96 protein-coding genes, 1 tRNA gene and 2 pseudogenes are annotated in these 115,343 nt (G+C 46.0%); 45 read left to right on the top strand and 54 right to left on the bottom strand.

The genetic code is table 11. The annotated features are described in order from the left end of the window. Positions 1 to 90 precede the first annotated feature (90 nt). The gene (locus tag QUA34_RS10000) at positions 91 to 1,053 is read left to right on the top strand and encodes a hypothetical protein (protein ID WP_333386127.1); all 963 of its coding nucleotides are present in this window, start codon (positions 91 to 93) and stop codon (positions 1,051 to 1,053) included. A 224-nt stretch (positions 1,054 to 1,277) separates the two neighbouring features. Here the strand turns inward: QUA34_RS10000 and QUA34_RS09995 are convergent, their stop codons facing one another. Further along, positions 1,278 to 2,453: a leucine-rich repeat domain-containing protein gene (locus QUA34_RS09995; RefSeq protein WP_333386124.1), complete on the bottom strand. Its 1,176-nt coding sequence runs from the start codon at positions 2,451 to 2,453 to the stop codon at positions 1,278 to 1,280. Positions 2,454 to 2,741: 288 nt separating this feature from the next. Between QUA34_RS09995 and QUA34_RS09990 the strand changes: the two genes are divergently transcribed. The 5 genes from QUA34_RS09990 to QUA34_RS09970 all read left to right on the top strand — a co-directional run bounded on the left by QUA34_RS09990 (position 2,742) and on the right by QUA34_RS09970 (position 7,839). Further along, positions 2,742 to 4,679 carry a long-chain fatty acid--CoA ligase gene (locus QUA34_RS09990; protein ID WP_333386121.1) on the top strand — a complete coding sequence of 646 codons (1,938 nt, stop codon included), beginning with the start codon at positions 2,742 to 2,744 and terminating at the stop codon, positions 4,677 to 4,679. Positions 4,680 to 4,830: 151 nt separating this feature from the next. Then, positions 4,831 to 5,271, top strand: coding sequence for a YlqD family protein (locus QUA34_RS09985; RefSeq protein WP_242722909.1), 441 nt, complete (start codon positions 4,831 to 4,833; stop codon positions 5,269 to 5,271). A gap of 180 nt (positions 5,272 to 5,451) precedes the next feature. Next, positions 5,452 to 6,744 (top strand): dihydrolipoamide acetyltransferase family protein, encoded by a 1,293-nt coding sequence (locus QUA34_RS09980; protein ID WP_333386117.1) that lies wholly within the window; start codon positions 5,452 to 5,454, stop codon positions 6,742 to 6,744. A 136-nt stretch (positions 6,745 to 6,880) separates the two neighbouring features. Continuing rightward, complete coding sequence (locus QUA34_RS09975; protein ID WP_333386114.1) at positions 6,881 to 7,372, top strand: papain-like cysteine protease family protein; 492 nt, start codon at positions 6,881 to 6,883, stop codon at positions 7,370 to 7,372. 11 nt (positions 7,373 to 7,383) lie between these two features. Continuing rightward, positions 7,384 to 7,839, top strand: coding sequence for a hypothetical protein (locus QUA34_RS09970; protein ID WP_333386109.1), 456 nt, complete (start codon positions 7,384 to 7,386; stop codon positions 7,837 to 7,839). Positions 7,840 to 7,908: 69 nt separating this feature from the next. Here the strand turns inward: QUA34_RS09970 and QUA34_RS09965 are convergent, their stop codons facing one another. From QUA34_RS09965 to QUA34_RS09955, 3 genes are all read right to left on the bottom strand, one after another. Continuing rightward, complete coding sequence (locus tag QUA34_RS09965) at positions 7,909 to 9,369, bottom strand: DUF3370 domain-containing protein (protein ID WP_445242809.1); 1,461 nt, start codon at positions 9,367 to 9,369, stop codon at positions 7,909 to 7,911. A 174-nt stretch (positions 9,370 to 9,543) separates the two neighbouring features. After that, the gene (locus QUA34_RS09960; RefSeq protein WP_333386106.1) at positions 9,544 to 9,687 is read right to left on the bottom strand and encodes a hypothetical protein; all 144 of its coding nucleotides are present in this window, start codon (positions 9,685 to 9,687) and stop codon (positions 9,544 to 9,546) included. Positions 9,688 to 9,812: 125 nt separating this feature from the next. Then, the gene (locus QUA34_RS09955) at positions 9,813 to 15,119 is read right to left on the bottom strand and encodes an AAA family ATPase (RefSeq protein ID WP_333386104.1); all 5,307 of its coding nucleotides are present in this window, start codon (positions 15,117 to 15,119) and stop codon (positions 9,813 to 9,815) included. A 705-nt stretch (positions 15,120 to 15,824) separates the two neighbouring features. Between QUA34_RS09955 and surE the strand changes: the two genes are divergently transcribed. Continuing rightward, positions 15,825 to 16,502 carry a 5'/3'-nucleotidase SurE gene (surE, locus tag QUA34_RS09950; RefSeq protein ID WP_333227978.1) on the top strand — a complete coding sequence of 226 codons (678 nt, stop codon included), beginning with the start codon at positions 15,825 to 15,827 and terminating at the stop codon, positions 16,500 to 16,502. A 1,143-nt stretch (positions 16,503 to 17,645) separates the two neighbouring features. Next, entirely contained in the window at positions 17,646 to 18,518 is an 873-nt protein-coding gene (locus tag QUA34_RS09945; RefSeq protein ID WP_333227777.1) for a pentapeptide repeat-containing protein, read from the top strand. A 146-nt stretch (positions 18,519 to 18,664) separates the two neighbouring features. Here the strand turns inward: QUA34_RS09945 and QUA34_RS09940 are convergent, their stop codons facing one another. From QUA34_RS09940 to QUA34_RS09905, 8 genes are all read right to left on the bottom strand, one after another. Next, entirely contained in the window at positions 18,665 to 19,879 is a 1,215-nt protein-coding gene (locus QUA34_RS09940) for an FAD-dependent oxidoreductase (RefSeq protein WP_333386101.1), read from the bottom strand. A 292-nt stretch (positions 19,880 to 20,171) separates the two neighbouring features. Next, positions 20,172 to 21,704: an NAD(P)/FAD-dependent oxidoreductase gene (locus QUA34_RS09935; RefSeq protein WP_333386098.1), complete on the bottom strand. Its 1,533-nt coding sequence runs from the start codon at positions 21,702 to 21,704 to the stop codon at positions 20,172 to 20,174. A gap of 302 nt (positions 21,705 to 22,006) precedes the next feature. After that, the gene (locus QUA34_RS09930; protein ID WP_333227771.1) at positions 22,007 to 22,492 is read right to left on the bottom strand and encodes a CRR6 family NdhI maturation factor; all 486 of its coding nucleotides are present in this window, start codon (positions 22,490 to 22,492) and stop codon (positions 22,007 to 22,009) included. 175 nt (positions 22,493 to 22,667) lie between these two features. After that, positions 22,668 to 24,617, bottom strand: a complete 1,950-nt coding sequence (locus QUA34_RS09925; protein ID WP_333386095.1) for a DUF3685 domain-containing protein — start codon at positions 24,615 to 24,617, stop codon at positions 22,668 to 22,670. A 47-nt stretch (positions 24,618 to 24,664) separates the two neighbouring features. Then, positions 24,665 to 26,869: a hypothetical protein gene (locus tag QUA34_RS09920; RefSeq protein WP_333386092.1), complete on the bottom strand. Its 2,205-nt coding sequence runs from the start codon at positions 26,867 to 26,869 to the stop codon at positions 24,665 to 24,667. 734 nt (positions 26,870 to 27,603) lie between these two features. Next, positions 27,604 to 28,068, bottom strand: a complete 465-nt coding sequence (locus QUA34_RS09915; RefSeq protein ID WP_333332191.1) for a Fur family transcriptional regulator — start codon at positions 28,066 to 28,068, stop codon at positions 27,604 to 27,606. A 229-nt stretch (positions 28,069 to 28,297) separates the two neighbouring features. Then, the gene (locus QUA34_RS09910; RefSeq protein WP_333386089.1) at positions 28,298 to 29,368 is read right to left on the bottom strand and encodes an Hpt domain-containing protein; all 1,071 of its coding nucleotides are present in this window, start codon (positions 29,366 to 29,368) and stop codon (positions 28,298 to 28,300) included. Between the two features lie 82 nt (positions 29,369 to 29,450). Beyond that, complete coding sequence (locus tag QUA34_RS09905) at positions 29,451 to 29,705, bottom strand: hypothetical protein (RefSeq protein ID WP_333095228.1); 255 nt, start codon at positions 29,703 to 29,705, stop codon at positions 29,451 to 29,453. Positions 29,706 to 29,898: 193 nt separating this feature from the next. Here QUA34_RS09905 and QUA34_RS09900 point away from each other — a divergent pair, with 193 nt between their 5' ends. After that, a complete protein-coding gene (locus QUA34_RS09900; RefSeq protein WP_333082339.1) occupies positions 29,899 to 30,582 on the top strand; it encodes a DUF1345 domain-containing protein in 684 nt (227 codons plus the stop codon). A 233-nt stretch (positions 30,583 to 30,815) separates the two neighbouring features. Here QUA34_RS09900 and QUA34_RS09895 read toward each other — a convergent pair whose 3' ends face one another. From QUA34_RS09895 to QUA34_RS09885, 3 genes are all read right to left on the bottom strand, one after another. Further along, positions 30,816 to 31,490, bottom strand: coding sequence for a hypothetical protein (locus QUA34_RS09895; protein WP_333386085.1), 675 nt, complete (start codon positions 31,488 to 31,490; stop codon positions 30,816 to 30,818). Between the two features lie 210 nt (positions 31,491 to 31,700). Beyond that, positions 31,701 to 32,906: a hypothetical protein gene (locus tag QUA34_RS09890; RefSeq protein ID WP_333386082.1), complete on the bottom strand. Its 1,206-nt coding sequence runs from the start codon at positions 32,904 to 32,906 to the stop codon at positions 31,701 to 31,703. Between the two features lie 259 nt (positions 32,907 to 33,165). Beyond that, positions 33,166 to 33,297, bottom strand: a complete 132-nt coding sequence (locus tag QUA34_RS09885) for a hypothetical protein (protein ID WP_333386079.1) — start codon at positions 33,295 to 33,297, stop codon at positions 33,166 to 33,168. Between the two features lie 63 nt (positions 33,298 to 33,360). Between QUA34_RS09885 and QUA34_RS09880 the strand changes: the two genes are divergently transcribed. The 4 genes from QUA34_RS09880 to QUA34_RS09865 all read left to right on the top strand — a co-directional run bounded on the left by QUA34_RS09880 (position 33,361) and on the right by QUA34_RS09865 (position 35,617). Beyond that, complete coding sequence (locus QUA34_RS09880; RefSeq protein ID WP_333076422.1) at positions 33,361 to 33,621, top strand: sulfiredoxin; 261 nt, start codon at positions 33,361 to 33,363, stop codon at positions 33,619 to 33,621. A 95-nt stretch (positions 33,622 to 33,716) separates the two neighbouring features. After that, positions 33,717 to 34,268: a DNA starvation/stationary phase protection protein Dps gene (gene dps / locus QUA34_RS09875; protein WP_333331545.1), complete on the top strand. Its 552-nt coding sequence runs from the start codon at positions 33,717 to 33,719 to the stop codon at positions 34,266 to 34,268. A gap of 78 nt (positions 34,269 to 34,346) precedes the next feature. Further along, positions 34,347 to 35,051 (top strand): helix-turn-helix domain-containing protein, encoded by a 705-nt coding sequence (locus tag QUA34_RS09870; protein WP_333331548.1) that lies wholly within the window; start codon positions 34,347 to 34,349, stop codon positions 35,049 to 35,051. 239 nt (positions 35,052 to 35,290) lie between these two features. Next, on the top strand, positions 35,291 to 35,617 hold the full coding sequence (locus tag QUA34_RS09865) for an STAS domain-containing protein (protein ID WP_041623653.1): 327 nt from the start codon (positions 35,291 to 35,293) through the stop codon (positions 35,615 to 35,617). A 56-nt stretch (positions 35,618 to 35,673) separates the two neighbouring features. Here the strand turns inward: QUA34_RS09865 and QUA34_RS09860 are convergent, their stop codons facing one another. Continuing rightward, positions 35,674 to 36,810 (bottom strand): PP2C family protein-serine/threonine phosphatase, encoded by a 1,137-nt coding sequence (locus tag QUA34_RS09860; RefSeq protein ID WP_006632014.1) that lies wholly within the window; start codon positions 36,808 to 36,810, stop codon positions 35,674 to 35,676. Between the two features lie 432 nt (positions 36,811 to 37,242). Here QUA34_RS09860 and QUA34_RS09855 point away from each other — a divergent pair, with 432 nt between their 5' ends. Then, positions 37,243 to 37,761, top strand: a complete 519-nt coding sequence (locus tag QUA34_RS09855; protein WP_333331550.1) for an ATP-binding protein — start codon at positions 37,243 to 37,245, stop codon at positions 37,759 to 37,761. A gap of 15 nt (positions 37,762 to 37,776) precedes the next feature. On the opposite strand, the gene QUA34_RS09850 is transcribed toward QUA34_RS09855, so the two are convergent. Both QUA34_RS09850 and QUA34_RS09845 read right to left on the bottom strand, forming a co-directional pair. Beyond that, positions 37,777 to 38,544, bottom strand: a complete 768-nt coding sequence (locus QUA34_RS09850; protein WP_333331553.1) for a DUF1350 family protein — start codon at positions 38,542 to 38,544, stop codon at positions 37,777 to 37,779. A gap of 575 nt (positions 38,545 to 39,119) precedes the next feature. Then, positions 39,120 to 40,145 carry a glycosyltransferase family 2 protein gene (locus QUA34_RS09845; RefSeq protein ID WP_333331556.1) on the bottom strand — a complete coding sequence of 342 codons (1,026 nt, stop codon included), beginning with the start codon at positions 40,143 to 40,145 and terminating at the stop codon, positions 39,120 to 39,122. Positions 40,146 to 41,231: 1,086 nt separating this feature from the next. Between QUA34_RS09845 and ggt the strand changes: the two genes are divergently transcribed. Then, positions 41,232 to 42,959, top strand: a complete 1,728-nt coding sequence (gene ggt, locus QUA34_RS09840; RefSeq protein WP_333331558.1) for a gamma-glutamyltransferase — start codon at positions 41,232 to 41,234, stop codon at positions 42,957 to 42,959. Between the two features lie 498 nt (positions 42,960 to 43,457). Beyond that, on the top strand, positions 43,458 to 44,336 hold the full coding sequence (locus tag QUA34_RS09835; protein ID WP_333331561.1) for a choice-of-anchor L family PEP-CTERM protein: 879 nt from the start codon (positions 43,458 to 43,460) through the stop codon (positions 44,334 to 44,336). A gap of 651 nt (positions 44,337 to 44,987) precedes the next feature. Here the strand turns inward: QUA34_RS09835 and QUA34_RS09830 are convergent. From QUA34_RS09830 to QUA34_RS09815, 4 genes are all read right to left on the bottom strand, one after another. Further along, positions 44,988 to 46,235, bottom strand: coding sequence for a pentapeptide repeat-containing protein (locus tag QUA34_RS09830; protein WP_333386074.1), 1,248 nt, complete (start codon positions 46,233 to 46,235; stop codon positions 44,988 to 44,990). A gap of 108 nt (positions 46,236 to 46,343) precedes the next feature. Beyond that, positions 46,344 to 47,192 (bottom strand): alpha/beta hydrolase, encoded by an 849-nt coding sequence (locus QUA34_RS09825; protein ID WP_333320167.1) that lies wholly within the window; start codon positions 47,190 to 47,192, stop codon positions 46,344 to 46,346. A 195-nt stretch (positions 47,193 to 47,387) separates the two neighbouring features. Further along, the gene (locus QUA34_RS09820; RefSeq protein ID WP_333386072.1) at positions 47,388 to 48,113 is read right to left on the bottom strand and encodes a DUF3120 domain-containing protein; all 726 of its coding nucleotides are present in this window, start codon (positions 48,111 to 48,113) and stop codon (positions 47,388 to 47,390) included. After that, entirely contained in the window at positions 48,106 to 48,690 is a 585-nt protein-coding gene (locus QUA34_RS09815; protein WP_333386070.1) for a hypothetical protein, read from the bottom strand. Before QUA34_RS09815 ends, QUA34_RS09820 begins: the two co-directional genes overlap by 8 nt. A 579-nt stretch (positions 48,691 to 49,269) precedes the next feature. On the opposite strand from QUA34_RS09815, the gene QUA34_RS09810 reads away from it, so the two are divergent. Further along, positions 49,270 to 50,496 (top strand): ferrochelatase, encoded by a 1,227-nt coding sequence (locus QUA34_RS09810; protein WP_333386066.1) that lies wholly within the window; start codon positions 49,270 to 49,272, stop codon positions 50,494 to 50,496. 96 nt (positions 50,497 to 50,592) lie between these two features. Here the strand turns inward: QUA34_RS09810 and QUA34_RS09805 are convergent, their stop codons facing one another. Continuing rightward, a complete protein-coding gene (locus QUA34_RS09805) occupies positions 50,593 to 52,170 on the bottom strand; it encodes a hypothetical protein (RefSeq protein ID WP_333386063.1) in 1,578 nt (525 codons plus the stop codon). A gap of 132 nt (positions 52,171 to 52,302) precedes the next feature. Between QUA34_RS09805 and QUA34_RS09800 the strand changes: the two genes are divergently transcribed. Both QUA34_RS09800 and QUA34_RS09795 read left to right on the top strand, forming a co-directional pair. Beyond that, positions 52,303 to 52,635 carry a hypothetical protein gene (locus QUA34_RS09800; protein WP_333231646.1) on the top strand — a complete coding sequence of 111 codons (333 nt, stop codon included), beginning with the start codon at positions 52,303 to 52,305 and terminating at the stop codon, positions 52,633 to 52,635. A 120-nt stretch (positions 52,636 to 52,755) separates the two neighbouring features. Beyond that, entirely contained in the window at positions 52,756 to 53,067 is a 312-nt protein-coding gene (locus QUA34_RS09795) for a DUF433 domain-containing protein (protein ID WP_333386060.1), read from the top strand. A gap of 17 nt (positions 53,068 to 53,084) precedes the next feature. On the opposite strand, the gene QUA34_RS09790 is transcribed toward QUA34_RS09795, so the two are convergent. Beyond that, entirely contained in the window at positions 53,085 to 54,251 is a 1,167-nt protein-coding gene (locus QUA34_RS09790) for an aminotransferase class V-fold PLP-dependent enzyme (protein WP_333386057.1), read from the bottom strand. A gap of 95 nt (positions 54,252 to 54,346) precedes the next feature. Between QUA34_RS09790 and QUA34_RS09785 the strand changes: the two genes are divergently transcribed. The 4 genes from QUA34_RS09785 to QUA34_RS09770 all read left to right on the top strand — a co-directional run bounded on the left by QUA34_RS09785 (position 54,347) and on the right by QUA34_RS09770 (position 59,180). Further along, positions 54,347 to 56,197 (top strand): TM0106 family RecB-like putative nuclease, encoded by a 1,851-nt coding sequence (locus tag QUA34_RS09785; protein WP_333386054.1) that lies wholly within the window; start codon positions 54,347 to 54,349, stop codon positions 56,195 to 56,197. A gap of 112 nt (positions 56,198 to 56,309) precedes the next feature. Continuing rightward, positions 56,310 to 57,437, top strand: a complete 1,128-nt coding sequence (locus QUA34_RS09780) for an esterase-like activity of phytase family protein (RefSeq protein ID WP_333386051.1) — start codon at positions 56,310 to 56,312, stop codon at positions 57,435 to 57,437. 56 nt (positions 57,438 to 57,493) lie between these two features. Further along, positions 57,494 to 57,567, top strand: a tRNA-Asp gene (locus tag QUA34_RS09775). A gap of 455 nt (positions 57,568 to 58,022) precedes the next feature. Then, complete coding sequence (locus QUA34_RS09770; RefSeq protein WP_333386049.1) at positions 58,023 to 59,180, top strand: GTPase; 1,158 nt, start codon at positions 58,023 to 58,025, stop codon at positions 59,178 to 59,180. A 148-nt stretch (positions 59,181 to 59,328) separates the two neighbouring features. On the opposite strand, the gene QUA34_RS09765 is transcribed toward QUA34_RS09770, so the two are convergent. Together QUA34_RS09765 and QUA34_RS09760 are read right to left on the bottom strand one after the other, a co-directional pair. Then, complete coding sequence (locus QUA34_RS09765; RefSeq protein WP_333177679.1) at positions 59,329 to 59,538, bottom strand: hypothetical protein; 210 nt, start codon at positions 59,536 to 59,538, stop codon at positions 59,329 to 59,331. A 108-nt stretch (positions 59,539 to 59,646) separates the two neighbouring features. Then, positions 59,647 to 60,144 (bottom strand): DUF393 domain-containing protein, encoded by a 498-nt coding sequence (locus QUA34_RS09760; RefSeq protein WP_333386046.1) that lies wholly within the window; start codon positions 60,142 to 60,144, stop codon positions 59,647 to 59,649. Between the two features lie 332 nt (positions 60,145 to 60,476). Between QUA34_RS09760 and gltX the strand changes: the two are divergent. Together gltX and QUA34_RS09750 are read left to right on the top strand one after the other, a co-directional pair. After that, positions 60,477 to 61,919, top strand: a pseudogene (gene gltX / locus QUA34_RS09755) (glutamate--tRNA ligase); the annotation flags it as partial. 399 nt (positions 61,920 to 62,318) lie between these two features. Further along, entirely contained in the window at positions 62,319 to 62,753 is a 435-nt protein-coding gene (locus QUA34_RS09750) for a CAAD domain-containing protein (RefSeq protein WP_333331601.1), read from the top strand. 126 nt (positions 62,754 to 62,879) lie between these two features. Here QUA34_RS09750 and QUA34_RS09745 read toward each other — a convergent pair whose 3' ends face one another. From QUA34_RS09745 to QUA34_RS09735, 3 genes are all read right to left on the bottom strand, one after another. After that, positions 62,880 to 66,560 carry a CHAT domain-containing tetratricopeptide repeat protein gene (locus QUA34_RS09745; protein ID WP_333386043.1) on the bottom strand — a complete coding sequence of 1,227 codons (3,681 nt, stop codon included), beginning with the start codon at positions 66,558 to 66,560 and terminating at the stop codon, positions 62,880 to 62,882. A gap of 40 nt (positions 66,561 to 66,600) precedes the next feature. Next, on the bottom strand, positions 66,601 to 67,827 hold the full coding sequence (locus QUA34_RS09740; RefSeq protein ID WP_333386040.1) for an RNA-guided endonuclease TnpB family protein: 1,227 nt from the start codon (positions 67,825 to 67,827) through the stop codon (positions 66,601 to 66,603). A 569-nt stretch (positions 67,828 to 68,396) separates the two neighbouring features. After that, positions 68,397 to 69,668, bottom strand: coding sequence for an aspartate aminotransferase family protein (locus tag QUA34_RS09735; RefSeq protein WP_333386038.1), 1,272 nt, complete (start codon positions 69,666 to 69,668; stop codon positions 68,397 to 68,399). Between the two features lie 128 nt (positions 69,669 to 69,796). Between QUA34_RS09735 and QUA34_RS09730 the strand changes: the two genes are divergently transcribed. Next, positions 69,797 to 71,071: a ribulose bisphosphate carboxylase small subunit gene (locus tag QUA34_RS09730; protein WP_333386035.1), complete on the top strand. Its 1,275-nt coding sequence runs from the start codon at positions 69,797 to 69,799 to the stop codon at positions 71,069 to 71,071. A gap of 187 nt (positions 71,072 to 71,258) precedes the next feature. Here the strand turns inward: QUA34_RS09730 and rbsK are convergent, their stop codons facing one another. Further along, a complete protein-coding gene (gene rbsK / locus QUA34_RS09725) occupies positions 71,259 to 72,185 on the bottom strand; it encodes a ribokinase (RefSeq protein ID WP_333386032.1) in 927 nt (308 codons plus the stop codon). Between the two features lie 187 nt (positions 72,186 to 72,372). Here rbsK and nblR point away from each other — a divergent pair, with 187 nt between their 5' ends. From nblR to QUA34_RS09705, 4 genes are all read left to right on the top strand, one after another. Beyond that, on the top strand, positions 72,373 to 73,068 hold the full coding sequence (gene nblR / locus QUA34_RS09720; RefSeq protein ID WP_333082375.1) for a response regulator transcription factor NblR: 696 nt from the start codon (positions 72,373 to 72,375) through the stop codon (positions 73,066 to 73,068). 149 nt (positions 73,069 to 73,217) lie between these two features. Then, positions 73,218 to 73,733, top strand: coding sequence for a DUF192 domain-containing protein (locus QUA34_RS09715; RefSeq protein ID WP_333386028.1), 516 nt, complete (start codon positions 73,218 to 73,220; stop codon positions 73,731 to 73,733). 493 nt (positions 73,734 to 74,226) lie between these two features. Beyond that, the gene (locus QUA34_RS09710) at positions 74,227 to 74,541 is read left to right on the top strand and encodes a hypothetical protein (protein ID WP_333386026.1); all 315 of its coding nucleotides are present in this window, start codon (positions 74,227 to 74,229) and stop codon (positions 74,539 to 74,541) included. 12 nt (positions 74,542 to 74,553) lie between these two features. After that, positions 74,554 to 74,769 (top strand): DUF2949 domain-containing protein, encoded by a 216-nt coding sequence (locus QUA34_RS09705; protein ID WP_333095284.1) that lies wholly within the window; start codon positions 74,554 to 74,556, stop codon positions 74,767 to 74,769. A 55-nt stretch (positions 74,770 to 74,824) separates the two neighbouring features. Here QUA34_RS09705 and QUA34_RS09700 read toward each other — a convergent pair whose 3' ends face one another. The 3 genes from QUA34_RS09700 to trpC form a co-directional block, all read right to left on the bottom strand. Continuing rightward, positions 74,825 to 75,982, bottom strand: coding sequence for an alanine--glyoxylate aminotransferase family protein (locus tag QUA34_RS09700; protein ID WP_333386023.1), 1,158 nt, complete (start codon positions 75,980 to 75,982; stop codon positions 74,825 to 74,827). 83 nt (positions 75,983 to 76,065) lie between these two features. Next, positions 76,066 to 76,311 (bottom strand): DUF5340 domain-containing protein, encoded by a 246-nt coding sequence (locus QUA34_RS09695; RefSeq protein WP_041623669.1) that lies wholly within the window; start codon positions 76,309 to 76,311, stop codon positions 76,066 to 76,068. Positions 76,312 to 76,661: 350 nt separating this feature from the next. Then, a complete protein-coding gene (gene trpC, locus QUA34_RS09690) occupies positions 76,662 to 77,561 on the bottom strand; it encodes an indole-3-glycerol phosphate synthase TrpC (RefSeq protein WP_333386020.1) in 900 nt (299 codons plus the stop codon). 107 nt (positions 77,562 to 77,668) lie between these two features. Between trpC and QUA34_RS09685 the strand changes: the two genes are divergently transcribed. Next, a complete protein-coding gene (locus QUA34_RS09685) occupies positions 77,669 to 77,995 on the top strand; it encodes a DUF433 domain-containing protein (RefSeq protein WP_333329885.1) in 327 nt (108 codons plus the stop codon). A gap of 2 nt (positions 77,996 to 77,997) precedes the next feature. Beyond that, positions 77,998 to 78,210 (top strand): DUF5615 family PIN-like protein, encoded by a 213-nt coding sequence (locus tag QUA34_RS09680; protein ID WP_333329883.1) that lies wholly within the window; start codon positions 77,998 to 78,000, stop codon positions 78,208 to 78,210. Positions 78,211 to 78,575: 365 nt separating this feature from the next. Here QUA34_RS09680 and QUA34_RS09675 read toward each other — a convergent pair whose 3' ends face one another. From QUA34_RS09675 to QUA34_RS09660, 4 genes are all read right to left on the bottom strand, one after another. Further along, entirely contained in the window at positions 78,576 to 79,088 is a 513-nt protein-coding gene (locus tag QUA34_RS09675; protein ID WP_333085500.1) for a hypothetical protein, read from the bottom strand. Positions 79,089 to 79,204: 116 nt separating this feature from the next. Then, the gene (locus QUA34_RS09670; RefSeq protein ID WP_333386016.1) at positions 79,205 to 79,648 is read right to left on the bottom strand and encodes a hypothetical protein; all 444 of its coding nucleotides are present in this window, start codon (positions 79,646 to 79,648) and stop codon (positions 79,205 to 79,207) included. A gap of 82 nt (positions 79,649 to 79,730) precedes the next feature. Continuing rightward, positions 79,731 to 79,913, bottom strand: coding sequence for a CsbD family protein (locus QUA34_RS09665; protein WP_333034601.1), 183 nt, complete (start codon positions 79,911 to 79,913; stop codon positions 79,731 to 79,733). Positions 79,914 to 80,299: 386 nt separating this feature from the next. After that, on the bottom strand, positions 80,300 to 80,506 hold the full coding sequence (locus QUA34_RS09660) for a hypothetical protein (protein WP_333386013.1): 207 nt from the start codon (positions 80,504 to 80,506) through the stop codon (positions 80,300 to 80,302). Positions 80,507 to 81,056: 550 nt separating this feature from the next. Here QUA34_RS09660 and urtA point away from each other — a divergent pair. Continuing rightward, positions 81,057 to 83,981: an urea ABC transporter substrate-binding protein gene (gene urtA / locus QUA34_RS09655; RefSeq protein WP_333386011.1), complete on the top strand. Its 2,925-nt coding sequence runs from the start codon at positions 81,057 to 81,059 to the stop codon at positions 83,979 to 83,981. Positions 83,982 to 84,288: 307 nt separating this feature from the next. Here the strand turns inward: urtA and QUA34_RS09650 are convergent, their stop codons facing one another. Both QUA34_RS09650 and QUA34_RS09645 read right to left on the bottom strand, forming a co-directional pair. Next, entirely contained in the window at positions 84,289 to 84,981 is a 693-nt protein-coding gene (locus QUA34_RS09650; protein WP_333386008.1) for a histidine phosphatase family protein, read from the bottom strand. A 294-nt stretch (positions 84,982 to 85,275) separates the two neighbouring features. Further along, positions 85,276 to 85,758 carry a hypothetical protein gene (locus QUA34_RS09645; protein ID WP_333329871.1) on the bottom strand — a complete coding sequence of 161 codons (483 nt, stop codon included), beginning with the start codon at positions 85,756 to 85,758 and terminating at the stop codon, positions 85,276 to 85,278. A gap of 184 nt (positions 85,759 to 85,942) precedes the next feature. Between QUA34_RS09645 and uvrB the strand changes: the two genes are divergently transcribed. After that, positions 85,943 to 87,955: an excinuclease ABC subunit UvrB gene (gene uvrB / locus QUA34_RS09640; protein WP_333386004.1), complete on the top strand. Its 2,013-nt coding sequence runs from the start codon at positions 85,943 to 85,945 to the stop codon at positions 87,953 to 87,955. 72 nt (positions 87,956 to 88,027) lie between these two features. Here the strand turns inward: uvrB and QUA34_RS09635 are convergent, their stop codons facing one another. From QUA34_RS09635 to QUA34_RS09615, 5 genes are all read right to left on the bottom strand, one after another. Further along, positions 88,028 to 88,405 (bottom strand): type II toxin-antitoxin system PemK/MazF family toxin, encoded by a 378-nt coding sequence (locus QUA34_RS09635; RefSeq protein ID WP_333386002.1) that lies wholly within the window; start codon positions 88,403 to 88,405, stop codon positions 88,028 to 88,030. Beyond that, complete coding sequence (locus QUA34_RS09630) at positions 88,389 to 89,069, bottom strand: DUF433 domain-containing protein (protein ID WP_333385999.1); 681 nt, start codon at positions 89,067 to 89,069, stop codon at positions 88,389 to 88,391. Before QUA34_RS09630 ends, QUA34_RS09635 begins: the two co-directional genes overlap by 17 nt. An 87-nt stretch (positions 89,070 to 89,156) precedes the next feature. After that, positions 89,157 to 89,507 (bottom strand): hypothetical protein, encoded by a 351-nt coding sequence (locus QUA34_RS09625; RefSeq protein ID WP_333385995.1) that lies wholly within the window; start codon positions 89,505 to 89,507, stop codon positions 89,157 to 89,159. 588 nt (positions 89,508 to 90,095) lie between these two features. Next, complete coding sequence (locus QUA34_RS09620) at positions 90,096 to 90,620, bottom strand: hypothetical protein (protein WP_333385992.1); 525 nt, start codon at positions 90,618 to 90,620, stop codon at positions 90,096 to 90,098. Positions 90,621 to 90,783: 163 nt separating this feature from the next. Beyond that, positions 90,784 to 91,842: an NADP(H)-dependent aldo-keto reductase gene (locus QUA34_RS09615; RefSeq protein ID WP_333385990.1), complete on the bottom strand. Its 1,059-nt coding sequence runs from the start codon at positions 91,840 to 91,842 to the stop codon at positions 90,784 to 90,786. 188 nt (positions 91,843 to 92,030) lie between these two features. Here QUA34_RS09615 and QUA34_RS09610 point away from each other — a divergent pair, with 188 nt between their 5' ends. The 5 genes from QUA34_RS09610 to QUA34_RS09590 all read left to right on the top strand — a co-directional run bounded on the left by QUA34_RS09610 (position 92,031) and on the right by QUA34_RS09590 (position 99,095). Next, positions 92,031 to 93,191, top strand: coding sequence for a DegT/DnrJ/EryC1/StrS family aminotransferase (locus tag QUA34_RS09610; protein ID WP_333385987.1), 1,161 nt, complete (start codon positions 92,031 to 92,033; stop codon positions 93,189 to 93,191). A gap of 149 nt (positions 93,192 to 93,340) precedes the next feature. Continuing rightward, entirely contained in the window at positions 93,341 to 94,216 is an 876-nt protein-coding gene (gene crtB / locus QUA34_RS09605; RefSeq protein WP_333329847.1) for a cyanoexosortase B, read from the top strand. Further along, a complete protein-coding gene (locus QUA34_RS09600) occupies positions 94,216 to 94,935 on the top strand; it encodes a cyanoexosortase B system-associated protein (RefSeq protein ID WP_333329844.1) in 720 nt (239 codons plus the stop codon). Before crtB ends, QUA34_RS09600 begins: the two co-directional genes overlap by 1 nt. 129 nt (positions 94,936 to 95,064) lie before the next feature. After that, positions 95,065 to 96,642 (top strand): polysaccharide biosynthesis/export family protein, encoded by a 1,578-nt coding sequence (locus tag QUA34_RS09595; protein WP_333085514.1) that lies wholly within the window; start codon positions 95,065 to 95,067, stop codon positions 96,640 to 96,642. A 173-nt stretch (positions 96,643 to 96,815) separates the two neighbouring features. Further along, positions 96,816 to 99,095 (top strand): lipopolysaccharide biosynthesis, encoded by a 2,280-nt coding sequence (locus QUA34_RS09590; RefSeq protein ID WP_333385983.1) that lies wholly within the window; start codon positions 96,816 to 96,818, stop codon positions 99,093 to 99,095. Between the two features lie 446 nt (positions 99,096 to 99,541). Here the strand turns inward: QUA34_RS09590 and QUA34_RS09585 are convergent, their stop codons facing one another. Beyond that, entirely contained in the window at positions 99,542 to 99,820 is a 279-nt protein-coding gene (locus QUA34_RS09585; RefSeq protein WP_333171805.1) for a hypothetical protein, read from the bottom strand. Between the two features lie 439 nt (positions 99,821 to 100,259). Here QUA34_RS09585 and lpdA point away from each other — a divergent pair, with 439 nt between their 5' ends. Further along, a complete protein-coding gene (gene lpdA, locus QUA34_RS09580) occupies positions 100,260 to 101,696 on the top strand; it encodes a dihydrolipoyl dehydrogenase (RefSeq protein ID WP_333329838.1) in 1,437 nt (478 codons plus the stop codon). Positions 101,697 to 101,752: 56 nt separating this feature from the next. On the opposite strand, the gene QUA34_RS09575 is transcribed toward lpdA, so the two are convergent. The 4 genes from QUA34_RS09575 to QUA34_RS09560 form a co-directional block, all read right to left on the bottom strand. After that, positions 101,753 to 101,989, bottom strand: coding sequence for a hypothetical protein (locus QUA34_RS09575; protein WP_333385981.1), 237 nt, complete (start codon positions 101,987 to 101,989; stop codon positions 101,753 to 101,755). Positions 101,990 to 102,202: 213 nt separating this feature from the next. Beyond that, a complete protein-coding gene (locus QUA34_RS09570) occupies positions 102,203 to 102,631 on the bottom strand; it encodes a DUF202 domain-containing protein (RefSeq protein WP_333329835.1) in 429 nt (142 codons plus the stop codon). Between the two features lie 219 nt (positions 102,632 to 102,850). Continuing rightward, on the bottom strand, positions 102,851 to 104,266 hold the full coding sequence (locus QUA34_RS09565; RefSeq protein ID WP_333329829.1) for an LCP family protein: 1,416 nt from the start codon (positions 104,264 to 104,266) through the stop codon (positions 102,851 to 102,853). 104 nt (positions 104,267 to 104,370) lie between these two features. After that, positions 104,371 to 104,745: a hypothetical protein gene (locus tag QUA34_RS09560; protein ID WP_333214506.1), complete on the bottom strand. Its 375-nt coding sequence runs from the start codon at positions 104,743 to 104,745 to the stop codon at positions 104,371 to 104,373. 245 nt (positions 104,746 to 104,990) lie between these two features. On the opposite strand from QUA34_RS09560, the gene rpe reads away from it, so the two are divergent. Next, positions 104,991 to 105,692, top strand: a complete 702-nt coding sequence (gene rpe / locus QUA34_RS09555) for a ribulose-phosphate 3-epimerase (RefSeq protein ID WP_006632078.1) — start codon at positions 104,991 to 104,993, stop codon at positions 105,690 to 105,692. A 96-nt stretch (positions 105,693 to 105,788) separates the two neighbouring features. On the opposite strand, the gene QUA34_RS09550 is transcribed toward rpe, so the two are convergent. Beyond that, positions 105,789 to 106,571 carry a DsbA family protein gene (locus tag QUA34_RS09550; protein ID WP_333329826.1) on the bottom strand — a complete coding sequence of 261 codons (783 nt, stop codon included), beginning with the start codon at positions 106,569 to 106,571 and terminating at the stop codon, positions 105,789 to 105,791. A gap of 726 nt (positions 106,572 to 107,297) precedes the next feature. On the opposite strand from QUA34_RS09550, the gene QUA34_RS09545 reads away from it, so the two are divergent. The 4 genes and pseudogenes from QUA34_RS09545 (at position 107,298) to QUA34_RS09530 (ending at position 109,791) form a co-directional block, all read left to right on the top strand. Then, on the top strand, positions 107,298 to 107,540 hold the full coding sequence (locus QUA34_RS09545; RefSeq protein WP_333385977.1) for a hypothetical protein: 243 nt from the start codon (positions 107,298 to 107,300) through the stop codon (positions 107,538 to 107,540). Between the two features lie 40 nt (positions 107,541 to 107,580). Continuing rightward, the gene (locus QUA34_RS30180) at positions 107,581 to 107,895 is read left to right on the top strand and encodes a transposase (protein ID WP_333448672.1); all 315 of its coding nucleotides are present in this window, start codon (positions 107,581 to 107,583) and stop codon (positions 107,893 to 107,895) included. A 50-nt stretch (positions 107,896 to 107,945) separates the two neighbouring features. After that, positions 107,946 to 109,394 (top strand): annotated as a pseudogene (gene tnpC / locus QUA34_RS09535) (IS66 family transposase). Between the two features lie 145 nt (positions 109,395 to 109,539). Further along, positions 109,540 to 109,791: a hypothetical protein gene (locus tag QUA34_RS09530; RefSeq protein ID WP_333329821.1), complete on the top strand. Its 252-nt coding sequence runs from the start codon at positions 109,540 to 109,542 to the stop codon at positions 109,789 to 109,791. A 136-nt stretch (positions 109,792 to 109,927) separates the two neighbouring features. Here QUA34_RS09530 and QUA34_RS09525 read toward each other — a convergent pair whose 3' ends face one another. The 4 genes from QUA34_RS09525 to QUA34_RS09510 form a co-directional block, all read right to left on the bottom strand. Further along, positions 109,928 to 110,737 carry a peroxiredoxin-like family protein gene (locus tag QUA34_RS09525; protein WP_333385974.1) on the bottom strand — a complete coding sequence of 270 codons (810 nt, stop codon included), beginning with the start codon at positions 110,735 to 110,737 and terminating at the stop codon, positions 109,928 to 109,930. 491 nt (positions 110,738 to 111,228) lie between these two features. Next, positions 111,229 to 111,711 carry an Hsp20/alpha crystallin family protein gene (locus QUA34_RS09520; RefSeq protein ID WP_333329812.1) on the bottom strand — a complete coding sequence of 161 codons (483 nt, stop codon included), beginning with the start codon at positions 111,709 to 111,711 and terminating at the stop codon, positions 111,229 to 111,231. 117 nt (positions 111,712 to 111,828) lie between these two features. Beyond that, positions 111,829 to 112,092 carry a hypothetical protein gene (locus tag QUA34_RS09515; RefSeq protein ID WP_333329809.1) on the bottom strand — a complete coding sequence of 88 codons (264 nt, stop codon included), beginning with the start codon at positions 112,090 to 112,092 and terminating at the stop codon, positions 111,829 to 111,831. A 167-nt stretch (positions 112,093 to 112,259) separates the two neighbouring features. Continuing rightward, a complete protein-coding gene (locus tag QUA34_RS09510) occupies positions 112,260 to 114,569 on the bottom strand; it encodes a nitric-oxide reductase large subunit (protein WP_333385970.1) in 2,310 nt (769 codons plus the stop codon). Positions 114,570 to 115,343: the final 774 nt, after the last annotated feature.

Genomic DNA, 115,343 nt, shown 5'->3' with positions numbered 1-115,343 from the left:
CTAGTAATTGACCAGCCTGCAGGTTACTCATTGCGACTTCCCAAATGCCTTTTGCACAATAGCTGTAAAAGTTAGGAACAGGCAGAAACAATGAAAGCTACTGGTAAGGTGTATACAATTGATTTGGCTGGAAATCAGTATCAAAGCCCTCGCTACTTGCAAAGTCGGGCCAGGATTAACTCCCTCATCGACCATTATATGTCATTGGAAGTTTTGAGCGATCGACTTTCGGACCTACCCCAGCAATTTTCCAACCCGCATCCCCGCCCTTGGGAACCCATAGATTGGCAAGGAATCAATCGCGACCAAATTATTGGTGTCAAGCCAGAAATATTTTTACAAATTTTGGCAAGTGCGGCAGAAATTGAAGCCCCCATCCGCAGCTACGGTAGAGAAAGTTGGTGCTACTTACAGCATATTTACCCGCAAATGGCGCGGTTTATGGGAGGAATTTTTGATGACAACGGCAACATTTTAGAGATAGGTGTCTGGGAAAAAGAAGAACGCCAACATTGCCCGACATTTAAAAAAATTTACCAGCAACTTACAGCAGAAAAACTGCAAGTTAAACCCAACTCTGTGAATGGTTGTCAATCCACAGGTGACGCTTGGCAAGATACCTATAAACACGTGATTAGTCGGTTGAGTACCGAGTGGGGAGCTACTTCTGTTTATTTATGGTTGATGGTACACTCAACAGGAGCGTTGCAACAGGCAATTTCCCAGCCTTTACAGGATGAGATCAATCATTTGGCTAAGTTTTGGGGTTTCAGCCGCTGGGCATTCTCCCAGAGTTATTTCAATCAACTGAAAGGCTCAACCAAAAACCTGATTGCTTTGCTGAAACACCATCAGATTGAACGCACGCACGGTAACGATGTGTTTAATACTTCACTCAGTCTCAAACAACTTTCTTTGGTGTTGGAATTGACTTTTACATTCACGCGAGTGATGGTGCGTTTACGGCGCTGGAACCGCGAACTCAGTCGCAGTTATCTCAGACATTTGTTTGGCACTGCGCCGATGGTTGATGCACCACGCCGTGTTGCTTAAATCTGAGATATTGTAAGAGTTTCATGAACAGGCAGGATGCCTGTTCCACAAGAGTTAAATTATAGATAAATCATGCAAAGTACGATCGACCTTCCCGACAATCTTCCCCTGAATGAAGCCGATGTGAGGATAGAATTGGCGATCGAACTCGATCGGCACCACAGCTATCGCGACTGAAATATTGAAGTGCGATCGGGCATCATTTTCAAGTTTTATGGTTTGGGTTATGGTTCCCACTTACAGATAGACTCTGGTTTGAGAGGGCAGGTTTTGGGAGCGATCGGATTGCCATTGAGGTCGAGATATGTCAGGTTAGTCAAGGATGCTAGCGGTTTGATATCGCTGATTTGATTATTGCTGAGGTCGAGATATGTCAGGTTAGTCAAGGATGCTAGCGGTTTGATGTCGCCAATCTGATTGCCTCTGAGGATGAGCTTCGTCAGGTTAGTCAATGATGCTAGCGGTTTGATATCGCCGCTCTGATTTCCTTCGAGGCTGAGTTCAGTCAGGTTAGTCAAGGATACTAGCGGTTTGATCTCGCCGCTCTGATTTCCCTTGAGCCAGAGCTTTGTCAGGTTAGTCAAGGATGCTAGCGGTTTGATCTCGCCGATCCGATCGCCACTGAGCCACAGCAAAGTCAGTTTCGTCAAAGATGCTAGCGGTTTGATGTCGCCGATTTGATTTCCGATGAGCCTGAGATCCATCAGGTGCGTCAAGGATGCTAGCGGTTTGATGTCGCCGATCTGATTATTGATGAGGTCGAGTTCAGTCAGGTGAGTCAAGGATGCTAGCGGTTTGATGTCGCCGATTTGATTTCCTTGGAGGACGAGCTGTGTCAGGTGAGTCAAGGATGCTAGCGGTTTGATGTCGCTGATTTCATTGAAGGTGAGGTTGAGGACAGTCAGGTTAGTCAAGGATACTAGCGGTTTGATGTCGCCGATTTTATTGCCATCAAGGTGGAGCAAAGTCAGGTTAGTCAAGGATGCTAGCGGTTTGATGTCGCTGATTTGATTGTAGCTGAGGTAGAGATTGGTCAGGTTAGTCAAGGATACTAGCGGTTTGATGTCGCCGATTTCATTGAAGGCGAGGGCGAGCTGTGTCAGGTTAGTCAAGGATGCTAGCGGTTTGATATCGCCGATCCCCTTGAGGTTGAGGTAGAGCTCCGTGAGACTAGAAAGTTTCCGATCGGCCGCATCGCAATCATTAGTCCCCGCTTCCTTCAACAGCACATCAACGGTATATTTGGTTTCAGGACTCAAATCAGCTTTTTGGCGACACCAATCAGCAAATGTTCGTCTACTATTTTCTGGTTGCGTCTGTGCAACTTTGGCTCCAAGTACATTTCCACATGATGCCACGATCGCACTCAAAGCAAATACTATCAACTTTCGTAAATTCATATATTTCTGTTTAACTTTGTTTGCTAAATGGATAATTGTGCATCAAATACCAAAGAAACCGGGTTTTTGATCGATATTAAAGGCTGCGATCGAACATTTTTGCAAAAAAGCCGGTTTCTGCCTCAGCCCGATCGATGAAAAGATAACAACAACTAACAAAAAATAGCCTCTCTCAGGTACAGACAGGTAGGCAAACTGTCCCGGTTCGATCGCGCCCCTTCAGATATAAATTAATAATAGATTCACAAACAACTCTTTAATCTCACACAACAAATCGCAAAAATCCTGATGAACAACACATCCTATCAAATGACCGATCGCGAACGCGCTAACCTCAGCCGCCTGATCGATTACAGTTCCATTCAATCGATACCCGAAATTTGGGCGATCGTCAAACAACAATTCGGTCAAACCGTCGCCCTCCACGACCCCCACAGCCAGCCCGAAATCAAACTCACCTACACCGACCTCTACCAGCAAATCCAGCAATTCGCCGCCGGCCTCCAAGCCCTAGGCATCGAACCAAATCCAGGAGAACCCATCCCTCCCCGCGTCGCCCTCTTCGCCGACAACAGCCCCCGCTGGCTGATAGCCGACCAAGGTATCATGATGGCCGGGGCCGCCAACGCCGTTCGAGGCGCCACCGCCGACCCCGAAGAACTCTTGTACATCATCCAAGACAGCGGCAGCACCGCCTTGGTAGTCGAAAACCTGGCATTACTGAAAAAACTGCAACACCGCCTCCCCGATTTACCCATTCAACTCATCGTCCTCCTCTCCGACGAAGAACCGGAAACCAGCCAAACCCTAAGCACAGTCAAATTTTCCCAAGTCATGACCACAGGGGCAAACCGTCCCCTCAAACCCACCAACCACAAGCCTCAAACCCTCGCCACCCTCCTCTACACCAGCGGCACCACCGGCAAACCCAAAGGTGTCATGCTGACTCACGGGAACCTGCTGCACCAACTCACCACCTTGGGCACAATTCTCCAGCCCGAAGCCGGCGAATCTGCCCTCAGCATTCTGCCGAGTTGGCACGCCTACGAACGCAGCGTCGAATACTTCCTGCTTTCCCAAGCATGCACGCAAATTTACACCAATATTCGCTATTTCAAACAAGACTTTAAAACTTACAAACCCCATTACATGGTAAGCGTTCCGCGCATCTGGGAATCGATTTATGAGGCCGTACAAAAGCAATTTCGGGAACAGCCGCCTAACAAACAAAAATTGGTGAATTTCCTGTTATCTTCCAGCCAGCAATATATCGAGGCCCGCCGCATTTTTCAAGGATTAACTCTCAATTTAAAACCTGCTTCTGCTACTGAAAAACTAATCGCCCGCACCAAAAGCATTCTGTTGTCGCCCGTACACGCCCTCGCCGAAAAACTGGTTTACCAAAAAGTCAGGCAAGCTACAGGGGGACGCTTAAAATGGGCGATTAGCGGTGGCGGTTCTTTGGCCGCGCATATAGACAATTTCTTTGAAATAGCGAATATCGGTTTATTAGTGGGATATGGTTTAACCGAAACTTCGCCGGTTTTAACTGTGCGCCGCCCTTGGCACAATCTTAAAGGTTCCGCGGGACAGCCTCTAGCCCATACGGAAATTAAAATAGTAGACCCAGAAACCAGACAGCAACTGCCAACAGGCCAGCGCGGCTTAGTATTGGCGCGCGGGCCACAAATTATGCAGGGCTACTATCTTAATCCCCAAGCGACTGCCAAGGCGATCGACCCCGAAGGCTGGTTCGATACCGGCGATTTGGGCTGGCTGACACCGGGGAACGACTTAATCTTGACCGGGCGGGCCAAAGATACGATCGTCCTCAGCAACGGCGAAAACATCGAACCCCAGCCCATAGAAGACGCCTGCGTCCGCAGCCCCTACATCGACCAAATTATGCTAGTAGGTCAAGACCAGAAATCCGTCGGCGCCTTAATTGTCCCCAATGCAGAAGCTGTGCAGAAATGGGCAGAAACTCAGAATCCCCCTTTACACGAAATTGACTGGAATAGCAAGACAATTCAAAATTTATTCCGCAAAGAATTGAACCGAGAGGTGCAAAATCGCCCTGGATACCGCGCGGACGATCGCATCGGCCCGTTCAGGTTGATTCAGGAGCCATTTTCGATCGAAAATGGAATGTTGACCCAGACCCTGAAAATTAAGCGCCCGGTTGTGACGCAACACTACCGCGATATGATTGACGGGATGTTTTGAAATATTCGCAGGACTTGGGGAATGGAAAAGAAAAATTTATCCCAACACCCGAGTCCTGAGTCCGAGTCCTCAGTCCTGGGCCATTAGTTCATATTTACCAACTAATGGCCCAAGACTAATGCCTAATTCCTAATTGACAAGCAACAACTTTATGGAACCACAATTACTCTTGAAGCGATCGATTAACGTTAAAGTCGTCGTTACTCCCCGCTGGAAAGAAGAAGCTCAACAGCAACTCCAAGCCCAAATCAACCAAATAGACTCTCAGCTACAACAGTTAGAAATGCAAGGGCAGCGGATGGTTTCAGAAATCAAACAGCAAAATCTACAGCCCCCAGGCCCGCAAGTACAGCAGCAAATAGAAAACATTCAAGTGCAGGTGAATCAAAGAAAAAGCGAACTGCTAGAACAGAAAAACCAAAACCTGCAACAGCTTCAGCAAGTGCAGGTGCTAGACCTCGAACAAGAAGTGAGTCAAGGTCAAATTGACGGCACGTTCACTGTCGGACTCGGAGAAAACTTGATTCAAAAAATGCAAGTAGAAATTCTCCTCCGCGACGGCATAGTCGAAGAAATTCGAGGTGATATTTAGAAATTGGTAAGTGGTAATTGGCGATCGGTAATTGGCAATTGATTTTGAGTCAACAGTCACACATCAAGACTTCGATAGACTGGCATAATAATAAATATTGCCGGTGGCCGGTCGCCAATTATCAATTGCCAAATACCGATTACCTATTACCTATTACCAACACACAAGGACTTTTTACAGATGATTCGCGAAGTTTTCATGCCAGCCCTGAGTTCGACAATGACAGAGGGCAAAATTGTTTCCTGGGTCAAATCCGCCGGAGACAAAGTAGAAAAAGGCGAAACGGTGGTAGTCGTTGAATCCGACAAAGCCGACATGGACGTGGAGTCTTTCTACGAAGGCTATTTAGCAATAATTATCGTACCTGCGGGCGAAGTTGCTCCGGTGGGGGCGGCAATAGCCCTCGTAGCAGAAACGGAAGCCGAAATCGCCACAGCTCAGCAGCAAGGAGCCGCCGCCCCAACCGCAGCCGCCGCCCCGGCTCCCAGCCCCGTTCCTGTGAGCGCAGCTACATCGTCAGCAGGTTTGCAGCAAAATGTCAGCCGCCAAAACGGCCGCAGCGTCGTTTCTCCCCGCGCTCGCAAGTTAGCCAAAGAGTTTAAAGTAGATTTGAATTCTATCAAAGGCAGCGGGCCCAACGGTCGCATTGTCGCAGAGGATGTGGAAGCAGCAGCCGGCAAAGCCCAACCCGCTCCGGTTCAGCAAGCGGTAACAGTCCCCGCAGCACCCGCACCAGCACCCGCACCAGCACCCGCACCAGCCAAACCCGCCCCCGCAGCAGTCCCGGCGATCGCACTTTCCGGCCAAAAAGTACCGATGAATGCGCTGCAAAATGCGGTGGTGCGGAATATGGAAGCAAGTTTGAGTGTGCCGTCTTTCCGCGTGGGTTACACAATTACTACTGATAATCTCGACAAACTCTACAAACAAATTAAGTCGAAGGGCGTCACGATGACGGGTATGCTGGCGAAGGCTGTAGCAGTAACTTTACAAAAACATCCTCTGCTGAATGCTTATTATGTGGAGTCGGGGATTCAATACCGCGCTGATATTAATGTGGCGGTAGCGGTGGCGATGGACGGCGGTGGTTTGATTACGCCGGTGTTGCAAAATGCCGATCGCCTCGATATTTATTCGCTCTCGCGCACTTGGAAGGATTTAGTCGATCGCGCCCGCACCAAGCAGTTGAAGCCTGATGAGTACAGCACGGGAACTTTTACTCTTTCCAATTTGGGAATGTTTGGAGTAGACAAGTTTGACGCGATTTTGCCGCCGAATCAAGGCTCGATTTTGGCGATCGGTTCTTCGCGGCCACAAGTAGTGGCTAATGAAGATGGTTTGATGGGAGTGAAGCGCCAAATGCAGGTGAATATTACTTGCGATCACCGGATTATTTACGGTGCTGATGCGGCGTCTTTCTTGCAAGATTTAGCGAAATTGATTGAGACAAATCCTCAATCTTTGACGCTTTAGCGATCGTCCTAAATCTCCCTTTTACCCAAGGAAGGTAAAAGGGAGATTTTGACTATTTTTTCACCAAATATCTCATTATCGAATATAGACACAGTTTGGTAAAGCCGATAAAATAGAGAAATGATAGACTGATGTTATGGCAGGATTGTCTGGAGCCGGTGGCAATTGGCAAGTTATTGATGAAATAGCCGATCGGGATGTCGTCCAACAACAAGATAATTTATCATGTGGCCCTGCTTGCGGTGAAATGCTTCTTGGCGATCGCGGAATTAATGGTGCGAACCAATCTTTAATTGCGGCTGAAACTGGAGTACCTGTAAGTGCTGAAGATTTAGCAATCGCACTCAATATTCTGGATGCAACCAGTTCTAGATTTTGGTTAGGCGGTACTATTTCTCTTCCTGGGGCAACAAATTATGAAATAGTTGAGGTATTAATTAGCACCGGTTCTTGGGCTGCTATTTTGTGGGAAACTCTAGCTGAATTGGGGCATATAGTCATTGTTGACGGACTTGATGATACAAAGATTATGATTCGCGACCCTTGGAATGCTACAAAATATAAAATGGAATTAGAAGAGTTTTTAAATTACTGGAACCTTCAAGCAGTTTACTCCTTAAGACGATGAAAGTGCAAGTTTTGTCTGTTCAACCTGCGAGGCAACCTAATACTCACCAGGTTTTGGTGTCAGTTGGTACGGATACACACAAATTTATTTTTACAACAGAAGTCAATCAAGTGGGAGAACATTTACTTCAGACTACTCGCGGCGATCGCACTTTTTCAGAAGTTTTCCGATTTAATCAGCGGGTAGCGATGAATGTGACAAATCTCGTGGTTAAATGCTACAATCATGAAACTATAAATCTTCCCGCAGATGTTGGCATTTTTGTCACTCCAGAAACAGCTTTATCGAAGCAAAAGCCATTTGAAAATAGCGGTCTAGCAGACATTGACTCGCAACAATCCAAAGCAGTCGATCGAGAAACCCGTCAAAGGGCGATCGCGATTGTTGAGAAGTTACCGGAAGCTGTGCTTGATGAAGCCGTTAACTTTCTCGAATCTTTGTATATTAAGGGCGAGCCCGTCGAGTAGCGATCGTACTTTTTGTTGTGAGAAATTCAGCCACGTTTCGGACAGTGTAAATATACAGTCAACCACCAACTAATTACTCGATCGCACAGTCAAAACTTGCGGCGGCGTCGCATCCGGCGGATACAAGAAATCCACCTGCACCAAACGGCGTTCCCCCGGCTTCATATTCACATTCACCAAAGGTTCCCCCTGCTGTCCCCGCCGCTGCACAATGTGAATGTAGCGCGTCAAAGTCTTGCCCGTATCATCCTTAAACATCACCCGCACCGTACCTCGGAAAAATATCCGATTTTCAGGAGGATCATAAAACATCAATCCCCCCGATTCTGTATTTGCTTTAATAGGTGTTTGCATTTTAATGCTAACAGATTGAGACTCGCGAGATTTGTTATAAAGCGGAAAAGTTAAGTTGTATTGAATGCCGTAATTACCGTGAGCAGAATAAGCAGTATCGGGATAGCGAGCTAACATTTTAGCGCTTTGAACTTGGCCAGTCCCAAAAGTACCCGTGTCCGTTGTACTCAAAGCATAGGAAAATGACTCGCCGCGCTTGGGAATCGTTAAATAATCAGTTCTCGAATTGTCCGTAATTTTAGCTTGCCACTGGGAACCTTCCGCTACTCCCGCTACGCGGCCATAAATTTTTTGCACCGGATTTTCGCCTCTGGGAGTTGGTGCTAAATCTCTCGGCCCCGCTAAACCTTTAGTATTTAAAATATTTTCCCACTCTTCTAATGTGGGATATTGCTCTACTCCTTCTGGAGTTGTAGGAGCAAACATCGCTAAACTAGCGACATAAACCGAATTGCTGCTCGACATTCGCATCAAGGTCGATCGACCATTGGAAGAAGGCGTCACATTCCCCACAGGTATTGGCAAATTCATCAGCATTCGGCTCTCATTGGCCGGAATCTCGATCGCAGCCGGCAAAATGGCTTGTCTGAACCCCCGCAGCACATCGCTCGTGATGCGGCTTCCAGGCCCCGCAAACACAGTGCCGAATCGATTTTCTAAATACGACGGTAAATCGACAAACAAGGCATCCGGCCGAGTTAAATAAGTCGCTCCTTGCAAGACATTTAAAGTAACAGGTTCGGAGTTCGGATTGTGGACAATTATTCCTTGAAATAAGGTGCGAGTTTGGTCGCGATTTTTAGCTTTGGCGATGTGGTGGGCGAAGATGTCAAATCGGCCTTTGAAGGGAAAGTTTAAGTGTGCAGAAGGCACTTGTTTGGCTTCTTGCGGAAATGTGGAGAGCAAAATGCCTTCGGTTTGCACAACTTCGGGGCTGTTGCTGTTGAAAACGGGGATGCTGTCGAGTTTTCCCGGTAAAACGCGCACTTGTTGGGGCTGCATGACTGTGTTTAGCGGGGCCGTTGTCTGCGGTTGTGGTAAATCCAGTTCGTTTTCGGGTGCGGGGGCTTCTGGGTCGATGATCAGTTGTTGTTGGGCGGGAGGTGCAGGGATTGTTTGAGCTAGGGGGAAAATTGGCAAAAACATTGCTGTGAGCGCGTTTAACTGAACTTGCATTGATATTTGACCGATCCTCTGGGAGGACTCCGCTAACGGGCGATCGACACAAAACTTTACCACAAGTTGGTTGATGTGTTTGAGGAATTTTGGATTTTACGTGGATGTTTGCAGTAAATTCGCCGCCCAACTTAGCACTGACAGGGTATCGAAGATGAACCACACACTCAAGAATCAACGCGCACTGATTACCGGAGGCAGTCGCGGCATTGGGGCTGCGATGGAAAGCAGCGTTTGGCCCGTGAAAGCGCTGATGTTGCCTTGAATTATACCAATTCGCCCGATCGCCCAATTTAGCACAGACGTGGCGCTCAGCATTCGATCGCACCTTCCTGAGTCCGCGCACCATTTCCAAAATTGTTGGGCGTGAAGTCGGTTTCGATCGTCGGACGCTCAAACAATTTACCAATTGCCAATTACCAATTACTAATTACCAACTTGCGTTATTTCTGTTTTAGGACTACCAACGTAATGTCGTCAAAAACTTTATGTTTGTCAATATGTTGCAGCAGATGATCAATTACTGCTTGTCGAATTTCTTCAGCGGTTTTGTGGCGATTTTCTTTCGCCACTTGGCACAATCTTTCTATCCCGTAATACACTTTATTTATATTTACAGCTTCGGTAATTCCATCTGTGTAAAGAACTACTACATCCCCTGGATTAAGATGCACTTCAACTTGGGAAACAAAATGAGCAATATCTTCCTCTAATCCCAGAGGAAAGCCAAGTTCCATTGTATCGATCAGTTCGATGTTACCATCAGTACGGACTACGATAACTTCTTCATGTTGACCGCTGAGGCTGAAGTTACTATCTTGATAATCTAACAAAGCCAAGGTCATGTTTCTAGACGAGTCGATGCGCTCGATATTGGCATAAAGGGTGCGGTTTAACACATCAAGAAACTTCACCGGATCGGTTTCGTTCATTTGTTGGAGAGTGCGGACGGCGGTTTGCGCCATAATCATTAATACGCCACTTTCTAAACCATGTCCCGTAACATCGCCGATGGTAATTTTCACCTTATCATTTTGGGTTAGCACGTCGTAGTAGTCGCCACCCACTTCATCGGCAGGTTCCATATATCCAGCTATTTCTAATCCTTTAATTTTATCTAGTTCTGATTGTTTGGGCAAGATCATTTGTTGCAGTCGTTTGGTGACATCCAACTCAGCACTGAGGCGGATGTTTTCGGCTTTAAGTTTGTTGTTGAGGGAGCTAATTTCCTGGTTTGCTTGGGCCAGTTGGGCGGTGCGTTGTTGCACCTTTTCTTCTAAAGTTTGATAGAGACGGGCATTTTCGATGGAGATCGCAGCTTGGGCGGAAATGATGTTGAGGACTTCTAAGCGATCGCGCGTAAAAGCCCCCGCTGTTAAATTATTTTCTAGGTATAGGATGCCTACCAACTTACCTTGATTAATCAGGGGGCTACACAAGATAGATTTAGGTCGCTGCTGAATAATATACGGGTCAGATGCAAACCTGGTTTCAGTGGTTGCATCATCGATCGCAAGAGTTTCTTGCGTGCGTTCTACATAATTAACCAACGAGATAGGAATCTCTTGACTTTCAGCCGCTGACTTGGAGATTAATTGACATCGTTCACCCGTACATTGAGCTTCAATTTTCCACTTACCTGCTGGGTCAGGTAGGAGGAAATAAAACTTTTCTGCTCCGGCGTTTTCCAGCAAGACTTGCATCAAATTCGAGAGTAACTTATCTAAATTAACTTCCCCTGAGAGCGCTTGGGAGGCTTTGATAATTGTTGATAAATCCAGCTCGTTTGCAGCACCGGAACTGGTAGAAGTGACAGTGGTTCTGGTCTGAACAATCGTTTCGTCTCTTCCACTCGTCAGGCTATTTTTTCTACCGACGATAGGTGCGAGTAATTCAGCATGGCGCTCTTCTAAATCCTTAACTTTTGCCTTGGCTCCCCAGCGGATGTAAGCATAGTAAGCGTCTATCATGTAGGTACGCGCTACTTTCTGACGACCTAATGCTAAATAGAATTCTCCAGCTAATTCATTGGCGAGGGCTTCATCCTGTACATATCCATTTTCCTTGGCTCCATCTATCGCCAGGTCGTAATATTCCATTGCTGAGAAAGATTGCCCCAATACGCGGGCTTTTTCTGCTTCTACTAAGTCATACTTATGCTGGTAATTCATTGGGCAATGTTGCGCCCAATATTTCATCTTTTGCTGATTTTCTTCTACTTGTGTCAGATATTGTTGTTTGCTATGCTCGTTTTCCTCAGAAAAACAACTATTTGCATACTGAGCAATTAAAGCAAGTGAATAGTAAAAAATATGTTCAACAAAAAGAACTATATTGCGAACAAAATGCGAATATTGGGCAGCTAATTCAGCATTTTCTAAACACCCATAGTAATCTTTAAATAGATAACACAAACGGGATTTAAAAAAATACAAGTAGAACAAACAAATTACACTTTGCTCTTCAATAAATTGCGGAACTTTTTCTATTTCATTAAAATCATTACCGATTAATTTGCATTTATTTTCAGAATCTCCTCTAATATTCGATACAGCTTGACCAAATATTTTCAACAAATTTAACTGGTATACGTGCTTAAGTTTGTTGACAAAATCAATATATTGCTCCAACCTCTCAGCCACAAATTCAAGATGTTCGCCAACAAAGAACAAGTGAGCACAGTAGAAGTCAGCCGTATGACAAGCAAATTCTATATCGCCAACTTCTAGACCGTCTTGAATTGCCTGACGCAAGGGTTCTATAGTATTCCTAGTATGTTGCTTCCAATGTTGGATAGTAATGCAAAATGTGAGCGATGCTTTACAACGATACTCTTTGGCATTCAGCTTATCTAATACATTCAAAGCTAGTTGACCGAGTTGATAGGCAAAATCTATGTCTGGAATTTGCCAAGCTACTATTCCACCATAGTTACAGTAGGCATAAATAGATGGGCTAGAATTTCCGTACTGACTGGAAAGATCGATCATAGTATACAGAATTGGTAGAGATAGCTTACCATCTCCAAAACAAGCAGGTGAGAATATGAGAAGCAAAATCTGCATAGCTGCCAGCTTGTAGCGATCGCTCATTTCTGGCAAGTTCGCTAACTCCTCGATATTTAACTCTTGGGGGGGTGATTGGGATAGGGTCACTCCCAGCATTTCTAGAACTTGCAGCCCATTATCTAACGCAGATTGAATCTGGTTTTTAGCGAGATTAAGCCTAATTTTCAGCACATATAAGTTGACTTGTTCGAGGATTGTTTTGGCTTTTTGGAGAGTGCGATCGCACAATATCCCCGCTCGTTCTAAATTAGCATTAAGATATTCGGCTTCCGCCGCTTCCAGATAAAAATTAAATGTCAGATCGTATCTACTTTCCCAGCTATCTTGACTCAGGAGTTCTATACCTACATTCAAATAATTAACAGCGGCTTCATATGCAGTAGCTGCCTTCGCTTTCTGTCCAGCAACCAGGTTTAATTCAGCCAACTCATCTTTTTCTGACTGATTAGTTAGCAAATCTGTGCCAAAATTCAGTTGGTTAACCAGAGCAAAAATATTATCTTTTCGCTCTTGCTCTGTTGTATTATTCAGCAACAGTTGACCAATTTTCAGGTGAGTGGCTTTTTTGTCGGACTCTGGAATCAAAGAATAGGCTGCTTGCTGCACTCGATCGTGCAAAAATTTGTAGTCAACTTTGATATCGCGTATAGATGCCAACTCTTTCTGGGCAAAGAGTAGAGGAATTTTGTAATTTTCAGACAGCGGCAGAATCAAACCCGCTTGCATTGCCTCCCACAAATGAGCAGCCGTCGCTATGTTTGATTCTTCATTGACAATTGATAAAATTTCTAAGTTAAATTGGTTGCCGATACAAGCCGCTAATTTTAAGGATTTTTGGGTTGTTTCAGGGAGTTTGCGAATATTGCGAGCAACCAGTTCAACGATATTAAAATCTGCGATGCCAATCGCCTGTATTTGTTGAATATCCCACTCCCAGCGGTCTGTATCTACTTGATAAACCAGCAGATTTTCCGAGTACAGGGTTTTGAGTAGCTGCGTTAAGAAAAAGGGATTCCCTTGGGTTTTATTAAAAAGTAATTCAGAAAAAACTTCTATTTTGTCTGAATTTATGCTGGCATCGAGAGTGTCGGAGATTAATTGGTTGACGCTATCCAAAGCCAGCGCCTGAATGGTGATATTATTCACCACGGTTTCAGTTTCTTGAATTTTTTCTATTGTCTGAATTAAAGGATGAACGGGACTGACTTCATTATCTCGATAAGCTCCAATCGTTAACAAATATTTGTTATCTGGGTCAGTGACTAAGAGTTGGATTAACTTGAGAGATGCCGAATCTGCCCACTGTAAATCGTCTAGGAATATGACTAGCGGGTGTTCGGGTTGACCAAAAACTCGAATAAATTGTTGAAATGCCCGATTAAATCTGTTTTGAGATTCCGATGAACCCAGTTGAGGAACTTCAAGCTGTTTACCGATAATTAGTTCGACTTCGGGGATAACATCAATAATAACTTGACCGTTATTATCTAGCGCCTTTAATAAGTTTTCTTTCCAAATAGCAATCTGTTCGGAACTTTCAGTTAATAGCTGACGAACTAATTCTTGAAATGCTTGGATTAACGCCGCATAGGGAATGTTGCGCTTAAACTGGTCAAACTTACCAGCAATAAAATATCCCCTAGCTGCTACAATTGGTTTATGAACTTCATTGACAATTGAAGTTTTACCAATCCCGGAATAACCGGAAACTAACATCATCTCGGTGACACCGAGGCTGACTCGTCCAAAGGCATCTAGAAGAATTTGGACTTCGGTTTCTCTACCATAAAGCTTCTGGGGAATGAGTAATTGGTTGCCGCGATCGCGTTGACCGATGGGAAAATTTTCAATCTTTCCAGTTGCCTGCAATTGCTGCAAACAAGTTTCTAGGTCAAATTTTAATCCCGCCGCACTTTGATATCGGTCTTCCGCATTTTTTGCTAACAGTTTCATCACAATATCTGAGACCGCTTCAGGAATTTCTGCTACCTCTTTAGGTGGGACGGGTTGTTTGGCAATATGATAGTACACCAACTCCATCGGATCCGTGGTATTAAATGGCAACTGGTTGGTCAGCATTTCATAGAAAGTCACTCCTAAAGAATAGAAGTCGGTGCGGTAGTCAATCGCTCGATTCATCCTCCCCGTTTGTTCGGGTGACATATAAGCGAGAGTCCCTTCTAGCAAGTTGGGATTACTAATGCTTTGGTTTTTCAATTCCAAGCGCGATGAAATACTAAAGTCAGTCATTTTTACTTTTTCGGTCGCTGGATTGATAATGATATTTGAGGGCTTAATGTCTTTGTGAATTATCGGTACTTGATGGAGATAAATCAACGTTTCGGATAGAGCGATCGCTACCCTCAGCACCTCGGTTATTGACAGGTTATTGGCTGCCATAAAATGATAAAGGGATAGCCCCCCAAAATCTTCTAATATTAGCGCTAAACTATTCTGATAGTTTTCTAAGTTGTAAGTTTTGACAATTCCTTCACACTCTAAATTGTGAGTAATTATAAATTCTTGCCTTAAATTGGTGATTTGTTCAAGGCTAGGATATTGATTTTTTATTATTTTAACGATAACAAGCTGTCGATCCCGATTTCTTATCCCTCGATAAACAACGGTTCTGACTCCTTCGTAAATATTTTCTATAATTTCGTATCCTGAAAGAACGATCATTTTTTTACCTTACCCTTTTCATTAACTATTCTAAATCGATGTCATCCAGTTCATCCTGACTTGCGGTCATAAGTGACTGTGGAACGGCACAGCCTGCTTTGGTATTGCTTTGAGTGGGTTCGTTCATGTGGCTCTCCTGAGTTAAAATATAATAATGGTAACAGTGTAGATAAGTAGTTGATTTATGAATGGGAAATGAGGACTGTAACTTAGATACTATCTTTGATAAGGATTTCATATCTATTATCCCATCCCCTGCGTCAAAGCCCAATAGGAATCGACATTCACTTATTATCGGCTCTCTCGTACTTATGGTGATAACGCAAGCTAATAATTTAGCAGGATCGAGAGTTTCAACGTTCAGTCTCAGATACTTAGTATCATGTGCTACTTTTAACACCAAGCATCGGGGAGAGCCGAGGAAAAAATTATGTGATTAGATGTTTGCATCGACACTGATGTTATGAATGCTGCACAGGGGCAACCGTAACAAGTCACTTTAGCTGTCATATCAAGGTGCGACTGGGCTAAAATGTGGCGCGCCACATTTCTGGGGCAACTGTTCAATTAATGCCATGATATAAATGTGTGGCCATGCTCATACTGACGATCGCCACCAACCAACAACCAATTTGGGCTAGAGCTACCAGAAGGTTGCCAGCCTCTGCGCTCTCAAATCGCTTCTATAAAACCGACACATTTTTAATGACTATAATTTTAACCAACGACGATGGCATAGACGCTCCGGGGATTCAGGCACTTTTGCAGGCTGTAGAAGGCAAAACAATTATCGTGGCTCCCCAAGGGCAATTGTCCGGCTGCGGGCATCAGGTGACGGCTCACAGTCCGATTCATGTCGATCGGCGATCGGAATTTGAGTATGCTGTAGGGGGAACACCGGCCGATTGCGTGCGTATTGCTCTTCATCACGTTTGTGCGAAACCGAATTTAGTGCTTTCGGGTATTAACGCAGGTGGCAATTTGGGCGTTGACGTGTATATTTCGGGTACGGTTGCGGCTGTGCGCGAAGCAGCCATGCACGGTATTCCGGGAATCGCAATTTCCCACCGGATTAAAAGGCCGCTCGAAATAGACTGGGATGTCGCTACTCGCTGGACATCGCGGGTGTTAGCGGATTTGCTGAACCGGGAACTAAAGTCTGGGTGTTTCTGGAATGTGAATTTGCCACATTTAGCGCCGGGAAGTGCGGAACCGGAAATTGTGTTTTGCCAGCCTTCAACGCAGCCGTTGCCCGTGGTGTACCGGATGGAGGGAGAATACTTTTATTATGCGGGAGAATATGGCTCGCGCGATCGGGCGGCGGGGACTGATGTTGACGTGTGTTTTGAGGGTAATATTGCGGTGACAGAGATATCGCTGTGATAGATTTGATGGGATTTGATGGGATTGGGCGATCGAACTATATTTTTTTTCAAGAAAGCCTAAATAGACGGTCTTAAATTCGATCTGCGACAGAATGTTTCATATTTATGACTAAAAACAGATTTCATTATACTTTGGGTTGAAGACTGCATATACCCTAGGTATAATAAACCTGTTTTTCGGATTATCCCACAATAGGATATTGTGATTTATTCAGAATTGATACTAATAAAACTTAAACAAATTAATGGCAATTCCAAGAGAAGCAGCTATCTCTACTTGCGCCCCTCGGTGCTACCATAATTTTTTTTCTCATCCTTCGGCTTAGCAACACCATCAGGTTGTTTCTTTGGCTTTTTGACTTCTTTATTGCTTTTTCTTTCTTTTGACATGATCATTCCTCCAGTTTGACTCAGCATAACATAGATTGACACATTTGCCTAACTGCCAGTAGAGAGGGTGATACTCTACAGATAATACTCGCTGTTACTTTTGTACAATCTGCAATATATTATCCGCTAAGTTTTGAACGAATACCCTCTACCGTTAGGCATATCGATAAATTCCTCATAAGTACAATGTCTGAAATTACTTTTCACCCCGATAGACTCAAGGAAATATTGAAAAGCACGATCGTATAACTCCTGCGAGACAACCGAGAAAATTTCTCGCTGATTAAGCTGTTGTTTTATATCTAATTTTCCTCAAAAATGACAGGAGATCAAAATATGGAGGTATGACCATGCCAGCCTTCGCGACACATGAAGCAAACACAACTAACAAATTTGCAGTCTCCGTTTAAAAAAGCTGTTAGTCACAGTGGACAACAAGAATATTATTTTACTATTGATTAATAATTAGGACAGTGTTTGATGGCTTACCTATTGAGAATAACGGTTTCACCGATCTCAGTACGATCGCAACGCTTGCCAAAACACACTAGAGACCCACGATAAATCAAGGGTTTCAGACTATGACCTCAAAACGGTCGGGACTCTGAAAAAAGCACAAAGTATATGTATAAATATAAAGTTAATTGTCAGCTTTCTTGAAAGTGCGATCGCGTCCGCTCCATTTGAGATAAAATACTTATAAAGAGTGTTTATTTCTAAATAAATTTCCGCTATTAGGAATGTGACCAGTATGGAAGTAACCGAGCTGCTCAAAGAGTACGAAAATGGAAACAGAGACTTTGCTGACGCAAACCTCAGCGGAGCAAACCTCAGCGGAGCTATGTTGGTCGGCGTCAACCTTTCGAGGGCTAACCTGTCGGGAGCTAACCTGAGTCGGGCGCATCTCACCAAAGCAGAACTCAACGACGCAAACCTTTACAGGGCAAATCTGAGTTTTGCCAAAATGGGCCAAGCCAGACTAGCAGACGCAGAGCTTACAAAAGCCAATCTCAGCGGAGCTTTCCTCGTCAAAGCAAAACTGCCCAGGGCAAAGTTGAGTGGCGCCCAACTCATCGGTAGCAACCTGCGGAGCGCCATCCTCTGGAACGCCAATTTATGTACAGCCGACCTGCAATTCATCAATCTGCGGGGCGCTAACCTCACGGGAGCTAACCTCAACTGGGCCAACTGCGGAGGGGCAAAACTCAGCGGTGCAAAGCTTTTTGGCGCTCAACTAACAGGCATCTATCTCAGGAAAGCTTACATCAATGGCATCGACCTGAGCAGGACGGATCTCAATGGCGTCAACATGAGCGAAGCCAAACTAAACGGGGTAAACCTGGAAGGCTCGAACTTGTTAGCTGCCAATCTCAGCGGGGCTCAGTTGCGGGGCGTCAAGTTGATGGGAGCAGATTTAACCAGGGCAAATCTGGTGGGAGTTTCTTTGGCGCAGGCAAACCTCGATTGGGCTAGGCTGTGCTATGCAGACTTGAGCGAAGCCGACTTGAGCGGGGCAACGTTCACGGGAGCCAACTTTGAGGGTACTCAGTTAGCCGGATCAACCATGCCCCCATCTATGAGCAATGATGTCTACTTAACTGCAGCACGTGGTGTCGCAGCTTAGGCAAGGTCAAAAATTAATTTCGCATCCGAGTGGACGACTCTCGCATGGGTTTAACTTTTGATACAAACATCATTACTTTTGTGAGAGTGTTGCACCCGCAAGAAATTTACTGATATTTGCGAGAGTTTGTAGCATCACAATTGAGTTCACCCGATTAATTTCGCGACTCGCAAAGCAGAGGTAATGGCTCCTTCGTGCAAACCATCCCCCAAATAAGCTCCCGCATGATAAGTGTGGTTCTCGCCATTAGTCTCGATAACTTCATCTCGATATCGAAAAGACTCCACAGTGTACAGCGGCGTGTGATGTTTCTGAATGTGAATAATGTGCTTTTGGGCGATCGACTCTTCCAGATGAAAAGCTAAACTGTACTCTCGTGGCGAGGAGATGCCGCAAAGCTGATTCAAGCTCGCATTATATCCCCATCCCTTCTCCGTCTCGAAAAAATCAAATTCTGATAACTTGCGGATACCGTAGCGATCGTACATCGATGTATCCGAATGCAGTACAGTGGTTGCATAATTGGCTTTCCACGCCGAAAACCGCTTCGTTTCCGCCTCCGTCGGATCAGATAATAGCCTCATAACTTGATCGGGTGGCATCGCAAAAACCACCTTATCAAATTCCTGGATTTCCCCATCAGAAAGCACGATTTTTATAGCATCCGCACTTCTAAAAATATTGGCAATCTCCACATTTAGCCGTATATCGCCCTTAAATTGCTCCAAAATCTTTTCAATGTAAGAATACACCCCGCCTTTAATCCTCACCCAGTTGACCGAGGCATATTCGCGCAAAACAGGCATCGCTAATTCCGCCGGAAAATTGTCGAGTAATTCAAACGGTATCGAGTAGCTATACATCGTCAGCAACTTCAGCCAATAATTGCGGACGCACGAGCTTTTCAAAGACTCCGAAAGCGGCACATCGTAGAAATCGTGCTGTTTAGCAAACCGCATTTTTAAAATAAACCCCGCCGAACGAGCGTAGAGACTATCAAGCCGCAAATACTCGATCAGACGTTGGATTCCGGTGAAGTTCTTTCGGATAGAGACTGCCGATAAAAAGTCAGTGCCATCTTTAAAAAACAACGCTGAACCAATCTGCACGGGTTCTAATTCAACGCCTAGCTCCTGCATAAAATCCACGAAATTGTAAAACACAGTGGGAAATTCCAGCACCCCATTTTCTAATATTTCATTGCACTCTGATTGATTGGGCGCAACATTTTTGTTTAGCGTCCGAATGTGTCCACCTAAAATCGGCTGCTTTTCCAATACAGTGGCGTGATGTCCCTGTTTATCGAGCCAGTAGGCTGCTGCCATACCGCTCGCTCCGCCCCCAACAATTGCAATTCTCATAGTTCACTCCTAGATTGATAGAAGGAAGAAGGAAGAAGGAAGAAGGAAGAAGGAAGAAATTTTCGTTTCCAGGTGGAACCTGGAAACGCATTTCACTGTTGCTATGCCTCGTCATTTTTAAGAGGAGGCATAGCCTCCAGAAATTCATTCCTTGGCAGAGCCAAGGAAAGGAACGAGATAATGAGAGCAGAAACGAGATATTTTTAAGAGAAGGCAGGGCAAGAGTGAAATTCATTCCTTGGCTTTGCCAAGGAACGAGAGAAACAGGAAAATAACCAATTGCCAATTTTCCTTAGCCTAAAATCGCATCGCCGGATAAACGTTGATAAAGCAGCGCCCCCGTCCAAAATGTCGGTGCAAAGCCTGGATAGCCCGATGAGGCGTTGCAGAAATAGAAATTGTTGAGGGATGTTTCATGATTTAGTCGATCGACTCCCATGTTGCGCGGCGTCAGGCTGGAACCGTAGGAATTACCGTTAGGACACCAACAGAAGCGCTCGTTAGTCGTCGGACTTCCGGTAACATGAAAGACCATGTGTTTGCGGAAATTCGGAACATAGTGTTTTTCAACTACATCTAAAATCGAGTCCAGAATCTCTTGTTTCTTCTGTCTGTAAGCTTTGCGATCGGTCTCCCAAAGCTGCTTAAAATAGCTGTAATTAGCAACAGTCAGAAATTCGACAATTTGACAATCTTCTGGACAATCCCGCCGCGCTTCCGTCAGTAAAGTTGGCGTTGTAATTGCAAAGCTCGGACGAGAAAAATCATTTTGCTCATACATTTGAGCAAAAGCTTCGTTTAGATCCAAATGTTCCGAATGAAACGTATTCCACTTGCCAAATCCATACTCTCGGAGATCGATATCTTTGACAACGCAGTACACCATGTAGTTAGATGCAGAATACTCATAGTTGAGTTTCCGCCGCACTTTTTTAGAGAACAGTTCCTCTCCAATCATCTTGGCCGCTCTTTTCGGGTCAAGGTTACAAATCACCGTGTCGCCCGTGAATTCATGGGTTTGATGGGTGGTCAAATCCATCGCTTCAACACCAGTTACTGTTCTGTTTGTTACCCTGAAATTCGTGACTTCATGGTTTAATAGAACTTTCCCCCCGTTGGATTCAATGACCTTAACTAAAGAATTGATGACATCTTCAAAATGCTGCGTCGGGTAAAATGCGCCTTCTTGATAGCCTCTAAACAAGGCAATCCAAGCATAGAAAGAAAGCTGATTTGGGGGCAGCAAAAAGTCCGGCCATTGCAGGGCTAATAGGGTTTGGGCGGCTTGCGGGAGTTGGAACTTGTCGAAAACGTCCTGAAGTGTACTGTTGAGGTGTTGGACAGCACAGAATACGTCACCGAAATTATTGAGCAATTCAATTGGTTTGACGGGAGGAGCGAGTTTTCTGAGTCCGTTGCCGGTTTTCTCGACTTCGTTGACGAATTGGCGAATTCTCTCGCCCGCTTCGGGAAACAGCGCCGACAATCGCCGGATCAGTTCCTCTGGTTCCGAGGGGATATCAAGTGCATAACCAGGCATTCTCATGTGGTCGTAGCCATTCGGATCGTACCGTTCAAAGGTGACATCTCGATCAAGACCGAGTTTTTTGAGAACTCGATTGACTGTATGTCCTTCGCCGCAGTCCCAAACGTAGTGGAATTGGGCATTAAAGGTGTATTTATTGGCCATCGTAAAGGTGTGACCAAAACCTCCGGGATGCTCGTGAGCTTCGAGGATGTGTACGGTTTTGCCGGAGTTTGCCATCAAAGCTCCGAAAACCAGTGCTGATAAACCACTGCCGACGATGAGGTAATCTGTTTTCATGGTAAATTTCCTCGATCGATTGAATGGGGCGATCGTTGTCTATTTAAACTAACTATCAATTCTGAGAAAATTCTGAAGTCCAGCAACAATTTTTTGAGGCGCGCTGGTTTAAGGATTGTATTAAAGTCTGAGTACGGTTGCTGTTAAGCTTTATTAAGCTGTTGTGGATGGAACTTATAGCGGCGGAGGCGGACTGGAAAGCCCGCCCCACAAGCGAAGAAACCGAATTTCTACCTTTCTACTTAGTCTTTAGGTATAGAGTCGCCTACCTAATTAGGACTATGTTAATTTGAGCGAGATGCTTATTTGTGGGGCAAAATCACATCAAAAAAAGCATCCTCCAAATCATAACCAAACATCTGCGACATCGCCATCAACTTCGATTTACTGGGAATTCCCTGCTGATTCAACCAATCAGTCAACACAAAAATTTTGTTCATCAAAAACATTTCCAAAGCTTCAGGATTGTACTGAATACCTTGGGTGCGGTGGAACTGGTGCGGCACCAACATCGCCGCATAGCGCGCCAATTCTCCCGCTTTCCAATCCAGCAAAAATGGCAGCCAAGGATAACAAGCATCCAAGCGAATAAACCACAGCCGCACTTCGGGAATTTCCGAAATTTCTCGCGGATCTAACTCTTCGCGCGGATACTCAATTTCAAATTGTAGCTGTTGTTCGTTTTGGGCGATCGCTCCTTCGGCCAGCCACTTTTCAATCACACTCCGCACCGGAGACAAATCTAAACTGTTTATGCGATCGGCATCTATCGCTATCATAATACTCATAAAAAGTCAACCCATTTTAATTTTTAGATTAATCCCACAGATGAATCCGGGAGGCGAGTACCCAATTGCTTGATTGTCAACTGTCTACCATGTAGTTATCATACCACCACCTATAAATATTTTAGCTCACTAATGACTAATGACTAATGACTAATTACTAAGGACTAATTACTAATTACCCATTTTTCCCAAACTTGCTATCTTGCAAAGAATTACCAATCCCCTGGATAATTCCCCGCCCAATCAAACCAATTCCCCGCCCTATAACCTGAGTCAAAACATAAACAACGCCAGCACCCAACAACGAAATAACCGCGCGAACTCTAGGTGCGATCGCATCCCTGGTTTCCAGCACTAAAGTCAAGGCCAACTGCCACCCAGAAAGCTGTACTAACTCCAGATTTCTTGGAGCATAAATAGAAATTTTCTTAATTCCAGAATCGCCCAAAATAAACAGCCAAAACCTGCTTTCAAAAATAGCTTTCGGTTCCACAAAATATCTATCCCAGCTATATCTCCACGACAACTCATTCCGAAACCGCTCAATTTCTCGCGTCGAAATCAACTTACCATCGTAAAAAATTTGCTTGATTTCTTCAATATTTGCCAAATTATTTAGTAGAGGCTGTACCACTCCGCTAGCAACTTGAATTGCCAAATTTTCCAACAAAGCTTCAGCTCGCTGCATTGCTGCCGGGCTGCCAGCAACACAAGAAATATTGTCAACAGTTAGAGGAACTTCAAATAGCAAATGTGCAAAAAAATCAACTGTCATCGGTATTTTATCAAGGATTTCTGCTGCAACTACATCAGCATCTGCCAGCAGCATCGGCACAACTTCTACGCCGCTGCCTGCCAAGAGATAAGCAGGGCTTCCCCCTTGACTTTCTCCCAGTTTCAAGCTTGTTTGACTGCCATCAAAAACCAGATTTTCTTCCGTTTGCAGTGTATAGTATCTGCCAAAAAAATCTATAATTGTCGCCTGCCATAAATCCCGTAAAATAGCAGGCATTTTTTGCGACAATTGAGTGTGCTGCACTTGCGAAAAGCGCAATTGTTCCAGCAAATTCTTTAACTTATGCAGGATGGAAGTCATCAATTCACGCTTTTTGGTCGATCGCAAAATATCGATTTCCAAAGGCAAGCCAGTCAAATTCACCAAATCAAACTGCAATTTAGCTGCCGCCGAGTCAAACAAGCTACCTTGCCAATTAGTTGCAACCACCAAAGATTCAGCCGAAACTTGGGAATTCGTTAATTGCGATTGAGAATTATTTAACAAATTCTCGCCTCTAATTTTTTCTTTCTCCCCTCTACCTTCTCCCCTCTGCCTTCTGCCTTTTTCCTTCTGCCTTCTTCCTTCTACCTTCTCCCCTTTTTCTTCAAATAATAACTGACTGACAATCCAACGAGCTGCGAGCAATTCTCTGCGGCGCCCGCTGAGTACACCCCCATCTATAATAGAGGGCAAATCTGTGGGAGCTGCGGCTCTGAACTCTTGCAAATCAGCTTGGACAACTGCCAAAGTTGCATCTATTTCCCGTAGTCCAGAACGATAAAAATAAGCCAGCATTTTTTTGTGTACTGGCGTATCAATTGTCGAATTATCTGCATTTTTATCTGCAATTGCTGGGTAGTTTTCTACTGTTTGAACCACCGCTGCATTTAGTTCTATTTCCGGGTTAGCTGCTGTATCCGTCGCCCAATAAGTGAGACCAGATGCCACAGCGCGAATAGCTTCGATTGTCAAAGAAATATCTGTACCTTTAGGACAATAGCCATTCGCGCCCGCCGCCTGTATCTGGGCCAACAGCTCCGGTGTCAGCGGCCCGCCTAGCAGCAACAGGGGCAGGTTGGGGTACAAAGTTTTGAGTTCGCGACAAAATGCCAGCGCCTCTATTTGACCCGATCGCAAATTTAGGGTCTCAACAGCCAAAATTACCAAATCTGCGGGCTTCTTGGCTGCTACCGAGTCGATCGAGCGAGATTCGAGAACCCGCAAAGCCTCGGTTGCGGTTGAAATCTCTGCAACAACTTGCAAGTCTGGATACTGCTCGCAAGCAACTCGCAGCCCCAGCCGGAAAATGGGGTCGCTCTCGATCGTCAGCACTTGGAAATTACTCACTTGATTTTAGATTTGAGATTTTAGAGAGCGATCGTGCGAAAACCCAATTACTCCGGGAGCAAATTAGCATCAGGAGGCCCAGCCGATTCAGGAATCGAGGGCGGCGCGGGTTCCGGAGCCGGAGCTGGAGGAGCAGGTTCCGGAGCCGGAGCCGGGGCCTCTTCTCTCGCGGGCGGATAGTAAGGTTCCGGCTCTGGCGCGGGCGGATAGTAAGGTTCCGGTTCCGGCTCTCTAGCAGGCGGATAGTAAGGTTCCGGAGCCGGGGCCTCTTCTCTAGCAGGCGGATAGTAAGGTTCCGGAGCCGGGGCCTCTTCTCTAGCAGGCGGATAGTAAGGCTCTGGTTCTGGCGCGTACTCCTCCTGTCGCGGAGCTGGCGCGTACTCCTCCTGTCGTGGAGCTGGCGCATACTCGCGAGCGGGTTCCGGCGCGTACTCGCGAGCGGGTTCCGGCGGCGGCGCACTGTTGGCTCTGAGTTCAGCACTCCAGCGTCCGATCGCACCTGCCGCCTCTGAATACAGCGCCCTACCGTAACCGATTTGGGAAGCCGTATCGATCGCTGCTCCTAGACTGCCTTGAGATGCCAATTCCGCAGCTCGATCGAGAATCGGTCTGTCTTGAGCAACTTGCAGTTCGCTCACCCACTGATAGACATTATCCTGAGCTTTCGCGTACAAAGTCCTACCGCTCTTAATTGCCGAAGCTTTTTCAATAGCAGCACTAAGTTTTCCTTGCTTCGCCAGGGCGATCGCTTCATCCAAAAAAGGCTGATCTTGAATAACTTCTATGCGTTTCGTCCACTGAGCCAAGAGAGTTTGCGCTTCTATCCTGCGGGGGCGGTTTTGAGCAACCAGGACTAACTGAGCCATACCGCCCTTGAGTCCTTCAACCGTCTGCGGTTCTGCCAACTGCTTCGCCAAAGTCAGAAAAGATTGGTCTTCGATCCGCTGAATTTCTCGACGCCAAGCAGCCACCAAAGTTTGAGCGTGAACGCGCCGTGGCTGCTTAAGTCCGATGGTTTGCGCTTGCTCGATCGCGAGTCCAAACGTTCCTATCTGACCGACACTAGCGATCGTACTCGCCACTTGCAGTCGCAGCAAATCTTGAAACTGCACCTGCAAATTTTCAATTTGAACTTGAGCTTGCTTGTACAGAGGGCGACCCGGAGATATTTTGCTAGCAGCCCCCTGCCCTTCGAGCAAGCTAAAAATGTGTTGTGGCAGCGGAGTTGATATCGACTGGTTCCACGTCACTGCCTGAGCTCTACCCAACTGCATCAAATCTTGAGCTTCCGCAAACAGTAGCGAATCCTGTGGCACAACAGAAGCAGCCTCGATCGCCCCCGGCAGGTCTTTCGCCCCCAACCGCTTAGTAGCCATTGCCAGCAAAGTCCGGCTCCAGCCCTCAATTTCCTTTTCAGCTTTAGCGCGGGCAAAAAGCTGCGAGTCTATTTTGCGAGCCAGGACGATCGCCTCAGCGAACTTTTGCGGAGTCTCGTCCTTCGCCAAATCTCTAGCCTCTTCCAAGCGCTGCCAGCCGTTTCTTTCCAAAGAAATCTGCTGGATCAGCTCGTTGTAACGCTTCTGACTCCAGAAAACATTTTCCAGCTTGAACAAAGCTTGAGCATAATCCCAAGCCTTCCTTAAATCCTCACTTTTCAAAGCTGCTAGGGCTGTATCGTAGAGTTTTTGGCCCTCCTGCCAATTTTTTTCCCAAGCAGTCACAGCCTCCTGTACCTCTGGGTAAGATCGACTGGTTTTCGGAATTTTCGCCACAATCTCTAGGGCGCCTTTCAAATCGCCCCTCTCAATTTTGGCCCTGGCAAATCCCAGAATGGCTTTCGACCATTCCCCTATCAAATGTTGACCTTGCGAGTGTAGCGGATGTTCTTTCGGCCAAGCCTGCACCAATGCCATTGCCGATTCTAGCTGTTCTAGCTTCCCCGACTTAGCAGCTTGTTGAGCGCAGTAAAGTCGCTCTCCGTCCGCCGCCAGCGGCGACAGTTGCTGGCAATTTGGCGGTGGCGGCATCGTCAGCAACCACAGAAATGCAGCGGCACCGGTTACTCCAAATCCCACCAGGAGACTCAGCCAGATTAGCTGCCACTGCCAAAAAGTTCTTTTCCCCTCGGTCGGCAGCGCCGTTACTGAGGAACTCGCATCGCCTGTCGCCTCTGCACTGAACTGTGCCGTCGGTTTGAGGGATGGGTTGTATTGCGGTGGTGTGTGGAATTGGTCAGATTGTCGTCTCGCCATTACTTCAGCCTGTCCTGTAATGCGCACTCTTCACGTGACACTCCCACATCAAATCATAGATTGTGATGTCGGCTTCTGACTCCGGTTAAGGAGATCGAGAACTTCCTTCAAGGTACTGGCCATCTTTCCCTCTACGGCGTTTTATAGTGAGGTTCGTGTCCAGCCCCACTGGTTGCTTCCGAGTATTTTAGGCTCTCGAAGCACGTAAATCATACCAGTTATCAAACAGTTATTGACAGATTCCGGGGCTGTTTGGCAGAAAAAACAGTATAAAGCCCCGTCAGTCGATCAATTTTAGATTTTAGAGTTTAGATTTTAGATTTTAGATTTGACTCTACAGATGAATTGGGGGAGCGATTAAACTAAGGTCTAATATTAAATCCGGGTCAGAAATTACCTGATCAGACTCAGCGGTTGAAACCGCAATTACACTAGCTTTCGTCTACTCCAAGCCGATTTAAAATAAAGGGGTACTACAGCCGGATTTGGTCTACACTTTTACGTGTAGCGGGTAGAAATGACTTTTTTGGTTTAGTCGTAAATTTTATTCCCGATCGCCAAACTTGTCGATCGAGTTTCATTTTTCTGTTTTCATTTTTTTTCGACTGTGCCAAATTCCGGCTGGCGACGGCAAAAAAACCGATCGAACCCAGCTAAATACTTAAATCATTTTATACCACCTATCGACCCAGTACAAATATCAGTTTTGCTTCCAACAGCCGCTGCTTTATCCGTTACGAAGCCTTTGGCGTATCGCTGACACTCGATGCTTCCGTGGCGGACTCGGCAGATCGATATCCGTAGAAATCTATCCGGTAGTCTACAATTCTGACACCAGTTTGCTGTTGGATTTGTTCGATCAATTCGATCGGCAATTCCACATGAACGTCTAGAATCTGAGCCGTATCAAGACAATTGACGTGAGAGTGAGAGTCGCTGACGTTGCCGTACAAGCGTCCCTCCGAGCGTTCTATGCACTCAATAATCCCTTCTCTCGACAAAGCTTCTAGATTTTGATAGACAGAAGTATGACCAATCGAATGCGCTTGTTTGTTGAGGCGATCGTAAATTTCGCGAGCGGAGAGGTGTTCTTTTGCCTCCCACAAAAGTTCTAGAATAAATCGACGCTGGCGGCTCAAGCGCATTCCCATCGCCTGACAGCGGTTTAAAGCATCTTCTAATGAACGAATTGGTTTCACAGCTACCGCCTTATAAAGCCTGCTCGATTTTTAATTCTGGTACAATATTGCACGCCTACATATCCACTAATTCTAACGCAGGGTTGCCCAACAGTAGAAGATAGAGGGCAAAAATCTCGAAAGAGTGAATTTTTTCGAGTTGCTGCTCAACGAGCGGCTGCCAGCACCCACCAGAAAATTATCCGCCTCACAAATATTGCTTTGACTCTATCTTCTACTGCCACACCTCCTAGTTCGAGGATTTGATGGCGTTAACCAGTAACTTGGCGATTTCCGAGAGTTGCTTTTTGTTGAAAGTTTTGAGCAAAAGCTTGACTACCGCCTTCGGTTCGGCTGGAAGTGCGACTTGCTTCGACGCTGCTGCTTGGGCGGCTGGGGCGGCTGGGGCGCTTGCCTCGGCAGGTTTTGGGCTTGCTGCCAAAAGTAGCAAATTTTTACTCGGAACGATCGTCTTGACTTTCCCCCCTTGTACTAAATCGCCAGCTTCCTTGAGTTCTTTGATAATCAACGGAGCTAAGACTTTATAAGAGTTTTTGGGATTAACGATCGCCGCTCTAGCTGTTTTAACTAAATTTTGCCAAGTCTCAATTTTACCTCCCAACTTATAGAGGCGAACGCACACAGCCGTCAACTCAGAACGACTAGCCGCCGATTCTTTCTGCTTGAACACCTGCAACATTTCTTTGAGTAAAGTCATCACTTCAACAGCAAAATTCGCCGGTACGGCGCCGGCTGTTGGAGCGGCGGGGGTAGCAGACCCAGCAGCAGCCTGCACTTTGCCCGACGCCAATTTATTGAGGTGAGTTTCCAGTTGAGCAAAAACAGGCATCACCTGCTGCACGAGTTTTTCTCCCTCTTCATTCCTCAAGCCGAAAGGCCCCTCTAGTCGCCCCAGCAAGTCCTTAAGCGTATCAACTCCCTTTAAAAATAGGGATTCTGCCGTTTGGTCAACCTGCTTGACGGGCCCGTCCTTGAGCACCTTAAAACAATCTTCCAAGCGGTGAGCGGTTGTTTTAATACTATCTAAGCCAAGCATAGCCGCCCCTCCTTTCACGGAATGGGCGGCTCGAAACATCTCTTGGACGCTTTCGGGGTCTTTCATCGTGGACTTTAAATCCACTAAACCATTTTCTAGAGTATCGAGGTGCTCCTTAGCCTCCTCTATAAACAAACGCATAATTCGGTCTTGCTGATCTGACACGACAGTCCTCCTAACAATCTCAGCACCCTCCAGAAAGCACCCTCTTCGCGGGAGAAAACGCGACTCCTGCCCAGAGTCGGAAGATCCCATGCAGAACATTCTAGCCTGCCTCAGCTAGCAGACTCAAAATACTGGTGTCAGGGCAATCTTAGCTCTAAAACTGGTGCGGTGGAGATTGAGCCTAGAGTTCTGAGGGAGTATCTGGAGCGACTTCAATACCCATTCCTTGTTTCATCATCTGCTGAGCCGTAATCAAGTCGCTTAACTCCTTGACTTCGACGCCGATGTCTTGGCAAGCCTTTTTCAGTTCCCGCTCGAAGGTGTTGAGGTCGTCTCCGTAGCCGCAAAGCTTCGCGGCTGTAGCGATTCCTTGTTGGGCGTTAGCTTTGGCGCAGTCGATCAATTCAATGCCTTTGAGGGGTTGGGAGGATGCCATAATTTCAAGCCACAATTTATCTTTTCTCCCACTGTACCTAGAAGGTTGAGGTCGATCGATCTATCGAAAGGCATGAAAAATCCTGCCTGTGCTGGGTGTTACCAATTCATACCTATTTTTTGGGAGTTCCTGCGAAGATGGCAGTAGTTGAGATTTTCTAACCCTGACTGTGCCTAAATTACAGTAGATTATTGTGAAAAATGTTTCCCAATCTAAAATGCACTGGGTCTGGAGCGTCCGGCACCGCGTGTTTGTGTCTTTTCTCTTTGCTATGGCAGTTGCTGTGTTGCTGCCACCTGACTATCTCCCCCTGACTCGGACGCTGTGCATTTGGAACGCGGGCGCGGTCAGTTTTCTGATTTTGACTTGGATGCTGATGCTGCAAGGCACTCCCGAAATGATGCGCCACCACGCTCAGCAGTTGGATGCTGGCCGCTTAACAATCTTAAGTACGATCGTGGCAGCCGCTTTTGCTAGCTTGTTAGCCATCTTCTTTTTGCTGCGCGATACCAAAGGTCTGTCACCGAACTTGCTATTTCTGCACTTGGGGCTTTCTGTCCTAACAATTGTTGGGTCTTGGATGCAGGTACACACTATCTTCACCATGCACTATGCCCGCAGCTACTACAAAAACCGCAGCAAGCAGCACGGCAGTTACTTGCAGGCGGGGGGCTTGGATTTTCCGGGCGACGAGGAACCAGATTACAAAGATTTTTTATATTTCTCTTTTGGTATTGGCATGACTTGCCAAGTTGCAGACGTGCAGATAACTTCTCGTTCCACGAGGTATCTCGTGCTTTTTCACAGCGTGCTGTCGTTCTTTTTTAACACCGCTATTCTGGCTATGAGCGTCAATATTATTGCTGGATTGAGTTGAGAGGATTCAGTAGCAGATGCTGCCATTTTTTTTGGATGGGCGATCGAGCTTGTTTTATGGCGCTGCTTATTGCCCGAATTCCAGAGTTAGACGCAAGAAAGTCAGGCTAATCACCAAATTTTGCATAACTCAATAGAAAATGTTAGTGTTCAGGATCGAGTTAGCGCGAGGTTAGAAATCAAAAAAACCTAAAAACAGCTTGGTGTAATACTCTGAGGATACCTATGAAAGCCCTACAGATTTTCTGTAAATCTAAAGTTATCCACTAACTCATCAAAAAACCTCTCAGGACTAAAAGCATACGACTCTTGAACTAGAGATTTGTTTTTCAGTTTAATTGTTTGCTCACTTCTGCTCAGAGAATTGAAATAGCACTTATGAAGAGAATCTTCTTGAATATAACCCAATAAATCTTCTGCCTTTAATTGGTCTTCCTTCCATAGTTTAAATTTGATAATGCTTTTCTTACCTGCATCTTGGTCATAAATATTATATGAATTAAGTAGAATTTCTCCTTTAGAGATGATGTAACAAAGCTCCCGGATTGGTCTGACGCTATGCCCTTGTTCACGTAAACCTGAAAACATTCGATTTCCCGTGACAATACATGAACATAATTGGGATGGCAAAGGAGACTGTGTTTTAATCTTCCTTGCTAAATCGGTTCGGAAAGGTTCTTGCTGCCATAAATCTTGGAAGCGAGTCAATTGATTGGCGGCTTTCTGAATGTAATCATAAGTGGTTCTCAATTCAAATGGATTACAAGGATGCAAGGAGTTTTTGCATTCAAATACAAATAGGCAGTTATCTACAACAGCTAAGACATCTACATCGCCTTCAATGCCCTTAAAAGAATATTTTAAGTTTGTTTTTAATATTGATGATACTGGCTTTAAGCATCTCTCCATCTCTAGAACAATTGGATCTTCAAATGATTCTGAATCAAATCTAAATTTAGTTGATTGAAGAACGTTTCTACAAAGATCAGAGTTAGTTAAAATTCCCAGAGGTAAAAGTATCCAATCTTCAACATTAATAAATGGGTACGTTTGTAAATCAAATATCTTCTTGCTTTCTAATCTCCAAGTAAATAACTCAAAAATTTGTTTTGCCTTTTGTTATCCCAAAAAACTAGCCAATAAATCTTTGAGTTCATTGGCTTGTAAAACAGGCATAGATCGCCAAAATAACTTAGACTTAAAGAGCTTGTTAGAGTCTATATACTCCGTAAGAACAAATAACATAAATGCAAATAACCGTTGTACTTTAATGATGTCGAATAATGATAAGCTTTGGAAAACTGGGATTTTATTTATTTTTTGAATATCAATAAATAAATTACTTTCAAGTTGTTTGAGAATCATCTCCTCTTCCAAAAAAAGACGGTTAGTGTCCAAAAACTTACTTAAGGTTTGAGGGTGAAATTGCATGACAATTCGTTTTAAAGGACTGTCTATAATCTTAAATGTAGAGTCTTTAAACTTTTGATAATACCTCTTTGAAAATTCCAATAGAGAGGGGTAGTTTTCTATTATTTCTGATAATTCTGACAAAGAATCAAACGAGTTAGCACGCTCTTGCATTGATTGTCTTATGTAGCCGAGACAACGGCTCATCTCAAACTTTGGGTCAGGTGCTTTTATAATAATTTTTGCATCATTTTGTGTAACTGTATAACCAAAACTATCTACAAGCACTTCAGACTCTTTAAAAAAAATTAATTTGTTAAAATCCTCTAATTTGTCAAGGTAATATTGATCGCTTAAGCGTTTTTCATTGACTTTATCAATATTTGATTTATCTATAACCTTTTTGTCATGGCTATGATAAAGATATAAAGAAAAGGCTGAAGCTAGCTCTTCCTTACATACAGAGTAGCGATTAGCGTGGTCTTGTTGAAGACCATCAATTGGCCAGAACAATGAATCAACTGCTTGAAGACCATCAATTGGCCAGAACAATGAATCAACTGCAACTAGGTAACTTTTAATCTCAAGATAATCAACCTCTTTAAGTAAAGCCTTAAATAAGGTTTGAATATTTCTTGAGATGGAAAGAAGCGATTTTATAGATTCAAAGTAAACTTGGCTATCCTGGCTGATGTTTATTTTCCCAGTTTCATTTATCAAAGAATTAAGTATCTGAGATTGGAAATCATAGTTTGAGCATCGAAGTACACCAATTTTTCGTAGTTGACCTACAAATTCCGCCTCACTTTCTTGTAATCCCGCTCGAAATAAGTCTAAGGCTAGCTTTTGATCTCTGTCTGAGATGGCTTGCTTTAAATTCTGTGCAATTTGCTCAATCTGCTTTTTACTTTTCATTAATTAACTGGTATGGTTGGAGCAACGAAGCTATCATTAATAGTCTTCTAGTGGACTTCAAAAATTGCTGAAAGATTCCTCAAGACATACCATTACATGGCAATGAAATTCGCTCTCTAAAAAAACGCTAAAACCGCCTTTTCAGCGGTTATTTTTCAGCGGTTATGATGCGGCAGTCGTAACGACTACCCCTAGGCTTTGCCTAATAAAATTATAATTTTAGGGCATTCAAACGTCAAGACACCGACAATGAATTGAGCTACCCAGGTGATGGGAAGGAATTTTTAATGCTGATTTTCCCACCCAAAGCCGATCGCCCTCGATCCCCCGACACTACAGCAAACGGGCGATCGCACGCCCCTGTTCTCCCCATCTCAAAATTTCCTGACATTTTTCTTGCCAAGTCGAAGTCATTACGAGTATGATTTAACAAGAAGCAAAAAAGAGAGCCGCCATGAGGATCGAAGAAATACCCCTCAACCAGATTCGCCGCCCCCTGCCGCGAGTCAACGACCAAACCAAAGTAGCCGCCCTCATGGAATCCATCCGCGAGGTAGGTTTAAACGAACCCATCGACGTGCTAGAAGTAGATGGTCAGTATTACGGATTTTCCGGCTGCCACCGGTACGAAGCTTGCCAGCGTCTCGGTTTAGAAACTATCCGCTGTAATGTACGCCGAGCTCCCCGTGCCGTGTTGCAGATGCACTTAGCCTGAGCCTCTCAATAGAAATTCACGACAGGCAAACATTCGATCGCCCAAAGCTTTCTAAGATCTTCGATCGACAATCACTAATAACAAGCTAAAAACCTATGACTACCAACAATCACAAACAACATCTTTACCCCACCCGCATCGATATGTCAGCCGCCACCCGCTCTCAAGTAGTCGGGCTGCTCAACGCCACGCTGGCAACGACTCTGGACTTAAAAACTCAAGTCAAGCAAGCTCACTGGAACGTCAAAGGCATGGACTTCTACCAGTTGCACTTGCTGTTTGACGAAATGGCAACAGAACTCGAAGAATACGTTGATACGGTTGCAGAACGAGTCACAGCTTTGGGCGGTTTGGCTGTAGGAACAGCCCGCACAGCCGCCGCAGATTCGATTTTGCCAGAATTTCCTTTCGACATTTTAGACGGCAAAGAATATGTGACGGCTTTGGCCGATCGCTACGCACCCTACGCCCAACACCTGCGAGTCGCCATCGACAAAGCAGGCGAACTCGGCGATGCCGATACAGCGGATCTCTACACTGAAATTTCGCGGACAATTGACAAGCGTTTGTGGTTCCTAGAAGCGCATTTGCAAGGTTCTGCGACAACTGCAACAGCCACCGCCCGCGAAAAAGTAGCCGTCAAATAGCAAGCTTTCAATAATTGAACTTGCATCGGCATCAATTGCGAAACTCTTGTGGGGCGGGCCCAACAGCCCGCCCCAAAAATGTATTTCGTTAAGGCTCGTGACAGTTTACGATCGAGAATATGTCCATTTATTAATTTGGATGAGTTTTTCGTGACTGCCAATATTCCAGATTATGCTCCTCAACTGCAACGCCTGATGGAACAGGCGGGGCTTTCGAGCGATCGAGAACTCAGCAAAAAAGCAGGAGTTTCCGAGATCCAGCTAAGTCGCCTGCGTCGCGGTTTAGCTTTGCAAACCCGAGCCGACATCCTGCTCAAAATCAGTCAAGCTTTACAAATTTCCTTAACCGAACTGCTCGCAACCTTGGCGCCAAACTATGTAGAGTTAGAACCGGCACCACCGACAGCCCTAGAACAAGAATATCAGCGCCTGCAAGCTTCGATCGAACAGCAGCGAGAATCTTTGATGCAGGAATTCCAGCTATCTAGCGTGCAAATTTTAGAATCTTGGATGTTGCAGTGGCCGACTGCTGCGAGCAAAGCTCAGGAAAATCACAACTTGCGGGCTCAGAAACTACTGCCCTTGCTGCGGCCAGTCGAGCAGTTATTGGAGCATTGGGGAGTGGAGTCGATCGCTCCAGTCGGAGCCGAGATTCCCTACAACCCCCAACAGCATCAGCTCATGGAAGGAACAGCCGAACCCGGAGAACCCGTCAAAGTCCGCTACACAGGGTACAGACAAGGCGACAAACTGCTCTACCGCGCCAAAGTTAGCCGAGTTTAATTAATACCAGAAGGCCTTCGGCAGAACCAAGATTGTCCCTATCTCAAAATTCACTCCCGGCGAAGCGCTGCGACTGCGATCGGCGTTACGATCCGCGACGAGGAGCATCTTTTGCACTCAAAACTATTCTCCCGCTTTCAGGCTTTGGCGCTTTCCCCCTCTCTTATTTGGATCGGAGTCCATCTCGCAGCTATACTAGCCTAGTCTGGCTAGAAATTCTGACATTCCCACCGCAAAATATGAGTCCTGTAGTTAAAATTATTCAGCCCTCTGGCATTTTAGACGGCACCAAGGCAAGTCAATTCCGCCAAGAGATTAGCGACCTAGTGGAAGCGGGAGCCGATGTGGTATTGATAGACTTCACTGATGTGACATTTATGGATAGTTCTGGTTTAGGCGCTTTAGTCTTGGCGCTCAAAACAGTCCGTGCCGCTGGGAGTCAATTAGTTGTCTGTTCTATCAACGAGCAAATCCGCATCTTATTTGAACTCACCAGCATGGATCGAGTTTTCGAGATATTTCAGACCCGCGATGCTTTTAATAGCAAAATTCTCTCAACTAACTAAATCTTTGGGCTGCTGCCTTTTTGCTATTTGGTCACAGATGCACTGCAAGAAGTCAGCTAGCCAAAGTTTACCTTGAGTAAAGACCAATCATCATCAAAAACTGCTTTAGCGTTCAACTTTTGAATGTAGTTCAAAACTAGCTCTAACTGGTCGGCACTTGCACCGTTGTAAGCTGCTAACAGGTCTACGAAAGGGTCAAGCCCCCAGATATTGCCGTCAGGTTGGTGGATCTCGTATACCCCGTCGCTAAAGATGTAGAGAGTGCTCAAATCCTCTACATCGCAGCAATTATCGACATAGGGGGCGTCAGGGAACATCCCGACCGGCATTCCGGGGGTTTTTAATCGCTGGATTTTAGCGGTGCTCGCAGGGGACTGGGAAATCAACACGGCTGGTGGATGGCCGGCGCTGGCATAAACTAGCTGGCGAGAAATGCGGTTGTAAACGCCATACCAGATGGTGAAATACTTGTCGTTTTGGTAGCTCATCTGGAAGGTGGTGTTCAGGGCGCGCAAAACGTCGCTGGGTTTGTAGTAGTCTATGTTGGGGAGCGTGCGCGATCGCAGCAAATTCAGCACGGCCACCGAAGGCAGCGCCGCCCGCAAACCGTGACCGGCTACGTCGAGCAAGTAAATCGCCAAATAATCGGCATCTAGCCAGTTGTAGTCGAAGCAATCTCCACCCAACTGCCGGGAGGGAATGAATTTTGCCTCAATGCTGAAAGGTTCCGTCATCGGATCTGGCAGCAGCGATTGCACGTACTCGGCTGCCTCGGCTAACTCTGCTTCCAGACTTTGCTTGGCTATTTTCAAATCTCGGCTGAGTTGGTGCAGCCTCAATCCGGCGCGTACTCTCGCCTGTAACTCGTTGAGTTCGATCGGCTTTGAGATAAAATCGTCGGCACCAGCGTCGAGTCCTTTGACTCGATCGGCGATCGATCCCAAAGAAGTCAACAAAAAGAATTGTGTAGTTGACAGATCCGGATCTGCCTTAACTCGACGGCAGACATCGATGCCGGTCAAGCGCGGCATGATCCAATCGCAAATTATCAGGGCCGGACGCAATTTTTGCGCCTGGGCTACACCGTCTTCGCCATTGCTTGCTACTGTTACTTCGTAACCCTGTTTTTTCAGGGTTCTTCTCAGCAGTTCTTGAACAGCCGTATCATCGTCAATAACCAGAATTTGAAACATGGGCACTTAGGTACTACAAGTTTTTCAAGGTCTGGGGGTCATTTAAAATATATCCTGTCAGCGCCCTTGTCTGAGATTGAGTATAGTTTATTGACATGGCTTTCGAGGTAATTGTTTTTGACAGCGGGTCGTTGAGTTCAATTTACGTTAAAATTTGATAGAAATTTGGCGCGATCGAACTTCACTCAGTTTATACTCAGAATATAAAATTTTATAGACTTTTATTTGCCACAGGTGCTGGTTGACATGGAAGTGCTATTTATGGTAAAGTGACTCACCGATTATTCGATTAGACATTGATCCACGGCCCACCAGAGCTAGTATCCTCAAACTACCATTCAATTTTGCCGCCGTTGTATTTTGTCTCGTTGTACTTTATCTGGTTGTATTTTGTCTCGTTGTATTTTGCCCACCGGCCGATGAAGAACTTGTGTGGTGAGCGTGATTGAATTAAAGGGTTCCGAAAAGTTGCCGATGCTAAAAAAAGCGGATCTTCAAGTCAATACAGGTCTGAACGGATTAAGCTGGGTTTTGTCGTGGTTTGCACAATTGTACGACTCACGAATTCCTACAAGTGTGTGGATACGGTGTCAGTTAGCTTTGGCTGAGGGCTTTACGAATGCGGTGCGTCACGCCCACAAGGGCAAACCAGCGGATTTGCCTGTTGACATTCAGGTGGCGGTGTTCGCTGAATCTTTAGAGATTAAAATTTGGGACTCGGGCGATCCGTTTGATTTAGAGAAAAAAATCAAAGATATTTCGGAAAAAGTCGATATTCACTCTCCGGGCGGGCGGGGTCTAAAATTGATTAAAGACATCGCAGACAGTATTAGTTACGAAAGAACGGCTGATGGACGGAACTGTTTGTCGATGGTCAAAAATTATACTCCTGTCTCAAGGCAGAACAATGAAGATGATATTTTGGAAGTGGTAGAGGAAATTTCTGATTAATGGGTTCATCGGGTTTTAAACGCGGGACAGAGGATTAAGCCACAGCAGAATTGTCCGTTTTAATTCATTTAATTCTCGATACACTTCTTGTTTCACCCATTGCCCGATCGCGTCGAAGGGTGTAAAAATTTGACCTACAGGCCAGCTAACATCTTGACCCAAGGGCGTTTGATGGTTGCCCGCTAGAGTCTGAACGGTAATCATGTCGGGAAATCGTGCTTTTAGCAGTTTGGTCAAAAGCAGGGTTTGGTCGATGTTGTCGCCGTTAAATTTAACTAAAAGATTGCGCCGAATTTGATAGCTATCTTGGACGAGGCGATTAGTCTCTTGCGGGGAAGGGGTAAACTCGACGTTAAAGACAGGGGAAATTTGCTCGACGATCGGGATTGCTTCTGATGCCGCATAATTGTTGAACGAAATCAGAATATTGCCTGCCCTTTCTATGTCAAACACAGAACCGATCAGGAGGTGGAGTTTGCATCCCATGCTGTGTCCCATGCCGTAGATGGGGAGATAGGAAGATTTGAGCAATTTAGTGGCGCGCAGGCGATCGAGGGCATTTTCAAATTTGTTGAGGACATCGCGGGCGATCGCAATATGATCTAAAGTATTAACAAATGGCGTTGCTACTACAACATATCCTTGATTCCCCAAAGCTTCTAACAGCCAGCGATAGGTGAGTTGGGGTGCTGTCGCCACAAAGGCACCGCCGAGAAAATGTACGATCGCGATCGGTCTTGAAGGAATTAATACCCAGTTGCCAGAAATTTCTTGCCAGTCCATAAATTCAATCTAATTCCAAATAAAAAGGCGATCATCCTCTGAAGGTAAAAGGCAGAATGTTTTATAAATTTTTCCTTTTATTTTATGCCTCAAAAAGGGGTTTGCTACCCATTTTTTAATTCCAAAAACTTTCCTTTTTACTTATACATTATTTATTCTAACTGTTGTGGGGGCAAATAGCACGGCTGGCGATCGCTGCTATTAGCGCCTTGTATAGGCTTGAAGCTAGTGGCAGAATAAATCAAGACTGACATCCGATCACGCAAAAATTTTTATATTGTCTTCCACCGCACGGCTGCAAGCCGCTGTAGCTGGTATTGCGGGTAATTGACCTGACAGAATATTCACAGTCAAATACGGATCAAGACCCCAACATCGCGTATTAATCAGCCCCTGGGCGATCGGCTTCGATTCGGCTTGATTGGCAGCACCAAATTTCTTGCCTAAACCCGCATATAGAAGTTGTCAATAAAGTGAGGTATGCCCTATGCCCTATTCCCTATGCCCTATTCTCTATATCAAGCGTGCACCTCATGTTACTGAGAAAGGCTATACAACTATAACATCCTTTAGGCTCAACCCCCGATTTCAGACGATCGCTGGGGGTTTAATTCTGCCGAATGACCAATACCTTCTGCCGTTTGATGACTCAACTTTTCGTGAGTTTTCATCCATTTCCACTTGTGCACAGTAGCTTGAGGATTGAGCACTGTGGTAGCCACGCCGTAAACAATAGTCGGCAAAACCTCCCGATTTAACCAACTTTGTCCCACCTTTCTCATGTAGTGCAGTGCCAAAACTTCTCGAAATTTGTTAAGCCTTTGCAAAAGCGGCAAATTCTTAAAACATAACTCTTCGTACTCCTGGAGTGATAACTCTTTTTCTCCCCGCAAGCGCCGCAGTTGGTTTTCCTTGACACAATCAGAAGCTATGCGCTTCTTCAGCCAGTGTTTATCTGTGAGAGAGTTCTCTCTAATTCGATAATTTCCCAAAGGTTCTGTCGCCGCTAGCAAGCCATACTTTTGAGCAAGTTTAGTAAATAACTCTGTATCTTCTCCTACCTGCCAATCTTCTGCAAAGCCGCCTTCTTGGAGTAGAATAGAGCGATAGACTACAACAGAAGACGGGAAAACCCAAGGACTTTCGCCTGTCTCCTTAATCGCCTGCATTTCTGCTTTAGTTGTAGGATAGGTGGGAATGTAACTCAACTTGTTGCCGCGCTTGTCTAAATATCGCAAAGCGTGAGCCACAGCTTTGACTTCGGGATTGTCTGCGAGCATCTTCAAACAAACTTCTAACTTATTGGGTTCCCAGGTATCGTCGCTATCGATAAACGCTACATACTCGCCTGTGGCGCGATATATCATTAAATTTCTCGACTTAGAAACCCCGTAATTTTGGGGATTTCTGAAGTATTGAATTCTCGAATCTTGCTCGACTAGCTTAGCAGCAACTTTGTCAGTAGCGTCAGTAGAGCAGTCATCAACAATTAAAATTTCTAGATTCTTGTGGGTACCATTGAGTACGGAGGCAACTGTCTCGGCCAGAGTGTCGGCAGCATTGAATGCAGGAATGATTACACTTATTTTTTGGCTATTCATAACTTGCATTAAGGTGTGGTTTGGTAGTTGTTCACCGAAGTATAGTATCGAAGCCGACACTCTGACTCATTTACGTGCAAGTACCTGTAGTCAGAAAACTTGCCTACATACTGCCAATATAACAGGTTTACCAACGTGAGTGTTATCTACCATAAGGAGGGGACGGCCCTTAGCAGGCGGAGTGCAGACTATTATTTGGCGGGCAATTTTTCGGACACAAAGGCGACGGCTGCGATGGATTGAGGGTTTTGTCCGGGGACTGGAGTTGTCCTAAATTCGATCGCATCTTTTTGCTTTAATACGACTTACCAAGAAAAACCCGACCTCACCCAAAATTATTGGTTTGATAACTATATAGCTACTAAAAAATTGCATTCATGACTCAGTTCGATTCCGGTTAATTGCTAATCATAATTTTTTTATTGCGCCAAAACGGGGAATGAGGAATTTGAAACTTTCCTCCAAACCTAATTACAATTATTTGAGAAATTTTTATATCAATAGTCAGTAAAACATGGTTTACTGATTAACCAAAAGTCAAAAAGATTACCAAAAAAAGCTATAATAAGTCTGTTCCAGCAATCGTAAATAATTTGTAAATTTCTTACTGCCTCCCTTGGTAAAGTTGGGGTGGGTAAAAAAATACGACTCATTTTTAATTACTCTATGTGTTGCCTTACCCTAGCCATCACCTAAAATACTGATTGTTTTGCTGTTGCTTAATCAGGCTAGGAAACAAAAATAATTGGAAAATTCAGAAGCTTTGTGAAGCAGGGTTTATATGATTTGCATCTTGAGTTTTTCCTACCGTAAATCAGCAACACCGTTTTTCTGAGTTTATCAGCTTTTTTGAAATCGGTATTTTATCAAAAAAGCTGCTTTTTCAAACTTGTTTAATTATTAAATTGCCACCGTCTGTCCCTGATTTTTCTCTTCCTCTTGTACCGTGAGCGCCTCCCAGGGTCAAATCGTTTTTCCGTCTGCCATAACAGGTAATTTATCTGCGATTGAACTTAGTACCGCTAGGTTTTAGGGAAGATGCTCCTAAAAGTATACTATAAAAAATCCTCGCCTCACGCGTAAAAAATGTTGCCCAATTTCTTGAGCAAAGTGCGAATTTATACTTGTTGCCTAACAGTCTTGGTGTTGGGTGGCTGCCAGCAACAGCTACAGCCAACCTTGCAGCAGCAGCGCAGCCAACAGGGGATGGCAGTTTCGGCTCACCCTCTGGCGAGCGCTGCGGGGCTGGCCCTGCTGCAACAGGGCGGCAATGCAGTGGATGCGGCGGCTGCTACGGCTTTGGCGATTTCGGTGGTGGAGCCTTTTTCGGCGGGTATCGGTGGCGGGGGTTTTTTACTGCTGCGGCGGGCGGAAACGGGGACTGTGCAAGCGCTGGATTTCCGGGAACGAGCTCCGAAACGGGCGACGCGGGATATGTACCTCGACAAGCAGGGCAAGGTGCGCCAAAGGGCAAGTCTGGACGGGCATTTGGCGGCGGGTATTCCGGGTACTGTTGCTGGACTTTATACGGTGCACCGCGAGTACGGTAAGTTGCCTTGGGCCCAGGTGGTGGCGCCGGCGATCGCCCTGGCTGAAAAAGGCTTTCCGGTAAGTTCGCGCTTTACCACGGCTACCGGGCGACGACAGGATGTGCTCAAAAAAAACCGGGCGGCGCTGGAGGTTTTTACTCGTGGTGGCATTTTATACCAGCCGGGTGAGCTTTTGGTGCAGCGGGATTTGGCGCGGACTTTGCGGCAGATTGCACAAAATCCGCAGAGTTTTTATACCGGGGACATTGCGCGGGCGATCGCCGCCGATATGGCTAAAAACGGTGGGATTATCACTCTCGAAGATTTGAAAAACTATACGCCGATTTGGCGAAATCCGGTTTGTGGCAACTTTCGCACCTACGAAATTTGCGCGATGTCGCCTCCTTCTTCCGGCGGCGTTCATTTATTGCAAATCTTAAATATTCTGGGAGATACGGATCTCAAGAGGTTGGGGAGGCAGAGTCCAGATACTTTGCACTTGCTGGCGGAGAGCATGAGGATTGCTTATGCCGATCGGGCTGAGTATTTGGGCGACCCGGATTTTGTGAGTGTACCGCTCAAAGCTCTGACTAGCACCAATTATGGCAAATTGAGACGATCGCAAATCCAAATGTCAAAAGCCCGACCCTCCAGCGAGGTAAAGGCTGTTGACGCTGAAACTTTGAACCGTCTCCTGTGGGAGTCTCCGGAAACTACGCACCTTACGGTAGTTGACAAAGAGCGCAATGTAGTAAGCTTGACATTTACGGTGAATGGCGGTTTTGGGGCTGGAGTCGTGGCCGCGGGTACGGGAATTTTGCTCAACAACGAGATGGATGATTTTGCAGCGGCGCCGGGAGTGCCGAATTTGTTTGGTTTGGTGGGCGGGGAGGCAAATTCGATCGCCCCGGGCAAAACTCCTTTATCGAGCATGACGCCGGTCATCGTGACAGAAAATGGCAAATTTCGCCTCGCTGCGGGAGCTCCCGGAGGCAGCACGATTATTACCACGGTGCTGCAAATAGTGCTGAATGTATTGGTTTACGACATGAATGTCGGCGATGCTGTGTCTGCACCTCGCGTACACCACCAGTGGCAGCCCGATCGCCTGAGGGTGGAACGGGGAGGTTTTGAGGCTGCGACACTTTCGGAGTTGCGGCGGCGGGGACACCAGATTGTTGAAGGTGACGGCTGGGGCAATGCCAATGCGATCGTCCTGACTGCAGACGGTTGGTTGGAAGGGGCTGCCGATCGGCGCGGCGAAGGAGAAGCAAGGGGGTTTTAGTCATCAGTCAGTCGATTAGAGATTTTAGAGGGGGGCGAGACTTTGGCGACTCGACGATTTTAGATTTACTCCACAGATGAATCTGGGATGTTGAACTCGGATCAAAAATTTTGATCTCTCTACGACAGGAATCGGGGGCTTCTATGGTTTTTTTGGGCGAAGTCATCTTTCATAAGTCATTAGCTATTAGTCATTAGCTATTAGTCATTAGCTATTAGTCATTTTAGAGAGCGCCAACGGTATCAAAACCCAGTTTTTTGGGTCTCCAGTGCGTAACTCCTGAAATTATTAGTCTGTGTAAGTGTATTTTTGCATCCGTATTTTTGCGCTGAGGTTTAGAGGCTGACTAATTGCCAAGAACTACCCAAAAAATTAGCCCCAAAAAACGTATATACACTTATGTGTAAAGTTATTGTAAAGGCCCTAGACATTGATACTTATATAATGTAAAAATGAAGTTGTGCATTGGATCAGGTTTGTATCTTCCAGGAAAAAGTTATGATAATTACTCACAAAATTGCTGGCTTAACAGCTACATTAACTACTGCTCTGAGTTTGTTGGCAGCGCCAGCAATGGCATTTTCGGTAGGAGCAACTAATAACACTGAGACTTTAAAAAATAATTTATTGGGGACTAATACAGCCGGGTTGAGTAATTTCTCTGTTTCAATTACGGGTAATTCGGCTGCTTTTGGTACTTTCACTAATGACCCATTCGGTTTGACATCAGGTGTTGTTCTGAGCACTGGTAGAGTCACCGATATACCGGGTCAGAATCGGAAAGATAACTTCACGACACAGGACAGCGATTTAAGCACGGATTTTGGTGCTAAGGGTGAACAAGGGGATCTGACTCAGCTAAACCTCAGCTTTTTTGCTAATAGTACGGTTGAAAAATTGTTCTTTCAATATGTATTTGCTTCTGAGGAGTTTCCTGAGTTCGGCGGTTCTAAATATAATGACGATTTTGAACTGCTGTTGAACGGCACTAATTTGGCAAAATTGAGCGACGGAAAAAGAGTTACGATTAATAATCTTGTTCCAGATCCATATAATCGCTCTAAAGATCACCCCGACTATATTAACAACCCAAGTTTGACAGGTATTGCTGCTAACATCGTTAAGCTGGACGGTTTTACTAAAGTTTTAGGTTTTGAGGGTTTGCTCAAGCAAAATCAGACGAATGTTCTCAGTATCCGCATTAAAGATGTGGGCGATGGCAAGTTAGATTCTGCTGTATTTATTCAAGGCGGTTCTGTGGGGACGGTTCAACCTGAACCGGTTCCCGAACCGATGACTGTGGGGGGTTTGATGGCGGGAGGCGCTATGCTGGCTGCTGGACGAAAGTTACGCAATCGCCGTGGCGGAAGTAATTAATAAGGGAAGGCAGTTCGGCAACGAGCAATGTACGGGATGTAACGGATAAAAGGAAGAAGGAAGTTCGGCAACGGATTATGTAACGGATGTAACGGATGTCAGTCCGATGTCCGTCGGAATAAGGGAGAAGGAACAAGGGAGAAGGAATAAGGGAGAAGGAAGAAGGAAGAAGGAAGAAGGAAGAAGGAAGAAGGAAGAAGGAAGAAGGAAGAAGGAATAAGGAAGAAGGAAGAAGGAATAAGGAAGAAGGAAGAAGGAAGAAGGAAAAAACAGAACAGGAACCATTTTGGCGGTTGCTGTAATATGAATCTCGACTAGCCGTGTTGGAGACAGAAACGGGGTTTGATGAAGGAAAAGACCTCGTTGCAGTTGTTGAACCGGGTAAAAAAACTCGGTTTGTACGATCGCGATCGCGTAATATCATATCAAGTAATTTAACCCTTATGGGTACGCAGCGAGGAATGCAAGTCCTCATACAATTCTGACGACGAAGGCCCTCACTACGAACCAATTTTATGGCGGTTGTTCTAGCGGACAGAATATAAGTTTTTCTCCCAAATTCGCAAAGGGCGGATTTTTTTGTATTAGGAATTGCAGCAAATATTGCGGGTAAAACCCGCGTCTACAACCACTGACTAAAAACTAAATAATTTAGCTATGAACAGTACCGTCGGGTAAGATTGTACCTGTTAATGTAGTCCGGGTAAGTTTGACCATAACTCGATCGCCGTAACCGATTTTCGCTCCTGTTAAGTCAGCACCGCTCAAGTCAGCACCGCTCAAATCGGCTCCGATTAAGTTGGTTTCTCTCAAGTTGGCATTGATCAAACAAGCTCCTAACAAATTAGCCCGGAACAAGTTAGCTTGGTGCAAATTCGCGCCGGTGAGATTGACGTTGTGTAGAAAAGCATCACTTAAGTCGGCTTCACTCAGGTTTGCATTGCTTAAGTTTCTCCCTGAAAAATCCTTTTCTTTTAAGGAAGCTCCTTTGAAGTTGGAACCGCTCAAATCGGGAGCTTGCGGCCCAGCTTGGCGGTAAGACTGAGATGGCGGTGGCTGCGATTGGTAGCGGGACGCCTCTGAATATGGCCCTGCAGGGTTTCCCCCATAGTTTCCCGCATAATTTCCAGGATATTTCCCTGAAGAGGGTTCAGAAGAGTAGCGGGGTTCTTTTGGGGTGGCCGGTGGTGGCTGAGTGTTTTGCTGCTGGGTGTTTGGATACTGAGTATTTCTGTACTGAGTGTTTTGGTACTGAGTATTGGGTGGCTGAGTGTTTTGGTACTGAGTATTGGGTTGCTGGGTATTTTGGTACTGAGTGTTTTGGTACTGAGCGTTTTGTTGCTGGGTAGTTTGTTGCTGGGTATTTTGTTGCTGAGTGTTTCTGTACTGAGTATTGGATTGCTGGGTAGTTTGTTGCTGGGTAGTTTGTTGCTGAGTGTTTCTGTACTGAGCGTTTTGTTGCTGGGTAGTTTGTTGCTGAGTGTTTCTGTACTGAGTATTGGATTGCTGAGTATTTTGTTGCTGAGTGTTTCTGTACTGAGCGTTTTGTTGCTGAGTATTTTGTTGCTGAGTGTTTCTGTACTGAGCGTTTTGTTGCTGGGTGTTTTGGTGCTGGGTATGTTTGTGCTGGGTGTTTTGTTGCTGGGTGTGTTTGTGCTGAGTATGTTTGTGCTGAACGTTCTGATTCTGACCTCTTGGTTGAATCGATCGCAATTGTTCGCGAGCTTGATTAATTTCCTTAATCTTCTCTTCAGCTTTCTGTAGTAGTCTGGGATTGTCTTTGGGGATGCGATCGGGGTGCCAAATGAACGCTAAATCCTTGTAGGCTTGGCTAATTTCTTCTCTGGAAGCTCCCGGCAACAGTCCCAGCACTTTATAGTATTGGTCGAGGTCGTTCATTGTACCACCTTTCGCTTTAAGAAATTAGAAATTAAAAATTAAGATCGGAGCAAAAGCCGTTCTCAAAGCTTGCGTGTCCGATCGTACATTAGATGAACAATAACTCAGCTAAGCCGCTGCTGGCAAAAATTCTCGAATTCGCTGCAAGTATGTTGCGGCATCCTCCAGCATCGGAAAGTGAGCCGTATTGGGAATTATAACAAATTCTACTTTTTTGCTGAGAGAGGCTGCTTGCTCTCCCATGACGGCGGGGATAATTTGGTCGAATTCTCCGGCAACAAGCAGTGTGGGAACACTCAGCCGCGCAAATTCTTGGGGCATTTCCTCGGCGGCTCTTTTGCTGACTGCCGTCACCATTGTACCTATAGCAGCTTGCTCGTCTGCCATTAAAAAATCCTTGAGAAACGCCAGACTGACCTCTGTGGGCAGGGAACGGCGCAAAAACCGGGCCATAAATAGCCGATCGGCAAAGGGGATGGATGCCAACCAAGAGGGTCTAAATTTTACCACATAGCCACCGAATTTGTGAAAAGTTGTAAAAGATTTTTCATCGTATTCAAAAATCCCGCTGCAAGTGAGAATTGCTTTTTCTACTTTTTCGGGGTAAAGGTTGAGAAATAAAGTAGCAATTGATGCACCTGTGGAGTGAGCATTGAGAAAGACACGGCTTAAATTCAGAGATTCTAATAATTCCGCTAAGTCCCGGGCGTAGGTTTCGAGTTCGTAGCTGGACTCAGGAGGCTCTTTCGGCAAGGGCGATCGACCAAAACCTCTCATATCGTAAAGTAAACAATCAAAATCATCAGCAATAGCTCGTGCCGTGCTTTCCCAGTAGCGCGCTGATCCCGCCCAGCCGTGGAGAAATACCATCACTGGTTTCCCGCTAGGTTGGGTACTGTTATCTGCAGTTATCCACTCGTAATAGTGTTCTACACCGCGAATTGAAATGAAAGACATGATATTGATTTTGGATTCTTAGATTTTAGATTTTAGATTTTAACTCATAATTGTTCAGTAAATACGCAAATTCCCGACTTGTTTAAGAAGTCAGGAATCTCAAGAGTACATCTCTCAAAAAAATCTGCGTTAATCTGCGTCAATCCGCCCACATCTGCGGTCAAAAATTACCAACATAAAAACTAATCATAAATCTTAAGCAGCAGAAGCAGCCAGCCAAAATAAACCATCTACCAAAAGCGTGCTTAACACCGCGCCACTAAACGCGCGCCAGTGCAGTTGCGTGCCGCGCAAACTCAGCAAACCGACTGTTAGCAACACAGCGATTAAAACAAGAGCCCAACCTATGCCCCAAGGAGTTTCAATTTGACCGATCGCACTTTGAAAAATCGGCATTGCTAATTCCGGTTCCGCGTGCATCACTTGCCGCCAGTAGGGCATCAACCCTGTTAAATAAAAATATAAATCAGTAATGGCAGTACCGAATAGCGAACCCAAGTAAAAATAGCCGCCAACTTTTCCCCAAGATTTGCCCAAGCACCAAATAGCAAAAGGCAAGCCAATTGATTCTATAGGTAGATGTAAAATGGGTTCCCATCTGAACCAGCCCCAATAGATAGAACCTGCCAGCCAGCATCCGGCAAATCCTAATAATAAATCTCCCCAAAGTTGGGTTTTGGGCCGGAAAATTAGAATTAAACTCAGAACGAACCAGGGGATAGTTGACAGCAAACTGATGGTGGGATATAAGCGAACTAACGGTGCTTGCACGAAGACTGGAATTGAGACTAAAAAGGCTGAGGCACTAAATATCAACCACTGTTTGATGGTGTTTGTTGTGCCTGAAGTGACAGAATTGTCGAGGCTGGCGATGGTGGCAATAGGTGCGATCGCTGAGGATACTAAATTTAGATTAAACAACTGATTGGACTCCGTATTGTTTCAATAGGTGGACTAAAAATTTTGCTGCGGTTGTGGGTGCGACAGTCTCAATGCCGCCGGCGGTTTGGCTGACGTGCCAGCCTTTTGCCGTTTGGGGATCTCGCCATAAATCCAAATGTTCGATCGCGGGCTCTGCATAAAAGCTTTCTCCACCGCCACCGAGAATTGCTGAACTCCAGTGCGTAAAGCGATCGTGGCTGATTCGGTAGATGGGAAAATTGCCCACCAGAGGTACTCCCCAACCGTCTAAGGCAAAAAAAGCCCCGACTTTGCCGCCGAGTTGCTGCCACATCCAAGCCGCCCCGATCGCCCCGGCTACTCCTGCCGAAAAGCTGACAAATACTAGACTTTCTCCTGCTAAGTCTTCGCTGCACAAAAAGTGCAATATGTCAAGAGCTGAAAAAGGCGGATATTTATGAGCGGGAAAAATCTTGACACGATCGACTATTTGCTGGTTTTGGCGATCGGCTGCCAGTCCCCAAAGCCCCGAAAGTCCCGTCAGGAAACAGTCGGTTAGCTTTGGTTCGTGGACTCCGGGGCAAATTACCAGTCTCATAGTTCGTCAAGAAAGTTAATATAGTTCGCAACATAACTTTATCATATAGCTACTATATCATATACTACCCCTGGGGATAGGGTGTTAAACTTATAATAGGGTCAAGTTTGAAGAGTATCCCCCCAAGTTAAATGCTGGGAACGCTCCAAACCGCATTAATCTGAGGCCAGGTCAGGGAGTCTTAAGAAAACATGAAACTTATCCCCCCCTGCCCCATCTCCTGTCAAGCTTAGCAAAGGCTGATTCTAGTTTTAAGCTGTTCTGTATTTAGATTTAACTTTTCCGGCGGCGTCGAAGCTGACCCCACAAAAGCTTAAAGAAACAGGATTGTGAAAATTAGAGGCCTGCCAGCTTAGCTGCCCTACGAATTTTGGGTCAGGGTCAAAAAACCGACTTAGGACTGATGCTCATCAATCCGGTTTCTAGGATAAATAAGAGGTTTGACCGGGAAGTATGGGCGCAGAAATCGGGAATCAGCCCCGCGCACGTCAGTCGTGCGATCGCACACAATGAAAAATCTCCGATTCCCCCTTCATCCTGCCTGGATCTCTTAGAATAAATAAAATTGAGGAATACAAAGTGGTTGCTTCTCCAGAAAAAATCGAGTACAAAACATCTGCAGCACCCGCAAGTAACGATCGCGTTGCTGTATTGCTGATGGGTTACGGCGAAGTCGAAAGCTACGACGATTTTGCCAACTACAACGAACAAGCTTTAAATTTGCTTACGGCAAAGTTTGCGCCAGTACCGCTTTGGATTTATCCGCCGCTGGCCAAGATTTTAGCAATCTTTGACTTGCACGAGTGGAGTCACCAACACGGTCAATTCGTTTCGCCGCACAATGCAATTTTTGAACAGCAGCGCGCCGGGATTGAAAAGAATTTACAGGAGAAATGGGGCGATAAAGTAAAAGTGTTCAAAGCTTTTAACTTTTGCGCGCCGTTTTTGCCGGAACAAGTAATCCCTCAAATTCAAGCAGAAGGATTTGACAAAATTCTGATTTATCCGCTGTTGGTAGTTGATTCTGTTTTCACCAGCGGCATTGCAGTCGAACAGGTGAATAAAGCTTTAGCACAAACCTTTGATGGTAAGGAACATTGGGTAAAAGGACAGCGCTACATTCCTTCTTTTTACGATGAACCTGCTTACATCCAGCTAATGGCGGATTTGGTTGAAGAGGAAATTAAGAACGATTTAGCTGTAGCGCATTTGCCTTCTCAGATTGGGATTGTGCTGATGAATCACGGTTGTCCGCACAAGGCGAAGGGCTTTACTTCGGGTATTGTGGAAAGTCAAGCTTTGTACGATCGCGTGCGGGAACGTTTGATGTATCGCTATCCTTTGATTTCGGTGGGTTGGCTGAATCACGACACGCCGCTGATTGAATGGACGCAGCCGGATGCGACGTTGGCTGCGAAGAATTTGATCGATTTGGGTGCAACTGCGATCGTCTTTATGCCGATCGGATTTGCGACAGAAAATCACGAAACATTGTTAGATGTAGACCACATTATTGAGTCTTTGCAGAAACAGCGTCAAGGAGTTACTTACCGCAAATTGCCTTGCGTTAACGACCATCCAGAGTTTCTGAAAATGGCTGCCGAGTGGGCAAATCCGCAGATAGAAGCGTTGTTGAGTGAAACTGCGGTTGCTGTTAATCCGAGTTTGGCTGCGGCGCAGCGCGAACACGCGCATTCTCATGAAGGGCACGGTCATTCTCATGGGGGACACGGGCATTCTCATGGGCACGGGCATTCTCATGGTGATCACGGGCATTCTCATGGCGGGCACGGGCACAGTCATTAATTAATTGAGTTAAAACGTTGATCGCCCCTTGCTTTTTTTAGAGAAGGGGCGATTTTTTTTCGTTGAGCATCCCTACCTGTAGCGAACTGCAAACAGCTAGGTAATGACCAGTATTCGATTGCCGATTACGAGGACACGCTTGTCTTGAGGATTAGCAGCTACTGGTGTTGAACTATTAAGTTTATAGGGCTTACCAACATCGCTGCCGTTAATGTCATGAGCAAAAACGCTGCCATCATCAGTAATGACCAGTATTCGATTGCCGATTACGAGGACATGGTTGTCTTGAGGATTAGCAGCTACTGGTGTTGAACTATTAAGTTTATAGGGCTTACCAACATCGCTGCCGTTAATGTCATGAGCAAAAACGCTGCCATCATCAGTAATGACCAGTATTCGATTGCCGATTACGAGGACATGGTTGTCTTGAGGATTAGCAGCTACTGGTGTTGAACTATTAAGTTTATAGGGCTTACCAACATCGCTGCCGTTAATGTCATGAGCAAAAACGCTGCCATCATCAGTATTAACCAGTATTCGATTGCCCATTACGAGGACACGCTTGTCTTGAGGATTAGCAGCTACTTTTGTTGAACTATTAAGTTTATAGGGCTTACCAACATCGCTGCCGTTAATGTCATGAGCAAAAACGCTGCCATCATCAGTATTAACCAGTATTCGATTGCCCATTACGAGGACACGCTTGTCTTGAGGATTAGCAGCTACTTTTGTTGAACTATTAAGTTTATAGGGCTTACCAACATCGCTGCCATTGATGTCATGAGCAAAGACATCCCCATTTACAACTGTAGAGGTGGGGGTAGGTGAGGGACTAGGTGAACTAGCGATAGGTCTAAAAGAAGTTAATACTTCGCTAACTTTATCTCCAACAATCTTTTGGATATAGGCATCTTTAGGCATATTGTTGTGTTCTATCCTCAGTGCTTTTGTACCTTTACGACCTTTAATAACAGGTGGTACTGGTAGTTGAAAGCCAGGACAAGTAACTTCTTCCCATCCACATTCAACTCTTGTTTCAGAACCATCTTCGTTTCTGGCAAGATTTTGTGCGGTCTGGTCACACCCCTTTGTTGCTTGGCAGAGAATCTCTCCACTAATCCTGCTATCGAAGGGAACTATATTCTCATCATTTAGTCCATTCTCCTGCCATCTGTTCATAAAGTAGTCCACATTTGGTGGAACCACACGGCTAGTCGCAACTCTACGAAATCCTGCTGTACCAACAGGATCAATAACTACGACAAGTTGGACACGGCGAGTAATAAAAGGCAGAACCTTGAGGATTGAATCGCCACCATAACTATGACCAATTAAAACAATGGGTCTACTTTCAGGTTGACTGTTAATGACTTGAGCAGCTTCTTTTATAAAGAGTGCATCAGGATTTGTTGATAAATTTCCTACTATTGTTGTAGTGCTTCCATCTTTAAAGTTTGCGTAGGATGTAGTCCAAACTGTATTCCCTGGTTTCACCCTGTTTATGACTTTAAACATCGCTCCAGCACAACAATCGCCACTACCGTTTACAAACACTATGAGAGCATCTTTAGAGGATGATTGTGCCTGTACTTGCCCTAAATTTGGCTGAAAAAAGTTGCTAATCGCCAAACTTCCTGTAACACCAAAGAGCGTGAAAAACTTATTCCATTTCATGTTTAGCTTCTCCTCTCCAATTTTTGAAACCTAACTTGTTACTAAGCTATTACTCAGAGGATCTTTTAAAAGTCATGCAAAACGTAGCCTTAGCTATGTTTTGCATCTCAGTATAATGGCTCAAACCCAGAAATGTTCAATACCGAAAGAAAACTTTACCTTAACAGGACTTACGTAGGCACACTACATCTAGTGCAAACAGTAGTCATCGCAGCCCATAAATGGGGTTTTTCGCCAAACCAAATTGCCGCTGATTATGACTTAAGTGAAGTTCAAGTGAACGATTTTCTCGCTTTTTATGCCGCCCACTCTCAGGAAATAGATGCCTCTATTGACGCTGAGAAAATTATCGAACCCGTAACTCGTTGGCGGTATTCCCTTGAGGAGTTGGTTGAGGCGATAACGCCTGAGAATCTTCATAATGAGATTGACAGTGGAGTTGCTATGGGGAACGAAGTTTGGTGACATAAGCTGTCGCGCATTTAAATTGTATATTCTCCGCGGGCGGGACACCCCACAAGACTTTGATTTTTTTTGACATATAATTTAAATGCCGCAACAGCTTATTGCATTTGGATATCGATTATGACCATCAAAGAACAACTTCTCCAAACCATTGAAACACTGCCGGATGACTTGCTAGCACAAACGCTGCAATTCGTCCAAACCCTTCAACATCCCATTCACAAAACTCCAGGAATTTGTGGCGGTGCAGCGCGAATTCGCGATACCCGCATTCCCGTCTGGACGATTATCGCCTACCAACAACAGGGCGCAACTGAAGCCGAACTTCTCTCTAATTATCCAGGACTTACCCTTCAAGATTTGCAAGCGGTTGCGAACTATTACGAACACAAGCGAGAAGAAATCGAGCTGTGGCTTGCTGAAAATGAATAACTGCCGATGCTAAAGTTTTACTCAAATGAAAACTTCGCTATGGCGATCGCCCCAACCAACTTATCAATCTCCGCCTCAGTTGTAAAATAGTGAACACAAGCCCGCACACAATCAGGATTAAGAATAGTCCTTACCATAATTCCCTGTTTCTCTAACAAATCGACAAGCTTTTTGTGCGGCATCCCATTAGTTAATCGAAACGAAACCAAACCAGCTTCCGGCGCAGACTTTCGCAAACACTCGACATCGGGAAGTTCCGACAAACGCTCCCAGAGATACTTACTCAAACGGCAGATTTCTGCATACCTTTCCTCGATCGTACCCCATTCATGTTGCAGGGCGATCGCACTCCGCAAACCCGCATACAAAGGATAAGCCGAAGTCGCAATTTCATAGCGCTGCGATCCAGGCTTCCAGCCAAGGACTTTAGCATTAGCATCCGTCACAATTCCCCGCCAACCGATAAACACCGGATGCAAATCTGCCAAAGCTTCCGCACTCACATAAAGTCCGCCCAAACCTTCCGGACCGCACCACCATTTGTGACCCGTAAAAGCATAAAAGTCAACCTCTGATTCAATCAAATTTAAAGGCAAAACCCCCACAGATTGAGCCGCATCAACTAATACTTTGACTTGTGTTTGATGACATACTTTCACAATCTCAGCCAGAGGCAAAACTTGGCCAGTATTCCACAAAATGTGACTGATAACCAACAAGCGAGTATTTGGCCGCAAACTATCAGCAATCACCGCCACCGGATCGCCCTCATTCAAAGTTGCCGCCAACGGACAAACCGAAACCTTAATGTTGAAACGGCGCTGAAGTTCCATTACACTAGCTACAATGCCGTGGTGCTCGCAGTCAGAAAGCAGCAAATGGTCGCCTGCTTTCCAGTCAATGCCCCACAGCGCAATATTGCAGCCGACGGTGACATCTTCAGTTAGGGCGATGGTTTCAGGAGGTACCGTCAACTCAGATGCGATCGCACGTCGCGTCAGCATCGCCTCCTGAACCACCCAAGCCCCCACCTCCGCCGAAAACGGCCCCCCAAGCTGCACCCGTTTGTAAGCCTGATAAATCGCGTCTAAAGCAGGCTCAGGCAGCGGCCCTTGTCCGCCGTAGTTAAAATAAGCTTTATTAGCCAAAGCTGGGAATTGTTGCCGGTGATTGTCCTTTGTCATTTTTTTTGGGGAATTATTGATAGCGTTAATATTGAATAAGTAATGCTGTGAATTTTATACCTTTTGCCTGATACTCTATGCCTTGCGAATACTAAATGTTAATAACTGACAAACTACTACTTTCCTATCAGCGATGCCATCTCCGAGCATTTTTAGACACCTGCGGAGACTGGAAACAACTAGACCCCCCCAGCGACTTTCTGCTGAAGCTGATGCGCGACAGCGCCGCATACCAGCAGCAAGCTTTGGAAGACGAGACTTACCAACAACCATATTATCCTAGAGGGGATTGGGAAGCCGGCGCTGCCGCTACATTGAGTTTAATGCAGCAGGGGGTCGATCGCATTTACCGAGGAGTTTTGATCCAGGCCGAATTCGGCAAAACCAACGCCGCAACAACTTCTGTGGTAGGAATTGACAGTCAATATTTCCCAGAATTTGGGGAAATCCCCGAAACTCCCGTTCATCTTTCATCCTCCAATCTTCCCTCTTCAAACATTACCCTAATCAGCCGCCCCCATTTATTAATCAAACAGCCGGGACAATCAAAATTTGGCAATTGGAGTTATATTACTGCGGATATTTGGCTTAGCAAGCGACCCAAACAAGAGTATCAAATTATCGCAGCTTTTCACGCCCAAGTTTTAGCTTCCGTACAGGAAACAATGCCCGAGGCTGCGTGGCTGATGCTGCGAAAAAAAGGGTGGTGGCAGGTGAATCTCGACCAGCGAACTCCTCAGATGTTCGAGATTTTAGACAACTGCATTCAGATGATAGAAAATCGGGATAAACCCGAGGTGTTCATTTCCCGGCAAAAGTGCAATCTTTGCGGTTGGTATACTCTCTGTCACGCCGAAGCCAAATCTATTAAACATCTTTCGTTATTGCCGGGAGTTACTGCCAGCCGCTATGCTAGACTAAAAACTCTCGAAATTACAGATGTAGAAGCTCTCGCTAATGCTAGTTCCGCACTGCTAGCTGAGTATCCAGAATTCCCCGACAGAGTTGCCTTTGATGTGGTGCAGCAAGCTAAATCGCATTTGCTAAATCAACCGCTGTTGCGGGAAGAAGGAAGTTCGGCAACGGATTTCGTAACGGATGTAACGGATAGAAGTTCGGCAACGGATTTTGTAACGGATGTAACGGATAGAAGTTCGGCAGCGAAAGCTGTAGGGGATTTAACGGATGGAGGTGTGAGGAAAGAAGGAAGAAGGGAAGAGGCAGAAGTTAATCAATTTATAATTATACCAGAAGTGGTTGAGAATAGTTTAGCAAAAGTTAATCTTGTTCTGGAAAAGACTACAGAAAATAAACCTGCCACATCTTCTATACCTGCGCCAATTCTCCGCAAGAAACCAATTCCCTATTCCCAATCTGTTTTTTTGCCGATCGCCCCAATCGAACTCTACTTTGACATTGAAGCAGAACCCGAGTTAAATTTAGATTACCTCCACGGAGTCTTAGTTGTTGACCGATCCAACAATACGGAAAAATTCCACGGCTTTTTAGCAGAATCAGCAGCAGAGGAAGGTGCAATCTGGCAGCAATTTTTAGAATTAATGTGGGCTTATCCTATTGCTCCGATTTTCCACTTTTGCGACTACGAAGTCAAGACTTTTAAGCGGCTGGCTAAACTTTACAATACTCCACCTTATTTGTGGAAGCCAGTGCTGAAACGGTTTGTAGATATTCACAAACAAGTGACGCAAAAGGCGATTATGCCCGTGGAAAGTTACGCACTCAAACCAATTGCCCGCTGGCTGGGTTTTGACTGGCGAGATGCTAAGGCGAATGGTGCTCAGTGCGTCTGCTGGTACGACGATTGGCTCAAAACTGGCGATCGATCGCTCTTGGAGGCGATCGTCCGCTACAATGAGGACGACTGTCGTGCTACTTATGTGGTTAAAGATTGGTTGACCAATTTTTTGCTGAATCATGAGCCGTGATTTTTAGATTTTATGAACCGCGAAGGCGCGTTCGGCGAAGCCGTTCCCGAAGGGTAGGGCGCGAAGGAAGAAAGGGAAGAGGAAGATAGGTAATAATGTATTTATTGGTAAAATGCGAAGGCTAGCAAAAGCAACTATATTTATTGTCTGTTTTTTGATGGCAGCAAGTGTTGCTATTTGGGTAAACGAGTCAGCCAAATCTTTGGCTGTTACGAAAATAGATTTTATCGGTAGAGCAATATTTCCTACAGGTTCTCCTTTTCAGGGGACGGAAATTGGCGGACTTTCGGGGATTACTTATGATGCCGAAAAACAAGTTTATTATGCCATTTCTGATGACCGCAGCAGCAAGGCTCCGGCGCGCTTCTATACTCTCAAAATTAACTGGCAAGCTGGTAAACTGGAAAAAGAGCAAATTACTTTTACTGGTGTCACTACTTTATTAGATGAAAACGGCAAAGGTTTTCCTGAATTAAGTTTAGATCCCGAAGGGATAGCTTTTACTGGCAATAGCGTGTTTGTTTCTTCTGAGGGAGATGTCGATCGCCAAATAAATCCTTTTATCAAAGAGTTCTCCCTCGATGGTAAACTGCTGAAAACGCTGCCAATTCCTGAACTATTTTTGCCGGATGACAAAGGCACTAAAGGCATCCGCAACAATCTGGCTTTTGAAAGTTTAACTTTAACGCCCGATCGCAAATACCTATTTACAGCTACCGAAAATGCCTTGGTTCAAGATGGCGCCGTAGCTTCCCTGGAAACCGGGAGCCCGTGCCGGATTTTGCGCTACGATGCGGTGAGTGGCAATCCAGAAGCATCGTTTCTCTACATCACCGAACCGCTACCCGCTGGTGCGAATCCTGTGGGAAAATTAACTAGCAACGGTTTAGTGGATTTGTTGGCGATAGACGATAACCGCTTGCTGAGTTTAGAGCGTGCTTTCTCCCTGGAAACCGGCACAACTATCAGAATTTTTGAGATTTCTCTGGAAAAGGGCGATCGTATTGAAGCACTCGAAAGCCTCAAAAGCCGTCTCAGCGAGGTTTCTCCCGCTCAAAAACGCCTGCTGCTGGATTTGGAAACCCTGAAAATTCCCCTAGACAACATGGAGGGGTTGACATTTGGCCCGGTGTTAGGCGATGGTAGCAGAGGTCTGATTTTGGTGAGCGACAACAACTTCAGTCCCCTGCAAGAGACTCAAATTTTGGGCTTCCAAATAAAAGTTCAAAAAACCTCTTGACAAAAGGTGAAGTTATAGGCATAATAGAAATTGTGCCTGAAAAAACGGCAAAACGAGGGACAGTAGTTCAATTGGTTAGAGCACCGCCCTGTCACGGCGGAAGTTGCGGGTTCGAGCCCCGTCTGTCCCGTTCTCTCGTAAATAGAAAATGTTCAGATTGCTGAAAAAAGCTATCGCAATTTCTTATTGATTATAAATCAATGGGTACTTGAACATTTCACTACTCAATAAATGGGTAGAGATACGGAAGTCTCTCGATATCATCTCAAATCAGGTGACATATGGAGACTTTCCGTATGTCATCCGCTTACAGAAACAGCCTTGGACGCATCACAACCAAAGCAAGGAACGGGGTTTTTGGCCGTTGAGGCGGGCTGTAACGAATTATTCTCGCAAAAAAACCCGGTTTCGGGGCATCCGGGATTCCACTACTAAGAAAGATTTGCGGAAACTTGATGTTATATTTTAGTTCTTGGTATATGAATTACCTAAATTTTAGCTACATAACGGGTTGATGAGGGGAAGGCTTACCAATACCCCTTTATAGCAATCATTTGCGTAAACGATATTAGAGGAGTAGGGAAGATGGGTGACTCAGCCTTCGACGGGTTAGACGAAAAGAGCTTTTTTGACCGAGTACAAGCGAAATTTGTGGAAAAAGCACCTGATTTATCGCAATCTCTCAACATTGCGATTATCGGCAAGGTAAGTTCGGGCAAAAGTTCACTCATTAATGCTTTGTTGAAACTGAGCCGAAGAAAAGCTTTAGAAATTGCCAAGGTAGGAGCAGTTTCGGGCGTTACTAAAGATTTAACAATTCTAAAACTTGATGAAAAGGTTTATTTAATTGACTCACCAGGTCTTGACGATGTGCGTGCAGAGAATAGTGAAGTCACCAAGAATTTTTTGAGGCATATTGATGTTGGCATATTTGTAGTAACTGGTTCATCAGATGCTTCACAAAAGAAAAGCCTAGATGACTTGAGGCAGCATTGTGATTCATTTTTTGTTGTTCTTAACAAAATTGATGAGTGGGATGATCTCGATCCAACGGTTGTAGACGATGTAGTCAATCAGTGGAAAAACGATTTAAAGGTAGACAAGATTTATCCAACTTGTACGAAGGGTTACGATCCTAAAAGCCGTAATCCCAAGATGGATATTAGAGGAGTTTTTCCGCTACGCAGTGCCATTGAGGAATTTCTGGAAAAAAAGGGAAAAGACCTGCTGCTAGCAAGACACATGGCTGAAAAGCAGTCTTATGCAGTCAAAATAATTGCGGTAGCTTTGATAGCAGTGGCAGGTCAAGCATTTATTCCGGGTAGCGCAGTATTTATTACCGCAACCCAGGCAGTTGCCATAGGGTCTTTACATTACTTATACACTGGCCAACTTTTGTCTCCTCAAGCTGCGCTTGCTATTTTGCCAACATTTTTAGATGAAACAGTGAGTCCCAGCCTCTTTTTGTTTGTTAAATCCTTTTTTCCACCGACAGGTATTTTTGATGTGGCGGCGGCTGGGGTTGCAGTTATTCTCACTCTTGCACTATTGGCAACCGTTAATTATATTCTTTCTAGTGATGCTAAGCTTGAGCAGGAAGAGCTTCTACGTTCAAAATTTAGAAGCTACCATAAACAAGCTAAAGATGTGTTGAGGGATTTAGCATTGACTGACATACGCGATCTGCCTGGCGATCTGCCTGGATGGACAGTGCTTGTTAGCAAATTTGTGGGTGGTCTCTAGTTTCCGCCTAGTCCAGCGCGAAGTTGTGGCACCCACTCCACCCCCATCAACCACTCCTAATATTCATTGCCCTTTCCGAGAAATCTCCTCACAAGTTATGCAAACTCTTTGCCTATAATTAAATTTAAACATCGACTCCCAGCAGCACTCAAAGGTGCGAGGAAATAAAGGGTCGGGCGATTTGATATGTCAAAACCAGGACGATGGGCACGAGAATCGGAATCGCCACTAGCAGTCCCCATTTGCCAAACCTAAGTTTTTGACCGTCCGATTTGAACAGGAAAATCACAGCGGCAATTCCCATGAGTACCCAGAGGCCGCCGAAGCCCATGAAGACTGTATAGCCTGCATCTTGCATTTTTTTTGACCTTTAATAGTAGTCCATCTTTAATGTTAGTTGCAGCCTGCTTCTGCTGACATCTTCTGATAAACCGATCGCACTTACTAAAAATTTACCAAATATGACTCATTTCGAGTTTGGTCGGCAGCGGCCCTGACTTTCGCACTCGATCCGCTGAGTTCGATCGCTCATAATAGTTGCTAAATCCGGCCTTCCCGTCAGCTTCAGCCGCCAGTGGGCCCAAATTCCGTACAGCCAATTGGCGATCGCCCCGATCACTGGTAACTTAGTCACAGCATAAACCCAGCCCATACCTAAAATCTCGTAGGTGCGGCGAAAAACCTCCACATTTTTAACCGTCGTACCGTCGGGTAACACCCCGTGAATTAGCCCCATCGCCGTTTCGTAGTCGATTCCGCCGTGGGCCTCCGGGTTGTAGCCATCATCCGCGATATCCACAAACGACACTAAACCTCGCCCCGCGTCGCGTTTTTTTAAGAAATTAACCTCCCGCACGCACAGAGGACATTCACCGTCGTACAGCAACTCAATCTGCCAAGCAGGCGCAACAGAGTCGGGTGAGGGCGCTACAGATTCGGAAAACTCAGTTTTAGCAGCAGACATAGGGAAATATATTTTAATGTCGTCGATCGCACACAAACATTTTACAAGAATTATTTGGTAGCCCTACGGCAGTTATTTGGGTTGTGAAAAATAGTCCCAAAGGTGAATCCAGTCTTGGCCACCCGCAAGCTAATATCATCAAGATGCGCTCTGCTGCGTTGCCGGAGACGGTAGCCCGATCGCCCGATAGTCGAATATCAAACAATTCGAGGCAAAGCACCTGCCAAGCACAACTGTTAATTCGGCAACAAAATATAATAAAATTTAAAGTCTTAAACATCAGCTATTCCCCCAACCAGCAAATCGCCCCCAATCTAAAAGCAAAAATCTACATGAATGTCAGAGTCCGTCTAGCCCCCAGTCCCACCGGAAACCTACACATCGGTACCGCCAGAACCGCCGTATTCAACTGGCTGTTTGCCCGCAACCAAGGCGGCAAATTCATCCTGCGGGTAGAAGACACAGACGTAGAACGTTCTAAAAGCGAATACACCCATAACATCCTCGAAGGCCTCACCTGGCTGGGTATGGAGTGGGACGAAGGCCCGAGTTTTCAGTCACAGCGTCTGGAAATATACCGCCGAGCAGTCCAAACCCTTCTAGACAATGGACTCGCCTACCGCTGCTACACCACGTCGGAAGAACTCGACGAAATGCGGGAAGCACAAAAAGCCAACAAACAAGCCCCCCGCTACGACAACCGACACCGCAACTTGACAAGCAAAGAGCGCGCAGCTTTTGAAGGCGAAGGGCGACAAGCTGTGATTCGGTTTATCATCGACGACGATCGCACGATCGCTTGGAACGACATGGTGCGCGACACCGTAACCTGGAAAGGTAGCGACCTCGGCGGCGATATGGTAATTGCCAGGGCATCCAGCGGCGGCGTCATCGGCCAACCACTCTACAACCTCGCCGTAGTTGTCGATGACATCGACATGGGCATCACCCACGTCATCCGCGGCGAAGATCACATCGGCAATACTCCCAAACAAATATTGCTCTACGAAGCTTTGGGCGCGACAATCCCAGAATTTGGCCACACGCCGCTGATTTTAAACTCCCAAGGGCAAAAGCTTTCTAAACGCGACGGCGTAACCTCGATTTCTGACTTCAAAGATATGGGCTACCTGCCCGAAGCTTTAGTTAATTACATGACTTTGCTCGGTTGGACTCCGCCGGATTCAACGCAGGAAATATTTACACTGTCGGAAGCAGCAGAATTATTTACATTCTATCGAGTCAACAAAGCTGGTGCAAAATTTGATTGGGATAAACTCAATTGGCTAAACAGTCAATACCTGCACAAAATGCCAGTGCCGCAATTGACAGATTTGCTGATACCTTATTGGTGGCAGAAAGGCGGTTATCAGTTTGACTTGGAGGCAGACCGCCCCTGGCTCGAACAAATAGCTGCTTTAATCGGCCCGAGTCTCGTTCGCTTAACCGATGCTGTCGATATGTGTAAGGTATTCTTCTCCACCACCGTGGAATACGAAGAAGAAGCACTCGCACAATTGCAGCAAACAGGGGCGGCACAGGCTTTACAAGCAGTTGTAGAAGCTATGGAAAGTCATTCGTCCCTGACATCAGCGGAAGCTCAGAAAATCACTAAAAAGCTCAGTAAAGAGAAAAATCTTAACAAAGGGCTAATTATGCGATCGCTCAGAGCCGCTCTGACAGGTGCAATGCACGGCCCCGACCTGATAGAATCTTGGGTAATCCTTCACCAGCGAGGAACGGCTAAAACCCGTTTGCTTGATGCCATTAGCAACTTGAATGGGCCTGCTGTTGGTGTCGCGGACGAAACTCCTACCCCAGAACAACCACACGCAGAAACAGTCGCCGAAAGTTCTGCTACAGAACAGTCAGCAGTGGAGGTTTCAAAAGTCGAAACACCGACTCTTGAAACAGTCGAAACCCCGGTTGTTGAACCAGCAGCAGAGGTTTCAGAAGTGGAAAAACTTGCGATCGAAACAGTCGAAACGCCGACTGTCGAACAAGCAGTGGAAGTTACAGCAGTCGAAATACCGACTTCAGAAACAGGCGAAGTGTCGGCTCTTGAACCAACCGACGGGGAGGTTGCAGCAGTCGAAATACCGGCTCTTGAAACAGTCGCAGCAGCAGTTGAAATACCTGCCGCCAACCAGCAAAAAACTATTGCGAGTGGAGAAATGACTTCATCAAACGAACCAGAAACAACCGTTATCATCACCGAAGTTCCTGCCGGAAATGAAGCAGACAGTTCAAGCGGTACAACAAAGGTCATAATTACCGAAGAACCGCCAAGTCAGGCCCAGCAGATCAAAGAACAAATTATCTCAATTTTGTCCGAGTTTCCCGCTTACATCGGCAGCTTTTACGAGCAGTACAAAAGTCCCCTGACTGTTATCGGTGTAATTATAGCCTCGATTGTCTCTTTGAAAGTGCTTTTGGGCGTAATAGACGAACTCAACGACATCCCCCTGCTAGCACCCACATTCGAGCTAATTGGTATCGGATACACCGGGTGGTTTATCTACCGCTATTTGCTGCGATCGTCCAACCGGCAACAATTAGGTCAAGAAATTCAAGCCTTGAAAGAACAAGTTTTCGGCAAAAAGTCCTAATTTTTGCTGTAATTTGTTGAATTTGCGCCCGACATTGACAATTTTAAATAAGTTGTTAGTGTCGGGTTTTTAAATGACTAATGACTGTTGACTGTTGACTAAGGACTAATGACTAATGAGTAATAACTAAACCCCAGCCGCAGTAAAAGCCGCCCAATAATAAGGATTGGCAAAAGGATAGGGTTTGCGGTTGCGAATTTGCTGCAAAGAAGCCTCCGCAATCAGGCGAGAACTTTGAGAAAGCCGATCGAACATTTGCGAAATTTGAGGTTGAAAATCCGCCAGCAACACCTCCAATTCCTCGCTAGTCAAATCCCGCAGCCACCTTTGAGCGTCCCCCAACGCGATCGCCACATCTCCCACCTGCAACCGAGAAAACCGTCGCAGATTTTCATAAAACTTGCTCGTCAGCAGCAGCGTAGAAACATCGTTCACCTTCCACAGACTGCTAACCACACTAGACGTGCCAGCATACAACAAACCCGCCGACAAACCCACAAAATCTCCTCCAGCACCGCTAACTCCGCCAGCGGCAATTTCACAACCCGATAAAGTAACTAAAAAATATTGTCTAAAATCCAGATTAAAAATTTCCTCCAAACTCAGAGAATCATTCCTCAAAAACACTGCGGATTTCAGAGGACAAGCCAAATTAAGCAAACTAAAACAAGCAAAATGAGCGCATTTTTTCTGCGGCAACTGCCCTATTTCCTGGGGCAAATTCCCATTATTAGCAGAGATTTCTTGGGAAAAAGCCTCTTTAATTGCCGGCTTATGGCGCACAACTTCTGTAGTGGCAAAATACTGGGAAATAGTGCCGATTTCAATGTTGCTGTAGAACGCATCTCTGGTGAAAGTTGGAATTGCCAAAAGCTGCTGCAAACCTGGTTTGTACCGACCAATAGCCGCTCCGTGTGCACTTTGTCTCAACAGCAATAGCTGACAGCTAGGAGCATAGCGAATTCCTCCGGGAAATCGATCAATCAAAGAAGTAGTAGGCGCTGCAACGTCGCCAAAAGACGAACTTTGAGAAAAATCCGAAAGGCTGTAGGTTTCCACCTCAAAACCGCTGCGATCGCTCCACCCAGACCTAAAAATTCCCCCACCGTCCTCAAACCCGTCTCTCCCCGCCAAAGGCAAAGCGTGGAGTGGCAAAGCGTGCAAAAATCGGTGCGGCACAAAAATCAGCCGATCGCAATTATCAGGAATCAGCGCCACCACTCGATCGATTTCCAGCATCGTAGCCAAGCGTTTGAGGCGAGTCGGGAGATGATTGATCCAGCGACCTTTTTGTTCAGAATAAGCGGTGAGGTACTCCTGGCTCCAACTTTCGGCAGCCAAAGCATTTTCCGGCGAACACAGGTGAACGGCGGGATATTGTGCACTCTTTACCACCACAAAAGCAACCAGCAACTCCCCCAAACTCGCCCACACCACAGCAGCGCAATTGTCATCAGGCAACAATTGGCGAATTTGCTCAAAAGCGATCGGTTCAACTTTGTGAGCGAGGCTGAAGAAAGGGTCGTTTGCCTGCACCTCCCGCGCAATCAACCTATCCAACTGCTTCCACAATTGATTTAAGTGCATGAAGTCCGAGTTCGGCAGCAGAGAACCGCTGTTCAAACCTTGGCTATCGCCCTCAGAAATCAAGGTCGTGTTCGGCTCAGGTTCTCCCTGTTCTTGGTGCCGCTGTTCCCCCGCTATTTCCAGTTGCAGGGACTCCAACTCGCTTCGCACCGCTGCAGGAATTTCGGCTTTCGGAGTCAAGTGACATTTAACCAGCAGTTGTACCAAATTCCGATTTTTGTGGCGTTCGGCGTATTCCAGAGCCTTAGCGTAATATTCAGGTTGGCTGGCGCCGAGTTCGAGGCCAACTTGCACCAGGCATTTATAGAGTCCAGCCCAGGTGCGGGTTAATTTGACTTTTGCGGTACTCGTCCGTGAAGCGTAGCTATCCCGTAGGGAATCGCCAAAATCGACTGTATCAACCCCAACTTCGCAACGCAAGAATTCCACAGTATCGACCGCAGCAGTAAAAACCCCGTAGGCGCGAAGCAAGTCGCCTCGAATTCGGTAAGCTTGACCCAAATAAAATAAAATTTCAGCCCAGCGGTGGGGATAGGTTTCGCGAGTGTAGACTTGACAGGCGCTGTGATAGCAGCCGATCGCGCTTTCCATGTGGGACAAGTTTTCCGCCTCGGTCAGTTGCGAATAAGCCCTGCCGAGATAAATTTGTAGCATTGCCCAGCGGTTGGGATAGGCTTGCCTGGTGTAGACTTCGCCCGCATTTTGATAGCAGGCGATCGCGCTTTTGAGGTTGCGGTTTTTTTCCCCTTTCACGTGTTCGCAGAAAGCGCGGCCGAGGTAGGCACACAGCATAGCCCAGCGTTCGGGAGATTTTTGGCGGTTGCAAAAGAGCAAAGCATTTTGATAGCAGGCGATCGCCATTTCCATATTGTCGGCTTTTTCCCCTTTCACGCGCCGACTGTATATCCTACCGAGGTAAGTTTGGATCGAAGCCCAGGCTTCGGGAAATTTGATGCGGGTGTAGACTTGTAAAGCATTTTGATAGCAGGCGATCGCCATTTCCATATTTTCCACCGGATCGCCTTTGATGCGATCGACAAACACCCGGCCCAAATTCCTCTGAGTCGTTGCCCACTGCTGCGGAAAAGCTTCCCGAGTCCGCACCTGCAAAGCTCTCTGATAGCACGTAACCGCGTATTCCAGATTTTCGGCTCGGTTGCCCCCCAGCAACTCGCAGTAAGCATTTGCCAAATTATTTTGAGTTGTGGCCCAACGCCGGGGAAACACCTTGCGGTTGTAGACTTGCAAAGCATTTTGGTAGCAAGCGACTGCCAGTTCCAGATTTTGGGCTCGGTTGCCCCGCAGTCGGCGGCTGTAAGCACGGCCGAGATTGTTTTGAGTGCTCGCCCACTCTTCCCCAAAAGTTTCGCGGGTGCGAACTCGCAGTGCGTTTTGATAGCAGGCGATCGCCTGTTCTAGATTGTCTGCCGGAGCTCCCCTGAGACGCTCGCTGTAAGCGTTGCCCAGATTGTTTTGCAGCGTCGCCCACTGTTCCGGGTAATGTTCGGGCGTGCGTACTTGTAGGGCATTTTCAAAGCAAGCGATCGCCTGTTCGATATTTTGAGCCTTATCACCTTTGGGGCGATCGCTATAAGCGTTGCCCAGATTGTTTTGCATCACCGCCCATTCTTGGGGAAAGTCTTTGCGGGTAAACACCTTAGCAACTGTTTCGTAACCGGCAATTTCGATTTCCAAGTTATGAGCCTTGCTGCCGAGGGGAAACCGCCCAATTTTGTTGCTCAGATTGCCGATTAACGCTGCAATGCGCCTAGTCTCCGATTCTTTGGCAGCAGGGAGCACCAAAGTGGCCCAGTGGCGCAGCAGTTGTGCGAAATTCTGGTCGAGTTTGTCTAAATTGTTTCTCAGCAGCGAGTACAGGTGCTGCGAATCAGCGCCGCGCGCCACTGCCTGCAATACTTCTGCTAAAAAAGCCAGATATGCTGCCCCGGTTGCGGGCAATTTATAATTCCCTTTTGCAGATTCTAAGGGTGCGATCGCCCTTTGGAAAAATTTTGCAGCTTTCAGCAAACTTTCTCGCGTCAGTGCCGGTTCTTCCAAATAAAGCGTTTGCACGAACCCAAAGTCGATCGACTTTGGGTTCGTCCTCAAAATCAAATCTATTCCTGAGTCCCCAGGATTTTCCAGCAGCGCTTGGAGCATATTAACATCAGTTTTGCGACGCTGTTCGTCCATCGTGCATTCCGCCAAACTATTAACCATAGGAGCGCTGATTCTGTGCAACCAAGTGAACTACCCACCCCTAAATCGTAGTACCGAATATAGTAGGGGCTTCTGTACTCATAGGCGAGTGCCTTAGCTGAGACTTTCGTCCAACCTTTGGTCTTACCTCGCATCCTAAAGCCGAAACGGCTGAACCTTCCGCCTTTAGTGTTTTGATAGCTTCTGCTTTCATCTTTATCGGTGCATTCCCCTCCCGATCGCGATCGGTAGCACAGTGAGGACAAGTCCATTCCCTCATATCTAATGGCATCTCGGTCATTTGATGGAAACAATTAGAACAAGGTTTGGAACTGGAAACCCCTCTATCAATCTCGACTAAGTTCCCGCCTTTGCGTTCCCACTTGTAGGCTAAGAAGTTGGTAAAACTTCCCAAAACCTCATCCGATCTTGCTTTCGCCAAATTGGAATTGCGAATCCTGTTCCAGAAATGAAAGTTTTCTACTATGACCGCGAGGCGATCGCTGACCAACTTATAACTAAGTTTATGTAGAAAATCTTGCCACCCATTCCTAAACCCTTCGCATACCTTGGCAACAGCTTTTCTATATTTGTATTCAGAATTACTTTTTTTTTGGTGGCCTGTAAACTTTGGCTGCTTGCGCTTCAAGTTCTTCTGGTGCTTGGCAAAATGCTTGGCATTGTCATATTTAGATACTTTTTCATCATCGGGGACAATAGCAAAGTATTTCAATACTAAATCACTGCCCGCAATCCTACCTTCTTTTGTTCTCTGGTTCTCAGCTTTGATTTCAGTCAGTATAGATGCCAGATATTTCCCTGAATATTTTTTACTAATAATTGAAGTCTGAATTTTACCATCAGTTAATCTATATCTCTTTATTTTTTTCGTCTTAGTTCTTCCCCTATAATCTAAAATTAGAGTACCCACAAAGTTGACGCTTTTAGGATGCTGAAATAACAGTTTTTTTGCTTGAGATGGGAAATTATAAAACCCAGCAACTTCATCAATTTTTTTTTGGTATGCAGTCGTTAGCTTGAGCGTAGTAGCTTGCCCAAATTGGCTGTAATACTGACATAACCCTACACTTTCATCGGATTTTTTGATAACAGGTAAAAGTGTGTTGAGACCGGAGTAGCCAAGTCCTTTACCAGTTTTTTTATATACTTCAATTGATTGATTATGACCATAATTAGACCACCAACGCGCACCCCCAAAAGTTGAAGCTACTTGTATTTGTTTATTTTGGGTAGGATACAAACGAACTTGGATAGCCTTGTGTAGCAATCAACATCACCTCCTTGGTTCTTCTATTCTCTCACAATATACAGTTGACGATCAAAGCATTACGAAAAAATTTTGTGACGAGGATTACATATTTTCTCTCTTGAAAGCGAGCCCCAAAATTACTTGAGGATGCAATCGTCGTCACCCGCCCTTCCCACTATAACGGTACTCAGTTGAGTTGGAAGGGCCCGAAATAGTTAAATCAGGATTCACAAGTCCCAACAGACACGCAGATAGCGAAACTAGCACCTGCAATGGCTAATAGTATTAGCGTCTTGCCTTGAGTAAAATCCTGGTTCAAAGCGCCGTCAGTCTTTCAGGGCGGGTTTAACAGACAGTTCTAAACTTGAAAAACCCGCCCTGACACACTTGCAGCGGGGCGGGTTTACTTTTACCCCGATCGGACTTACGCTAAGAAACCGGGTTTCTGGGAAAATATTGGGTTTAGTAACGAGAAATCTCGAAAGAAACCCGGTTTCTGAGGAAGAGTGTGTCCTGGACTAAGTGAGTTATCTAGGATATTGCGCGAGTTTCAGCGCTACAGCTAACAAAAATCAACTCACTAAATTTTACTGTACCGCTTGAGAACGCAAGGCTGACTCCACTGCCAGCAGAGCTCGATCGACTTCAGCGGCCGTGACAATCAGCGGCGGGACAAATCTCAACACTTTCGGCCCTGCTGGAACCAACAGAACTCCTGCGGCGATGGCAGATTTGACGATATCGCCCGATGTAAGTTCGATGTCAGCTTGCAATTCCATCCCGACAATCAAACCCCAGCCGCGCACTTCGGCAATTAAATGCGGATATGTGGCCGCCAACTTGTTGAGGCCTGCTTTCAACTGTTCCCCGCGCTGCTGCACGTTTTCTAGAAGGTTTTCCCGTTCTAAAGTTTGGCAAACGCACAAAGCTACAGCGCAAGCAAAAGGATTGCCGCCGAAAGTGCTGGCGTGACTTCCGGGTTCAAATACATCGCAGAAAGATTTGCACAGCATAGCGCCGATCGGGATACCGCCGCCCAATCCTTTGGCAGATGTAAAGATATCGGGTTCAATGCCGAGGTTTTCGTAACCCCAGTATTTGCCGCTGCGTCCCATCCCGACTTGCACTTCGTCGAGAATCAGCAAAATGCCTTTTTCGTCGCAAATTTCCCGAATGCGCTGGAAGTAGGCGATATCTCCGGGGCGAACTCCGCCTTCGCCTTGCAGCGCTTCTAGCATAATTGCTGCTACTTGGCGTTCGTCTTTGTCGAGTTGCTCGATCGCACTTTCGATCGCACTAATATCGTTGTATGGCACGTAGTGAAATCCGGGAACCAAAGGGCTAAAACCCTTTTGGTATTTAGGCTGTCCCGTTGCCGTAATTGTTGCCAAAGTCCGCCCGTGGAAACTCGCAACGGCGGTAATGATTGTCGGATTCGAGATATTTAATTTTTCGTGGGCGTACTTGCGGGCGAGTTTAATTGCCGCTTCATTAGCTTCAGCACCGGAGTTGCAAAAGAAGGCTCTGTCCGCGCAAGAATGGTCTACAAGCCACTTCGCCAGCTCGCCCTGTACGGGGATGTAATAAAGATTAGAAACGTGGTGTAGGGTCTGAATTTGCTGAGTTACCGCTGCAATCATTGCCGGGTGGGCGTGTCCCAGAGTGCAGGTAGCAATACCAGCCACAAAATCGAGATATTCGCGGCCCTCGGTATCCCAAACGCGGCAGCCCAGGCCCCGTTCTAGGGCGATCGCAAAACGCCCGTAAGTTGTCATTACATAGCTGTCGAAGCTCTCAGAACTGAAGAGACTGGCTTCGGCTTGCACGTTTGGTTCTTTTAATAAGGTTTCTGGACTCACGAATCGCTCCTTAACACATAATATGCAGACCTCGATTGTACGGTAAAAATCCAGGTTAGCGGTGCAGCCTGTTAGTTTTGTCATAAAATCATAACAGTAAACTCAATTAATCCCTCACAAATCTACTGATGAGTTATTACATTTCTCCTAACTTTCTCGATAAAGTTGCGGTGCACGTCACTAAAAACTTTTTAAATTTACCCGGGGTAAGAGTTCCCCTAATTTTGGGAATTCATGGCCGCAAAGGAGAAGGCAAAACTTTTCAAACCGAACTGGTTTTTCGGCGGATGGGCTTTGAACCGGTGATGATATCTGGTGGGGAATTAGAAAGCCCGGATGCCGGAGATCCGGCGCGTTTAATTCGCTTGCGCTACCGGGAAGCGGCGGAGCAAATTCGCGTGCGCGGCGAGATGTGCGCCATCTTTATTAACGATTTGGATGCCGGTGCTGGCAGGTTCGATACTACTACTCAATATACTGTCAATACTCAGATGGTCAATGCGACTCTGATGAATATTGCTGACAATCCAACTAATGTGCAGTTACCGGGAAGTTATGACAGCACGCCGCTGCACCGAGTGCCGATTATTGTCACCGGAAATGATTTTTCTACGCTGTACGCGCCGCTGATTCGCGACGGGCGGATGGAAAAGTTTTATTGGGAACCCAGCCGGGATGATAAAATTGGCATTGTTGGAGGAATTTTTGAGTCGGACAAATTGTCAAAAACCGAGATTGTGGGGTTAGTTGATAATTTTCCCGATCAGGCGATCGACTTTTTTAGCGCTTTGCGATCGCGCATTTACGACGAACAAATCCGCGAATTTATTCACAAAGTAGGAATTGAGCGAGTTTCCAAGCGTTTGGTAAACACTTTGGAAGCAGCGCCAGATTTCCAGAACCCGAATTTCAGCCTCGCTCATTTATTAGAAATGGGCAGTTTGATGGTAGGTCAACAAAAGCGGATTCAGGAAATGCGCTTAGTAGATGAATACAACCAATCGCGCCTGTTTAACGTTCAAGGAACCCCCAATGCCCCTGCTACTGCGCCCACGCAAAGTGAATTAAACGACCCGTCCTCCAAATATTATAAGGCTTACGTCGAGCCAAGTTCTGAAGGTGGTAACGGTCATGCGGCGCGGCTGAGTTCCGAGGTATTGGAACAAGTAAAGCAGTTGTTAGCAAGAGGCTGCAAAATTGGCATGGAATATGCAGATAATCGCCGATTTAAAACTGGTTCTTGGCAAAGTTGCGCGACGATTAAAACTGCACAGGAAAAAGATGTGGTTGCATCTTTAGAAACTTGTTTGGCGGAACACGGCGGCGAATACGTGCGGCTGATTGGTATCGATCCAAAAGTCAAGCGGCGGGTAGCTGAAACAATTATTCAGCGACCGAATTAGGACAAGCGGTTACAGATTTAAATTCTTGCATATTTGGGGTGATGCTCAAAGCCCACCCCACAAAATTTGGATTTTTTTTTACAGAAAATAGACCTATTATGGTCGTTCACTTTCATCTCTTGAAATTATCTGCGTTCATCTGTGTTTATCTGCTTAAAATCTGCGGTTAACCGGCTCTATCAAAGATTTATGCAATAAGTCTAGTATGCAAAAAATCATCAAAAGTTGCCCGATCGCACATAGCACCTTGAGCACCCACTTTAGTTGTGCACAGAGCGCCCGCTGCTGCGCCCCACCGTACCGCCTCCGACAAGGACAGACCGGCATCTAATGCAGAGGCTAATCCGCCGTTAAAAGCATCGCCAGCAGCCACAGTGTCGATCGCCTCCACAGCAAAAGCCGGTACAAAAAAGGTTTCATCCGCAGTAACAGCAACAGCCCCGCGATCGCCCAATTTGACAATAACATTCTTGACACCGCGCTCCTGCAACTGTTTGGCAGCTACAATCGCTGTTTCGGTGTCATTCACCCGAAAACCGACTAACTGGCCCGCTTCCACTTCATTCGGCGTGATAATGTCAATTAGCGGATAAAGTTCGATCGGCAAATCCGCCCTAGCCGGTGCTGGATCGAGAATAACTCGCACCCCCGCTTGACGAGCAGCTTTCGCAGCTTTTTGGACAATTTCCAGGGGAATTTCTAACTGTAACAGCAAGGATGTAGCTGCTGTTAACAGTTTTTGGAGACGTTCTATATCTGCTTCACCGACATTATTGTTCGCCCCCGGAATCACAATAATATTATTTTGACCTGTCTCGTCTACGGCGATAATTGCCACTCCTGAATGAGTGTTTTGGTCTATTAATACATTGTCTGTATTTACACCATAAGATTGTAAATTTGTCAATAAGTCTTCAGCAAATTTATCGTTGCCAACGCGACCGATGATGTGGGTGCAAGTGCCGAGACGGGCGGCCGCTACTGCTTGATTTGCTCCTTTGCCGCCACCGGCCGTGAAAAAATTGCTACCGATGATAGTTTCCCCTGGTTGCGGCAAGCGGGGAGTTTTTGCTGCTAGGTCGATGTTGATACTGCCGAAGACGATTATGCTCATAGATTCAAATTGTGAATTGCGAATTGGGCATAGGGCATCAATGCACGGTAGAATTGGGCATTGGAACTAACAAATAACTAATCACAAATAACTAATAACCAACTGTCAACTGTCAACTGTCAACTGTCAACTGTCAACTGTCCCTTAAGACGTGCTAGAACAGTTATGGTCTTCACAGGTCAATTCAATGGCTGCAATTACTCTCGATCGCAATCCCTGTGTCCTGCTAGTTGAAACAGACGAAGTTCTCGCCGGACACTTGAGTCTCGACTTAAAATCCTCCGGCTATGAACCGGTAGTAGCTTCTAACACCGCCACCGGCCAAAATTTAGCCCGTGAATTGCAGCCTGCTTTGATTGTAATTGACCGGATACTTGGCCCTGAGTCGGGGCTATCACTGTGTTCTTACCTCAGAAGTATTGGCAATCGGGTGCCGGTGCTGCTACTCGTCGGTCGTGATACAGTTGACGATCGCGTAGCTTGTCTGGAAGCTGGGGCGGATGATTATTTTCTTAAACCTTACCGCACTGAGGAGTTTTTGCAGTTGGTGCGCTTGTATTTGCAGCCGGATAACAGCAGCAACGAACAATTGAGGTTTGGCGATTTAGTTTTGGATTTAGCCTCTAGGCGGGCCCTGCGGAACGGACGGGCGATCGACCTGACGATGAAGGAATTTGAGCTGCTAAAGTATTTGATGGAACATCCCCGCGAGGTTTTGACTCGGGAACAAATTCTGGAAAATGTTTGGGGTTACGACTTTTTGGGCGAGTCGAATGTGATTGAGGTTTACATCCGCTATCTGCGACTCAAGATTGAAGATGAGGGCGAAAAGCGCTTGATTCAGACGGTGCGCGGTGTTGGCTATGTGATGCGGGAAGCTTGAAGCCGTCATTAGTCATTAGTCAGCAGTCATTAGTCATTAGTCAGTGGTCATTAGTCAACAATGCCCATGCCCCATGCCCTATGCCCCATGCCCCATGCCCTATGCCCCATGCCCAATCTAAAATCTAAAATCTAAAATCTAAAATCTTTATGAATTATTTAGCTACTTTGCTCGGTATTGGAGTAAGTATATTTTTGCTGGGATGTTCGCCGACTTTACCGATCGCGAATGCTGGTGCTACTGGTATTTTGGCGAATCAGTCTCCGACGGCGAAAACATCGGGTCAAGTGCTGCCTGTTTCTGCTAGAGCTCGGATAGGCGATCGCCCAATCGAACTCGAAGTGGCGAAAACAGTGGAACAGCAGGCTATGGGTTTAATGTACAGAACTTCTTTGCCGGATGACAGAGGAATGCTGTTTGAGTTTAAACCGGCGCGGCGGGTCAATTTTTGGATGAAAAATTGCAAGATTTCTCTGGATATGATTTTTATCCGGGATGGGGTGGTTGAGGCGATCGAAGTTTCTGCACCTCCTTGTACTGAAGATCCTTGTCCTACCTACGGGCCCGATACTGCTGTCGATCGAGTTATTGAACTCCGGGGCGGGCGGGCTGCTGAACTCGGTGTCAAAGTGGGCGATCGTATTGAAATCGAGTTTTTCCAGTAAAACTTCGGACTGTTTCAGTAAAATCTGCACACAGACATAATCCCCCGGTTTCAATCCCCCAGAGAGCCCCTTGCCTTCGGAATACCGACGAAAATTTAGAAACTTTACAAAAATTGATTAAATTTGTTAAGATATTAATGTAAGATTCAGTACAAACACCCAAAGATTTGCTACGATGTCGATCTCAGTCAGTCAGGACTTGAGCTTGTTTCCGGAAGCTGTAGATGGTTGGTCGCAGGTATGAGACGAGTCAGCGACTCGTTACCAATCCTGAGAGACGATACTCAGCCTCAAGGTGTAGCAACACGAAAAGAAATTCTCTGGAAGTTCTGGCGATCGAGCTAAATCTACTAAACCTATCTAAAGTAATATGCTACGAGCCAAGTTAATTGGCGGTAATTGGCAAACTTAACTTCTGGTAGCAGTTTCGGGTTTGATCGAAATATCTAACTAATTTTCCCGAAGTAGATTTGCGGATTCTGCATTTCGGCAGATGAAGTTAAACTCTGAACTTGGTTTAGTAGTGTTAGGTAGCAGAATTTATTCTGATTCGCGCTCCAAAGATGCCGAGGTATTCAGTTTAGGTTCGATCGCGATCGCAAGTCGATCGGGCCGACATCAGCAAAATTGCAAAACCTTTCACTTTTTGGGAAAGGTTAGCTTTACAGTAGCACTCAGCATTACGTTTGGCAGTTCAACCGCTAATAGCGTTTTAAAAGCTATAAACGGTAACAAGACAAATTTAAAACTGGCTTATTACTCATCAAAAACATCAGGTTCACATCAGAAAATGGTGTCCTATACTTAGAGGTGAAATCACATGGCACCCGCTAAATACACTCGATTAATTCGCTTTTTACAAGAAGATTTGGCAATTTCACCCGCGTCAATTGCTGTCGCCGAACGTGTCGGCGATAACAAACAGCGGCAGCGTGATCAAGACCCGAATTCCTTGCCGATGGTTCTGTGGCAATACGGTTTAGTCACTCTCGAACAGTTGGATAAAATCTTTGATTGGTTATCCGAAGCATATTAAAAGGATTTTAGATTTTAGAAAGAATCCAAAATCCAAAATCCTTTAATAACTTGGATTAGGATTCAGCCAATAATTTGGCAGCAGCGGCGACGCCGGCACCAGGAGTGTAGCCTTCATGACCCAATTCTTGCAACACGACTTCTAAAGAGGAAATTGCTGCTAGAATATCGCGATCGCACACAAAGCCCAAATGACCGATTCGGAAGATTTTACCTTTCAAATGGTCTTGTCCGTCGGCGAGAGCAATGTCAAATCTCTTTCTCATCAAAGTCCGCACTTTTTGAGCATCTACGGATTCTGGCGGCATAACCGAAGTAATCGCAGGGCTGGCGGCATCGTCAGCAGCAAACAACGGCAAACCTAAAGCTTTTACAGCAGCGCGAGTAGTGGTCATCAACCGTTTGTGCCGCGCGAAAACATTTTCCAACCCTTCTGTTTTCATCATCTGCAGCGATGCTTGCAGGGCAAAAAACATATTGACAGGGGGAGTAAAAGGAGTGGTATTTTTGGCAGCGTCTTTGCTATATTTGCCCAAATCCAAATAATAGCGGGGGAGTTTCGCAGTTTTGTAAGCTTCCCAAGCTTTGGGACTGACTGCCACAAAACCCAAGCCTGGAGGAATCATGTAAGCTTTCTGAGAACCCGAAGCAATGACATCGATTCCCCAAGCGTCCATCGGAATATTGACCGCGCCTAAGCTAGTGACAGCATCGACCATAATTAAAGCTTCACCGTGGGCTTTAACGTGGCGGTTGATGGTTTCGAGGTCGTTGAGGACGCCGGTGGAGGTTTCCGAGTGGGTGATGATGACAGCTTTGATTTGCTTCTCTGTATCTGCTTCGAGTTTTTCGCGGAAGTTTTCGGGGTCTAAAGGTTGGCCCCACTCGGCTTTAATAATTTCGGCGTTTAAACCGTAAGCTTCGGCAACTTCAGCCCAACGTTCGCCAAATTTGCCGTTGCATCCGACTAAAACTCGATCGCCCGCACTCAAGAAATTAATTATCCCAGCTTCCATCGCGCCGGTACCAGAAACCGTTAAACTCAGCACGTCACTTTTAGTTTGGTGCAGCCATTTGAGGTTTTCGGTACATTCTGCAAAAATCGCGTCAAATTCCTTGCTGCGGTGGCCCATCGGGTGTTTTGCCATCGCTAACAATGCCGCTTCAGGCACCGGCGTCGGGCCGGGAATCATCAGCATTAATTTGTTGTCCATGATATTGTCCTAAGTTTTTCTGTGGGAGTTATATAGAATAAATCAAATACGATACGTCACGTCGCGTCGATACTCTAAGTTTTTTAACTTTTAACTCCCTTGTGGTTAATTTCATTTAGAGACCAGCGATGTTCTACCGCTAAGTTCGATCGCTCGCAGCTTTGTTCTAATTGCTTTTGAATGGCAAGGGCTTTACGCAGTGTAATAATAAGTTGGTGCACTTGTTGCTGCTGCGGCGATTGTGGACTGACAGCAAACATCGTTTTGCGCTCTAACAATTGAAGTAGCAATTCATAATGAATGTACGAAGGAAGGGGGATTGGCTCCATGAAAGCTAACATACCTCAGCGAACCGACACCCCATTGCAATTGCATGAGGCATCACAGGTGAACATTAGATGCCCGATTTTTTATTTGTTTTCTAACCGTACAATAACCCCTGCTTTGCCGATCGAATATTCGGGGCTGGGTGCGTGGGACACGCTAAATTTTGCGATCGACAGGCTTACAGAATAGATTTAATTGCTTTCTGGCAAAATATTTCTATGCAATATAGCTTTCAGTGCTATTTCTTTTTTACAGTAGCGCTTGAGTCGATGCAGGCTAGAAATTCTCATTATTTACCTACTTAATCATTTTTTATCAGAATTAAGGGTGGTTTGTCAAGCGGTCTCGCCTTTCACAGGCTGGGAGGGCGATCGGCAAGGGAGGCTAAAGCGGCGCCCGGATCTGGCTGCTTGACCAGAGATTCGCCGATGAGAACGGCTTCGGCTCCGGCGGTGGCAAGTTTAGCGAGGTCGGCGGGAGTGTGGATTCCTGACTCGCTGACGATGAGGATGCCTTTTGCTTGGATCTCGGTTTGGCGGGAGGCTAATAGTTGACTGGTGGTTTCTAGGCTGACGGAAAAGTCTGCTAGGTTACGGTTGTTGATACCGATCAGGTTGACGCCTTCTAGGGTTAATACTCGATCGAGTTCTTCGAGAGTGTGAACTTCTATTAAAGCTGTCATGCCCAAAGTCTTGACAATTTTCACAAAATATTGTAAGTCTTTGTCAGATAGAATGGCGGCGATTAAAAGTACAGCATCGGCACCGTGAATGCGGGCGAGATAAATTTGGTAGGGATAGATAATAAACTCTTTGCAAAGTAAGGGTAAATCGACTGCCGCACGGATTTTAGCGAGGTTGTCGAAGCTGCCTTGAAAGAACTTTTCATCGGTGAGTACGGAGATGCAACTGGCGCCGTTTTGTTGGTAAGCTAGGGCGATCGCCACTGGATCGAAATCTTCGCGAATTACGCCTTTGCTGGGGGAAGCTTTTTTAACTTCGGCGATGATAGCGGGTGTGGTTTTACCGTTTTTAAGGGCGGCAAGAAAGTCGCGAGTTGGCGGTGCAAACGGGAGTTTTTTGTGAAGATCGGCTAACGGGGTGCGATCGCGTTTTTGGGCGACTTCAGCTTCTTTTTCCCAGACGATTTCTTCGAGGATGTGCTGGGGTTCGGCGTCGGGTACGGCGATTTGGTAGCTGAGGTAGAGGACGGAGACGGATGTGCTGGGGGGACGACGGCGGATTTGAAGCATGATAGGGGGATAAAGGGCGATCGTAAACAAGTTTCTATTATATAAGGTCGATCGCCCTTTTCAATTTATGATTAAATGCGCTTAACTAAGTATTCGGAGATACACCGATGCAATTAGAAGACTATTTTGAATTTCTAGACCCTGATGACATCCGCATAAAAGGACATCGGATCGGCATTGACGACGTGATTAAATATTACTTGGATGGATATTCGCCCGACCAAATTCTGGAAGAATTACCAAGTTTGAATTTAGAGAAAATTTACGCGACGCTAACTTATTATCTGCAAAATCGGAGGCAGATGGATGCTTATATGTTGCGGCTGGCGAAGTGGCGGGAAGAACGCTATCAGGAATGGTTGGCTAATCCATCTCCTCTAGCATTGCGTTTGAGAGCAATCAAAGCACAGCGAGAACAGGAGTTACTTAACTAAGCGTGAAAATTCGTTTTTTAGTCGATGAAAATTTGCCTCCTAAGCTCAAAAGTGCTGTTTTAAACCTCGATCCGGAGATAGATATTTTGCGGGTGGGTGATTCAAATGCGCCGCCATTATGCACCTTAGATCCAGAGATTCTAATTTATTTGGAATCATCGAAACGACTATTAGTGACGGATAATCGCAAAAGTATTAGCGGACATTTGGAGTAACATTGGGCCGCAGGGGGACAAAGTTGGGGATTAGTTTAGGTGCGTCCAAGTGGAAGTATCGGCAGATGGGCAGAAACAATTCATTTTATTTGGGAAACTACTGAAGCTGAAGAATGGCTCCATAAGTTAGATTGGATTCCATATTAGAGAATGATGTGGATAAAGTACGCGCGTGCGTAGGCTTTAAGTCGGGGAGTTTTTCCATTCCTTGATCTAATGTCTATCTTGTCTTCTTGTCAAGGGGGTTGAGCAATTACTATTTTACTACAGGACTAGATATAAAATATAAAAGGACGATCGCCCTGGCGATCGTCCTTTTATTTGCTGCACGTACTATCAGCTTTGCAGCGTGTCTGAATCCAAGATTATTTACGGTTGTTGAGCCATTTAGCCGCAACTATTCCCAAAATACCAGCAACAACTGGATTGCCTAAAAACTTCATCAAACTCGGCTGTTCGGCTAGCACTTCTTGGAAAATATCCGGGTGATTGTGATAGGTGAACGAGGCCAACTTGGTAACATCGTCAGCATTCATGCGGCTGGCGTGGTGGGTAGAAAGTCCTAGCTGCTTTTCCAATTGGCGATCGTTCAATCCTCTCTTGCCCAAATGCTTGAAGAATTCCCGTGCTACATCGTCGCGTTCATTTGGCTTAATTTGGGCGATCGCCTTTTGCAATTCCGGTTCCAACTGAGCCGGCGGGAGGGAGTCGTGATTCAGGGAACGCCCGAATAATTGTTTGCGCTGAGCAGGGGAAGTTCTCTGAGCAAAATCGTCAAAGTTTTCGTAATCTTCACCCGTTGTCTCCGGCATCATTTCTCGATCGCCCTGGGCTAAATCGTTCATGATTTGACGCTTGTAATTATCGCTGCTACTCATGGTAACTCTCTTCCAATCTACACAACATTTCAGTCTTAAATTGAGATGATTTAGCCTTTGAAAAACTGCGGAATATTAAACCGCCACGCGGCTATCATTTAAGCTTGCTAACTCGGTCAAGACTTGTATTCAATCTGATTTGATTGCTGGTCGTACTTAGCAGTCAAAATCAACTTTTTGTCAGGAGCGTAAACCAAAACACTTACATCCTGATTTGGGAAATTGCGGTGAAAACCTTGTGCTAAAGATTTCGCCAAATCTTTCACTTCAGTCGGGCGGACTTGCTGGGTAATTACAACTCCCAATTTGTTATTGTCGCGCACATAAGCATCCTGAACCAAGCCCTTAGCCGTCTTTGTTACCCATTGACCAAAATCTTGACCTGCGGCGGTATTGCCACGTTCTAGCTGCGCGTAATAACCCTGACTGCCACCAATTGCTACAGGTACATCAGTCGGTTTTTGGGCGGAAACGCTGGGCGCGCAGGCAGTAGTAACTGCCAGCATTAATACCAAAAGTACGCCCGCAATTATTTTGCGACTCTGCTGCAATAAACTCACCTTTTTTCCTCCGTTCCTAAAACATTTGGAATACTTGAAAGGGTCAGGTTGCTCGACCCTCTCAATGCCTATAGTATTAGGCTTAGTCTAGTTTCTTTTTGAGCTCATCTTTTACATCTTCGATCGCGTGACCAGCTTCAGCTTTTGCCTGCTTGGCTTTGCCTTCTGCTTTATCTTTCGGGTCGCCAGTAACATTACCTAGGGCTTCTTGAGCTTTGCCTGCGATGTTGTTGCCAGTTGCCTTTGCTCTATCTTCAGTGCTCATGGTTTTCTCCCTATCTGTATCTAATCAGACATTTTCTACTTAATAAACTCATCATAGGTAACTAGGAGCTGCGTTGCACTCTACCTCTAGGAAGAAAGAATGAATAACAAATGAAGATGGAAGATGGAAAAGTTATTTTTCTGTCTTGGACAGCCTGCCACTTTCATACTTATAGGTTTTTTTTCACCGTTTCTGGTGGCTGCAACGAAGTATTTGTGTAAAAAAGCTGGTGGATGGTCAACCCCGCTTCCCGGAGTTTTTTTTCATACCCAAAATAATTTAAAACTATAAATTTTTATTTAATTCTGCCTTCTGCCTTCTGCCTTCCCAAAGCGAGTGTGGGCAAGATTGCATCTTACCCACACCGAAAAAAATCCGTATTAGTTTTAATCTACCTTGTGATGACATTCTTCATCTATTTTGTGCTGAAGTTCTTCTTTCAACTGTTCGACAGCGCGCATAGTTTGAGCATCTTCTTTTTTTTGCTGACCGAGGGCTTTTTCTGTTTCCTCGCCGAGCAATATTTCCTTGGATTTTGGTAGGGTGACTTGATTTTCGGTGGCCGTGTGGGTCGCGTTTTCTTGACTATTCATTAGTTTTTCCCCTATTGTTTGCAAAATTTATTTTTAACCAGGGTACTTAGAAGTTAACCTTATACTTAAGATAACGGAAATCACGAAGACTTCCATCTACCTGAAGGGAGATAGGGGCTGGTGAATAATTTTGAGTTTTATAGTTAAGATAAATTACGGAAACTTCCCTTAGCCCCAAAAGAGATAGGGGAAGGGGAATAGTGGGTGAGATTGCTTGGTGGGTCGCAAGTCGCGGGCAGTGAATGAGTTGGGAAAAGGGGAGGAGGGGGGAGAATTTTTCTGCGGCGCGAGCGATGGCATTAAGTGTCGAATGTTGTGGTATGAGGCTCTTTGGACTTCGGTAAAAGATGAAGAGAGAAATGGGAGGCAGTTTAGTGCAGACTTAAGTCTATGCTGAGAGTTGGAAAGTTAAAATCTGTAGGGTGCAGCAATTCCCAAGTTTGGTGGCGATCGGGTTAAATAATCTGCTAAACAAGAGTTAGCCTCAAGGCTAACTTCCAGCAGGATCGAACTAAAATTTCTGTTATTAGTAAAAATTATCTAAAACCCTATGGGAGCAAGGAGCAGTAACCCCCTCGAAGCAGCCGGCCCGACTCGTGAGCCGATCAAAATAGGTGTGTTGCATTCGCTGACGGGCACGATGTCCATCAGCGAAATTTCTGTTAAAGATGCGACGCTGTTGGCGGTTGAGGAAATTAATGCGGCCGGAGGGGTGCTCGGACGCCCCTTGGAAGCGGTTATAGAAGATGGAGCCAGCGATTTGCAGACTTTTGCTCAAAAAGCTAAGCAATTGCTCTTAGAAGCGCAGGTGGCGGTGGTATTTGGCTGTTGGACTTCGGCGAGCCGCAAAGCTGTACTGCCTGCTTTCGAGCACGGCAACGGGTTGCTGTTCTATCCGGTGCAGTATGAAGGGCTAGAACAGTGTCCGAATATTTTCTACACTGGTGCTGCCCCGAACCAACAGATTGTGCCTGGGGTGAATTACTTGCTGACACAGGGAAAGCGGAAAATTTTCCTGTTGGGTTCGGACTATCTCTTTCCCCGCACGGCAAATCGGATTGTGAAAGCTCAACTGGCGGCACTGGGGGGAGAGTTGGCGGGGGAAGTGTATCTGCCGCTGGGATCGAGGGAAGTGGGCGAGGCGATCGCACATATCTTAGCAGTGAAACCAGATGCTATTCTCAACACTCTCAACGGCGATAGCAATGTGGCTTTTTTCCAAAAGTTGCGGGAAGCTGGCGTGAACCCCGAGGATTTGCCGGTGATGTCGGTTAGCGTAGCAGAAGAGGAAGTGCGGGCGATCGGGCCGTCCAATCTTGCTGGACATTGGGTGGTTTGGAACTATTTTCAAACGGTGGACACACCAGAAAATCGGAAATTTGTCAAGGCTTATAAAGCCCGATACGGGGAAAATCGAGTCACGGATGACCCGATCGCAGCAGCTTATTTGGGCGTTTACCTGTGGAAGCAAGCAGTAGAAAAAGCTGGTTCGACAGATGTGGTTAAAGTCAGGGCTGCTGCTAAAAATATTGAGTTTGCAGCGCCATCGGGCAAGGTAAAAATAGATGCCCAAACGCAGCATATCTGGAAAACAGTGCGGATTGGTAAGGTGCGGTCGGACGGTCAAATTGAGGAGATTTGGAATTCGGGCGCACCGGTTCCGCCAGATCCTTTTCTCAAAACCTATCCTTGGGCGGCGGCACTTGCTCCGAGGCCGATTTCTCTAGGAACTCGGGCGTCTTTGAGCGGGCTGTTTGTCATCTTGGTACTGATAACTTGGATGGCGGTGGGAGTCGGGTGGATGGGTTCTGTGGAGATGAAGAACTATTTGCTGACAATAAAAGCTGCCTCAACTCCGGCGGGGGTTTCTGAGGCAGCAATGGCGGTGCTGGTGCAGCAAACTCTGGCAGTGGCGAGCCGCACTCAGCACTGGCTGCTGGGGGCTTCAGTTTTGAGTTTGATCGCGGGGATAGTGGCTTTTGTGTCGGTGTCGGCAATTATTCGGAATCTCGGCTTGCTGCGGGAAACTGCGGAACTGATGGCCAGCGGTGATTTTACGGCTCGATCGCCTGTGGTTTCTAATGATGCGATCGGGGTGCTATCTTCTACTCTCAATACAATGGCTCAGCAAATTAGCAGTTTGCTCAACGGTTTGGAAGTGCGGCAGCGGCAGCTAGAGGAACGATCGGAGGAATTGGAAGTCGCTAAGAATGCTGCGGAAGCTGCCAACCGGGCGAAAAGCACTTTTTTGGCAAATATGACTCACGAGTTGCGGACGCCTTTGAATGCGATTATCGGCTACAGCGAGCTGCTGCAAGAAGAGGCTCTGGAACTCGGCGAAGAAGAGTTTGTGATGGATTTGGCAAGCATTAATATGGCAGGCAAGCAGTTGCTCAACATTATTAGTGACATCCTGGATATTTCTAAAATTGAAGCAGGAAAGATGACTCTTTTCTTGGAGACTTTTGAGGTGTGGGATTTGATCGAGCAGGTTGTCACTACTGTTCAACCGACGCTAGGGAAAAATGGCAATACTTTGATCGTCAATTGCGATCGCAATATTGGCACGATATACGCTGATTCGGGGAAGCTGGGACAAGCGCTGTTAAATTTGGCGAGCAATGCTGCTAAGTTTACAGATCAAGGCAAAATTACGATTAATGTTTGGAAAGAAGAAGGGGAGGTTTTGCCGATCGACAATTCCGCAGAACTCTGGGCAGATCCTTCTCGGTGTCAACAGCCTTTGATCGTGTTTCAAGTAACCGATACCGGCATCGGCATGACTGAGGATCAGGTGTCGAGGCTATTCGGAGCTTTCGCTCAAGCGGACGATTCTACTACGCGCAAATACGGCGGCACCGGTTTGGGGCTGACAATTAGCCGGAGATTTTGCCAGATGATGGGCGGAGACATTACCGTTGAGAGCGAGTTTGGCTGCGGTTCTAGTTTTACGATCCGGTTGCCGATTGCGGTTAAAAACCCGAAAGAAGCGCGGGAAGATCCAGAAATCCAAGAAATTCAGGCCGAGTCTTCCCAGGAGTTAGACACGAGTGCAGCGGCGACTGAAGCGAAGCAAAAAGAACTGCGATCACAACCGCTGGATTTGCCCGATGCTGCTACTGTGCTGGTGATTGACGACGATCCAGACGCGCGAGATTTGATGACCCGCTGCTTGTCGAAACAGGGATTTCGGGTGCGATCGTCGGCTAGCGGTCAAGGGGGGCTTTTGTTGGCTAAGGAGTTGCTGCCCGACGCGATTATTCTGGACGTGATGATGCCGAGTATGGACGGCTGGGCGGTGCTGTCTGCGCTGAAAGCCGATCAGGATTTGGTTGATATTCCAGTGATTATGATAACTTTTTTGGATGACCAAAACCAGGGTTTGGAATTGGGAGCGGCGGAGTATGTGAGGAAGCCTGTGGATTACAAGCGCTTTGCTGCTTTATTGAGTAAATATCAGAGTCTGAGGAAGTAGTTATCAGTCATATCTATTCTGGTGGCACGAGCAAGATATTGTTGACTGTTAACTGTTGGCTGTTGACTAAAATTATGCTTTCGGAACTGACTGTTTAGACATTTAAACAATAACGATGCCGCCGGAAGCGATATCAGTAGTCATTAGCCCTTGAACTCTGAAATGTGAAAGATGAACTCTTAAATGTTGTGAACTATTAACAGTTATATCATGGTCAATCGACCGGACATGATATTAAACCCAAATTTTTGATAAATCAGCAACGCCACTCTGGCGTTGGTTGGGGCATTGTTCCAGTGAAGGTAGGTTACGAGGGTTGATCGCCTGCATCGCTCGCCGCAGTTGCATCGGGTGCTGCCGATTCTAGATCCGGTGGCAGATGATTGGTAATGAAGGAACTCCAATGAGCTATCCCACCTGAATCAAATTCCATCTGCAAAATTGACGCATTGGGCACTCTAAATCCTCGCGAAAATCCCAAAAGCCGAGTCATGGCAACGGCATCAATTACCGTTGGGTTAGCCAAAATCTGCCACAGCATTGCTTTGATAAAAAATCCATGTGAAAAGACAACTACAAAACCGGATTGTTGTTGTAACTGGTTTAGGAAAGTTCGGACTCGTTCCATCAGTTGAACCAACGATTCGGCGTTGGTTCCATCGACATATTCAGGGTCGCAGCGGTCCCAGTAAGCTTTGCTCAGAGGTTTGCGAGCCTGGGTTGTGGTTGGTTGGTCGAGCTGTAAGTCCAGATAGGTAAATTCCTGAACTTGCCAAACCTCAACGGGTGTATGTGGAAATTTTTCAATCAATGGTTGAGCAGTGAGTTGTGTTCTCAGATAAGGTGAAGTTACAATCAAGTCTGGAGTTTGTTTAACGGCGGTTGGAATACATCTTGATTGTCGATCGCCCAATTCACTTAAGGCATTTTCATGGGGTCCAATAGTTGCCAAGCCTGCATTGGATTGACTTTGACCATGACGAATAATCCAAATGGACACGGTTTGATATTCCCTCTCATTTAATGGGTAAAAATCACTTGGCGTTGCTGAATCACGGTATGAAAATAGATAAGTTGGAAATTCCGAAGATGTTATGACGCGCTTGTTTCATTTTTTGCAGATTGAGTGGTTCCTACCATAAATCAGCAACGCCGATTGTTAAAATTGGCAGGGTTAAATAAATCACTTGAGACGATTCAATTGCTCGATCGCGTTCCTCAAGAAGTTGTCTAAAAAAGTTTGATTAGTCATTAGTTAACAGCGAAAAACTAATAACTAATGACCAATGACTAATTAATCTAAGAAGCCCATTAATGTTGAGCTATCGTCAATTTCGTTTGAGGCAATGGGGCGGTTTCCTCCCATTGTGGAGTAAACTTCATCAATGTGAAGAGTGCTGATTGCAATAGGGCGAGCACCGGACATACTGAACATTTCACTGACTTGCATGGCGCTGGAGCCGATCGGGCGATTGCCGATTGTAGCAACCACTTCAAAGTCGCTGGATTCTACCGGGCGATTGCCTACAATGCCGTAGGTTTCGCTGAGGTGCAGGGTGCTAATGCCGATCGGGCGGTTCCCCGACATCGAGACGGTCTCGCTGATGGTAAAATCGTCTGGGCCGACAGGGCGGTTGTCATGCATGAGTTGCGGCCGATAAAGTTGGATTCCTGTTGCTTTGGCATCCGTGGGTGGTGTCGGTTGGCTTTTGGAACTGCCTTTACCGCGACGGGCGATCGCTTTGCCTTTGCTTGTACCTGTACTGCTCGTATCCATAATTCTTTTCCTCGCTTATTTTTGGACGTTGATTGCTGGGTGCGGACAACTGCTTTTCTTGGCTTTCTGCTTGCTATTTCGGCCGATGATTAAAATAATATTACAAAGTCTAACTATTTTTTTAACGAAATTGCAGAATCTCTGCATTTTTGTTAAGATTTATGGGTAATAGCTACATTTTCCTATGGTAACTGCGGCAGCATCTTTTCAATTGCAAGCGCCCTTCCAGCCCACAGGCGACCAACCGCTAGCGATTAAGCAACTCGTCAAAGGCATCGAAGCGGGCGATCGATTTCAAACCTTACTCGGTGCCACAGGTACGGGCAAAACCTTCTCCATTGCCTCGGTGATTGAAAAAGTCGGCAGACCCACCTTAGTCTTAGCACACAACAAAACCCTAGCAGCTCAACTGTGCAACGAACTGCGAAATTTTTTCCCGAACAATGCAGTCGAATACTTTGTCAGTTATTACGACTACTACCAACCTGAAGCATACATCGCAGTCACCGATACTTTCATTGAGAAGACGGCAGCAATTAACGACGAGATCGATATGTTGCGGCACTCAGCCACGCGATCGCTCTTTGAACGCCGCGACGTAATTGTAGTTGCTTCAATTAGCTGCATCTACGGTTTGGGAATGCCCGCAGAATACCTGAAAGCGGCTATTCCTTTGCGAGTAGGAATGGAAGTAAACCAGCGGCAAGTTTTGCGTGATTTAGTTAACGTCCAATACAGCCGCAACGATATAGATTTAGGCCGAGGCAAATTTCGCGTCAAAGGCGATGTTTTGGAAATTGGCCCCGCTTACGAAGATAGAATTATTCGCGTTGAATTCTTCGGTGACGAAATCGATGCCATCCGCTACGTTGACCCCGTAACTGGTAAAATTATCCAAAGTACAACCGCTTTAAATATTTATCCAGCGCGCCACTTTGTTACGGCAGAAGATAAATTAGAGGCAGCTTGCCAAGGGATAGAACTCGAATTAGAAGACCGACTGGTAGAATTTGAAAAACAGGGTAAACTATTAGAAGCTCAGCGGTTGGAACAGCGCACGCGCTACGATTTAGAAATGCTGCGCGAGGTAGGTTACTGCAACGGAGTCGAAAATTATTCGCGACATTTAGCAGGGAGAAATGCGGGGGAACCGCCAGAATGTTTGATAGATTATTTCCCCAAAGATTGGATGTTGGTGATAGATGAATCTCACGTCACAGTGCCGCAAATTAGGGGGATGTACAACGGCGACCAAGCGCGGAAAAGAGTATTGATTGAACATGGTTTTCGCTTGCCCAGCGCGGCAGATAACCGCCCTTTAAAAGCAGAGGAATTCTGGGCAAAAGAGAATCAGTGCATCTTTGTTTCTGCTACGCCTGGGGATTGGGAAATGGAAATCTCGGAAGGCAGAGTTGCAGAGCAAGTAATTCGCCCTACCGGAGTAATAGATCCGACTATTTTTGTGCGCCCGACGGAAGGACAAATTGATGATTTGTTGGGGGAAATCAAGGAGAGAGTAAGTCGGGATGAGCGAGTTTTGGTGACGACTTTAACGAAGCGGATGGCGGAAGATTTAACCGAATATTTGCAGGAAAGGGGAATTAGAGTGCGGTATTTGCACTCGGAAATTCAGTCGATTCAACGCATCGAAATTATCCAAGATTTGCAGGATGGTAAGTTTGATGTATTGATTGGTGTTAACTTGCTGCGGGAAGGTTTGGATTTGCCGGAAGTTTCGCTGGTGGTAATTTTGGATGCGGATAAAGAGGGGTTTTTGCGTTCGGGACGTTCGTTGATTCAAACGATTGGAAGGGCGGCGCGGCACGTTCAGGGACAGGCTATTTTGTACGCGGATAATTTGACGGATAGTATGGTTAAGGCGATCGACGAAACGGATCGACGCCGGGGGATTCAGGTAGCGTACAATAAGATGCACGGGATTACGCCACAGCCGATCGCGAAAAAGCGATCGAGTAATGCGATTTTGGCATTTTTGGATGTGTCGCGCAAGCTGAATTCTCAGCAGTTGGAGGAGGTTTACGAACAGGTGGACGAGTTATCTTTGGATGAGATTCCTCAGTTAATCGGGCGGTTGGAAGCGCAGATGAAGGCGGCGGCTAAGAAGTTGGAGTTTGAGGAGGCGGGTAAATTGCGCGATCGGATTAAGCATTTGCGGGATAAGCTATTGGGACATTAAGCTTGTTGTTAGGGAATTGAGGGGAGTTTTTAACCGCAGATGCACGCTGATAAACGCTGATGAAGGGAGAATTTAAAAGCCTAACATGGCTTTTAGTCCATTGGCGATCGGCTGATACTCTTCTGCGGTTAAATCTCCTCGGTAGCCCAAAACACGCTTTATGTCCACAGCACGTATTTGATCCAGCAACACAGTAGAGTCATAGCGTAGGTTTCCCATTCCCGCCTGAAGCTGCGGATATAGCGTTGAGTTTCGTGTCGCCCAATCTCCTTGTTGTGTCGTCAAGGGAACGACTATTACCAAGGAAAACCGCGTTATTCCTGTGACATTTGGCAAAGCTACAATTACCGCAGGTCGAGTGTTTTCCTGTTCGCGACCGGGGGGAATTTGAGCCGGGAAGTTAACTAGCACTACAGCCCTCACCTGCAAAAAATTAGGTAGCTGACTCACAAATTTTCTCTACCTTTTTATTGCCAATGTCGATCGGGTTTGTTTCTTGAATCCGCCATTTAGCATAGGCGATAACTTCTTTAAAGTCTGCTTCTTCAAGTTCTGGATAAGTTTGGCGTATTTCTGCTGTGGAATAGTGAGACGCCATCATTGAAATGATAGTTTCAACAGTTATGGGTAAGTGGCGAATGCAAGGTTTTCCCTCCATGAATTCTGAATCGCAGGTAATTCTAGTAAATGGCTGGATATGTTCTTTACTACTCGTTTCAATTTCATTGTCGAGAATTACCATTCCAACTCCCGGAATAAAACGCACAGGCTTTGTGCCTTCGAGGGGGTCTACATCTCCCCAATCATAGGGAGGAATTTCATTATCGACGAGGTAAAGTTGACGCCAAGGCGATTTTGCCAATGCTTCCTCGGAAATGTCAGGAAAAAATATTAGCACTTCTGCGATTCCAACTGGAAAACCATTGAGTTTGCTCAAGCCATCTATAATGGCGGCTAGGACGGATAAGTCTAGATGGCTGAGGTTTTCTGCTTTTTCGATCAGTTGGTATACGGTTTCAGGATTGAGTGTTTCGCCGACAGCTTCGACTAAGTTTTCGGGGGTGAAACCTCGACATTTCAAGTATTCGGCTAGTTGTAAGCGAATTGTACTCATGGGTTTAGTTGAGAAAGATTTTAGGGTGAAGTGCGATCGCCCTTTACCATTGTCCTATTTTTTGGATGGGAAGGGCGATCGTACTTTCTATGAGATTCCTAGTCGGTATGCTGCATATTCGCGATCGTCACAATCTGCATTTGATGAACCATCGTTATCCCAGGCATTAGGCTGCCAATCACGTTCGCGCCTCAAGTCATCTATTTCTTGTTGCTGTTCAAGGACTTTTTGCTCAAAGGATTGGATAGTTTTATCCTTAGCTTTGATAGTTTCATCCTTTGCTTCGTTTTCCTCAAGCAGACTGCGGTTCCACTGCGCCAAAGCGCGGTTCGACTTCGCCAAAGCGCGGTTCGACTCCGCCAAAACAGAGAGGGTTTTCTTAGTCCGCTGAAGGTTGGTGTACAACGACTCGCATTGTGGAGTATAATTATGGGACATATATTTCAAAAGTTACGTTAACTTGTGGTGGTCTGAAGTTGAGATGTCAAACCACTGTGAGTTTGCTAGCTAAAGCAAGGCCTCTGTCTGAATCGTTACTTCAGGCGGGCCTTTTCCGTATCAGATATGATTTGCTATTGCAAAAACTACAAGACATTAAAGCTTTGTCTTTCTTACACTTGGGAATGTGAGGAAGTTTTGTTTGAGCTTGTATTTTAAGAATTTACCACTCGTTCGTTGAATTGTCAAGCGAGTAATAAGACCGTTTGTTTTCTTTATTACGGAGATTTAAACATCCGATTGCCCACATCCGATGCCGCTTTAATCTAATAGGCTTGAATAGTGCAGTCTACCGGGCTATGGGTAAAGTGGATGCCAACTCAACCTCAATTTTCCGACATCCGATGCCGCTTTAATCTAATAGGCTTGAATAGCGCGGTATACCGGGCTATGGGTAAAATGGATGCCACAATTAACCTAAATCTCTATTAAGAATTGAAACGTGAGTGAATTGATTGCGGGCAGATAGGGCAAGGGTTTCAGAAATATAAAAAAAAGGTCGATCGCCCTTAACACCACCCAAACCAACTACTTGCTCAATACCGCAGCATCGGTACTGCTAGCAAAAGCCGGACGAATAAATTCCTCCTTCTCTTCCAGCGTGATGTAACCCTTATCTACAGCTAGCTGCATCACTTCCTGAAGAAAACCTCTGAGCACATCTAATACTTGAGTGCGATCGAACTCAAACTGCTTTTCCCAGCACGAAGTCCCAAACTTGATCCAAGTGCAGTTAATCTTATTGTTGATCGGTACCAACATAATAGTGAACCAACTCTCACCAAAGTCTATTTCTATTGGTTTACCTTGCGATAGCTTCGCAATTTCCTTTGGAAAGTAATTGTCAATCATCATACAGATATCTGGATCTAAAAATACCTCTTTTTGAGCCTCACCTATTTCTAGAAAAACTTTATGGTTGTATTCAAAACAGAAACATCGCCATCCCATTTCAAAATGAGAAAGCTCTCCCAATGGATCTTCAGGAGGATCTGCGTAGTTTTCTAAGAAACGCTCGGATAATTTAAAATTAAATTTTTGACTGCTATTCATCGCTGTTCATCCTAAACAATATAAAAGCTTAATAAGTTGGGTTTCGTTTCGTGACATCAACCCAACCTACTAATACCAAATTTGCGGTAAATTTCCCCTCTATCTCTTAGTCCGCGCAGGCGGACTTTGTGTGACAAGAAGCGGTTTAAACCGCCGAGATATCTTACGGTGTCGGATTCGGATACTTAGCGTGCACCGCATCGATTTCCGCTATGATATGCTTATCCAAATTCACCTCCAAACTACCGATATTTTCCTCCAACTGTTCGAGGCTTGTTGCACCGATAATTGTGCTAGTTACAAACCAGCGCGATCGCACATACGCCAAAGCCATCTGCGCCGGACTTATCCCATGTTTGCCCGCAATCTCAACATACGCTTTCACGGCATCATTCAGATTAGTTTTATCGTAACGCTGACCAAATCCCGCGAATAAAGCCAACCGCGAATTTTCGGGAATTCCATTCAAGTATTTCCCCGTTAACAGCCCAAATCCCAAAGGACTGTAAGCCATCAATCCCACATTCTTAAAACGGCAAGTTTCTGCTAAATTTAGGTGAAATGTCCGATTGCTCAAACTGAAAGCATTCTGAATCGAAACAACCTTCGGCAACCCGTGTTTTTCAGCCAACGTGCAAAACTCGCAAACTCCCCAAGGCGTCTCGTTACTCAAACCCAAATAGCGGATTTTCCCAGCTTTAATCAAGTCAGCAAATACCTCTAATTGTTCTAGAATCGGTACGGTTTCGTGTTCTTGGGCGATGTCGTAATCCGGCGCGCCAAATAAGGGCACGTAGCGGTCTGGCCAGTGGATCTGATAGAGGTCAATGTAGTCAGTTTGCAAGCGTTTCAGGCTGTCATTCAGGGCTTTTTCTACATTTGGGCGATCGATCTGATTTTTCCCTTCCCGAATCCACTTTAATCGAGTGCTTCTGCCCGCCACTTTAGTCGCTATAATGACTTTATCCCGCTGCTGTTTCGCCAACCATTCGCCGATATATTCCTCTGTTTTTCCCTGAGTTTCCGCCTTTCCAGGGACAGGATACATTTCTGCCGTATCGATAAAGTTGATTCCTCTATCGATCGCCAAATCGAGCTGTTGGGCCGCTTCTGCAACGGTGTTCTGCTGGCCGTAAGTCATCGTACCCAAACAGATTTCAGATACTGATAAGTCGCTGTCGCCGAGTTTTTTGTATTCCATGATTTCGGTTGCTTTCTGCAAAATTCTCTGCTTCTATATTACAGAAAAAGTTTCATTTAGTTGCTCACTCAAAAAAAACGAGGTGAGGCGCAGCTCTTCTGTAAAAAATATCCATTTTCCCTCTGCTACTCTGCGCCCTCTGCGGTTAAAATATTTTAAAAGCTATCTGCAATAAAATGTTAATATAAATAATTACGCCCCGATAGTTTATGAGTAACCGCCAGCCAAAAGTTCCGTTTGTAAATCTCTCCCTGCAACACCAACCAATCCAATCTCAAATAACAGAAACAATTGGAAAAATTATCGAGCAAGGAGACTTTATTTTAGGCCAAGCAGTCGCCGAATTTGAAACAGCATTTGCAGCAGCTTCTGGAGTAAAATACGGCGTAGGAGTGGCTTGTGGAACAGATGCGATCGCTCTGGGACTCCAAGCTTGTGGCATTAATCCGGGCGACGAAATTATCATACCCGCTAACACTTTTATTGCCACCGCGATCGCCGTCCTCCAAGCCAAAGCTATACCTATTCTCGTAGATTGCGACCCGGAAACCGCCCTGATTGACCTCACAGCAGCCGAAAGAGCAGTTACCTCGAAAACTAAAGCAATTATCCCCGTACACCTCTACGGTCAAATGGTATCGCCTCGGCAGCTTTTAGATTTTGCGAACCGCCACGATTTAATCATATTTGAAGATGCGGCCCAAGCACACTTAGCCCACAGAGAAGGATACCGCGCGGGCTCCATTGGTAAAGCAGCAGCCTTCAGCTTTTATCCCAGCAAAAACCTCGGTGCTTTTGGCGACGGCGGGATGTTCATTACTAACGATGCAGAGCTCGCAGAAAAAATGCGAACTCTCCGCAATTACGGAGCACCCACCAAATATTTGCACACAGAAATTGGCAGCAACAGCCGCCTCGACAATTTGCAAGCTGCCGTACTCAATGTTAAATTACCTTACTTAGAAAAATGGAATCGCGATCGCACCGACGCTGCTCAACACTACAATACTCTACTAGCACCATTGAAACACAAAGGCATTGTACCGATCGCCAACCATAGCAGCAGCGGTCACATTTATCACCTGTATGTTATCAAAATTACTGAGGAAAGCTCGTTAGCGAAGCCCTCGAAGAGGATCGACCGCAACACCCTTCAGGAAAAACTCGCCCAACACGGCATTCAAACAGGCATACACTATCCCATACCTTGTCACCTGCAACCCGCCTACCAAAACTTAGGCAATCCGGGCGACTTCCCCCACGCAGAAACCCTGTGCCAACAAATTTTATCATTGCCAATGTATCCCGGATTGAGCAATACTCAGATCGAGCAAGTTGTTCGGGCGATCGTACTATCATTGAATTGCTAATTGTTCATAAAACTTATGCTGCAGGTGATTCCAGCAGTAGGGTGCGGTTCTCACAGCGTTTTTGTGGGGAATTAACAAATCTTTAACTGACAGTTCAAAAGCCCAAAGCGTTGCGAATCCAGCGCGGCAATCTTAAAACTTCTCAAACCATGCACATCCAGCGCAAAATTCGCATTGTTTTCAAGCGATACCTCCTGGCGGAAGGTATCACGGTGCTCCTAGTGCTGCTGTACGCCCCCCTGCTAGTACACTGGTACAACGGCTGGCTCAACAAAAACATCAGCATCGAACACGAATATTTCAGCCACGGACTAATTGGTTTGCCCTACGCAGCTTATATTGCTTGGATGAACCGAAAGTGCTGGCGCAGCTTGCCCAACTCACCGCATCCTTTGGGAGGCTTTTTGCTGGTACTAGCCACGCTTTTTTATCTGAGTCGCTTGAGCGATTTAGTAAATTTATCCCTCCCCGTAATGCTGGCCAGCATTTGCTTATCTTTAAAAGGAATTCCCGGCTTGAAATTGCAGGTGATGCCGCTTTTGTTCGTATTTCTGGCCTCGCCGAACCACATTCCTTACCTCATAGAACCCTACGCCTTGCCCTTACAGCAATTCATTGCTGAAGCATCAGGCTGGATATTAATTAAGATTGGTATCAACGTGAGAGTGGAAGAAATTTATCTGTACGTAAACGAGCGCATTGTAGAAGTTGCTCCCCACTGTGCAGGCTTAAAAATGCTGTTTACCAGTCTTTACGTCAGCTTAATTCTGCTGGATTGGACGGGAGTTTGGAACTCTCGCAAAAAAAGTCTTTTGTTTTTAGTGATTACATCCATTATTAGCATCACTTCCAACATTTTTCGCAATACTTTGCTAACTTACTTTCACGGAACCGGCAGAGAGGCGCTTTTTAATTGGCTACACGCCGGATGGGGCGGAGATTTATATTCTGCTTGTATACTAGGGTTATTGGTACTTCTCCTCAACGGGATGGAAAAGTATTTCCCAAGTCAGTCTGGCAATTAATGAAACAGATGATTTCAGCACAGAAACTAATGCAGCGGTATCAATTATCTAAAATTATGGTACTGGTGTTTTTGCTGGTATTAGTTGGAGCAGTAGCAATTCCCGGCTACGCGACGGGAAGGTGGCCTTGGACAAACCCGCCAACCCTTGCCAACCTCAAGCAATTAAGAAGTGTGCGCCAAAACGGGCTAAAAATTCCTGGGTGGCAGGTTATAGCCGTTCAGAATAACGTCCAAATTGGCGCTCACAGATGGTTAGTTCAAGAAATTAAAAAAGATAAAACAATTGCCATTTTATTGCTGTTACCTCAAAATTACCCCAAAAACCAGCCCCAAGTCGAATGGCTAGATATCGATGGATTTCACCGGTGGCAAACCGATTCTCATCGCACTTTGAGGTTTACAGTTAAATTAGCACCAATACCCGGCCAGCCACCGCCTAATGTCGAGGCGAGGTTTTTCCGAAGCTGGACTCGCCAACAAACTTTTGCTGTCGTGCAATGGTACGCTTGGCCTAACGGGGGTTCTCCAACAACCAGCCGCTGGTTTTGGGAAGATAGTATTGCTAGACTGTCGAACCGCCGCGCCTCTTGGGTTGCTGTCAGTATTATCCTTCCCATTCAACCGCAGGGCGACATTAAGATAGCTCAACCCTTGCTCGAATCTCTGGGTGAAAGTGTTCAGGCTAAATTAATTACAGAAACTTTTCGGTTTGAGTAAGCAGGTAGGTGCAAATAAATCAGCCTAGAGGGTGGGGAGGTTTTGCCAAAATCAACTGATTCCTAGTAAATATCCGGGTTCAACTCGCCCCGAAAATATCTTATTGTTTTTTATCGTCGCTATATTTAGATGAAACTTACAAGTCAGACCATTATTCAAAATATTACTTTTTTAAATCCTCTGAAAATGCGGCAAAAATCCACTATTAAAAATCGCCTCGCTTTTTACTTGGCAGGCCTGCATTCAACTGCTTGGACTCTATCTTTTGCTGCTGTATTCTGGGGTTTTAATAGCAAAAATTTTTCGGAAACGGCTTTAGCTCAATCTGTTGTTCCTGGTTCCGAGCGCCTCGTGGCGCCACCGCCATTGCGTTTACCGCCACCGCCCCCTGCCAATTTCAACCGGGATATTAACCCAGCTTTTCGGAATCGGCCCTACCGCCTCGGGCCGGGAGACCAGATTTCTGTTCAAGTTCAACGCTTCCCAGAGCTAGGTTTTACGGGTCCAATCAGCCCTGAAGGCGTAATTGTACTGCCGCTAATCGGAACAGTAAATGTGCGTGGTCTTACTGTCGAAGAATCACAGCAGCGCCTCCGGGAGCGCTTTGGCCAATTTATCAAAAATCCTCAAGTCTCGGCTGCTTTGCTGGTTCAGCGCCCCGTAGTGGTGACGGTGACGGGGGAAGTTGCTAGACCGGGTTTTTATCCGCTGCAAACCCCCCAGCTTCCTGCTGCTTTGGCGGCTGCTGCTGGGACTAATCCTACGGCGGAACTGCGGGCGGTGCGGGTGCGGCGGACTCTGCCGGGAGGTGCTGTGGCGGAGCAAGTTGTTGATATTTTGACACCGTTGCAAACTGGTATTGCTCCACCGGATTTGCGTTTGGAAGATGGAGATGCGATCGTCGTACCGTATAAACAGGTTACGCCCGATCGCAAATCCGATCAAGATTTAGCATCCAGGTACAGCCTCGCTGCTGCTGCTGTCCCCGTCCAAATCACTGTCACCGGAGAAGTCAGCAAACCTGGTTTTTACACGCTTCCGGCGGGTTCGGGTCGAATTTCGGCTGCTTTGGTGATTGCGGGGGGAGTCACGGGAAAAGCCGATTTGCGGGAGGTGCGAGTGCGGCGGACGCTGATGAACGGCTCCTCGGTGGAGGAACCAATCGACCTCTACACTCCCCTAGCAAACGGTAACGATTTGTTCGATTTTCCTTTGGCATCGGGAGATGTGATTGTCATCCCGGAATTGGACGCTAGTACCAAAAACCTAGACTACGACAAAGCTCTGGTTTCGCGGTCTACTTTGATTAAGCCCAGGATCTACGTTCGAGTTTTGAGTTACGCTAGTGGTGGTTTGACCTCGTTCTACATAGAAAATGGCAGCAGGTTTTTGGATGCTCTCAACAACTTGCCTGTTAATCTTGCTGACTTGCGGAAAATAGCCCTGATTCGGTTCGACGAAAAGCAAGGTAGAGCAATCAACCGTTCGATAGATGCTAAAGCTGCTTTGGAGGGCAATGTTTCTCAGAACCCGATGCTCGAAGATAATGATGTGATTGTGATTGGTAGGAATTTGGTAGAGCGCATTGGTTATGTAATCAATACTTTTACTCGACCATTCCGGGATACTTTGGGATTTATTCTGTTCTTTGAGCAGTTGAGAAATGGAGTAACAGATTTGTTCGGCCCGTCACGTAATGATAGGTAGTCATACCATTTTAGATTTTAGATTTTAGATTTAAGATGGGGAATGACTTAGGCGATATGGGTTTTAATCACAGACCGAAAGTTCTAAGGTTTTTGGGGGCTTTGTAGAATTAGTCAGCAGTCATTAGTTATCGTTAAGAATTAGCAATCTAAAATCTAAAATCTAAAATCGTCATGACTTTATCCGTTGTTAAACGTTATTTAATTGCTTTTGACCAATACAAGTGGGTGGGACTGGCTACTCTCGCGGTGACTGTGGGCGTGTCGGGAGTAGTGGCCATGCAGCCAAAGGCGGCGCCAGTTTACGTTGCCATAGGTACGCTGGCTTACGACAGACCGAGCGTGATTTTTTCATCGACTACTACTAAAATTCAACAGGAAGGACAAGAAATAACTAAAGATATGCTGCTGGATACAAGGGTGGTTGAACCAGCAGCAAAAAAACTCATCAAACCCGAAGGAAAATTAAACAAAGAAGAAGGGGAAAAAGTACAAGCTTTGGCTGACAAGCTGGGAAAAGATGTGCAAATAAAGATGCCCAGTAAGAATAATGACCCCAGCGCTTTGATTCAAATATTGTACAAAAATGCCGATCGTAAACAAGCAGAAGCGGTAGTAAAGACGCTGATGAACGAAATGGTGGAACACAGCAAAAATATTAATACTTCTAGACTGCGAGAAACGATCACCCAAATCAACCAGCGTTTGCCGAAAGTAACTCAGGAACTCAGAGAGACGGAAGCAAAACTTGAAGCCTACGAAAAACGAGAAGGAACTTCAATTTTAGCAGCTCAGAGCGGTGCTTTGCCGCAAGCGATTACCAGCATCCAACAGCAGCAGCGGCAACTCCGCGTGCAGTTGGGAGGAATTGAAGCTCAAATTAACAGTTTGCAGGATCGCTTGGGATTGAATGTGGAGCAAGCTTACGTCGCTCAAGCACTCTCTGCCGATCCAATTATTGCCCAACTGCGAGTGCAATTGTTTTCGATCGAATCTCAGCTCAAAATTCTCCGCAGCGACTTGCAGGAGGAACACCCGAAAATTGTAGAATTGCTTAAACAAAAACTTGCTTTTGAGCAGCAGTTGCAGCAGCGGCAGTCTGAGGTACTAGGCGGTAACGGGGTGGCGGCTCCGCTCAGAAGTGCCGATCGAATTCGGGTAGACTCTTCTTTAGATCCGGCCAGACAGCAGTTAGCTCAAACTTTGATTGCTTTGCAAACGCAGCGGGATACGGTGCAACAGCAACTCCAAGGAATCGAGAAAACTGAACAAGAATTGCGTCGAGAACACGCGACAATCCCCAACAAGCAGTTAGAACAAGCCCGTTTAGCCCAGCAAGTGGCGTTCAAAAAAGCTCTCTACGACAAGATGCTGTCGGCTTTGGTAGATGCTGAGGCGGCGGTAGCTGAGACAACGGGGAGTTTGAGAATCGCCCAATCTCCGCAAACTGATGACGTTGAGTCAAACAAAAGAGGTTTGCACGTGATGCTGGCGGTGGGAGGATTTGTGGGATTGCTGCTGGGCGGCGGGTTGATATTTTTGTTGGGGATGCTCAACGGCAAGTTTTACAGTTGGGAAGAAGTGCGGGCGGCCTTGGTGGAAAAAGAGGTGCCGATACTGGCAGTTTTGCCTGAAGTGACGGTGTTTGATTCCTACGGCGATGAAATGCCTCTGGCCCTGGAGGTAAATTCTCCCTATTTGGAATTTTACGAGCGGTTGCGTACTAATTTGCGCCGGATCGGGAACAAACCGGTAAAGGTGGTGTTGCTGACTTCGGCGGCGCCTTTGGAGGGGAAAAGTTTTAGTGCTTACAATTTGGCAATTGCATCGGCTCGATCGGGTAAACGGACTTTGCTAATTGAAGCAGATTTGCGATCGCCTTCTAACGTTGAATCTTTGAAAATTGCTGCTGATCCTCTGGCGACTGTGGAACCTTTGCACTATTACGGCAATATTAGCGAGTGCGTCCTTTTGGTTCCCGAGGTAGAGAACCTATACGTTGTGCCGAGTCCCGGCTTTTTGCGACAGGCCTCGGCCGTACTAGAATCCAGCGAAATGCGGAGATTGTTTGAGGATGTTCGCAACCGCTTTGATTTTGTGGTTGTGGATTCTCCGGCGTTGAGCGAGTGCAACGACGCGCTGACGCTGGAACCGTACACGGACGGTATGATTTTGGTGGCGCGGCCTGGTTACACTTTGTCTAGTATGTTGTCTGAGGCTGCTGATCAGTTGCTGGAATCTGAGGATGAGGATTCGCATAAATCCGGGCCGCGACTGTTGGGAGCGATTATTAACGGTGCTGATATTCCGGTGAAGTTCCGCAATGATATTGATATTGATGAATGGGAGTTGCCTGTGAGTGCGATCGGCGATCGGGCGATAGAAGTGCGATCGAGGCAATTACCGCAGCACTCAAAACCTAAAAATAAGGCTATTAATAGTAAATTGAGCTAATTTATGTGGCTTGATTCTTGTAAACCAATCCTCCAGCAAATGTGAATGTTTTGTAGGTGCAACCTAAGCAGGTTAAGCCGAAAGCACCGTTAACAGCCCGTCGATTTTAGATTTGGAATTGATACAAATTCTGGTTGCTTTGGAATGATTAAACCGCAGAGGACACAGAGATCACAGAGTCAGAGAACAGAGAGATGAATCATTTCTATGCTATTAGATTTTAGATTTTAGATTTTAGATTGATATCAATTCTGGTTGCTTTGGTCTGATTAACCCGCAGAGGACACAGAGTCAGAGAACAGAGAGATGAATAATTCCTATGCTACCGAATTTCACATTAAAAATTGACTCCACAGATACATCTGGGAGCGTAAACATTAATCTAAAATTTTTCACTTGTCAACAGTCAACAGTCAACAGTCATTACTTGAAAATGTATCATCGCACTATTGATTCGATTCCGGGCGTTTCTGGTGTTTGCTCTGGATAAACTGTTCCAAATCGGCGATCGCATCTTCAAAATCCGACAAATTAATTTTCGCAGGTCTAGTCTTCTTCGGCAAACTCGAAGACTGACTCGAAGACTTAGCCGGAGGCGGTGGAGATTTCGGTTGTGCAGCTTGAGTGCTGTTCGATTCTATAGAATCGAACAATTCATCCAGGGACTCAAAAAATGATTGAGCCGAGGCCCGGCGTAAATCTTTCTGGTCGTCGTCATCCGTCATAAGCCACTCCATAGACTCTAAAAGTTGCCAGCAAACTCTGCCCGCCCCCAAGGCGTGCAGACATGAAAACCCGACTAAAACAAGCAAGCGGACACAATTTAACCGGACGGTGGAATGCCTGCTGCTGAACTTGCTGCCCCTTATAAAACCTGTAGCGGGCATTGTCAGCCTTCAAACTATATTTAACTCTACACCCGCCTACTGAGTGATTTGAGACTTGGTGCAGACCCAGCTCAAAATCATTGACCCTGAAAAAATCTCAGTTACGGCTCTTTCGTTGTCTAATTAACCCTAGTCTAGTCGAGAATAAGGAGACAGGACTTATGCAACTATTACCGCTGTTCAAGGGTTGCGATGGCAACGCGCCACCCGGAAAGGACCCAGAGACGGTGTTTTTTGCTTGAGTCCTAAGATTTCAAAGGCATTAGGAGATTTTAAGGTGACTCAGGGATTTGATTACGATTTAGCAATTATCGGCGCTGGCGTGGGCGGACACGGCGCGGCGATACACGCGGTTAGCTGCGGGCTGAAAGTGGCAATTATCGAAGCGGGCGACATGGGCGGGACTTGCGTCAACCGCGGCTGCATTCCCTCGAAGGCGCTGTTGGCGGCTTCCGGGCGAGTGCGAGATTTGCGGAATGCCCACCACCTAAAGACTTTGGGTATTCAATTGGGCAGTGTGGATTTCGATCGCGGGGCGATCGCCAATCACGCTAATACTATTGTTAGCAAACTTCGCGGCGACTTGACTAACAGCCTCAAACGTTTGAACGTCGATGTCATCCAAGGTTGGGGCAAAATTGCCAGTGCTCAAAAAATTACCGTCGAAACCGATAAAGGCGAGAAAACTATTACTGCCAAGGATATTATTCTCGCTCCCGGTTCGGTTCCCTTCGTCCCCCCTGGGATAGAAATTGACGGCAAAACTGTATTTACCAGCGATGATGCTGTCAGGTTGGAATCGCTGCCGAAGTGGATCGCAATTATTGGCAGTGGCTATATCGGTTTGGAGTTTTCGGATATTTACACAGCCCTGGGCTGCGAAATTACGATGATTGAAGCTCTAGACCAATTGATGCCGACTTTTGACCCGGATATTGCTAAATTAGCAGAACGAGTGTTAATTGCACCCCGCGATATTGAAACAAAAGTAGGTGTTTTGGCCAAGAAGATTATTCCTGGTTCGCCGGTAATTATTGAATTAGCTGATTTCAAAACTAAGGAAGTTGTCGAAGTTTTGGAAGTTGACGCTTGTTTGGTAGCAACTGGTCGGGTGCCGGTGAGCAAGAATTTGGGGTTAGAAACTGTTGGCGTGGAAACGATGCGCGGTTATATCCCAGTTAACGATAAGATGCAGGTTTTGGCGGCGGGAGAACCGGTGCAAAATTTGTGGGCGATCGGCGATGTTAATGGCAAGATGATGTTAGCGCATTCTGCGTCTGCCCAGGGAATTGCCGCAGTGGAAAATATTTGTGGCCGTGCGCGCGAAGTTGACTATTTGAGTATCCCGGCGGCGGCGTTTACTCACCCGGAAATTAGCTATGTGGGGATGACTGAACCTGCGGCGAAGGAGTTAGGAAAAACTGAAGGGTTTGAGGTCGGTTCTGTCAAGAGTTATTTTAAGGGAAATTCTAAGGCTATTGCGGAGGGTGAAACCGACGGTATGGCTAAGGTGATTTACCGGAAAGATACTGGGGAGTTGTTGGGAGTTCACATTTTCGGTTTGCACGCTTCGGATTTGATTCAGGAGGCGGCAAATGCGATCGCCCAGCGCGATTCTGTTAACACTTTGGCATTCCGAGTGCACACGCACCCGACGCTTTCGGAAGTGTTGGATGAGGCGTTTAAACGGGCGGCTGGAGCGGGTAGTCATTAATCTGTAGGGGCTGTTTTCTTGTTTTAGATCCCCGGCTTCTTGAAGAAGTCGGGGATTTAAGTATTCTGTTTGAGGGCGGTGGTAGAGTAAGTTAAAGGAGATGAAAATGCTCGCAATTGCAATCTTTTAGTATTCTCCAGAACCGCCAAGATGCCTGTTCCACAAAGAGTAAGTTTTTTTGTGGGGTGGGCATCCTGCCCGCCCGTCAAAGGCTTATTAAGAAATGACATTCCCTCTTGGCGAATATTCCTCAATAAAGGCTCGTTGTAATGTATAAATCGCTGTTCGTCCATAAACAGACAGCTAATTACTTCATTTCACTTGCTTCCGCTTGTAAGTTGTACAGTATTTAAATTGTATATTTCGATGACCCGATCGAAAATCGTCAAATTCTCTCCCCATCAAACTCTCTCCCCATCTCTCGAACACCATAGACAATCTAGATGCACAAAATCTTAATGATATGGTTGCAGTTATTTCCACTTTAGCTAAGCGATCGGGTTAACTTAGAATTGAGAGTTTTTAGGAGTTGAAGTGGGAGCTATATTTCCGCGCTCTCGCCATAGCAACAACGGAATGCTTAACGTTCCTAAAATCATTACAACTCCAGTCAGAATCCAAACTAGCACACGATTTGGGCGATAATCACCTCGCTCAATTTGCCAGAAAACTCGATTATAACGCCATGCGGCCAAGGCAATGACCGCAATTCCAAAAACGACCAGACTCAGCCCTAAAGTTTCTGAGTTGAAGAAGGGAGGGGAGGAAACTTCTTGCTGAGTCACTGTAGCTTGAAATTGACGGAGAAATAAACTGAACCGACTGATTGCAAACCCAAAACCAATTAAAGCGAGTGAAGTTCGTAACCATGCCAGAAAGGTGCGTTCATTTGCCTGATGTTCCCGCTGCCGGTCTATTTTAGCACCCTTGTTCATCAACCCTACCTTTATAAAATATTTTAAGCTTTCCCTCGTTGATTATTGTTTCAGTTGAGATTGCCGAGGGAAGTATCGCTATGGCGATCGTGATTCATTATCACCAAAAAATATAGTACAGTAAATCGACAAAAAGCGATCGCTTCCCTCTCATACCAACAGAAAATAAGAGGACACAGCATTGCTGTGTCCCTACAAATACTGCGGTTAAAGCCCAGTTTAAAAAGACTTAGCTGCACTGCCGGAGTGAGCCTTTTTCTCCAACCAATCCTTACCCAATCTAATTGTCACGTCGGACTGCAAAGAACCGGTACTCTCAACCAGCACATCTCCAAAACCCAAAAACTGGCGAATCGCTTGAGCACCTTTAATATCGCCCTGTTGAGCTACTAGAGTAGTTACTTCCAGCGGTTCCGGCCAAGCTTTATAAACCTGAACATTCCGATAACCGGCTTGAGTCAAATTATTGACAAAATCTTCAACAGCCGATGGATCTCCGGTACTATCTTGAATCGCCACATTCAGAAAAGTCGAATCAGCATTCTCAATTGTCCAAGTATTTTGGCCGAAGTCAAAATGTTCCGCCACCATAGTTTCGATGGCATATTGGTCGGGCAACCAAAAACTTGCCTTGTAGTCCTTAGAATCGCTAAATTTGCCGGGAACCATCAACATCTGCACGCCAGTGCGATCGGTTTGAGTAGCAAAACCAGCCAAAGCTACCAATTCTTCTATACTCAAATTCGTGTCAAGGTGAGACTGAACCACCGACAAAATCTTCGGTAGTCGAGACAGCAAACCTACATTTACTTCCTGTTCCACAAAAGCCCGCATCAACAATTGCTGGCGCTGCACCCGCCCGATGTCGCCCAAATCGTCGTGCCGATAAAGCAAATATTGCACGATTTGTTCGCCGTTGAGTTTTTGCTTACCAGCCTTTAAATCTATATATAAATGCTGGCTGTTATCGGTATACTTCATGTCTTTAGGGACATTAATAGTAATGCCACCCAGGGCATCGACCAAACTTTTTATGCCATGAATATTAACTGTGACGTAGCGGTCAATTCCCACACCGCCAAGGAGTCCGCTGACTGACTTCGCTGACGAAGCCGGGCCACCGTAGTAATTAGCTTCGTTGATTTTCACGACCCCCCTGCCTTCAACATAGGTGCGGGTGTCTCGCGGAATGGAAAGCACGCTTAACTTTTTATTTTGAGGGTCAAACCTAACCAACAGCATGGTATCGGTTAAGCCCTTAAATGAGTTTTCCCAAACCTCGTATCCGACATCTTTGTTGACACCTCCTTCGATGTCAGAGGTCAGAACTTTAAGTCCTAAAACTAAAATATTAACTGGGCGAGTCAGCTCCGGCATCTTCATGTTGAGCTTTGCCATGTCGCCTTGAGAAAATACTGCTGCTTCTTCAGGGCTCAACTTTTGTTGCTGAAGCGGCGTTGTAGAAAGGGAGACGGCTAGCAATGCTCCGGCTGTGGCTGAGAGCATTGCTACTCCAGCCAAACCAAAACCAAAACCCAGCCAGCGACCTCGATGGGGCTGGGAAGCTTTTTTGGTTGCAGGTTGAGCAGTGGATTGTTGGATAGGGTCTTGATTAGGAATTTTTTGAGCTGGCACTGGCTTCCTCACACACAACAAAAATAAAAAAGATAATGGCAATATGTAGTATCAAGCTGAAGACGCACTCAATCAATAGGGTAGGGGCTTAAAAGAACCCTAAATTATGATAAATGTTTGCCTACTACTTGCTCGGCTAAGCGACTAATTCCGGGCAACCATAGTGGTTGACGCTTCCAGAGGCGAACCATCAGTCCCAGAGCAACGATGAAATAGCTGGTTGTTAGCAGGCTACTCATTAATAACATGGGAAGTGTCGGAGATTCCGCAGAAATCGCTCCAGCTTCTAAAAGAATATGTCCTAAGAGCCAACTAAAAGCAAGGGCAATTGCCAAGCGGCTGATGGCTTTGCGTTCGGGACTGCCCTGACGGCGGTAAAGAGTCCACAGGGCGGGGAAAAAGCCGATGACTGGGATCATTAATACAAACAGACTGGCACGATCGAGTTCAGGATTTTCTAAGGGATCTGTTCTTTTCATAATTCGGTACTCAAAATTTGCAGAAGGTCAGATTTTGCACACAAGTTATTTGTTAGAGGGAAAATTTATATCCTAAACCAAAATTCCCAGAGCTGGGGTGGTGCGCGATCGCCCAACTTGTCTGTCAGAGGCAAAATTTTTCTGCCCTCCCCATCTCGCGACCGATCGTTGGCAACTTTTCGACCCGGAGACCCGTATTTTGATAAACTGGATACAGCACAGCAGACAGGAGAACAGACTTAGCCATGACCCAATCCCAAAAACCCATCGTTATTGCTCCATCCATATTATCAGCCGATTTTAGCCGTCTTGGAGAAGAGATTCAGGCTGTCGATCGAGCTGGGGCTGACTGGATTCACGTAGATGTGATGGACGGTCGCTTTGTTCCTAATATTACTATCGGGCCGCTGATTGTTGAGGCAATTCGCCCCGTTACTACCAAGGTGATCGATGTCCACTTGATGATTGTGGAGCCGGAGAAGTACGTCGAGGACTTCGCTAAGGCTGGTGCTGACATTATTTCGGTTCACGCGGAACACAATGCTTCGCCTCACTTGCACCGCACCCTCGGCCAAATTCGGGAATTGGGCAAAATGGCTGGTGTGGTTCTGAATCCTTCGACGCCGCTGGAGTTGATCGAGTACGTGCTGGAACTTTGCGATTTGGTGCTGATTATGAGCGTCAATCCGGGCTTTGGTGGTCAAAGTTTTATCCCGGCTGTTTTGCCGAAAATTCGCCAGTTGCGTAAAATGTGCGACGACAAGGGCCTCGATCCTTGGATTGAGGTAGATGGCGGTTTGAAGGGGAACAATACTTGGCAGGTTCTGGAAGCCGGCGCAAATGCGATCGTCGCTGGTTCTGCTGTGTTTAAGGCGAATGATTACGCAGCCGCGATCGAGGGTATCCGCCACAGCAAGCGTCCGACTCCTGAGTTGGCTGCGGTTTAATCAAAGATTTTTCGAGTTTTTCTGGTTTTTCTCGTTCCCAGCCAACGCAGGCTGGGAACGCATTTTTAGACTCGGTTTCTAAGAGTCAGGAATTACTTATTTCGAGACAGAGGCGAGAATGCTTTCCATCTCAGAAAGCTCGATCGCCCCGGAGAAAGTTTTGCCGTTCATAATAAAGAAGGGAGTGCCTTCAATGCCTAGTTGTTGAGCGAGTTGCACGTCTTTGGCAATGGCGGCTTCTGCAGCGGGGCTGTTGCGATCGGTGTTAAATTTATCTAATTTTAGATTGAGCTTTTGGGCGATCGATGCGTACAAGGGCTCGCCTAAATCTTTCTGCCCTTCAAACAAAGCGCTGTAATATTCCCAGAATTTGCCCTGCTGGCCCGCCGCCCAAGCTGCTTTAGCTGCTGGCAGCGCTTGAGGGTGAATAGAAGTCAAGGGAAAATGCTTGTAAGCTAAAGTAACTTTGTCCTGGTGTTTTGCCATAAACTGCTTGACAGTATCGTGAGCGCGCGCGCAAAACGGACATTGAAAGTCAGAGAATTCTAAAAGTACAATCTGCTGCGAAGCTGAACCCGTGGTGGGAGAATCCCCTATCGAAGATTTGGGATTAGTTTTCATCTCCTGCAAAAATGACTGCTGCGCTGCTTTGAGAGACTGCTGCTGTTGTTGCTGGTACGCTTGTACCGACTCTAAAATTGCTTGGGGATTTTCGCGGATAACCTGCAAGACTTGCTCTTTCAACTTGGGATCGACTGAATTGCCAGCCGTTGACTGTGCGGGGGAACAACCGATAAATACCAGGCAACCTGCCAGGAGTACAGCCAAGCAGAAGGCTTGCTGGCTGCGGAGTTTTCGCCAAATAGTGGATAAGTTCATCTTTTTTTTCTGATTCACGGCAACACTTAATCCTACATTTAATTTTGCGGAGTGTCAGGTATACCGCAGTTTACTGCTGTGCAGTTGTTTTTATCTGTGACCAATATTTATTCAGTGGCGATCGGTAATTCGTAGTCGGTAATTAGGAAAGGTTGTGAATCACACGAACACCGACTAACCTAATAATTAATATTTAAATCATGGGAATTTATTATAATATAATGTCGCTTCAACAATACTCCGGACAGTTTTTAAAGAGGGAGGCGATCGCTTTGGCAGCAGAGAAGTGAAAAAAGTGAGTGCAATCTGAACCCAAAATCAACAGAAAACAAGGCACTCTTTTCGGTTAAGCTATAAAAACACACAAGCTCAACAGATTGCCTTATGAAAATCATTGAATCCATCTTACAACAAATGCCAGGGATTAGTCAACCCCAAAAGAAGTTTTTAATCACTTTATTCTCAACTATCTTGCTGGCTTATGGCTAGGTCAACTTCACAAATCTCAGTCGTTATAGTTGTTTGAGCGAAAAAACCTAGCGTCGTCACTTTCTCAAAAGCTTTAATTTTCCACAATTTAATAATCAATATTTCCTCGAACAAGCTTTAAATCCTGAACACACAGTCATTGCTGTTATTGATTGTTATTTTTTAATAAAAAGTGGCCGAAAAACTGACGGCAAGGCTTATTTTTATAATGGTGTAGCTGGTAAATCGGAACAGGGATTGGAAATTTATGTGATTTCTATTGTCGAAATTGAGACTCGTTTATCTTATAGCTTAAGCGTGCAACAGACTCCATCACGTCCTCAAATAAAGCCCCTGAAAAAACTGCAACAAAAACCGAAGAATAGCTGGTCAAAAAAATCTAGCAAAAAACAGGAATTTCAAAGCTCAAAGCTTGATATCACAAGAGTTTATGACAAGGTTGACTGCCAAGATCTGAGTCGTATTAAGTTTGTTAAATAAATAAAACCGGGAGTTTCATTATATACATTAGTACAAAGCGATTTGTTGTTTAAATTGCCAAATTAGCTGGGCTTGTATTTCTGAGGTTCCAGCCAATGGTCAAATCAAAAATACTTTATTATTTAGCACTGATATTCATCTACCACCTGAGCAAATTGTTGAATATTATCAGGCTCGTTTTCAAATCGAATTTATTTTTCGTGATGCTAAACACTTTACGGGATTGTCTGATTATCAAGCTCGTCATTTACCACCGCTTGATTTTCATTTTAATGCCAGTCTGATTGCCTTAAATCTAGCCAAATATGAACTCTCTAGTTGTCATTCATCTGCCAAATATTTTGTGTTTTCGTAAGGATTCAGGTCAAAAAAGACTTAAGTGTCAAAAGCTGGTAAAATAAACAAATGAAAAAGCCCGCAGCCACCAGACAGAAAGAAAAAACCGAAATCGAGCAGTGGAGCCAAGCTGAACTGGTAGAAATGGTACTGGGGCTGCAAAAAATCATTGCACAATTGCAAGAAAAACTAGCGATTGCTACGGGCAAAAGTCGAACCACCAGTCAGACTTCATCCAAACCCCCATCAACGGATCTACTCCAAAAACCAGAGAAACCAACAGTCAAACCAGAAGCAGACCCAAAAAAGAAACCAGGCGGACAACCGGGTCATCAGGGAAAAACCCGAAAAGGGTTTGGACGAGTAGACAGAACAGAAATTAGCTCACCCAACATCTGTCAAAATTGTGGTAGTCAAGAATTAAGTGAAGTAATTAACATCCACAGACCGCAAGTAGCAAGTCTAGTAGCAAAACCAATTGAAGTCGTCGAATATCAGACACAATCGTGTAAATGCCTAGAATGTGGTGCAGTAGTCAGAGGAGAACCACCCCGCTTGAATAGTTCCTTGACTTGACTTGAGCGTTAATCTCCAAGCACTCTTAGTCTGGCTTGGCAATTATGGGCATCTTTCCTACTCCAAGCTGACGCTCGTTATTGTGGGAACTCGGCAGGATTGAAGTAGGAGTAGGAACACTCCAAAAAACCAATCAACGAGTAGCAGCAGCAGTCAAACCAGCGCTCAAAGCACTGTGGGAATGGACACCTCTACAATCAAACGTTCATGTAGATGAAACGCCCCCCGTGTGTGATGGGGGTTAAAGAATGGCTATGGACGGCTAGTGGAGAAGGATTCTGTTTATTTCATGCCGCAGATACCAGGGGCCGTGTGGAACTAGAAACCATGCTGGGTAAAGAATTTGCTGGAGTCTTAAGCTCAGATGATTTCAGCGTTTATAATGGTGGGAAAGTCTCCGCCCAACAGAAGTGTCTGGCTCATTTACGGCGGCATTTCAAGAAAGTGCTGGGACTTCCGGGCCACAATAATAATGCAGCAGTCGCTCAAATATTTCTGTCATTAATTGATGAAGCTTTTAGATCCCATGAGTCCTGGCGAAAGACGAAGGAGCAACTTATCTACGACTCCTGGGCTGAGGATTTCAAAATACGATTGAATAAAGCCCTTGCCACTTGGTTGAACCAAGTTGGTTATGCGGCAGGTTTGTTACTCAAATCCTTACGGGATAAGGCAAAACAGTGGTGGTATTTTCTGGATGACCCCTCGGTGCCTCCTGATAATAATTTAGCAGAACGTTCCCTACGGCTAGCTGTCACGAAACGGAAAGTTTCTGGCGGCTCTCGTTCGATGAAACGATTTGAGGAAACGGCTAATCTGCTGAGTGTGATTCAAACCTGTCGTTTTCAAGCTCGTTCAGTAATGGCTTTTTTCCGTGAGGCTCTAGAGGCCCATTCTTGTGACTTGGCTCGGCCTGAGCTTATTCCCTTCTTTCAGACCTGAATCCTTACAAGATTTCGCATTCAGGGAGTTTGGGCAGGGCGGGGCGGGTTGGGGTTTTGGTTTGGGTTTTTAGTAATGTTAGGGGTGAGGAAGTTCACAGCCTCAGTGGCTGCGGTTGACATCTCTCAATCACGAGGAAAAGGGGATGGATCAGGCAACTTTAAGGCAAATGGCGATGGCTACGCTTTCACAAGTTGGCATTCAATTTGATGAAGCTAACGTAAAGGCGGAGATTGACGATAACTGGTTTCTTGGTGGTCTTGAGCCAACCAATCAACTTTACTTTGTGCATTTGCTAGTTGACGGACAAGGGCGGGAAGAACCGGGGCGACATGGTTGGGTAGAGTTCAATTGGAAAGGAGAGGTGCTCCCGTTGGACTCTGGAGGAACAGGATGAATATGGTAAGCAAGAAATTGCCAGCAGCAATGATGGGATTGAGTACGATCGCATGAATCCCCCTATCCGTAAGCCCATGCCCATTCGCTATCGACCGCTCTTACCCCCTGCCAGCCGCACACCATAAGGGCGGTAGTTAGTGCATATCGCCCTGCCCCAGCGAGTCTCCATCACCCACCATTTCTGAGAGAAATGTCAGGGGATTGCTCATATCAGCAGCGAAACCAAGGATGGCGCGATCTCGATGCTCGTAAATTAAATCTCCCTGAGCATTAAACAAGAAAGTTGCACCTCGTTGAGTGAGATAAGCAGCATTTGGAACATAGGTTTTCCAATTACTCAGCACTTCTCCCATATTCCGCAGCCGCATAGTTGCCAATTCAAATGGACGCTGGAAACCTTTGCCACCTGCCCACCGGAAAGTGGAGCCTTTGAGGGGTGGAAGAGGGAAAGCCTGAATAATTTCATCATCACCAATTAATTGAGGTGCTCTTGCGTCGCCTCGATATCCTCTCCATACTTCTGCCAGAGTGCCAGGGCTACCAATCCCGGAACACATGAACAATAGATTGAGGTAAGCATTCATAGCAGCCGATAAACCGGGTAGTTTTAACGATAAACCTGGATACAGGTCAAGTTTTTGGTGCAGTTGGGCACTGGGATCTACAAACAAACAGTCGGCAGGAAATCCTGTATAGCCACAGAATCGCTGACCCGAGGAGAGCGAGCCAATTCCCACAGCTCGGATTGCTATCCCTCGTGTTTCAAGCCGTTGAGCGTCCCGCTGCAACCACCAAGCATATTCAAGGCTGTCGAAATCTCCCAATTGTGGCAAGAACAGCACCAATTGCCTCATAGAGGATTCGCAGCCGCTCAAGATGGGTAAAACAGCTCCATCGCTTACCCGTTGGCGTTCGGTTTGGCTCAAGAGGGTATGGATATTCATTGGCTAATTATCGATTAAGGAATTGGGAAAGTAGAAAATAATCAGTTGTTGGACAGATGCTTTACTCACATCAAATCGGGCCGCTTTTCGGAATTGATGTATCACCTGGTTGAGACGCTTTAACTATTGCGCTTGAGCTGGCAGGGTCTGTCTAGCTGTGCTACTTTACCACAGATAAGCTGATGCTGTCCGGCGATCGCCAATGCTCTCTCTGCGAGAGCAGACTCAATAAAATTGGTGCCGACAAGCGTGAAATATTTTGACAGACTAACTGGAATCAGCGTCAGTTCACGGCATTTGTAGCTAACTTTTCGCTCGGCTTTTTTACATAAAGAATACCGAGAGCAATGGTCGCTCCCGGTATCAACTTTTCCAGTTCCGTTGTTGTTAGATAAATCCAATCAGGCTCAATGAAAGGAAAATTGACCTCACTCAATTAAGCACAGCCTTTCTGCGTACTGAGTTCACCACTAAACACGCTTACCCCATCGTTATTGGTTAGCCTGTTCCAAAGCGGGAGTCGCTGGAGTTCCAGCAATTTCGGCTAAGTTAATCTTGACGACTTTATTGCGAGCTTCAGTCACTTTGGGCAGGGTTAGCGTTAGAATGCCATCTTTGTACTCAGCTTGCACAGAGTCGTTTTGAATGTGTGCGGGCAAGGGAAGCACCCGGTGGAATTTGCCATAGCGGAATTCTGAGCGGACGTAGCCAGATTTTTCGTCTGTGTTTTCGTAACGACGTTCGCCAGAGATAGAAATTGCTTCGCGAGTGACTTGAACGTCAATGTCTTTGGGGTCAATTCCAGGCAGTTGCGCTTTTAATAGGAAATTGTCCCCAGCATCAACCAATTCTAGAGCTGGCATCCAAGTGGCTTCTGAGTTATCTCTCGTTGCTGTCCGTTGGTCAAATACTTTATCGAGTTGCTCGCGGATGGTTTCAATTTCTGTGAAGGGTTGCCAGTAGCGCATCAACATAATGTGTCACCTCAAAGGTAATGCTTTATAAGAAATGTTTGGGTTGAAGCTCATTGCTTACAGTTATCATGATGCCGCTTTCTAAGTGGGAGGAACAGTCAGGATAACCCCACTTGGTTAGTCGTATTTGCCAGAATTAGTGCGAAACAATCGGGATACTTCGCATTGAAGAAAACCGTACAAAGCTATTCCTAGAAACCGAAAATGCTCTGGCAACGCCATGATGAGCTTGCCGAGTGAACTCTGCTGGCGTGTGAGCGTCGGGGGAAGTATCGGCGGTGTTGCCAACCGTACCAAAATGCGGTGCGGGTGATGTGTAGCAGGGTAAGGACGTGATTTGTCGGCGATCGCTGCTTTCCTATAGTCATCGCTCGCGCTCATGAGGGATCTCGAATAATCGCCCTCTTAAAAACAAAGTATCGAATGTGTGGCGAGAAAACCTAAACATTAAAGTCAGCTTTGTGAAAGAAAAATCCCCGAAATAAAATTTCGAGGATTCTCAAGAAAATCAAAAATTTGACCACAATCCTGAAGCTAAAAAACCAGATTTAGCCTTCAGTGGGATAAGGTTTTTCCTGACTTGGTAGACTGGGAGTGCGGAAAATCGCAATAATCGCTCGCACCACGAAGATAAACATTGCCAACGCCCCAACAGAAAAGATCACATCACCAGGAACCCTTGTCCAAACCGTCCAGTGCATCCATTGGGAACCCATCACCGTTTCACCCCGTGCATACCAAGTTCCGTAATTGATCGACTGGGTAAGCTGGTAAAAACCATTCGGAATCGGCCCAAATAGCAGCATCACCACCAAACCAATATTCAGGAACCAGAACGAGAACTTTAGCTGCTTCTCATTCCATACCGATTCCGGCGTAAATTCGCGCAGGGCAAACAACATTAGTGCTAACGCCAGCGACCCATACACCCCAAACAACGCTCCATGCGCGTGAATAGCGGTTGTATTCAAGCCTTGGGAGTAATAGAGAATACTCGGCGGGTTGATCAGGAAACCAAACACCCCTGCCCCCACCAAATTCCAAACGCATGTAGCAATAAAGAACCGTAGGGGCCAGCGATAGAAACCTTCCGCCTCCCGTGAAAGCTTCAGCGTTTGCAACACCTCAAAGCCAATCAAGGTGAGGGGAATCACCTCCAGGGCAGAAAACACCGACCCAATTGCCGCAATAAACACCGGAGTCCCCGAAAAATACAGGTGGTGCAGCGTTCCCACAACACCACTACCCAAGTAGAGGATTGTGGTCAGATAAGTTGCCCGTAATGCTGAGGACTTTTTCAAGAAGCCTAACTCACTACATAAGTAGGCAATCACCACCGTGGCGAACACTTCAAAAAAGCCTTCTACCCACAGATGCACCACCCACCAGCGCCAGTATTCGGCAATACTCAACGGAGTCCGGTTTGTGTAGAACAGTCCCACCGAGTAGAACAGGGGAATCGTAATCGCACTGTAGAGGAAAAAGTGACTTAATCCTGTCGGGCTTTTCTCCTGTTGTAAAGCCGGACGGAAGGCACGGTACATCAGGAATAGCCAGAACACCATCGCTACAATCAGGAGAACTTGCCAGACCCGCCCTAACTCAATATACTCATAGCCTTGATGCCCCCACATAAAGCTATCTTCAACGCCAAGAATCCCTTGAATGGCAGCCCATGACCCCACAAGGGAACCCACGACTACAACGGTCAAAGCACCTAACAACACCAGGTTTCCCACCGCCTGACCTTTCGGTTCAATGCCTCCAAAGCGTGGCGCAAAGTAAAGTCCTGCAGCTAACCAGCAGGTAGCAATCCAAAATATCGCCAGTTGCACGTGCCAAGTGCGGGATGCCGCATAGGGAAGAAATTGTGCTAGGGGAATGCCATAAAAACTATCGCCTTCAACGGCATAGTGTGCCGTTACCATTCCCATCGCCATTTGCACCATGAATAGTGCCATTGCCACACCAAAAAAGAGTGAGGTGGTTTTCTGGCTGGCCGTCGGGATTCGCACGGTGGGACGAGTGGTGACCGACTGGAGATCGTCTACACTTTCACGAGTCAAGTAAAGCAGTAGAAATCCACCGGTTCCGGCAATCAGCAGCACCACGGAAATGATTGACCACAGAATGAATTGTCCGGGTTGTTCATTTCCAATCAGGGGGTCGTGGGGCCAATTGGCGGTGTAGGAAAAAGTCGCGTTGGGGCGATTGGCGGCAGCGGCCCAGGCAGTCCAGGCAAAGAACGCCGTGACATCATGAATCTGGGATGGCTCTTTAAACCAGCCATGCGGAATCGAGTGGATGACGGAACCGTAGGTCAGCAGGTGTTCATAGTCCGCAAAGACTTGTTTTAGTCCTTGTGTCTGAGCATCGGTCAGCAGCAATTCATGGGTGTTCGGGTCATAACGATTGGTTTTGAATTGCTCACTGATTCTCGCTTGTAAAGCCGCCCGTTCTGGTGCAGGCAATGCTTCTAAATCACTCTGGCTCATCGCTGGGTCATTGTTGTGCAAAACCCCGGCGGTGGCTAATCCCCAGCGATGCAATACATCTGCTGTCCAGTCGGGGGCGAGGTAGCTACCATGTCCCCAAATACTGCCGATGTGCTGACCACCCCTTGCTAGGTAGGTGGCTTGACCATCCTGAATCTGTGCTTTTGTGATCACAATCTCCTGTTTTGGAGACTGGATCACATCGGGTAAAGGGGGAGCATTTTTCCAGATGGCAGCCCCTGCTGCCAGTAGCGCGGTAAAAGCAATGATACAGATTAGCACCAGCCACGCCGGAAGACCCAGGGCTAATCGTCTATGAGGAGGTGCCAGTATTTCAGGACTGGCTATCTGAGAATCTGTCATCTCTTTCACCTTAAAAACAATATTAAATAGGCAAGGATATTCTTCGCTTTTTGAGCATCGGCTATGACCACAGAGCCGACCTACTACAAGAGTAAGATAAGATTTTGGTGATGGAAAAAAAATTGATCAACTAAAATAGTTTCGCAATAAAATTTATTACTTCCGAAGCTGCCTGTTCAATTCCTTTGCCGGCGACCAAGGTAATCGCAAGGGTGGAAGTAAAACTAGATTCAAAGCGGATCTAACATAAATAATCTTTCTTAAAACCTTTAAGTTTTAGTCATCTATCTTAAGAGTGAAGTGTGATAGGGAAAGTCCAAAGTAAAGTTTTTGTACCGATGCTTTACTCTTGCTGTCGCAGCTATGAAAGTAACAACCGAACAGTTCGCATTGAACCCAGTGTGTGCTCAACTGCAACCAGATCGTCGGCTAGCAGAGTTCCGGTAAACGAATACGGGATTCGCTATCTTGAAGACTTAGACGCTTGGAAAGCTGCTCCAAATCTTGTAGCGATTGCTAACCTTATCCAGTTTGATGAACCTGCCACAAGCCCTTATAGTTCTGTGACGATGCGTAACTGCTGCAAGGTTTAGTCACAGGCGTGAGCACAAGGTGAGAACACCCAACTCAACATCACTCAACACTTTTGTTTCCATCTCATACAAATCGTTCAGCACAAGCTTGACGTTCGGAAACAGGTTGAGTCGAGGGGGGATATTATTCCCCGCCCCTCTCAGTTAGATCTGGGCGTGCGACTTTCACCGCACCCAGCTC

The sequence above is a fragment of the Microcoleus sp. POL10_C6 genome, assembly GCF_036701585.1.
Lineage (GTDB): Bacteria > Cyanobacteriota > Cyanobacteriia > Cyanobacteriales > Microcoleaceae > Microcoleus.
Note: the sequence above shows the minus strand (reverse complement) of the source record. Positions and strands in the feature narration are given on the sequence as shown.

Excerpts from the sequence above, each read along its gene's own strand:
- QUA34_RS10000 (WP_333386127.1), top strand. The coding sequence starts at position 91 with ATGAAAGCTACTGGTAAGGTGTATACAATTGATTTGGCTGGAAATCAG.
- QUA34_RS09995 (WP_333386124.1), bottom strand. The coding sequence starts at position 2,453 with ATGAATTTACGAAAGTTGATAGTATTTGCTTTGAGTGCGATCGTGGCA.
- QUA34_RS09990 (WP_333386121.1), top strand. The coding sequence starts at position 2,742 with ATGAACAACACATCCTATCAAATGACCGATCGCGAACGCGCTAACCTC.
- QUA34_RS09985 (WP_242722909.1), top strand. The coding sequence starts at position 4,831 with ATGGAACCACAATTACTCTTGAAGCGATCGATTAACGTTAAAGTCGTC.
- QUA34_RS09980 (WP_333386117.1), top strand. The coding sequence starts at position 5,452 with ATGATTCGCGAAGTTTTCATGCCAGCCCTGAGTTCGACAATGACAGAG.
- QUA34_RS09975 (WP_333386114.1), top strand. The coding sequence starts at position 6,881 with ATGGCAGGATTGTCTGGAGCCGGTGGCAATTGGCAAGTTATTGATGAA.
- QUA34_RS09965 (WP_445242809.1), bottom strand. The coding sequence starts at position 9,369 with ATGCAAGTTCAGTTAAACGCGCTCACAGCAATGTTTTTGCCAATTTTC.
- QUA34_RS09960 (WP_333386106.1), bottom strand. The coding sequence starts at position 9,687 with ATGCTGAGCGCCACGTCTGTGCTAAATTGGGCGATCGGGCGAATTGGT.
- QUA34_RS09955 (WP_333386104.1), bottom strand. The coding sequence starts at position 15,119 with ATGATCGTTCTTTCAGGATACGAAATTATAGAAAATATTTACGAAGGA.
- surE (WP_333227978.1), top strand. The coding sequence starts at position 15,825 with ATGACTATAATTTTAACCAACGACGATGGCATAGACGCTCCGGGGATT.
- QUA34_RS09945 (WP_333227777.1), top strand. The coding sequence starts at position 17,646 with ATGGAAGTAACCGAGCTGCTCAAAGAGTACGAAAATGGAAACAGAGAC.
- QUA34_RS09940 (WP_333386101.1), bottom strand. The coding sequence starts at position 19,879 with ATGAGAATTGCAATTGTTGGGGGCGGAGCGAGCGGTATGGCAGCAGCC.
- QUA34_RS09935 (WP_333386098.1), bottom strand. The coding sequence starts at position 21,704 with ATGAAAACAGATTACCTCATCGTCGGCAGTGGTTTATCAGCACTGGTT.
- QUA34_RS09930 (WP_333227771.1), bottom strand. The coding sequence starts at position 22,492 with ATGAGTATTATGATAGCGATAGATGCCGATCGCATAAACAGTTTAGAT.
- QUA34_RS09920 (WP_333386092.1), bottom strand. The coding sequence starts at position 26,869 with ATGGCGAGACGACAATCTGACCAATTCCACACACCACCGCAATACAAC.
- QUA34_RS09910 (WP_333386089.1), bottom strand. The coding sequence starts at position 29,368 with ATGTTCTGCATGGGATCTTCCGACTCTGGGCAGGAGTCGCGTTTTCTC.
- QUA34_RS09905 (WP_333095228.1), bottom strand. The coding sequence starts at position 29,705 with ATGGCATCCTCCCAACCCCTCAAAGGCATTGAATTGATCGACTGCGCC.
- QUA34_RS09895 (WP_333386085.1), bottom strand. The coding sequence starts at position 31,490 with ATGGAGAGATGCTTAAAGCCAGTATCATCAATATTAAAAACAAACTTA.
- QUA34_RS09890 (WP_333386082.1), bottom strand. The coding sequence starts at position 32,906 with ATGAAAAGTAAAAAGCAGATTGAGCAAATTGCACAGAATTTAAAGCAA.
- QUA34_RS09885 (WP_333386079.1), bottom strand. The coding sequence starts at position 33,297 with ATGTCAGGAAATTTTGAGATGGGGAGAACAGGGGCGTGCGATCGCCCG.
- QUA34_RS09880 (WP_333076422.1), top strand. The coding sequence starts at position 33,361 with ATGAGGATCGAAGAAATACCCCTCAACCAGATTCGCCGCCCCCTGCCG.
- dps (WP_333331545.1), top strand. The coding sequence starts at position 33,717 with ATGACTACCAACAATCACAAACAACATCTTTACCCCACCCGCATCGAT.
- QUA34_RS09870 (WP_333331548.1), top strand. The coding sequence starts at position 34,347 with ATGTATTTCGTTAAGGCTCGTGACAGTTTACGATCGAGAATATGTCCA.
- QUA34_RS09865 (WP_041623653.1), top strand. The coding sequence starts at position 35,291 with ATGAGTCCTGTAGTTAAAATTATTCAGCCCTCTGGCATTTTAGACGGC.
- QUA34_RS09860 (WP_006632014.1), bottom strand. The coding sequence starts at position 36,810 with ATGTTTCAAATTCTGGTTATTGACGATGATACGGCTGTTCAAGAACTG.
- QUA34_RS09850 (WP_333331553.1), bottom strand. The coding sequence starts at position 38,544 with ATGGACTGGCAAGAAATTTCTGGCAACTGGGTATTAATTCCTTCAAGA.
- QUA34_RS09845 (WP_333331556.1), bottom strand. The coding sequence starts at position 40,145 with ATGAATAGCCAAAAAATAAGTGTAATCATTCCTGCATTCAATGCTGCC.
- ggt (WP_333331558.1), top strand. The coding sequence starts at position 41,232 with ATGTTGCCCAATTTCTTGAGCAAAGTGCGAATTTATACTTGTTGCCTA.
- QUA34_RS09835 (WP_333331561.1), top strand. The coding sequence starts at position 43,458 with ATGATAATTACTCACAAAATTGCTGGCTTAACAGCTACATTAACTACT.
- QUA34_RS09830 (WP_333386074.1), bottom strand. The coding sequence starts at position 46,235 with ATGAACGACCTCGACCAATACTATAAAGTGCTGGGACTGTTGCCGGGA.
- QUA34_RS09825 (WP_333320167.1), bottom strand. The coding sequence starts at position 47,192 with ATGTCTTTCATTTCAATTCGCGGTGTAGAACACTATTACGAGTGGATA.
- QUA34_RS09815 (WP_333386070.1), bottom strand. The coding sequence starts at position 48,690 with ATGAGACTGGTAATTTGCCCCGGAGTCCACGAACCAAAGCTAACCGAC.
- QUA34_RS09805 (WP_333386063.1), bottom strand. The coding sequence starts at position 52,170 with ATGAAATGGAATAAGTTTTTCACGCTCTTTGGTGTTACAGGAAGTTTG.
- QUA34_RS09800 (WP_333231646.1), top strand. The coding sequence starts at position 52,303 with ATGTTCAATACCGAAAGAAAACTTTACCTTAACAGGACTTACGTAGGC.
- QUA34_RS09795 (WP_333386060.1), top strand. The coding sequence starts at position 52,756 with ATGACCATCAAAGAACAACTTCTCCAAACCATTGAAACACTGCCGGAT.
- QUA34_RS09790 (WP_333386057.1), bottom strand. The coding sequence starts at position 54,251 with ATGACAAAGGACAATCACCGGCAACAATTCCCAGCTTTGGCTAATAAA.
- QUA34_RS09785 (WP_333386054.1), top strand. The coding sequence starts at position 54,347 with ATGTTAATAACTGACAAACTACTACTTTCCTATCAGCGATGCCATCTC.
- QUA34_RS09780 (WP_333386051.1), top strand. The coding sequence starts at position 56,310 with ATGCGAAGGCTAGCAAAAGCAACTATATTTATTGTCTGTTTTTTGATG.
- QUA34_RS09770 (WP_333386049.1), top strand. The coding sequence starts at position 58,023 with ATGGGTGACTCAGCCTTCGACGGGTTAGACGAAAAGAGCTTTTTTGAC.
- QUA34_RS09765 (WP_333177679.1), bottom strand. The coding sequence starts at position 59,538 with ATGCAAGATGCAGGCTATACAGTCTTCATGGGCTTCGGCGGCCTCTGG.
- QUA34_RS09760 (WP_333386046.1), bottom strand. The coding sequence starts at position 60,144 with ATGTCTGCTGCTAAAACTGAGTTTTCCGAATCTGTAGCGCCCTCACCC.
- QUA34_RS09750 (WP_333331601.1), top strand. The coding sequence starts at position 62,319 with ATGACTTCATCAAACGAACCAGAAACAACCGTTATCATCACCGAAGTT.
- QUA34_RS09745 (WP_333386043.1), bottom strand. The coding sequence starts at position 66,560 with ATGGTTAATAGTTTGGCGGAATGCACGATGGACGAACAGCGTCGCAAA.
- QUA34_RS09730 (WP_333386035.1), top strand. The coding sequence starts at position 69,797 with ATGAGTTATTACATTTCTCCTAACTTTCTCGATAAAGTTGCGGTGCAC.
- rbsK (WP_333386032.1), bottom strand. The coding sequence starts at position 72,185 with ATGAGCATAATCGTCTTCGGCAGTATCAACATCGACCTAGCAGCAAAA.
- nblR (WP_333082375.1), top strand. The coding sequence starts at position 72,373 with ATGGCTGCAATTACTCTCGATCGCAATCCCTGTGTCCTGCTAGTTGAA.
- QUA34_RS09715 (WP_333386028.1), top strand. The coding sequence starts at position 73,218 with ATGAATTATTTAGCTACTTTGCTCGGTATTGGAGTAAGTATATTTTTG.
- QUA34_RS09710 (WP_333386026.1), top strand. The coding sequence starts at position 74,227 with ATGAAGTTAAACTCTGAACTTGGTTTAGTAGTGTTAGGTAGCAGAATT.
- QUA34_RS09705 (WP_333095284.1), top strand. The coding sequence starts at position 74,554 with ATGGCACCCGCTAAATACACTCGATTAATTCGCTTTTTACAAGAAGAT.
- QUA34_RS09700 (WP_333386023.1), bottom strand. The coding sequence starts at position 75,982 with ATGGACAACAAATTAATGCTGATGATTCCCGGCCCGACGCCGGTGCCT.
- QUA34_RS09695 (WP_041623669.1), bottom strand. The coding sequence starts at position 76,311 with ATGGAGCCAATCCCCCTTCCTTCGTACATTCATTATGAATTGCTACTT.
- trpC (WP_333386020.1), bottom strand. The coding sequence starts at position 77,561 with ATGCTTCAAATCCGCCGTCGTCCCCCCAGCACATCCGTCTCCGTCCTC.
- QUA34_RS09685 (WP_333329885.1), top strand. The coding sequence starts at position 77,669 with ATGCAATTAGAAGACTATTTTGAATTTCTAGACCCTGATGACATCCGC.
- QUA34_RS09675 (WP_333085500.1), bottom strand. The coding sequence starts at position 79,088 with ATGAGTAGCAGCGATAATTACAAGCGTCAAATCATGAACGATTTAGCC.
- QUA34_RS09665 (WP_333034601.1), bottom strand. The coding sequence starts at position 79,913 with ATGAGCACTGAAGATAGAGCAAAGGCAACTGGCAACAACATCGCAGGC.
- QUA34_RS09660 (WP_333386013.1), bottom strand. The coding sequence starts at position 80,506 with ATGAATAGTCAAGAAAACGCGACCCACACGGCCACCGAAAATCAAGTC.
- urtA (WP_333386011.1), top strand. The coding sequence starts at position 81,057 with ATGGGAGCAAGGAGCAGTAACCCCCTCGAAGCAGCCGGCCCGACTCGT.
- QUA34_RS09645 (WP_333329871.1), bottom strand. The coding sequence starts at position 85,758 with ATGGATACGAGCAGTACAGGTACAAGCAAAGGCAAAGCGATCGCCCGT.
- uvrB (WP_333386004.1), top strand. The coding sequence starts at position 85,943 with ATGGTAACTGCGGCAGCATCTTTTCAATTGCAAGCGCCCTTCCAGCCC.
- QUA34_RS09630 (WP_333385999.1), bottom strand. The coding sequence starts at position 89,069 with ATGAGTACAATTCGCTTACAACTAGCCGAATACTTGAAATGTCGAGGT.
- QUA34_RS09625 (WP_333385995.1), bottom strand. The coding sequence starts at position 89,507 with ATGTCCCATAATTATACTCCACAATGCGAGTCGTTGTACACCAACCTT.
- QUA34_RS09620 (WP_333385992.1), bottom strand. The coding sequence starts at position 90,620 with ATGAATAGCAGTCAAAAATTTAATTTTAAATTATCCGAGCGTTTCTTA.
- QUA34_RS09610 (WP_333385987.1), top strand. The coding sequence starts at position 92,031 with ATGAGTAACCGCCAGCCAAAAGTTCCGTTTGTAAATCTCTCCCTGCAA.
- crtB (WP_333329847.1), top strand. The coding sequence starts at position 93,341 with ATGCACATCCAGCGCAAAATTCGCATTGTTTTCAAGCGATACCTCCTG.
- QUA34_RS09600 (WP_333329844.1), top strand. The coding sequence starts at position 94,216 with ATGAAACAGATGATTTCAGCACAGAAACTAATGCAGCGGTATCAATTA.
- QUA34_RS09595 (WP_333085514.1), top strand. The coding sequence starts at position 95,065 with ATGAAACTTACAAGTCAGACCATTATTCAAAATATTACTTTTTTAAAT.
- QUA34_RS09590 (WP_333385983.1), top strand. The coding sequence starts at position 96,816 with ATGACTTTATCCGTTGTTAAACGTTATTTAATTGCTTTTGACCAATAC.
- QUA34_RS09585 (WP_333171805.1), bottom strand. The coding sequence starts at position 99,820 with ATGACGGATGACGACGACCAGAAAGATTTACGCCGGGCCTCGGCTCAA.
- QUA34_RS09575 (WP_333385981.1), bottom strand. The coding sequence starts at position 101,989 with ATGGACGAACAGCGATTTATACATTACAACGAGCCTTTATTGAGGAAT.
- QUA34_RS09570 (WP_333329835.1), bottom strand. The coding sequence starts at position 102,631 with ATGAACAAGGGTGCTAAAATAGACCGGCAGCGGGAACATCAGGCAAAT.
- QUA34_RS09560 (WP_333214506.1), bottom strand. The coding sequence starts at position 104,745 with ATGAAAAGAACAGATCCCTTAGAAAATCCTGAACTCGATCGTGCCAGT.
- rpe (WP_006632078.1), top strand. The coding sequence starts at position 104,991 with ATGACCCAATCCCAAAAACCCATCGTTATTGCTCCATCCATATTATCA.
- QUA34_RS09550 (WP_333329826.1), bottom strand. The coding sequence starts at position 106,571 with ATGAACTTATCCACTATTTGGCGAAAACTCCGCAGCCAGCAAGCCTTC.
- QUA34_RS09530 (WP_333329821.1), top strand. The coding sequence starts at position 109,540 with ATGGATCAGGCAACTTTAAGGCAAATGGCGATGGCTACGCTTTCACAA.
- QUA34_RS09525 (WP_333385974.1), bottom strand. The coding sequence starts at position 110,737 with ATGAATATCCATACCCTCTTGAGCCAAACCGAACGCCAACGGGTAAGC.
- QUA34_RS09520 (WP_333329812.1), bottom strand. The coding sequence starts at position 111,711 with ATGTTGATGCGCTACTGGCAACCCTTCACAGAAATTGAAACCATCCGC.
- QUA34_RS09515 (WP_333329809.1), bottom strand. The coding sequence starts at position 112,092 with ATGAGCGCGAGCGATGACTATAGGAAAGCAGCGATCGCCGACAAATCA.
- QUA34_RS09510 (WP_333385970.1), bottom strand. The coding sequence starts at position 114,569 with ATGACAGATTCTCAGATAGCCAGTCCTGAAATACTGGCACCTCCTCAT.